The sequence below is a fragment of the Aeromonas sp. s10 genome, assembly GCF_040907975.1.
GTDB lineage: Bacteria > Pseudomonadota > Gammaproteobacteria > Enterobacterales > Aeromonadaceae > Aeromonas > Aeromonas caviae.
Window position 1 is genome coordinate 166,983 of sequence record NZ_JBFOCV010000033.1, and the last position, 110,470, is coordinate 277,452.

Annotated in this window: 112 protein-coding genes (2 of these 112 only partly in view); 60 read left to right on the plus strand and 52 right to left on the minus strand. The window is 64.0% G+C overall.

Annotation, left to right across the window (positions count from 1 at the left end; all coding sequences use genetic code 11):
- Nucleotides 1-186: the end of an EamA family transporter RarD gene (gene rarD, locus AB5Y59_RS09915; RefSeq protein ID WP_113069038.1), read on the plus strand. It extends 708 nt beyond the left edge of the window; only the last 186 of its 894 coding nucleotides appear in the window; its start codon lies beyond the left edge, outside the window; the stop codon is at nt 184-186.
- Nucleotides 183-518 (plus strand): GIY-YIG nuclease family protein, encoded by a 336-nt coding sequence (locus AB5Y59_RS09920; RefSeq protein WP_052814382.1) that lies wholly within the window; start codon nt 183-185, stop codon nt 516-518. The genes rarD and AB5Y59_RS09920 overlap by 4 nt, the downstream gene beginning before the upstream one ends.
- Before the next feature lie 50 nt (nt 519-568).
- Here the strand turns inward: AB5Y59_RS09920 and pspG are convergent, their stop codons facing one another.
- From pspG to AB5Y59_RS09940, 4 genes are all read right to left on the minus strand, one after another.
- Nucleotides 569-787 carry an envelope stress response protein PspG gene (pspG, locus tag AB5Y59_RS09925; RefSeq protein WP_010672797.1) on the minus strand — a complete coding sequence of 73 codons (219 nt, stop codon included), beginning with the start codon at nt 785-787 and terminating at the stop codon, nt 569-571.
- A 47-nt stretch (nt 788-834) separates the two neighbouring features.
- The gene (locus tag AB5Y59_RS09930) at nt 835-1,041 is read right to left on the minus strand and encodes a PspC domain-containing protein (protein ID WP_010672796.1); all 207 of its coding nucleotides are present in this window, start codon (nt 1,039-1,041) and stop codon (nt 835-837) included.
- A gap of 2 nt (nt 1,042-1,043) precedes the next feature.
- Nucleotides 1,044-1,706, minus strand: coding sequence for a phage shock protein PspA (gene pspA, locus AB5Y59_RS09935; protein ID WP_010672795.1), 663 nt, complete (start codon nt 1,704-1,706; stop codon nt 1,044-1,046).
- Between the two features lie 206 nt (nt 1,707-1,912).
- Entirely contained in the window at nt 1,913-2,641 is a 729-nt protein-coding gene (locus AB5Y59_RS09940; protein WP_039039739.1) for a 1-acylglycerol-3-phosphate O-acyltransferase, read from the minus strand.
- Nucleotides 2,642-2,804: 163 nt separating this feature from the next.
- On the opposite strand from AB5Y59_RS09940, the gene AB5Y59_RS09945 reads away from it, so the two are divergent.
- Genes AB5Y59_RS09945 through AB5Y59_RS09960 form a run of 4 tightly spaced genes read left to right on the plus strand, consistent with a single transcriptional unit; the run spans nt 2,805 to nt 6,565 of the window.
- The gene (locus AB5Y59_RS09945; RefSeq protein ID WP_039039817.1) at nt 2,805-3,185 is read left to right on the plus strand and encodes a hypothetical protein; all 381 of its coding nucleotides are present in this window, start codon (nt 2,805-2,807) and stop codon (nt 3,183-3,185) included.
- 55 nt (nt 3,186-3,240) lie between these two features.
- On the plus strand, nt 3,241-5,286 hold the full coding sequence (locus AB5Y59_RS09950; protein WP_368211910.1) for a protein-disulfide reductase DsbD family protein: 2,046 nt from the start codon (nt 3,241-3,243) through the stop codon (nt 5,284-5,286).
- A gap of 10 nt (nt 5,287-5,296) precedes the next feature.
- Entirely contained in the window at nt 5,297-6,037 is a 741-nt protein-coding gene (locus AB5Y59_RS09955) for a DsbA family protein (RefSeq protein ID WP_010672791.1), read from the plus strand.
- 3 nt (nt 6,038-6,040) lie between these two features.
- Nucleotides 6,041-6,565 (plus strand): protein disulfide oxidoreductase, encoded by a 525-nt coding sequence (locus AB5Y59_RS09960; protein ID WP_368211912.1) that lies wholly within the window; start codon nt 6,041-6,043, stop codon nt 6,563-6,565.
- Between the two features lie 76 nt (nt 6,566-6,641).
- Here AB5Y59_RS09960 and AB5Y59_RS09965 read toward each other — a convergent pair whose 3' ends face one another.
- Nucleotides 6,642-7,052 (minus strand): EF-hand domain-containing protein, encoded by a 411-nt coding sequence (locus AB5Y59_RS09965; RefSeq protein WP_010672789.1) that lies wholly within the window; start codon nt 7,050-7,052, stop codon nt 6,642-6,644.
- Between the two features lie 267 nt (nt 7,053-7,319).
- Here AB5Y59_RS09965 and AB5Y59_RS09970 point away from each other — a divergent pair, with 267 nt between their 5' ends.
- The 4 genes from AB5Y59_RS09970 to AB5Y59_RS09985 are packed head-to-tail and all read left to right on the plus strand — an operon-like array spanning nt 7,320 to nt 9,864.
- Nucleotides 7,320-7,604 carry a DnaJ domain-containing protein gene (locus AB5Y59_RS09970; RefSeq protein WP_024943298.1) on the plus strand — a complete coding sequence of 95 codons (285 nt, stop codon included), beginning with the start codon at nt 7,320-7,322 and terminating at the stop codon, nt 7,602-7,604.
- Nucleotides 7,605-7,627: 23 nt separating this feature from the next.
- The gene (locus AB5Y59_RS09975) at nt 7,628-8,170 is read left to right on the plus strand and encodes a hypothetical protein (RefSeq protein WP_128296340.1); all 543 of its coding nucleotides are present in this window, start codon (nt 7,628-7,630) and stop codon (nt 8,168-8,170) included.
- A gap of 12 nt (nt 8,171-8,182) precedes the next feature.
- Nucleotides 8,183-8,950: a hypothetical protein gene (locus tag AB5Y59_RS09980; protein ID WP_010672787.1), complete on the plus strand. Its 768-nt coding sequence runs from the start codon at nt 8,183-8,185 to the stop codon at nt 8,948-8,950.
- Nucleotides 8,951-8,961: 11 nt separating this feature from the next.
- The gene (locus tag AB5Y59_RS09985; RefSeq protein WP_368211914.1) at nt 8,962-9,864 is read left to right on the plus strand and encodes a hypothetical protein; all 903 of its coding nucleotides are present in this window, start codon (nt 8,962-8,964) and stop codon (nt 9,862-9,864) included.
- Between the two features lie 85 nt (nt 9,865-9,949).
- Here AB5Y59_RS09985 and AB5Y59_RS09990 read toward each other — a convergent pair whose 3' ends face one another.
- Nucleotides 9,950-10,273: a hypothetical protein gene (locus AB5Y59_RS09990; protein ID WP_010672785.1), complete on the minus strand. Its 324-nt coding sequence runs from the start codon at nt 10,271-10,273 to the stop codon at nt 9,950-9,952.
- A gap of 247 nt (nt 10,274-10,520) precedes the next feature.
- Here AB5Y59_RS09990 and AB5Y59_RS09995 point away from each other — a divergent pair, with 247 nt between their 5' ends.
- The 4 genes from AB5Y59_RS09995 to AB5Y59_RS10010 all read left to right on the plus strand — a co-directional run bounded on the left by AB5Y59_RS09995 (nt 10,521) and on the right by AB5Y59_RS10010 (nt 13,254).
- On the plus strand, nt 10,521-10,772 hold the full coding sequence (locus tag AB5Y59_RS09995; protein WP_368211985.1) for a hypothetical protein: 252 nt from the start codon (nt 10,521-10,523) through the stop codon (nt 10,770-10,772).
- A gap of 148 nt (nt 10,773-10,920) precedes the next feature.
- The gene (locus AB5Y59_RS10000) at nt 10,921-11,295 is read left to right on the plus strand and encodes a hypothetical protein (protein ID WP_221436442.1); all 375 of its coding nucleotides are present in this window, start codon (nt 10,921-10,923) and stop codon (nt 11,293-11,295) included.
- A gap of 109 nt (nt 11,296-11,404) precedes the next feature.
- Entirely contained in the window at nt 11,405-12,199 is a 795-nt protein-coding gene (locus AB5Y59_RS10005) for a CPBP family intramembrane glutamic endopeptidase (protein ID WP_257713647.1), read from the plus strand.
- Nucleotides 12,200-12,618: 419 nt separating this feature from the next.
- Nucleotides 12,619-13,254, plus strand: coding sequence for a hypothetical protein (locus AB5Y59_RS10010; protein WP_257713646.1), 636 nt, complete (start codon nt 12,619-12,621; stop codon nt 13,252-13,254).
- A gap of 149 nt (nt 13,255-13,403) precedes the next feature.
- Here the strand turns inward: AB5Y59_RS10010 and parC are convergent, their stop codons facing one another.
- The 11 genes from parC to nudF all read right to left on the minus strand — a co-directional run bounded on the left by parC (nt 13,404) and on the right by nudF (nt 24,947).
- Nucleotides 13,404-15,698 carry a DNA topoisomerase IV subunit A gene (gene parC, locus AB5Y59_RS10015; RefSeq protein WP_368211917.1) on the minus strand — a complete coding sequence of 765 codons (2,295 nt, stop codon included), beginning with the start codon at nt 15,696-15,698 and terminating at the stop codon, nt 13,404-13,406.
- A gap of 249 nt (nt 15,699-15,947) precedes the next feature.
- Complete coding sequence (gene parE, locus AB5Y59_RS10020; RefSeq protein ID WP_368211919.1) at nt 15,948-17,858, minus strand: DNA topoisomerase IV subunit B; 1,911 nt, start codon at nt 17,856-17,858, stop codon at nt 15,948-15,950.
- 113 nt (nt 17,859-17,971) lie between these two features.
- A complete protein-coding gene (locus tag AB5Y59_RS10025; RefSeq protein ID WP_201996645.1) occupies nt 17,972-19,975 on the minus strand; it encodes an FUSC family protein in 2,004 nt (667 codons plus the stop codon).
- Nucleotide 19,976: 1 nt separating this feature from the next.
- Nucleotides 19,977-20,843 carry an HlyD family secretion protein gene (locus AB5Y59_RS10030; protein WP_010672778.1) on the minus strand — a complete coding sequence of 289 codons (867 nt, stop codon included), beginning with the start codon at nt 20,841-20,843 and terminating at the stop codon, nt 19,977-19,979.
- On the minus strand, nt 20,836-21,078 hold the full coding sequence (locus AB5Y59_RS10035; RefSeq protein ID WP_042865381.1) for a DUF1656 domain-containing protein: 243 nt from the start codon (nt 21,076-21,078) through the stop codon (nt 20,836-20,838). The genes AB5Y59_RS10030 and AB5Y59_RS10035 overlap by 8 nt, the downstream gene beginning before the upstream one ends.
- A 171-nt stretch (nt 21,079-21,249) precedes the next feature.
- On the minus strand, nt 21,250-21,654 hold the full coding sequence (locus tag AB5Y59_RS10040; protein WP_039039754.1) for a GFA family protein: 405 nt from the start codon (nt 21,652-21,654) through the stop codon (nt 21,250-21,252).
- A gap of 36 nt (nt 21,655-21,690) precedes the next feature.
- Complete coding sequence (locus AB5Y59_RS10045) at nt 21,691-22,314, minus strand: NUDIX hydrolase (protein ID WP_325784171.1); 624 nt, start codon at nt 22,312-22,314, stop codon at nt 21,691-21,693.
- Between the two features lie 2 nt (nt 22,315-22,316).
- Nucleotides 22,317-22,904: a YqiA/YcfP family alpha/beta fold hydrolase gene (locus AB5Y59_RS10050; RefSeq protein WP_041214383.1), complete on the minus strand. Its 588-nt coding sequence runs from the start codon at nt 22,902-22,904 to the stop codon at nt 22,317-22,319.
- A 9-nt stretch (nt 22,905-22,913) separates the two neighbouring features.
- Nucleotides 22,914-23,732 carry a 3',5'-cyclic-AMP phosphodiesterase gene (cpdA, locus tag AB5Y59_RS10055; protein WP_041214382.1) on the minus strand — a complete coding sequence of 273 codons (819 nt, stop codon included), beginning with the start codon at nt 23,730-23,732 and terminating at the stop codon, nt 22,914-22,916.
- A gap of 27 nt (nt 23,733-23,759) precedes the next feature.
- Complete coding sequence (locus tag AB5Y59_RS10060; RefSeq protein ID WP_160838912.1) at nt 23,760-24,206, minus strand: DUF1249 domain-containing protein; 447 nt, start codon at nt 24,204-24,206, stop codon at nt 23,760-23,762.
- A gap of 99 nt (nt 24,207-24,305) precedes the next feature.
- Nucleotides 24,306-24,947, minus strand: coding sequence for an ADP-ribose diphosphatase (gene nudF, locus AB5Y59_RS10065; protein ID WP_010672772.1), 642 nt, complete (start codon nt 24,945-24,947; stop codon nt 24,306-24,308).
- A gap of 306 nt (nt 24,948-25,253) precedes the next feature.
- On the opposite strand from nudF, the gene tolC reads away from it, so the two are divergent.
- The gene (tolC, locus tag AB5Y59_RS10070; protein ID WP_029313618.1) at nt 25,254-26,579 is read left to right on the plus strand and encodes an outer membrane channel protein TolC; all 1,326 of its coding nucleotides are present in this window, start codon (nt 25,254-25,256) and stop codon (nt 26,577-26,579) included.
- A 154-nt stretch (nt 26,580-26,733) separates the two neighbouring features.
- On the opposite strand, the gene hldE is transcribed toward tolC, so the two are convergent.
- Nucleotides 26,734-28,161: a bifunctional D-glycero-beta-D-manno-heptose-7-phosphate kinase/D-glycero-beta-D-manno-heptose 1-phosphate adenylyltransferase HldE gene (gene hldE, locus AB5Y59_RS10075; RefSeq protein ID WP_039039759.1), complete on the minus strand. Its 1,428-nt coding sequence runs from the start codon at nt 28,159-28,161 to the stop codon at nt 26,734-26,736.
- A gap of 248 nt (nt 28,162-28,409) precedes the next feature.
- On the opposite strand from hldE, the gene lpxL reads away from it, so the two are divergent.
- Nucleotides 28,410-29,333 (plus strand): LpxL/LpxP family Kdo(2)-lipid IV(A) lauroyl/palmitoleoyl acyltransferase, encoded by a 924-nt coding sequence (gene lpxL / locus AB5Y59_RS10080; protein ID WP_010672769.1) that lies wholly within the window; start codon nt 28,410-28,412, stop codon nt 29,331-29,333.
- 114 nt (nt 29,334-29,447) lie between these two features.
- Here the strand turns inward: lpxL and AB5Y59_RS10085 are convergent, their stop codons facing one another.
- From AB5Y59_RS10085 to AB5Y59_RS10095, 3 genes are all read right to left on the minus strand, one after another.
- Complete coding sequence (locus AB5Y59_RS10085) at nt 29,448-31,427, minus strand: bifunctional 2',3'-cyclic-nucleotide 2'-phosphodiesterase/3'-nucleotidase (RefSeq protein WP_164882624.1); 1,980 nt, start codon at nt 31,425-31,427, stop codon at nt 29,448-29,450.
- A gap of 127 nt (nt 31,428-31,554) precedes the next feature.
- Nucleotides 31,555-32,175 (minus strand): L-lysine exporter, encoded by a 621-nt coding sequence (gene lysE / locus AB5Y59_RS10090; RefSeq protein ID WP_039039761.1) that lies wholly within the window; start codon nt 32,173-32,175, stop codon nt 31,555-31,557.
- 262 nt (nt 32,176-32,437) lie between these two features.
- Nucleotides 32,438-33,220, minus strand: coding sequence for a LuxR family transcriptional regulator (locus AB5Y59_RS10095; RefSeq protein ID WP_010672766.1), 783 nt, complete (start codon nt 33,218-33,220; stop codon nt 32,438-32,440).
- Nucleotides 33,221-33,284: 64 nt separating this feature from the next.
- On the opposite strand from AB5Y59_RS10095, the gene AB5Y59_RS10100 reads away from it, so the two are divergent.
- The 8 genes from AB5Y59_RS10100 to AB5Y59_RS10135 all read left to right on the plus strand — a co-directional run bounded on the left by AB5Y59_RS10100 (nt 33,285) and on the right by AB5Y59_RS10135 (nt 43,732).
- A complete protein-coding gene (locus tag AB5Y59_RS10100) occupies nt 33,285-33,914 on the plus strand; it encodes an acyl-homoserine-lactone synthase (RefSeq protein WP_029313613.1) in 630 nt (209 codons plus the stop codon).
- Between the two features lie 233 nt (nt 33,915-34,147).
- Nucleotides 34,148-35,047 carry a LysR family transcriptional regulator ArgP gene (locus tag AB5Y59_RS10105; protein ID WP_010672764.1) on the plus strand — a complete coding sequence of 300 codons (900 nt, stop codon included), beginning with the start codon at nt 34,148-34,150 and terminating at the stop codon, nt 35,045-35,047.
- A gap of 86 nt (nt 35,048-35,133) precedes the next feature.
- The gene (locus AB5Y59_RS10110; RefSeq protein WP_368211921.1) at nt 35,134-37,155 is read left to right on the plus strand and encodes an exoribonuclease II; all 2,022 of its coding nucleotides are present in this window, start codon (nt 35,134-35,136) and stop codon (nt 37,153-37,155) included.
- Between the two features lie 644 nt (nt 37,156-37,799).
- The gene (locus tag AB5Y59_RS10115; RefSeq protein WP_368211923.1) at nt 37,800-39,728 is read left to right on the plus strand and encodes a PTS mannitol transporter subunit IICBA; all 1,929 of its coding nucleotides are present in this window, start codon (nt 37,800-37,802) and stop codon (nt 39,726-39,728) included.
- Between the two features lie 37 nt (nt 39,729-39,765).
- Nucleotides 39,766-40,911, plus strand: coding sequence for a mannitol-1-phosphate 5-dehydrogenase (locus AB5Y59_RS10120; RefSeq protein ID WP_052815685.1), 1,146 nt, complete (start codon nt 39,766-39,768; stop codon nt 40,909-40,911).
- Between the two features lie 96 nt (nt 40,912-41,007).
- A complete protein-coding gene (locus tag AB5Y59_RS10125) occupies nt 41,008-41,529 on the plus strand; it encodes an MltR family transcriptional regulator (RefSeq protein WP_010672759.1) in 522 nt (173 codons plus the stop codon).
- A 94-nt stretch (nt 41,530-41,623) separates the two neighbouring features.
- Complete coding sequence (locus AB5Y59_RS10130) at nt 41,624-43,414, plus strand: sodium:proton antiporter (protein WP_182976284.1); 1,791 nt, start codon at nt 41,624-41,626, stop codon at nt 43,412-43,414.
- Nucleotides 43,415-43,483: 69 nt separating this feature from the next.
- Complete coding sequence (locus AB5Y59_RS10135) at nt 43,484-43,732, plus strand: hypothetical protein (protein ID WP_010672757.1); 249 nt, start codon at nt 43,484-43,486, stop codon at nt 43,730-43,732.
- Nucleotides 43,733-43,768: 36 nt separating this feature from the next.
- Here AB5Y59_RS10135 and AB5Y59_RS10140 read toward each other — a convergent pair whose 3' ends face one another.
- The gene (locus AB5Y59_RS10140; protein ID WP_039039767.1) at nt 43,769-44,287 is read right to left on the minus strand and encodes a mechanosensitive ion channel domain-containing protein; all 519 of its coding nucleotides are present in this window, start codon (nt 44,285-44,287) and stop codon (nt 43,769-43,771) included.
- 9 nt (nt 44,288-44,296) lie between these two features.
- On the minus strand, nt 44,297-45,262 hold the full coding sequence (gene zntB / locus AB5Y59_RS10145) for a zinc transporter ZntB (RefSeq protein WP_171865294.1): 966 nt from the start codon (nt 45,260-45,262) through the stop codon (nt 44,297-44,299).
- Nucleotides 45,263-45,393: 131 nt separating this feature from the next.
- Between zntB and AB5Y59_RS10150 the strand changes: the two genes are divergently transcribed.
- From AB5Y59_RS10150 to AB5Y59_RS10160, 3 genes are all read left to right on the plus strand, one after another.
- Nucleotides 45,394-45,846 (plus strand): YaiI/YqxD family protein, encoded by a 453-nt coding sequence (locus AB5Y59_RS10150; RefSeq protein WP_039039769.1) that lies wholly within the window; start codon nt 45,394-45,396, stop codon nt 45,844-45,846.
- A 121-nt stretch (nt 45,847-45,967) separates the two neighbouring features.
- A complete protein-coding gene (locus tag AB5Y59_RS10155) occupies nt 45,968-46,237 on the plus strand; it encodes a PepSY domain-containing protein (protein ID WP_010672753.1) in 270 nt (89 codons plus the stop codon).
- 48 nt (nt 46,238-46,285) lie between these two features.
- A complete protein-coding gene (locus tag AB5Y59_RS10160; protein ID WP_041214375.1) occupies nt 46,286-46,843 on the plus strand; it encodes a cytochrome b/b6 domain-containing protein in 558 nt (185 codons plus the stop codon).
- Between the two features lie 107 nt (nt 46,844-46,950).
- On the opposite strand, the gene AB5Y59_RS10165 is transcribed toward AB5Y59_RS10160, so the two are convergent.
- Nucleotides 46,951-48,156, minus strand: coding sequence for a NupC/NupG family nucleoside CNT transporter (locus AB5Y59_RS10165; protein WP_041214374.1), 1,206 nt, complete (start codon nt 48,154-48,156; stop codon nt 46,951-46,953).
- A gap of 527 nt (nt 48,157-48,683) precedes the next feature.
- On the opposite strand from AB5Y59_RS10165, the gene dbpA reads away from it, so the two are divergent.
- Both dbpA and AB5Y59_RS10175 read left to right on the plus strand, forming a co-directional pair.
- The gene (gene dbpA, locus AB5Y59_RS10170; protein WP_368211925.1) at nt 48,684-50,063 is read left to right on the plus strand and encodes an ATP-dependent RNA helicase DbpA; all 1,380 of its coding nucleotides are present in this window, start codon (nt 48,684-48,686) and stop codon (nt 50,061-50,063) included.
- 85 nt (nt 50,064-50,148) lie between these two features.
- Nucleotides 50,149-50,439: a YkgJ family cysteine cluster protein gene (locus AB5Y59_RS10175; RefSeq protein ID WP_039039772.1), complete on the plus strand. Its 291-nt coding sequence runs from the start codon at nt 50,149-50,151 to the stop codon at nt 50,437-50,439.
- Nucleotides 50,440-50,448: 9 nt separating this feature from the next.
- Here the strand turns inward: AB5Y59_RS10175 and AB5Y59_RS10180 are convergent, their stop codons facing one another.
- Nucleotides 50,449-50,841, minus strand: coding sequence for a hypothetical protein (locus AB5Y59_RS10180; RefSeq protein WP_368211986.1), 393 nt, complete (start codon nt 50,839-50,841; stop codon nt 50,449-50,451).
- Between the two features lie 285 nt (nt 50,842-51,126).
- Between AB5Y59_RS10180 and AB5Y59_RS10185 the strand changes: the two genes are divergently transcribed.
- Nucleotides 51,127-52,521, plus strand: coding sequence for a PepSY domain-containing protein (locus AB5Y59_RS10185; RefSeq protein WP_103858688.1), 1,395 nt, complete (start codon nt 51,127-51,129; stop codon nt 52,519-52,521).
- A 202-nt stretch (nt 52,522-52,723) separates the two neighbouring features.
- Here AB5Y59_RS10185 and AB5Y59_RS10190 read toward each other — a convergent pair whose 3' ends face one another.
- Nucleotides 52,724-53,629 carry a 1,4-dihydroxy-2-naphthoate polyprenyltransferase gene (locus tag AB5Y59_RS10190; RefSeq protein ID WP_039039775.1) on the minus strand — a complete coding sequence of 302 codons (906 nt, stop codon included), beginning with the start codon at nt 53,627-53,629 and terminating at the stop codon, nt 52,724-52,726.
- Nucleotides 53,630-53,839: 210 nt separating this feature from the next.
- Here AB5Y59_RS10190 and AB5Y59_RS10195 point away from each other — a divergent pair, with 210 nt between their 5' ends.
- The 8 genes from AB5Y59_RS10195 (at nt 53,840) to AB5Y59_RS10230 (ending at nt 64,888) form a co-directional block, all read left to right on the plus strand.
- Complete coding sequence (locus AB5Y59_RS10195; protein WP_043154006.1) at nt 53,840-55,171, plus strand: isochorismate synthase MenF; 1,332 nt, start codon at nt 53,840-53,842, stop codon at nt 55,169-55,171.
- 33 nt (nt 55,172-55,204) lie between these two features.
- On the plus strand, nt 55,205-56,950 hold the full coding sequence (gene menD / locus AB5Y59_RS10200; RefSeq protein WP_368211927.1) for a 2-succinyl-5-enolpyruvyl-6-hydroxy-3-cyclohexene-1-carboxylic-acid synthase: 1,746 nt from the start codon (nt 55,205-55,207) through the stop codon (nt 56,948-56,950).
- Complete coding sequence (gene menH, locus AB5Y59_RS10205; RefSeq protein WP_368211929.1) at nt 56,940-57,704, plus strand: 2-succinyl-6-hydroxy-2,4-cyclohexadiene-1-carboxylate synthase; 765 nt, start codon at nt 56,940-56,942, stop codon at nt 57,702-57,704. Before menD ends, menH begins: the two co-directional genes overlap by 11 nt.
- Nucleotides 57,705-57,708: 4 nt before the next feature.
- Entirely contained in the window at nt 57,709-58,557 is an 849-nt protein-coding gene (gene menB, locus AB5Y59_RS10210; RefSeq protein WP_010672740.1) for a 1,4-dihydroxy-2-naphthoyl-CoA synthase, read from the plus strand.
- Nucleotides 58,557-59,486, plus strand: a complete 930-nt coding sequence (gene menC / locus AB5Y59_RS10215; RefSeq protein WP_368211931.1) for an o-succinylbenzoate synthase — start codon at nt 58,557-58,559, stop codon at nt 59,484-59,486. Before menB ends, menC begins: the two co-directional genes overlap by 1 nt.
- A gap of 3 nt (nt 59,487-59,489) precedes the next feature.
- Nucleotides 59,490-60,890, plus strand: coding sequence for an o-succinylbenzoate--CoA ligase (gene menE / locus AB5Y59_RS10220; RefSeq protein ID WP_368211932.1), 1,401 nt, complete (start codon nt 59,490-59,492; stop codon nt 60,888-60,890).
- A gap of 176 nt (nt 60,891-61,066) precedes the next feature.
- Nucleotides 61,067-63,814, plus strand: coding sequence for a collagenase (locus tag AB5Y59_RS10225; protein WP_368211933.1), 2,748 nt, complete (start codon nt 61,067-61,069; stop codon nt 63,812-63,814).
- A gap of 156 nt (nt 63,815-63,970) precedes the next feature.
- Nucleotides 63,971-64,888, plus strand: coding sequence for a vancomycin high temperature exclusion protein (locus tag AB5Y59_RS10230; RefSeq protein ID WP_368211934.1), 918 nt, complete (start codon nt 63,971-63,973; stop codon nt 64,886-64,888).
- Between the two features lie 48 nt (nt 64,889-64,936).
- On the opposite strand, the gene AB5Y59_RS10235 is transcribed toward AB5Y59_RS10230, so the two are convergent.
- Together AB5Y59_RS10235 and AB5Y59_RS10240 are read right to left on the minus strand one after the other, a co-directional pair.
- The gene (locus AB5Y59_RS10235; RefSeq protein WP_368211987.1) at nt 64,937-65,551 is read right to left on the minus strand and encodes a superoxide dismutase; all 615 of its coding nucleotides are present in this window, start codon (nt 65,549-65,551) and stop codon (nt 64,937-64,939) included.
- Between the two features lie 23 nt (nt 65,552-65,574).
- Nucleotides 65,575-66,000, minus strand: coding sequence for a hypothetical protein (locus AB5Y59_RS10240; protein ID WP_029313599.1), 426 nt, complete (start codon nt 65,998-66,000; stop codon nt 65,575-65,577).
- Between the two features lie 306 nt (nt 66,001-66,306).
- Between AB5Y59_RS10240 and AB5Y59_RS10245 the strand changes: the two genes are divergently transcribed.
- Together AB5Y59_RS10245 and AB5Y59_RS10250 are read left to right on the plus strand one after the other, a co-directional pair.
- Complete coding sequence (locus tag AB5Y59_RS10245) at nt 66,307-67,218, plus strand: lipase family alpha/beta hydrolase (RefSeq protein ID WP_368211935.1); 912 nt, start codon at nt 66,307-66,309, stop codon at nt 67,216-67,218.
- Nucleotides 67,215-67,955, plus strand: a complete 741-nt coding sequence (locus tag AB5Y59_RS10250; protein ID WP_368211936.1) for a lipase secretion chaperone — start codon at nt 67,215-67,217, stop codon at nt 67,953-67,955. The genes AB5Y59_RS10245 and AB5Y59_RS10250 overlap by 4 nt, the downstream gene beginning before the upstream one ends.
- 54 nt (nt 67,956-68,009) lie before the next feature.
- On the opposite strand, the gene AB5Y59_RS10255 is transcribed toward AB5Y59_RS10250, so the two are convergent.
- The 3 genes from AB5Y59_RS10255 to sgrR are packed head-to-tail and all read right to left on the minus strand — an operon-like array spanning nt 68,010 to nt 70,937.
- Complete coding sequence (locus AB5Y59_RS10255; protein ID WP_202043219.1) at nt 68,010-68,723, minus strand: hypothetical protein; 714 nt, start codon at nt 68,721-68,723, stop codon at nt 68,010-68,012.
- 30 nt (nt 68,724-68,753) lie between these two features.
- Entirely contained in the window at nt 68,754-69,149 is a 396-nt protein-coding gene (locus AB5Y59_RS10260; RefSeq protein WP_202044547.1) for a thioesterase family protein, read from the minus strand.
- Between the two features lie 33 nt (nt 69,150-69,182).
- Nucleotides 69,183-70,937: an HTH-type transcriptional regulator SgrR gene (sgrR, locus tag AB5Y59_RS10265; protein WP_268451509.1), complete on the minus strand. Its 1,755-nt coding sequence runs from the start codon at nt 70,935-70,937 to the stop codon at nt 69,183-69,185.
- A gap of 100 nt (nt 70,938-71,037) precedes the next feature.
- Between sgrR and AB5Y59_RS10270 the strand changes: the two genes are divergently transcribed.
- The 3 genes from AB5Y59_RS10270 to AB5Y59_RS10280 all read left to right on the plus strand — a co-directional run bounded on the left by AB5Y59_RS10270 (nt 71,038) and on the right by AB5Y59_RS10280 (nt 73,358).
- A complete protein-coding gene (locus tag AB5Y59_RS10270) occupies nt 71,038-71,214 on the plus strand; it encodes a hypothetical protein (protein WP_080767934.1) in 177 nt (58 codons plus the stop codon).
- Between the two features lie 139 nt (nt 71,215-71,353).
- Entirely contained in the window at nt 71,354-72,622 is a 1,269-nt protein-coding gene (locus AB5Y59_RS10275; RefSeq protein ID WP_368211937.1) for an O-acetylhomoserine aminocarboxypropyltransferase/cysteine synthase family protein, read from the plus strand.
- 106 nt (nt 72,623-72,728) lie between these two features.
- Complete coding sequence (locus tag AB5Y59_RS10280; RefSeq protein WP_368211938.1) at nt 72,729-73,358, plus strand: glutathione S-transferase family protein; 630 nt, start codon at nt 72,729-72,731, stop codon at nt 73,356-73,358.
- Between the two features lie 124 nt (nt 73,359-73,482).
- Here AB5Y59_RS10280 and AB5Y59_RS10285 read toward each other — a convergent pair whose 3' ends face one another.
- On the minus strand, nt 73,483-74,658 hold the full coding sequence (locus AB5Y59_RS10285; RefSeq protein WP_368211939.1) for an iron-containing alcohol dehydrogenase: 1,176 nt from the start codon (nt 74,656-74,658) through the stop codon (nt 73,483-73,485).
- A 185-nt stretch (nt 74,659-74,843) separates the two neighbouring features.
- Between AB5Y59_RS10285 and AB5Y59_RS10290 the strand changes: the two genes are divergently transcribed.
- Nucleotides 74,844-75,428: a hypothetical protein gene (locus AB5Y59_RS10290; protein WP_010672725.1), complete on the plus strand. Its 585-nt coding sequence runs from the start codon at nt 74,844-74,846 to the stop codon at nt 75,426-75,428.
- A gap of 81 nt (nt 75,429-75,509) precedes the next feature.
- On the opposite strand, the gene AB5Y59_RS10295 is transcribed toward AB5Y59_RS10290, so the two are convergent.
- The 4 genes from AB5Y59_RS10295 to AB5Y59_RS10310 all read right to left on the minus strand — a co-directional run bounded on the left by AB5Y59_RS10295 (nt 75,510) and on the right by AB5Y59_RS10310 (nt 77,655).
- Nucleotides 75,510-75,935 (minus strand): hypothetical protein, encoded by a 426-nt coding sequence (locus AB5Y59_RS10295; protein WP_029313593.1) that lies wholly within the window; start codon nt 75,933-75,935, stop codon nt 75,510-75,512.
- Between the two features lie 224 nt (nt 75,936-76,159).
- Nucleotides 76,160-76,906, minus strand: a complete 747-nt coding sequence (locus AB5Y59_RS10300; protein WP_045523059.1) for an SDR family oxidoreductase — start codon at nt 76,904-76,906, stop codon at nt 76,160-76,162.
- Between the two features lie 42 nt (nt 76,907-76,948).
- Nucleotides 76,949-77,185 carry a DUF3624 domain-containing protein gene (locus AB5Y59_RS10305; RefSeq protein WP_041212265.1) on the minus strand — a complete coding sequence of 79 codons (237 nt, stop codon included), beginning with the start codon at nt 77,183-77,185 and terminating at the stop codon, nt 76,949-76,951.
- On the minus strand, nt 77,182-77,655 hold the full coding sequence (locus AB5Y59_RS10310) for a GNAT family N-acetyltransferase (RefSeq protein ID WP_103259406.1): 474 nt from the start codon (nt 77,653-77,655) through the stop codon (nt 77,182-77,184). Before AB5Y59_RS10310 ends, AB5Y59_RS10305 begins: the two co-directional genes overlap by 4 nt.
- A 187-nt stretch (nt 77,656-77,842) precedes the next feature.
- Between AB5Y59_RS10310 and AB5Y59_RS10315 the strand changes: the two genes are divergently transcribed.
- A complete protein-coding gene (locus AB5Y59_RS10315; RefSeq protein ID WP_041212263.1) occupies nt 77,843-79,285 on the plus strand; it encodes a RimK family protein in 1,443 nt (480 codons plus the stop codon).
- A gap of 24 nt (nt 79,286-79,309) precedes the next feature.
- Complete coding sequence (locus tag AB5Y59_RS10320; protein ID WP_069785416.1) at nt 79,310-79,840, plus strand: MgtC/SapB family protein; 531 nt, start codon at nt 79,310-79,312, stop codon at nt 79,838-79,840.
- Nucleotides 79,841-79,895: 55 nt separating this feature from the next.
- Here the strand turns inward: AB5Y59_RS10320 and AB5Y59_RS10325 are convergent, their stop codons facing one another.
- Together AB5Y59_RS10325 and AB5Y59_RS10330 are read right to left on the minus strand one after the other, a co-directional pair.
- Nucleotides 79,896-81,512, minus strand: coding sequence for an alpha-amylase family glycosyl hydrolase (locus AB5Y59_RS10325; protein WP_368211940.1), 1,617 nt, complete (start codon nt 81,510-81,512; stop codon nt 79,896-79,898).
- A 117-nt stretch (nt 81,513-81,629) separates the two neighbouring features.
- Nucleotides 81,630-81,908 (minus strand): DUF2442 domain-containing protein, encoded by a 279-nt coding sequence (locus AB5Y59_RS10330; protein WP_203763959.1) that lies wholly within the window; start codon nt 81,906-81,908, stop codon nt 81,630-81,632.
- Between the two features lie 257 nt (nt 81,909-82,165).
- Here AB5Y59_RS10330 and AB5Y59_RS10335 point away from each other — a divergent pair, with 257 nt between their 5' ends.
- The gene (locus AB5Y59_RS10335; RefSeq protein ID WP_368211941.1) at nt 82,166-84,130 is read left to right on the plus strand and encodes an LTA synthase family protein; all 1,965 of its coding nucleotides are present in this window, start codon (nt 82,166-82,168) and stop codon (nt 84,128-84,130) included.
- Nucleotides 84,131-84,185: 55 nt separating this feature from the next.
- Here AB5Y59_RS10335 and AB5Y59_RS10340 read toward each other — a convergent pair whose 3' ends face one another.
- Nucleotides 84,186-84,656, minus strand: a complete 471-nt coding sequence (locus tag AB5Y59_RS10340) for an Lrp/AsnC family transcriptional regulator (RefSeq protein WP_010672715.1) — start codon at nt 84,654-84,656, stop codon at nt 84,186-84,188.
- Between the two features lie 149 nt (nt 84,657-84,805).
- On the opposite strand from AB5Y59_RS10340, the gene AB5Y59_RS10345 reads away from it, so the two are divergent.
- Nucleotides 84,806-85,324: a tyrosine-protein phosphatase gene (locus AB5Y59_RS10345; protein WP_223945520.1), complete on the plus strand. Its 519-nt coding sequence runs from the start codon at nt 84,806-84,808 to the stop codon at nt 85,322-85,324.
- Nucleotides 85,325-85,330: 6 nt separating this feature from the next.
- On the opposite strand, the gene metA is transcribed toward AB5Y59_RS10345, so the two are convergent.
- Nucleotides 85,331-86,278, minus strand: a complete 948-nt coding sequence (gene metA / locus AB5Y59_RS10350) for a homoserine O-succinyltransferase (RefSeq protein ID WP_010672713.1) — start codon at nt 86,276-86,278, stop codon at nt 85,331-85,333.
- A 144-nt stretch (nt 86,279-86,422) separates the two neighbouring features.
- Here metA and AB5Y59_RS10355 point away from each other — a divergent pair, with 144 nt between their 5' ends.
- Both AB5Y59_RS10355 and AB5Y59_RS10360 read left to right on the plus strand, forming a co-directional pair.
- Nucleotides 86,423-87,667: an HD-GYP domain-containing protein gene (locus AB5Y59_RS10355; protein WP_048209258.1), complete on the plus strand. Its 1,245-nt coding sequence runs from the start codon at nt 86,423-86,425 to the stop codon at nt 87,665-87,667.
- A gap of 28 nt (nt 87,668-87,695) precedes the next feature.
- On the plus strand, nt 87,696-88,871 hold the full coding sequence (locus AB5Y59_RS10360; RefSeq protein WP_368211942.1) for a competence/damage-inducible protein A: 1,176 nt from the start codon (nt 87,696-87,698) through the stop codon (nt 88,869-88,871).
- Here the strand turns inward: AB5Y59_RS10360 and AB5Y59_RS10365 are convergent.
- Nucleotides 88,868-89,383, minus strand: a complete 516-nt coding sequence (locus AB5Y59_RS10365; RefSeq protein WP_010672710.1) for a metal-dependent hydrolase — start codon at nt 89,381-89,383, stop codon at nt 88,868-88,870. The two genes, AB5Y59_RS10360 and AB5Y59_RS10365, sit on opposite strands and share 4 nt — an antisense overlap.
- 394 nt (nt 89,384-89,777) lie before the next feature.
- On the opposite strand from AB5Y59_RS10365, the gene AB5Y59_RS10370 reads away from it, so the two are divergent.
- The 3 genes from AB5Y59_RS10370 to AB5Y59_RS10380 all read left to right on the plus strand — a co-directional run bounded on the left by AB5Y59_RS10370 (nt 89,778) and on the right by AB5Y59_RS10380 (nt 93,499).
- Entirely contained in the window at nt 89,778-91,442 is a 1,665-nt protein-coding gene (locus tag AB5Y59_RS10370) for a DUF342 domain-containing protein (RefSeq protein ID WP_042880970.1), read from the plus strand.
- Between the two features lie 113 nt (nt 91,443-91,555).
- On the plus strand, nt 91,556-92,365 hold the full coding sequence (gene yidA, locus AB5Y59_RS10375) for a sugar-phosphatase (RefSeq protein ID WP_041214347.1): 810 nt from the start codon (nt 91,556-91,558) through the stop codon (nt 92,363-92,365).
- Between the two features lie 363 nt (nt 92,366-92,728).
- A complete protein-coding gene (locus AB5Y59_RS10380; RefSeq protein ID WP_368211943.1) occupies nt 92,729-93,499 on the plus strand; it encodes a gamma-glutamyl-gamma-aminobutyrate hydrolase family protein in 771 nt (256 codons plus the stop codon).
- A 151-nt stretch (nt 93,500-93,650) separates the two neighbouring features.
- Here the strand turns inward: AB5Y59_RS10380 and AB5Y59_RS10385 are convergent, their stop codons facing one another.
- From AB5Y59_RS10385 to AB5Y59_RS10415, 7 genes are all read right to left on the minus strand, one after another.
- Nucleotides 93,651-94,055 (minus strand): hypothetical protein, encoded by a 405-nt coding sequence (locus AB5Y59_RS10385; protein WP_010672705.1) that lies wholly within the window; start codon nt 94,053-94,055, stop codon nt 93,651-93,653.
- Between the two features lie 71 nt (nt 94,056-94,126).
- The gene (locus tag AB5Y59_RS10390; protein ID WP_041214346.1) at nt 94,127-94,837 is read right to left on the minus strand and encodes an HAD-IA family hydrolase; all 711 of its coding nucleotides are present in this window, start codon (nt 94,835-94,837) and stop codon (nt 94,127-94,129) included.
- Nucleotides 94,838-94,932: 95 nt separating this feature from the next.
- On the minus strand, nt 94,933-95,910 hold the full coding sequence (xerC, locus tag AB5Y59_RS10395) for a tyrosine recombinase XerC (RefSeq protein ID WP_216944974.1): 978 nt from the start codon (nt 95,908-95,910) through the stop codon (nt 94,933-94,935).
- Entirely contained in the window at nt 95,903-96,583 is a 681-nt protein-coding gene (locus AB5Y59_RS10400; RefSeq protein ID WP_010672702.1) for a DUF484 family protein, read from the minus strand. The genes xerC and AB5Y59_RS10400 overlap by 8 nt, the downstream gene beginning before the upstream one ends.
- A 79-nt stretch (nt 96,584-96,662) precedes the next feature.
- On the minus strand, nt 96,663-97,493 hold the full coding sequence (gene dapF, locus AB5Y59_RS10405; RefSeq protein ID WP_029313578.1) for a diaminopimelate epimerase: 831 nt from the start codon (nt 97,491-97,493) through the stop codon (nt 96,663-96,665).
- A gap of 62 nt (nt 97,494-97,555) precedes the next feature.
- On the minus strand, nt 97,556-98,806 hold the full coding sequence (gene lysA, locus AB5Y59_RS10410; protein WP_039039806.1) for a diaminopimelate decarboxylase: 1,251 nt from the start codon (nt 98,804-98,806) through the stop codon (nt 97,556-97,558).
- Nucleotides 98,807-98,826: 20 nt separating this feature from the next.
- The gene (locus AB5Y59_RS10415; RefSeq protein WP_082180910.1) at nt 98,827-99,027 is read right to left on the minus strand and encodes a lipoprotein; all 201 of its coding nucleotides are present in this window, start codon (nt 99,025-99,027) and stop codon (nt 98,827-98,829) included.
- 73 nt (nt 99,028-99,100) lie between these two features.
- Between AB5Y59_RS10415 and cyaY the strand changes: the two genes are divergently transcribed.
- A complete protein-coding gene (cyaY, locus tag AB5Y59_RS10420) occupies nt 99,101-99,415 on the plus strand; it encodes an iron donor protein CyaY (RefSeq protein ID WP_010672698.1) in 315 nt (104 codons plus the stop codon).
- Entirely contained in the window at nt 99,412-100,065 is a 654-nt protein-coding gene (locus tag AB5Y59_RS10425) for an alpha/beta hydrolase (protein ID WP_103259395.1), read from the plus strand. The genes cyaY and AB5Y59_RS10425 overlap by 4 nt, the downstream gene beginning before the upstream one ends.
- A 187-nt stretch (nt 100,066-100,252) precedes the next feature.
- Here AB5Y59_RS10425 and AB5Y59_RS10430 read toward each other — a convergent pair whose 3' ends face one another.
- Nucleotides 100,253-102,772 (minus strand): class I adenylate cyclase, encoded by a 2,520-nt coding sequence (locus AB5Y59_RS10430; protein ID WP_042879398.1) that lies wholly within the window; start codon nt 102,770-102,772, stop codon nt 100,253-100,255.
- A 322-nt stretch (nt 102,773-103,094) separates the two neighbouring features.
- On the opposite strand from AB5Y59_RS10430, the gene hemC reads away from it, so the two are divergent.
- From hemC to AB5Y59_RS10450, 4 genes are read left to right on the plus strand one after another with little or no spacing between them, the layout of a single operon-like run.
- On the plus strand, nt 103,095-104,024 hold the full coding sequence (gene hemC, locus AB5Y59_RS10435; RefSeq protein ID WP_042865387.1) for a hydroxymethylbilane synthase: 930 nt from the start codon (nt 103,095-103,097) through the stop codon (nt 104,022-104,024).
- A gap of 46 nt (nt 104,025-104,070) precedes the next feature.
- Nucleotides 104,071-104,805: a uroporphyrinogen-III synthase gene (locus tag AB5Y59_RS10440; RefSeq protein WP_069652023.1), complete on the plus strand. Its 735-nt coding sequence runs from the start codon at nt 104,071-104,073 to the stop codon at nt 104,803-104,805.
- Nucleotides 104,802-105,878, plus strand: coding sequence for a uroporphyrinogen-III C-methyltransferase (locus AB5Y59_RS10445; protein ID WP_039039811.1), 1,077 nt, complete (start codon nt 104,802-104,804; stop codon nt 105,876-105,878). The genes AB5Y59_RS10440 and AB5Y59_RS10445 overlap by 4 nt, the downstream gene beginning before the upstream one ends.
- A gap of 10 nt (nt 105,879-105,888) precedes the next feature.
- Nucleotides 105,889-107,052 carry a heme biosynthesis HemY N-terminal domain-containing protein gene (locus AB5Y59_RS10450; protein WP_042015365.1) on the plus strand — a complete coding sequence of 388 codons (1,164 nt, stop codon included), beginning with the start codon at nt 105,889-105,891 and terminating at the stop codon, nt 107,050-107,052.
- Nucleotides 107,053-107,220: 168 nt separating this feature from the next.
- On the opposite strand, the gene AB5Y59_RS10455 is transcribed toward AB5Y59_RS10450, so the two are convergent.
- Entirely contained in the window at nt 107,221-107,472 is a 252-nt protein-coding gene (locus tag AB5Y59_RS10455) for a YkgJ family cysteine cluster protein (RefSeq protein WP_010675884.1), read from the minus strand.
- A gap of 248 nt (nt 107,473-107,720) precedes the next feature.
- Nucleotides 107,721-108,731: a class II fructose-bisphosphatase gene (glpX, locus tag AB5Y59_RS10460; protein ID WP_039040467.1), complete on the minus strand. Its 1,011-nt coding sequence runs from the start codon at nt 108,729-108,731 to the stop codon at nt 107,721-107,723.
- A 218-nt stretch (nt 108,732-108,949) separates the two neighbouring features.
- On the opposite strand from glpX, the gene AB5Y59_RS10465 reads away from it, so the two are divergent.
- Nucleotides 108,950-110,008: a porin gene (locus AB5Y59_RS10465; RefSeq protein WP_029313567.1), complete on the plus strand. Its 1,059-nt coding sequence runs from the start codon at nt 108,950-108,952 to the stop codon at nt 110,006-110,008.
- Between the two features lie 59 nt (nt 110,009-110,067).
- On the opposite strand, the gene AB5Y59_RS10470 is transcribed toward AB5Y59_RS10465, so the two are convergent.
- Nucleotides 110,068-110,470, minus strand: the 3' portion of a protein-coding gene (locus AB5Y59_RS10470) for a class I SAM-dependent methyltransferase (protein WP_368211944.1). The gene runs 335 nt beyond the window's last position; only the last 403 of its 738 coding nucleotides appear in the window; the start codon falls outside the window, past its right edge; its stop codon occupies nt 110,068-110,070.

A 110,470-nucleotide genomic window follows, 5' to 3' on the forward strand; every position in this document is an offset into this window, starting at 1 on the left:
AGCACGGTGGGGCTGTTGCAATACATAGAGCCGAGCCTCGCCTTCCTGCTCGCCCTCTTCTGGTTTGGCGAGATCCCAGATCCGGTGAAATCCGTGGGCTTTGCCTTCGTCTGGGCCGGCCTGCTGGTGAGCCTGCTGCCCCTGCACCGGCTTGGGCGCCAGCGGGCCAGGTGGCGCACCTCGTGACCCTCGCCACCACCACTCCCTCCCGCTGGTTTGTCTATCTGGTGCGCACCGGCACCGGGGCACTCTATGCGGGGATCAGCACGGATCCCGAGCGGCGACTGCGTCAGCACCAGAGCGGCAAGGGGGCCAGAGCCCTGCGCGGCAAGGGACCCCTCTCCCTGGTATGGCAGCAGGAAGTCCCCGGCAAACCCGAGGCGCTGCGCCTCGAGTACCGCCTCAAGCAGCAGAGCAAGGCGTTCAAGGAGCGCCTGGTGCACGAGCCGGCGCTGTGGCACGGCTGGAGCCTTTCCTGGCTTGCCACCCCGCACACCGATCCTGTGTCGCCCCCATAAAAAGGGCCACTGCAAGCAGTGGCCAAGGAAGGATGAGAAATCAGGGAGGCTTAACGGTAGGTGTTCGACTGCTTGCGCCTGTTGCTGAGTAGCCAGCACACCACCAGCACCACCAGCAACCAGGGCGCCAGCTTGATGATGAGGGCAAACATGCCGGCCAGGGCGCCAAACAGCACGAAGACCCCGCTCACCAGCAGCATGGCCAGCACGGTGAATCCGGTCAGCGCCATGCCGATCAGCACCAGGATCAAGACGATAAATTCCAGCATGTTGTGCTCCTCACGGGCTTGCACTTGCCGGCGGGGCGATCCGGAGATCACCCCAGCCAGCGTTGAAGTTCACGGCGGGGAGGCATGACGAGCACCCCCACCAGATAGAGCGCCAGGGCAAGTGGCGGCATCAGGATCAGGGCGAGCAGGGCCACCACCCGCACCGTCACTCTGGACACCCCCAGCCCTCTGGCAAGACCGGCGCAGACCCCGGTCAGCTTGCGATGGGCGAGATCCTTGGGCCAGGGTGTCATGGTTATGCCTCCACCTTCTGACCCTTGAGCCGGGCCAGTTCCCGCTCAATCTCGTCGTTCAGCTCCAGCTCGCGGAACTGGGCCTCGAGGGACGGATTCTGCCCCAGGGTCGCCGCCTCCAGCTGGGCCTCCAGCTGATCGACCCGGTTCTGGAAGCCGTCGAAGCGGGCCACCAGCTCGTGCATGCGCTGGTTGTCCACCTGGGCACGGGCGCGGATGCGGCTGTGGGCGGTCTGCTCGCGCAGGGTCAGCATCTTCTGCTTCTCCCGCGCCTCGGTCAGCTTGGCCGCCAGTCGCTCGCTGTCGGCGGTGAGCTGGGCCAGCACTTCGGCCACCCGCGCCTTGTCCTCTTCCAGCCGCTCGCACTGCTTCATCTCCGCCAGCTTCTCGGTGAGGGCGGCACGGGCCAGATCTTCGCGGCCCTTCTGGATGGCGAGTTCGGCCTTGGCTGCCCACTCCTGGATCTGGTTGCGCAGCGCCTGCTGATGGCGCTCCAGCTGTTTCTGTTCGGCGATGACGCGGGCGGCCTGGGTTCTCATCTCGACCTGGACCTGCTCCATCTCCTCGATCATCAGCCGCAGCATCTTCTCCGGCTCTTCGCTCTTGTCGAGCAGGCTGTGCAGGTTGGCATTGATCACGTCGGTCAGGCGGCTGAATACGCTCATGGTCTGGCTCCTTGTTGATGGGGTGTCACTCTCTTCCCATGACATTACAAGAGCCGTGCCAGAATATTTTTTCCTTTATTTACAATTAGATGAAAGTTAACAATGGATGTTTATTGGATACGGCGTGGTGAAAAAAACCAACAAGATGGTGATTTTCACCAATAAAAAAGGGAGCCAGCGGCTCCCTCTCTTCTCTGCAACCGGGCTCAGGCCGCCGGCCGATGGCCAAGCTTGCCATCCAGCTCCGCCAGCTTGGCTTCCATCTTCTCCCGGCAGGTGTCGGAGAGCTCGCGGATGCCGGCGGCGCCGTGCTCCTTGCTGCACACCGGGGCCATCACCTCCAGCAGCACCTCACCGTTGTCCCAGCGGTTGAGATCGACCTGACCGAAGTAGCTGGAGCAGACGATGGGCACCACGGGCACCTCGGCCTGGACGGCAGTGTGGAAGGCCCCCGCCTTGAACGGCAGCAGACCACGCCCCTGGGAGCGGGTCCCCTCCGGGAACATCCAGATGGAGGTGCCGCGATGCTTGATGCGATCCACCACCTGGCCGATGGTGCCGATGGCGCGGGAGCGGTTGGAGCGGTCGATCAGCACGTTGCCGGAGAGCCAGAAGATGAGGCCGAAGAAGGGGAGCCACAGCAGGCTCTTCTTGCCCACCGCCACCACGCCGGGCTGCACGGCGCCGGTCACGGTGAAGATGTCGTAGTTGCTCTGGTGATTGCAGACATAGACCGCCGGCCCCACCGATTTGACCTCGTCGGCCACCGTCACCCGGACCTTGAGGCCGATCAGCGGGCAGACCGCATGATACATGCGGGCGAAGACATAGACGTTGTTCGGGTGGCGCGGGCGCACCAGACAAAGCAACAGGCCGAACAGGAACCAGAAGACGAGCAGCAGTGCCAGCAGCAGCACACGGGCAAGTTTGAGCATCGAACACCTCGGAATTTGACTCGGCGCAGTATACTGGTCCCCCTTTTAGCGAACAAGCGTTCGCCAGACAGAACCGACCAGCCCCAGACGCCACCGGCCACCCCGGCTTGCCCCACCCGCCATTGCCCGCTAGGATGTGGCCATCTTGATGAACGGGGCGAGCATGATTTTGCAACAACGCGCGGCGACACGACTCCTGCTACTGGTCTGCCTGCTGGTGCTCAATTGCGCGGCCCAGCCGCTGGCCCGCCTCGCCCTGCTCGATCACGCCGTGAGTTGCCAGACCCTGCCCCAGTTCGCCTCAGCCGACGACCAGGCCGACAAGGGCACGCCCGCCAGTGTGCAGCCCAACAGCTGCCAGCTCAACGGCAAGTGGCTGAGCGCCGCCAGTCTGCTGTGCGTGGAGCAACTCTTTTTCGCCATCGCCTTCGTGATTGCCCTGCTGGTGCCGCTGTCACGGCGCGCGCCGGCACTGCCTCCCCCCATCAATGTCTCGCCGCCGGAGCGGCGACTGCACCTCACCCTCTGCGTCTGGCGGGAATGAGTTCAGCCGCGCTTTTTCAGCCTGCTGTCACTCATTTTTTTGCGAGACCCAACACATGTCGAATCTCTTCAAGGCGGCCCTGCTACTGGGCAGCCTGCTGTGGCAATCCAGCGGATTGGCCAGCGATACGGGGTGGCTCACCCGCCCCCAGAACAGTCACGCCAAGGTCAGGCTGCAAGCCGACCGCAGCGTCCCGGATCAGACCCGCATCCTGCTCGATGTCCAGCTGGAGTCCGGCTGGAAGACCTACTGGCACAGCCCGGGTGAAGGGGGCATTGCGCCCCAGATCCTGTGGGATGAGCCGGTCGGCGACTTCCAGTGGCACTGGCCCACGCCGCGCCCCTTCGAGGTGGCCGGGCTCAACACCCAGGGCTATCAGGAGCAGGTACGCTTCCCCCTGAGCCTGGACTACCCGGCCGGGCAGCCGCTCAAGGGCACCTTGCGCCTCTCCACCTGCAGCAACGTCTGCATCCTGACCGACTACCCCTTCACCCTGGCGGCAGATGGGCAAGCGCCGGCTGGCTTTGACTTCGCCTGGGCCCGGGCCATGAGCACCCTGCCACAGACGCTGCCTGCCGACACCCGGGTCGAGCTCGGCTACCAGCATAACCTGCTGCAACTGCGGGCCGAGCGGGTCGAGGGGTGGCAGGAGCCTGCGCTCTTCATCGATGCGCTGGAGGGGGCCGAGTTCGGCAAGCCCGCGCTCGAGGTAAGCGGCACCACCCTGATAGCCCGGGTGCCGGTCAGCGACGGCTGGCAGGGGGATGCCCCTGACTTGCGCGGCCAATCCCTCGGCCTGCTGCTCACCAGCGGCGAGCAGCAGGCCTGGCAGACCCGCGCCACCATCGCCGATCCCCTCGCCCTGCCGGCCCCCGAGCAGCCACTTCTCTGGCTGCTGGGAGCGGCGCTGCTCGGCGGTCTCATCCTCAACCTGATGCCCTGCGTGCTGCCGGTGCTGGCCCTGAAACTCGGCACCGTGTTGCAGCAGCAAGAGAGCGAACAAGGAGGCGTGCGCAAACAGTTCCTCGCCGCCAGCGCCGGGATAATCACCTCCTTCTGGGTGCTGGCGGCCATGAGCAGCCTGCTGCGCGCCACACAAGGGGCGGTCGGCTGGGGGATCCAGTTCCAGAGCGCCGGTTTCATCGGCTTCATGGTGGCGGTGACCCTGCTGTTTTGCGCCAACCTGCTGGGGCTGTTCGAGATAAGGTTGCCCAGCGATCTCAACACTCGCCTCGCCACCCGCGGCGGCAAGGGGCTCGGTGGCCACTTCCTGCAAGGGAGTTTCGCCACCCTGCTGGCCACCCCCTGCTCGGCCCCCTTCCTCGGCACCGCGGTGGCCTTTGCCCTGGCGGCGCCGCTCGGCCAGCTCTGGCTCATCTTCACGGCCCTCGGCCTTGGCATGAGCCTGCCATGGCTGCTGGTGGCGGCCCTGCCGCGCCTCGCCCTCTGGCTGCCCAAACCGGGGCGCTGGATGGGGCGACTGCGCATCCTGCTCGGGCTGATGATGCTGGGCTCCAGCCTCTGGCTGGCGAGCCTGCTTGGCAACCATCTGGGCAGCACGGCCACCGGCTGGCTGATGGCCGCCATGGTGCTGGCGCTGCTGATGGGCATCCTCTGGCGTTATGGTCTGCGCGGTTTCACGCTGGCCCTCTCCCTCTCGGCACTCATCGGCGGCGCCCTGCTGCTGGGGGGCGCCCTCACGGTGAAAGGGAGTGGCAGCGTCGATCGCATCGCCTGGCAGCCGCTCTCCGAGCAGGCCATCGCCGACGCCCTGGCCCAGAACAAGCGGGTCTTCGTGGATGTGACCGCCGACTGGTGCGTCACCTGCAAGGCCAACAAATACAACGTGCTGCTGCGTGACGAGGTGCAGCGCGCCCTGTCGGCCCCGGACGTGGTGGCCCTTCGCGGCGACTGGAGCCGGCCGAGCGATGCCATCTCCGCCTTCCTGCGCCAGCGTGGCGCCGCCGCCGTTCCCTTCAACCAGATCTACGGGCCCGGCCTGCCGGACGGGGAGACCCTCTCTCCCCTGCTGGACAAGGCCGACTTGCTCGACAGCTTGCACAAGGCCGGCCTCGTTCAGGCCGATGCCACCCATTTCTAAGGAGAATGCCATGAGACTGCGAACCCTGACCCTCTGCACCGCCCTGGTAGCCGCCACCCTGGGCACTCCCACGCTGCACGCCGCCCCCTTCACCCCGGAGCAGGAGGCCCGCATCAAGGAGCTCATTCGCGAGACCCTGATCGCCAACCCCGGGATCCTCGACGAGGCAGCCGAATCCTGGGAGAAACAGAACGCCGCGACCCAGCAGGCCCAGATGGGTGACTTCATCAAGGGCAACCAGGACGTACTGTTCAACAGTCCCACCAGCCCGCGCCTCGGCGCCAAGCATCCCAAGCTGACCCTGGTGCTGTTCACCGACTACAACTGCCCCTACTGCAAGCAGTTCGACCCGGCGGTCGCCAAGCTGCTCGCGGCCTATCCGGACGATCTGGGGCTGGTGATCAAGTTGCTGCCGTTCAAGGGACAGACCTCCGCCAAGGCAGCCCAGTACAGCCTGACCCTGTGGCAACAGGATCCTGCCCGCTTCCTCCCCCTGCACGACAAGCTCATGAGCAAGCAGGGGATGCTGACCGAGACGGACATCAACAAGGCGCTGGCCGCCACCGACAACCTGACCCTCAAGCCCGCAGGCAAGGCCACCGAAGAGCTGCGCAACAGCCTGCGCATCGGCACCCTGCTCGGCGTGCAAGGCACCCCGGCGACCCTTATCGGCAACCAGCTGGTGCCGGGTGCCATTCCCTATGACGAGCTGGAGCAGCTGGTCAAAGCCGAGCTGGCCAAGCGGAGCTAAGCCATGGCCGAGGATGCAGGCATAAAGGCCCCCCGCTGGCGCCGCTGGGGCAAGGAGGCGCTCTGGCTGCTGTTGATGGCGCTCGTCATCACCACACTGGTGGATCTGTGGCGCAGCCCCATGCTGCCGGCGGGGGCCATGGAGGCCCCCTTCACCCTGCAGGACGGCACCACCACCACTCTGGCCGAGCAGAGCCGCGGCAAGCCCCTGCTGGTCTACTACTGGGCCAGCTGGTGCGGGGTGTGCCGCTTCACCACTCCCACGGTGGAACAGCTCTGGCAGGAGGGCGAAAATGTGCTGACGGTGGCCCTGCGCTCCGGCAGCGATGAGCCGTTGCGCGCCGGGATGGCGAAGAAGGGGCTGACCTTCCCCACCCACAACGACGAGTCCGGGGATCTGGCCGCCCGCTGGCAGGTGGGGGTGACGCCAACCTTCCTCGTCATCAAGGATGGGGCTCTGGTGAGCAGCACCACCGGCTGGAGCAGCGCCTGGGGGCTCAGGTTGCGGCTGCACTGGGCAAGCTGGTAGCCCCCTTCATGCCAGAGATACAAAGAGCCCGGTATCGCTACCGGGCTCTTTTTCATCAGAGGGCTGACAACCCGCCCTATTGGGCGGCCTCCATCGCCCGCTTCTCCAGATTGGCCTTGATGTCGAGACGCTCAGACTCTCCGATCACCCCGTCACCGTTCTTGTCCAGGCGAGAGAAGAGCGCCTCCTGCCGCGCCATGAACTGGGCCCTGGTGGTCTCCCGCGACGGCTTGAGCTGGCTCATCCGCTCCGGGACCGGCTTGCCAGCCTGTTGCATCACGCCAGCCAGCTTTGCCAGGTTGGCCTCTTTCTCGGCAACCGACAGCACGCCGTCACCGTTCTTGTCCTGCAAGGCGAAACGCTGGGCGGCGCGCTCCATGAACTGGGCCCTGGTGACATCCCCCATCAGCGGCGAGGCGGGCAATATGTCGCTGGCAGAGGCGGCACTGCCTGCCAGCGCGAGCACGAAAAACGCGGACTTGACCATGGCGATGACTCCTTGTGACGGCAGAATCCGGATGGTTCGGACAAGAGGGGGCCGGGCAACGCCAGGGCCTGCCGCCCCCCTCTGCCAGTGTAGCCCCGCCGCCATCTCGCACCGCCCGCTCTTTTCGTACAGAAAGACCGCACTTTCATGGCAGAGGCGCCGGCTTTCCGTTAAAATCTCCGGTTTTTGCCGAGCCTGGTTTGCCGACGTTGCGCCACCAGGTCGACACAGGATGAATTCCACCATGCCAGTGAGGCAGGATCCGTCATGAACAACTACTTCCGGGTCTTGGGCGTCAAGTCCAATGCCAGTGAAAACGACATCAAAAAAGCCTATCGACGGCTGTCGAACCAGTACCACCCCGACAAGCTGCACGGGGCGAGCGAAGAAGAAAAAGAGCAGGCAGCCGCCCGGCTGCACCAGGTAAAGCAGGCTTATGAAGTGCTGTCCGATCCGAAACAGCGGGCCGCCTTTATCAAGGATTTCAACAACGTCATCGTGACCGATCCCGCTGCTGCCATGCAGGAGATGTGGGACCAGTTCTACCCCTGAGCCACCAGGCAAGAAGAGCGACTATGCAAAAAAAATGGGACCAGGCACGGCTCAAGGCCCTGCAAAGCGATGCCAGCGAGAACATCGAATCCTACCGGGATCAGGACGACCCCAAGGGGCTGGAACAGTTCACCGACCAGATGAAGGCCCTGCTGCTGGCCGACATGAGCATGCTGGAGTTCATGCCCGAATACCTGCCGCTCGCCCTCTATGGCCGGGTGCAGTTCCCGCCCAAGGCCAAGTCGCAGTGGAACAAGTGGCTCGCCAGCGGTGAGCAACCCTCCTGGGACGAGTTCAAGGTGAGCGTCGGCTTCAACAACGCCATCCTGCCGCTGGTCAAGGCGGTGCGGGCACAGAGCGAAGATCAGCTGATGGAGGCCTGCGCCGTGCTGTTCCTCCTGGACAACCCGCTGCCCCGCGGCAGCCACCGCGGTGATGACGACTATGAGTTGCGGGACGAAGAAGAGGAAGACGGGGAAGATGCCGACGCCGACTACCACGGCGGCAGTGACCGCTATGGTGATGACGACGGCGATCAGGATATGTACGACGAAGTCCGTTTCTAATTGGGGCAAGGCATGAGCAACAGTCTGATAGAAATTACCGCCATCGAGATCAAAGAGCTGGCCGTCATCGAGCCGAAGCAGGCCAGCGAGAAGTTCGAGCTGATCGCCAAGACCATGTCTGACGACCAGCTGGCAGAAGTGATTGAAAACATTGATATCGTTACCCTGACCCAGATCAACGGCCAGCACGACATCTCCTTCCCCTCCATCATCTCCGAGCTGATGACCCCGGAGCGGATCCGCGACATCGTCTGCCAGCAGCCCCTCTACTGGGAAGAGGCGATCAAGAACAACGCCGACGAGCTGCAACAGCACACCTTCGACTTCCTCAACTACCTGATCCGCACCCAGGAGAGCGAAGCCAAGCAGCGGGAGATCCTCGAGTGCGTGGCCGAGGATCCGGCCGGCCTCTTCTACCTCGCCATCCCCTTTATCGAGTTTTATCGCGGCGATCGCTATGAAGAGGACGAGGGCTATCGCGACGTGCTGCACGCCGAAGAGGAAGATCTCGAAGAGTCCCTGCGCTACAGCGAGCGCCAGCAGGCCGAAGACAGCCACGACTACGCGCTGGACGACCCCCGCAGCCTCTTGATGCTCATTCGCGAGCTGGCCCCCGAGGTGGAAAAATCCATCAAGTCGCTGCTGCGCAACGAGCACTCCACCTGGGACGGCATCATCAACAAGTTTGCCGCCGAGCTGGTGATGCAGGCCAAAGAGAAGAACAAGGTCGAGGAAGACGAGTACGGCGACGTCGACGACATGTTCAGCTTTCTGGATTAAGGAGCCCATTCATGCAGTTAGTCATTCGCGATGCCAACCAGGGCCCTTTTCTGACCCAGGTGCTGCGCTTTGGCCGCGACAACGAACTCTTGAGTCAGCAACAGCTCGCCGCCATCAAGGGCAAGGCGGTGCTGATGAGCCTCAAATTCGCCGACAAGTACTACAACAAGTACAAGATGCACCTGCTGGAGCAGGCGGCCCACGACGTCATCGGCGTGGTGAGCCTCGGCCTGCAGGAGCTATCCCAACGGGATCCGGCCAAGGCCCTGTCCCTGTTGCAGGCACCGGAAGGCCCCATCAAGCCGTTCCAGAAGGGCTGGTCCATGCTCATCACCGTCAGCCCCAAGCAGGCTGGCAACAGCCTCTACGGTGACGTGGATGCGCGGCTCTTGGACAAGATCTCCAGCCCCCCCGATGTGGAGGAGTGGCAAGGGTGGCAGGAGTACGAGAAGGCGCTGACCGAGCACAACAAGAGCCGCCTGATGGAGCTCATCGACCAGCACTTCTTCGCCTGCGAGAGCGACCACCCCACCATGGAGGACAAGCTGGCCGAGGCCCTGCTCTACCGCATCCTCTGCGGCAAGGGCAGTGGCGCAGCCCCGCTCAAGGTGAAGCAGGATCTCAAGCGCAAGCTGGCGCGGGAGATTGAACTCGACGAGGGCTGGTACGACACCGACTACCTCGCTGCCCAGCTCACCCTGATGCTGGGCGCGCTGCCCGCCGACATGGCCGCCGTCCTGCGTCAGGAGCTGAGCCCGGGCTTTGTGCCCAACCTCCTCCACACCCTCGGCTTTGTGCGCCAGTACCAGCAGTTGCAAAAAGAGGACGCCTCGCCGGAGAAGCTCGACAACATGGAGATGCGCGCCGGGATCCGCCACCCCCTGCTCGGCTGGCCCCTCTACCACGACTTCTGATGACGGGCTTTCCCCTTCACGCTGTTCCAACGCCCGGCTTGCCGGGCGTTGTCATTTTTGCAGCTCGCAGATGGCGGCGCCGACCCTATCGGGCAATGGTCCACATGGCGCTCTGCATCCCGGTCTCCCGAAAATCGATCACCACGGGATAGTCGTTGCCACAGCCCGTCACCGTCCAGCGCTCCTGCCAGTGGCGACTGCCCGGCTCCCCCTCGGGAAGTTGGAGCACCACGGGCACGAAGCGCTCCGGCGCGTCACACCCCTTGGTGGTCACCCAGGATGCGACCCCCACCATGGCATCCCGGATCAGCTGCTGATTGGCCAGGGTACCTTCCTGCACGGGTTCACTCGGACTGGCCTCGGCCTGGCACACCAGGGGAAAAAGCAACAGCAGGGCACAGGGTCTCATCACACCTCCAGAGGGGTCAGTCAAAAAGTGGTTCGTTCGGGGCTTTCATCATGACCCGAAACGGCGCCTGACAAAAGAGACCACCAGGGGGGAAGCAGGCGCAGGATCCGGGGCGCAGTGGCGTGCACGCAAGGCGGACTACCTCCTAAGCGTCATTGGCCCACATTTTGTCAGGGATATAATGACTCCCCCATACAAGCCGCCGGGGAGCCAGACCGTGAGCAGAAAGCCGGACCGCATGACCGCCATGCAGCAGATCATCGACGCCGTGAAGGCGGAATTTCCGCTCTACCAACCGGATACCTTCAAATGCGGGCCGGACAACACCTGCATCGGCTGCCCCAAGAAGCTGATGGAGCTGGTGGATACGGACCTCTGCTACTGGCAATATCAGATCGATCGCGGCATCCCGCCCAGCTTCGACGAGCTCAACCGCCTCGGCAAGATGTGCAAAAATATCCGCCGGGCCCTGGTGCGCAATGGCCGCATCCTCGCCTGATGAGAAGCAATATGCTGCCTTCATCGGTTTTTTGTGATGGTTTTATCCACCAGAATGAATCACCACCTTATTTAATGGCTAGGCACGCCTTGTTCACCGCCTATCGTGCTGATGGCCGACGCAGGTTCATTGCCCCAAGGAGCACAATATGACTCAGAACAGCATCCAGACCCGCTACACGCTGGATCCCGCCCTTGCCAGCGCCACCGAACTGGAGCAGGCCATCGCCCGGGCCATCGAGGCCAACAAGCAGGACTTCTTCCCCCTGCTGGAGCGGCTGGTGGATGTGGGTGACAGCCGGGTCAAGCTCAGCCAGAAGGATCCCCTGCGGGTGCTGGGGGTGGAACTCGACGAGGCTCGCACCGGCGGCACTGCTCGCCTCGGCTACGAATCCAACTTTTCCGAGAGCTGCCGCCTTATCGACGAATACGACCAGCACCAGACCAGCGTGGCCTTCACCCTCGACGGGGATCAGCTTGTTTTCGATCTTGAGCTGCCCATCGAGTGGAACTTCGACAACTGATTGGCGGCGGTGCCATTCCCCTGGCGTGTTGTAGCCAGCGGCGCCCCTTTCCCCCCTTTCTGGTGTAGGGTTGTCTGCACAGCAACGGATAAACATCCCGAGGATCACCATGGGTGAGCATCAACCTACAGCATTGCCGGTATTGAATGACAGTGAGCGCCTCGGGCTCGAGCGCAAGAGCGCCGGGGATTTCCCCCTCTATCGCCAGGATCCTCACACCCCGTCTGCCCGTGGCTGGGCACTCATCCTGCTGGGGGTCATCCTGGGGTTTGCGGCACTCTCCGCCCCCATCGACTTTTTCAAGACCACCTCAGGGGGCTTTGTGCCCGCCCTCCTGTTCCCTCTCATTCCTCTGGCCGTGCTCGCCATGGTGGCGGGAACAGGGTGGCGCTCACTGTTTCGAACGCCGACGCGGCGGGATTGTCTCTTGATGCTGGCGATTACCGGCATCAACATACTGGTCTCAATCGCCGTTGCCATGACCATGCAGCACCTGTTCCAGCTGAATGCAAACCCGGTCAACGCCATGCTGGCAGAGGCGTCCAATACGGCGCGCATCCTCTTTTATCTCAAGACGGCGCCCCAGCTCTTCGGCGAGGAGGTGATCTCCATCCTGCCTTTTCTGGCCATCCTCTGGTGTTGTCACCAGAAGCTCGGCCTGACCCGCAAGTCCGCCATCCTCATCGCCTGGCTATCGACGGCTCTAATCTTCGGAGCCCTGCACCTGCCCACTTATGACTGGAATTTTCTGCAATGTTTTCTGGTGATTGGCACGGCCCGCATCGTGCTGCTCAGTGGCTACATCATCACCAAAAACATCTGGGTATCGACCGGCTCACACATCATCAATGACTGGCTGCTGTTTAGCCTGATGCTGCTGCTTGGCAGCCACACAGGCACCTGATGCACGCAATACACAGGCTGGCCATGGATAGAGAGAGCCGTAGGCGTGCCCGCAGCATGGCGGCAGCTTTTTTCGCGAACGTCTGATGACGCTTCGCTAATCAGACCTACGGCCTCCCCTCACCCTGACCCTCTCCCAAGGGGAGAGGGGATCAGCGCCTGCCAACCTGTAGCCATAGCTGTCACTCCATTTAAAAATTGCTGCGATCTGGGCTCCCTTCTCCCCTTGCGGGAGAAGGGCTGGGGATGAGGGGGTCACAAAATAAAATTACCGACCACATTAAGGTAATAGGTTTTTGCGATCGTCTGATTACGCTTTTCTAATCAGATCTACGGGCCTAATACTTGCCCTATTCAATAGACAACGATAGATTATCTACCAGATAATTGAAAACGAAACATCAAAATAAAGGGTATATGATGACGACTCATGATAACTTTATAAAGTCAGTTGAAGATTGGCGTAACATAGTCGTATTAAATGCAGAGAGTAACTCACTAAATTCCTTTGTGGATTCTGTTGTATCATCAAGTCCTGATATAGATAATATGTCCCGTTGGGCTCTAGGCGCCTCCGGTGCAATTGCTGGATTAATTATTAGTAACATCGATAAAGTTGGTTCTGCTTTTTATAACTCGTTTGAGATTAAACTCATGCTCCTCATGCTAGTTATTTCAATTTTATGTGGACTAGGCCAAAGATCATTGGCCGTATTATGTGCCATTCATATCAAAATAAAGGAAGCTTTATCAATAAAGTTAAAGGAAATATTGGCTGATTTTGATGCGGATGCAATGCTAATTAAAGAAATGGCAGAGAATCATGATTTAGATATCTCAGTTGAGTTAAACCTAGAAAGTGTGATAACCACATTCATTGAGATATCACCACGCTCAATCAGATATTTAATAAAGAAAGAGTCTGCAAAATCCATGACCAATCCAGTACACAGCGCAGAAAAAATATTGGGAATCTATTACAGACAAAATATTTGGCTATTGTTTCAAGGTGTATTTTTTATTGCTTTCATTCTCTGCGCAGTAGTTTTTATATAAAGAAGAACCATTTAAAAAATACAATGACACCTTCAAAAACAATTCGACTGCAGCTATACAGAAAATATAAAAACAATCGTGTTTTACAAAAGACTTTATGTTTATAAAATATCTGTACAAACAGGGCGCTTTCGCGCCCTTTATATTTATTACCCTTCCTGATTTTCCCCGGCTGCCGGCTCGGCGCCCGCGACGGGTTCAATCTCGATGCGATCCACGCGCTGCAAACCGCGGGGCAGCTTGGCGCCACGGCGGCCGCGCTCGCCACGGTAGTAGTCAAGGTCAGATGGCTTGAGGGTCAGCTTGCGCTTGCCGGCAAACAGGGTCACCGACTGGCCCTGCGGGATAATGGCCGCCATCACCATAAACTCCTCCCGCGCCTTGACGCGAGCAGAGGGGATGCTGATGAGCTTGTTGCCCTTGCCCTTGCCGAGTACCGGCAGGGTATTGAGCGGGAACAGCAGCATGCGCCCCTCGTTGGAGATGGCCATGCAGAGATCCGTGTCCGGCGCGCCTATCCTCTGGGGCGCCATGACGATGCCCCCTTCCGGCACGGTCAGCAGCGCCTTGCCGTTCTTGTTCTTACCGATCAGGTCATCGTACTTGCAGACGAAGCCGTAACCGGCGTCAGAACAGATGAGATACGGCTCGCCCTCGTTACCCATCACCAGATGGCGCACCTCTTCCCCGGCCCCCAGCGCGAAGCGGCCGGTGAGCGGCTCGCCCTGACTGCGGGCCGACGGCAGAGTATGGGCCTCCAGCGAGTAGGTACGTCCCAGGGTAGAGAGGAACACCGCCTGCTGGTTGCTGCGGCCATGGGCGTGGGCGAGATAACCGTCCCCCGCCTTGTAGGAGAGGCCCTCCACATCCACGTCGTGGCCCTTGGCGGCGCGCACCCAGCCCTTGTCGGACAGGATCACGGTCACTGGCTCGCTCGGGGTCAGCTCCTTCTCGGTCAGGGCCACGGCGGTGGCGCGCTCCACCAGCGGGGTACGGCGATCGTCGCCGTACTTCTCGGCATCCGCCAGGATCTCTTTCTTCAGCAATGTGCTGAGACGGCGCTCGGAACCCAGGATCAGTTCCAGCTTGTCGCGCTCTTCCGCCAGTTCGTTCTGTTCGGCGCGCAGCTTGAACTCTTCGAGCTTGGCCAGGTGGCGCAGTTTCAGCTCGAGGATCGCCTCGGCCTGGGTTTCGCTGATGTTGAAGCGCTCCATCATCACCCGGCCCGGCTCCTCCTCGGTGCGGATGATCTCGATCACCTCGTCGATGTTGAGATAGGCGATGAGCAAGCCTTCGAGGATGTGCAGGCGGGCCAGCACCTTGTCGAGGCGATACTGCAGGCGGCGACGCACCGTCTCACGGCGAAAACTCAGCCACTCGGTGAGGATGGTCTTGAGGTCTTTGACCTGGGGCCGGTTGTCCAGACCCAGGATGTTGAGGTTGACCCGGTAGTTCTTCTCCAGATCCGTGGTGGCGAACAGGTGGGCCATCAGCCCCTCCACATCCACCCGGTTGGAGCGCGGCACGATCACCAGACGGGTCGGGTTCTCATGGTCCGATTCATCCCGCAGGTCGGTGACCATGGGCAGCTTCTTGGCCACCATCTGGGCGGCAATCTGCTCCATGATCTTGGCGCCGGAGGCCTGATGGGGCAGCGCAGTGATGACGATGTCGCCATCCTCCTCGCTCCACACCGCCCGCTGCTTGATGGAGCCCTTGCCGGTCTCGTAGATTTTGCGGATGTCGTCGCGCGGCGTGATGATCTCGGCGTTGGTCGGGTAGTCCGGCCCCTGTACATGGGCCATCAGGGCATCCAGACCGGCATTGGGGTTGTCCAGCAGTTCCACGCAGGCATGGGCCACTTCCCGCGCGTTGTGGGGCGGGATGTCGGTCGCCATCCCCACCGCGATACCGGTCACCCCGTTGAGCAGGATGTGCGGCAGGCGGGCGGGCAGCACCACCGGCTCCTTCATGGTGCCGTCGAAGTTCGGCGTCCACTCCACAGTGCCCTGGCCGAGCTCGGAGAGCAGCAGCTCGGAGAAGCGCGACAGCCGCGCCTCGGTATAACGCATGGCGGCGAAGGATTTGGGATCGTCCGGCGCCCCCCAGTTGCCCTGACCGTCCACCAGCGGGTAGCGGTAGGAGAAGGGCTGGGCCATCAGCACCATGGCTTCGTAACAGGCGATGTCGCCGTGGGGGTGATATTTACCCAGCACGTCACCCACGGTACGGGCGGATTTCTTGTGCTTGGAGAGGGCCGACAGACCCAGCTCGCTCATGGCGTAGATGATGCGCCGCTGCACGGGCTTGAGGCCATCGCCGATATGCGGCAGGGCCCGATCCATGATGACGTACATGGAGTAGTTCAAGTAAGCCTGCTCGGTAAAGGTGCGCATTGGCTGGCGCTCGACCCCGTCCAGACTGAGCTCGATAGCATCACTCATGTGATTATCTCTTTCGGTTCGGGAGCTGGTTGGCGCTCTACTTCATCCAACAGACTGAGCTCGATAGCATCACTCATATGTTTTTCTCTTGCTATGGCGCGCCCCTGGAGGGCACGCCGGAAATGCAGGTCGGCAGGGGGCCGACGGTGAATCACAAGACCCCCTCCCAACCTCCCCCTCCATGAGGGGGAGGAGAGGCTTGGCCCCCTCCCCTTGCGAAGGGGAGGGCCGGGGTACTTGCGACTCGCTTTAGATGATGGCGAGGTTGCCCTTCTCTTCCAGCCATTCGCGGCGATCACCGGCGCGCTTCTTGGCCAGCAGCATGTCCATCAGTTGCAGGGTCTCGTCCCCATCTTCCCCTTCTGCCCCCCCTTCCGCGCCCATGGTGAGCTGCACCAGGCGGCGGGTGTTGGGATCCATGGTGGTTTCCCGCAGCTGTTTCGGGTTCATCTCACCCAGGCCCTTGAATCGGGTCACCATCACCTTGCCCTTCTTCTTCTCGGCTTCGACCCGCTCCAGCACGCCGTTCTTCTCGTCTTCGTCGAGGGCGTAGTAGACCTCCTTGCCGATATCGATCCGGTAGAGCGGCGGCATGGCTACATAGACGTGGCCCTTCTCCACCAGCGTGCGGAAGTGCTTCACAAAGAGGGCGCAGAGCAGGGTGGCGATGTGCAGACCGTCCGAGTCCGCATCCGCCAGGATGCACACCTTGCCGTAACGCAGGCCACTGAGATCGTCCGAGTCGGGGTCGAGCCCGATGGCCACCGAGATGTCGTGCACTTCTTGCGAGGCGAGTACCTGACCGGCCTCCACCTCCCAGGTGTTCAGGATCTTGCCGCGCAGGGGCATGATGGCCTGGAATTCGCGGTCGCGCGCCTGCTTGGCACTGCCGCCCGCGGAGTCACCCTCCACCAGGAAGAGCTCCCCCTGCATGGGATCGGCGCAGCCGCAGTCGGTCAGCTTGCCGGGCAGGGCCGGGCCCTGGGTTATCTTCTTGCGCACCACCGTCTTGGCGGCGCGCATCCGGCGCTGGGCGCTGGAGATGCAGAGCTCCGCCAGCTGTTCGGCCAGCTCGGTGTTGCTGTTCAGATAGAGGCTGAAGGCATCCTTCACCACGCCCGACACGAAGGCCGAGCTCTGGCGGGATGAAAGTCGCTCCTTGGTCTGCCCTGCAAACTGCGGGTCCTGCATCTTGATGGAGAGGATGTAGGCGCAGCGATCCCAGATGTCTTCCGGGGTCAGCTTGACCCCGCGCGGCAAGAGGTTGCGGAACTCGCAGAACTCGCGCATGGCGTCGAGCAGCCCCTGGCGCAGGCCGTTGACATGGGTGCCACCGAGCGCGGTGGGAATGAGGTTCACATAGGATTCGGCGAGGCACTCGCCCCCTTCCGGCAACCAGCACAGGGCCCAGTCCACCGCCGACTGCTCGGAGCTGAAAGAGCCGACGAAGGGCTGCTCCGGCAGGCAGGTGAACTGCTTGACCGCATCGATGAGGTAATCCTTGAGGCCGTCTTCGTAGCACCACTCAAGCTTGATGCCGGTGTTCTTGTCGAGGAACTTGATGGTGAGGCCTGGGCAGAGCACGGCCTTGGCTTTGAGCAGGTGCTCGAGTTTCGAGACCGAGAAGCGCGGCGAATCGAAGTAGCGCGCCTCTGGCCAGAAGCGCACCCGGGTGCCGGTGTTGCGACGGCCGCAGGTGCCGGTGATGGTCAGCTCCTGCACTTTCTCGCCCCGCTCGAAGGCGATGTCATAGACCTGGCCGTCCCGGCGCACCGTCACCTCGACCCGATCGGAGAGGGCGTTCACCACGGAGATCCCCACCCCGTGCAAGCCGCCGGAGAACTGATAGTTCTTGTTGGAGAACTTGCCCCCCGCGTGCAGCTTGCAGAGGATCAGCTCCACGCCGGAGACCCCTTCCTCCGGGTGGATGTCCACCGGCATGCCGCGACCGTCGTCGATCACCTCGAGGGACTGATCCTCGTGCAGGATCACCTCCAGATTGCGGGCGTGACCCGCCAGCGCCTCGTCGACGCTGTTGTCGATGACCTCCTGGCCGAGGTGATTGGGCCGGGTGGTGTCGGTGTACATGCCGGGGCGGCGACGCACCGGTTCAAGGCCATTGAGGACCTCAATGGCATCCGCATTGTATTGAGTGGACATGGAGGGCCTTGCGAATTGACGTTTGGGGGGAATCTTACTCGCTGGGAGGGCCCGGGACAAATGGGGCGCTCGCAAAGGGTGATCCAGAGGGGCTCCGGCCTCCCCGCCCGGGATCAGGCGGGTTCCCCGGGCAGGGCCTGCACAAGCTGGGAGAGGGAGCAGTGGAGTCGCCACACCAGCCCCGCCAGAGCCCGGGCCGCCGGGTCTGCATGTTCCCCCAGCCCCTGGCTGATGCGGTCCAGCTCCGCCAGGGTGCGCCCCAGGGTCTCGTGCTGCACGCCCCCTTCGGTCAGAATGCCTTTCAGGCAGCGCAGACAGCCGTCCCGCACCAGATAGAGGGCCGGATCCCGGCTGCGCCAGAGCCTGAGCTGCCAGACGATGTGGCTGCAATTGAGCAGCACCACGCCCCAGCGCAGCACCCAGAGCCGGGCCCCCTGATCCTGACTCTGGCTGAGCTGGCTCACCGCGTGATAGACCCGGGATTCAAACTCCCCCTCGCTCTGCTGCGGGGCCGGGGCCAGCTGGTCCACGAAATCACGCCGCAGACGATGCATCAGGCGGCGGCTCTTGCGCCGATCCGAGCTAGGTCGCAGCAGCTGGAACGCCAGCCCTGCACTCATCACTCCCAGTGCCTGGGCAAGGCTGCTGTTGACGAAGGCGAGGTAGTCGTAGCTCGGCGGATTGGTGATGGCGAGGAAGGAGCCGAGCAGCACGATGAGCTGGCCCCAGAGCGCCGCCCCCTGGGGGCGCTGCAATTTCAGCAGTTGCAGGGTGATGAGGGCGGGGAACAGCAGGGCACAGAAGATCCAGAAGTCGTCGATGCGGATCATCAGCCCGAACTTGACCCCGAAGCAGATAAAGCTGAGCAGCACGATGGCCTTGAGCATGGTCTGGGCCCCCTTGGCCGGGGCCGGGGTGGCGGAATAGAGCACGCAGCAGATGGAGAGCAGGGTCAGGGCCGCGGCGCCCGCATCCCACTGGGTGTGGATCCAGAAGGTGCAACCCAGCATCACGCAGAGGAAGGTACGCCCCCCGTTGTAGGCCGCCTCCAGGCCGTCGGTGTGGCTGGTCAGAGAGCTGTGGCGCGGCGGCGCCGGCCACTCCTGACCATCGTGGCGGGCCAGCCTTTCCAGCCAGCGCTGACACTCCAGGTAGCTCCAGCAGAAATGGCGTAGCCGCAGCCAGAAGGCCTGACAGCGATAATCGTCCCCCGAACAGGCCACGAAGGGCGCCATCAGGCGGGCGATGCGCAGCTTGTCGCAGCCCCCCTGTCCCAGCTCCCGCAGCACGGCGGCCAGCATGGGGGCCGGGTCGACTGCGCCCTCTGGCCAGTGTTGCAGCATGCGGCGCAGCCCCGAGATGAGACTGACCATCCTCAGCTGGCGATGGAGCAGATAGTTCAGCAACTGGTTGTGGCGACGCAGGCGGTGGTGGCTCCAGACGGCCTGGATGCGCAGCACGTTCAGGGTGAGGATCTGACCGATCACCCCCTCGTGGGCGGTGCGCACATCGGCGCCCGTCTCCCCGAGCCAGAGCAGCTGGGCATGTTCCAGCAGCCGGGTCTGGCTCTTGCCAAGGGAGTCCAGCAGGGTCTCGCCATCGGAGAAACTCGGCAGGATCATCATCATCAGGCCGCCGCAGAGGATGCCGACGATCACCTCGCTCACCCGGGCCTGGGCGATGTCGAAGATATGTTGCGGGTCGGTCAGGTTGACGCAGGAGAAGGCGATGATGGCGGCGGTATAGCCCGCCAGGGCGAAACCGTAGGAGACGTTGTTCTGATGGTGGTTGGAGATGTAGGTGCACCCCCCCAGCCAGAGGGCGATAAGCAGGCTGAAGAGCCAGGGATCACCGATGCCAAGGCCGGTGATCATCACCGCCGCCATGGCGCCGATGAGGCTGCCCACCACCCGTCCCAGGCTCTTGCTGATGACGCCCCCCACGGTGGGAAAGCTCACCACGGCGGCGGAGGTCATGGCCCAGTAGGGAGAGTCGAGTTGCAGCACGAACGCCAGCCAGAGCGACAGGCACATGGCCAGGGCATTGCGCAGGGCATAACGCCACTGGCCGCCGTTGGCCTTGCCCCAGGGGGTCTGGCGCCAGAGCGAGGGGATCACCCTAGTCCCCTATGGTGATGGTACAGGTCGTGCCCGCGATCAAGACCAGATCCGGGGGAATCGCCAGCAGCCTGATCCGCACCGGCACCCGCTGGGCCAGGCGCACCCAGGGCACGTTCGGCTTGACGTCGAGCAGCAGCCCCTCGCTGCCTTCCAGGCTCTGATCGTGAATGGCGCGCCCTATGCTTTCCACCTCCCCCCTGAGTACCCGATCCCCGCTGTAGAGCACCACCTCGGCCGGTTTGCCGGGGGCAATGTGCCTGAGCTTGGTCTCTTCGAAATAGCCCTGCACATAGAAGGAGTGGGTGTCTATCAGGGCCACCAGGGGCACCCCGGCGGTGGCGTAGTTGCCGACCCTGGCCTGCAGGTTGGTGATGTAGCCGTCGCTCGCAGCATGGACCTCGGTCCGGGCAAGGGACCATCTGGCCTGCTCCAGATTGGCCTGGGCCACCTCATAGGCCGCCTTCATCGCCTGGGCATTGAGCCTGGACTCATCCACCGCCTCGGCGGAGATGACGGTGCGGGAGAGGCTCTGGCGACGGTTCGCCTCGTGCTCCGCCTTGTCGAGATCCGACCTGGCCTTGGCCAGGGCCGCGCTGGCGTTGTCCAGCGCGATGCGATAGGGCTCGGGATCCAGGGTGAAGAGCAGCTCCCCCGCCTTCACCAGCTGGTTGTCCTTGACCCCTATCCTGACGATCTTGCCCGACACCTGGGGCGTGATGCTGACCAGCTCGGCCCGCACCTTGCCATCCCGGGTCCAGGGCCCCTGCATGTAGTCGTTCCACAGCCACCAGAGCGACACCAGCGCCAGGGCAAAGACCAGCAGGGTGGAGAAGTATTTGAGGGTCGCAAGGGGTGATTTAGCCATGTAGCAATATCCATAGGGCGCCGCTGACGGCGAGGATGAAGAGGGAGAGATCCATCAGCAGGGGGTGCCAGACATCCCCACCGTAGAGCCAGTCCCGCAGCAGATGGTGCAGCGGCAGCCAGCCCAGCAGACCGAGCAGCACGGCCTTGAACAGGGGCGGAAAGTAGAGCGAGGCCCCGAGGATCAGATCCGGCAGCGCTGAAGCAGTCGTCACGGGTGTGCCCCCTGTTGGCAGAGATGGAATGAAGAGAGAGGCCGGGGTCCGCCGGGAGACGGACAGGGCAAGGTTAACACAGCCATGGCGGGGGCTACACAAGCAGATGACCCCCTGAGGCGTCGTCACGGGAGTGACGCGGCAACACCTCGCCCGTCCTCCCCGCCACCCGTCGGGGCAGTCACCTCGCGTTCAATCGGCTACGGTATCTGCCGGGTGATGCACCCCGTCGCGGGTCGGCACCTCTCCCAGATCGAACGGGTTGACCCCCTCCAGACAGGCGAGGTTGTAGCCATATTCCGCCGGATTGGATCGGCGCTGGTGATGGGTGTAGATGCCGCAGACGCTGCAGAAGTAGTGTTTCGCGGTGCGGGTGTTGAACTGGTAGCAGCGAAGCGCCGCCTCCCCTTGCAGGATGCGGATGCCGGAGAGCGGCACCGAGGCGACGATGGCCCCACGCCGCCGACAGAAGGAGCAGTCGCAGCGGCGCGGATCCACCACGCCATCCGGCAGTGTCAGCTCCAGCACCACGGCGCCGCAGTGGCAGCTCGCCTTGTGTTTCTTCTGGATGGGGGTATTGCCGATGCGTGTGATCATGCTGCCTCCTTGCCGCAGTGTCAGGCTGCGAACCGGTTAATTGAACAGGGTATCCCGCCGCCCTTGTAAAAGATGGTCATGCAGGGTGCGTAGCTGGGACGCCACCACCCGGTGGCGGGAGAATTCGGGCAAGGCGTCGATGGGGAAGTACCCCGCCCCTTTGGTTTCATCGGTGTCGGTAAGCAGAACGCCCCCCGTCACCTCGCACAGGAAGAAGGCCTTGTGGGCGTGGGGCAGCTGCGGGGGATGGGGATGCTTGAGCTTGTCGAACAGGGCCAGCAGTTGCACCGCCCGACAGGCGAGGCCGGTCTCCTCGCTCACTTCCCGCACCACGGCGTCCGCAGGCGAATCGCCGATGTCGCACCAGCCCCCCGGCAGAGTCCAGCAACCGTCACTGCGCTCCTGCACCAGCAGGACATGGCCCGCATCGTTCTGAATGAAGGCCCGCACATCGAGCTTGGGGGTGGGATAGCCGCTGTCGAGGGCAATCCAGTCGTCGATGGCGTCGGGGGCCAGCTCGCTCTGGCTGGCGATGAGCGTCACCGTGGCCGCTCGCAGCGCCTCGAAGCGGGCGATGTCGAAGGGATCGCGGGAATAGGTGAGCCCCGCCTGGGCCGTGGCCAGCACCTGTTCGAGGAAGGCGGCCAACGGCGGCTGCACGGCTAGAGCCCGAGGAAACGGACGATCTGGGCGGGGTAGCGCTCGAAGCCTGTGAAGGCGTGATCGCCGCCGCACTCCAGGGAGAGACGGGCAAAGCGGTATTCGTCCAGCGCCTTGCGATAGTCGAGCACCTCGTCCTCCTGCTGTTGCAGCACCCAGAGCCGCTCGGGAGCAGTCACCGGCACCGCCAGCGCTCTCAGCTCGTCCATGTGTCCGGGCAACAGTTCATAGCGTTCGCCGCTGTAGGGGTTGGTCTGGGGGCCGAGGTAGTCGCAGAGCAGCTCGTGGGGGCGCACCGCCGGGTTGATGAGGGCGGCGCGGCAACCGTATCGCTCGCTCACTCGCGTGGCCATGAAGCCACCGAGGGAGCTGCCCACGGCGCCCAGTCGCAGGGCGCTGCCGTGGCGGGCCTTCAGGTCGGCGATGGCCTGCTCGATGGCAGCCCAGGCGGCCGCAGGGGTGTTGGGCTGGGCCGGGATCACCACCTCGATATCGGGCCTGTTCTCTGCCACCCAGGCCGCCATCTGCTGCGCCTTGGCCGAGCCGGGGGATGAATTGAAACCGTGCAGATAGAGCAGGACGGGCTTCATGGCAACGCCTCAGTAACCGGTGGCATTGGGGTCGGGCACGAACTGCCCCAGCGGCAGGCGCCACACCTGACTCGCCACCCGGCCATCCGGGTGCAGGGTGAGATAGCGCCAGCCCGGGCCGGATTCGTCCAGTGCGAAACCGTCGGAGAGCGGCTTGAACTGGATGCAGGTAGAGGGGCTGGCGATGAGCCGCACTCCGTGGTGCACCTCGTCAAACTCCTGATGGACGTGGCCGAACAGGATGGTCTTCTGCTGCGGGTGGCGGGCCAGCACGGCGAACAGGTCGTCGGCATTCTTGAGGTTGTGCTGATCCAGCCAGGCGCAGCCCACCGGCACCGCCTGATGGTGCAGGGCGATGAGGGCATGGCGCTCGGGATGCTGGCGCAGGGCCTGATCCAGGGCCGCCAGCTGGTGATCCCCCAGCACCCCGTGGGGTTTGCCGCGCACCTGGGTATCCAGCAGGATCACCTGCCAGTGCTCGCCTACCAGCTGCTTGGCCTCGCTGATGCCGGCCGCATGGAGGTATTCGGTCATCAGGGGGCCGTCGTCGTGGTTGCCGGGCAACCAGTAGATGGGGCGAGCCAGGGGGGCCATCATGGAGGCGAAGCGCTGGTAGGACTCCGGGCTGTGATCCTGGGAAAGATCCCCGGTGGCGAGGATGAGATCGAACGGGTGCTCGTTGGCCTGCACCCGCTCCAGCACGGCGGCCAGACTCTGCGCCGTGGGTACGGCCAGCAGCCGCCCCTCGGCACTGGCGAAGAGATGGGTATCGGTAATCTGTAACAGGCGCACACTGCCGTCCGGCGCCTGAGGTAGCTCTGTTTCCAAAATCACGCTTCTTTTTTATGGGTTCGACTAGAGGATGTTAATCAGGCTGGTGCCGTGTTTGAGACAAAATCTCAACCAATCGGCCAAGAATAGATTTACCTGCTCCTTTTCATCCCTGTGATGCATTTTTTGATTGGGATAATCATAACGTGGTTGCAACATTGAAATCTGTTGCGCCGCACACACTTCCGCCATTCGCACATCATGATACAAACGAATCTCTATCCGGGCTTGCAAGTAGCTCGGCAATTCGGGGTTGTGCTGGGCCAGGATCACCTGGCTGGTGAAGCGGCTCTCCTCGTTCACCGTGAGCTGGAACTGCAGGCCGTTGCCGACCTGATAGCGGCGCTCAGCACCCACGCTGCCGCCAGGCGGCAACAGTTTCATCAGCGCCATGTAATTGACCTCGCAGGTACGCTGCAAGGACATCAAATCAGGCACATAGCGCTTCATCGGGCTCTGGACTAATGACATGTCGCGGCTCCCTCAATCAGGGTCCATGAAGGGTGGACCCACTGCACAGTGTTCCAGTCGGACACAGGGCACCTGACCCGGGTCTGAACGAGCGTCACCTCAGCGCCCCGCCAGCCAGCGTGCCCGCAGCTCGCCGTGATTCAGGGCCAGCCACTGCAGGGCGATGACGGAGGCGGCATTGTCGATGCGCCCCTCTTTGAGCCAGGCATAGGCCTGCTCGCGGCTCACCACGTGGACCCGGATGTCTTCCCCCTCTTCCGCCAGACCGTGGATCCCCTTGGCCTGACTGGCATCCACCTCGCCCACGAACACCTCGATGCGCTCGGTGCTGCCACCCGGGCTCACCAGATAGCTGATGGCGTGTTCGCAGCGTCCCACCTCGATCCCTGCCTCTTCTACCGCTTCGCGCCGCACCACTGCCTCGGCGGTCTCCCCTTCATCGATGATGCCGGCCACCAGCTCCAGCAGCCAGGGGGTGGCGCTGGTCTCCATGGCGCCGATGCGAAACTGCTCCACCAGCACGATCTCGTCCCGCACCGGATCATAAGGCAGCAGGGCGGCGGCATGGCCACGTTCGAACAGTTCCCGGACGATGGGGGCGTTCCAGCCACCGGCAAACAGCCTGTGTTGCAGGCGGTAGACATTCACCTTGAAGAAGCCATTATATCCAGCTGATTTTTCAATGATTTTCACATCATCGCTGGAGTAGTGGCAGGTTTGAGGCAAGGCTTGCTGTGACATTCGAGACTCCTGCCAGCTTGACTTGGCTTGGTTTGACCATAATATTCGGGGGCATGAATGAACATTCATTCACTCGCTCTCGCCGACGATGAGGGAAGGATTTTAGCAGCCACAGGGCATTTGGCTAGGCGCGTTGCCGAGAAAACTCGCCCCGGACCTTGACGTTTCCGCAGCTGGAAAAGAGACAGTTCGCAATGAAATCTGCTTATAGTAGAGTGGTTAAGCTGAAATCAAGCTTGGTCGGTGACAATCCCCCCTTCATCCAGCGGACAGCTTTGGGTTGATACAAAAGGTTAAAACTATCATATGAAAAGAACACTCTTGTCAGTCATGGTGATGCTGGGTGTGAGCGGCGCCGCTCATGCCGAAAACCTGCTCGATATTTACCAACAGGCCCAGATCAAGGACACCCAGCTGCTGGAATCCAAGGCCAAGCGGGACCAGGCCTTCGAGAAGATCAACGAATCCCGTGCAGCCCTGCTGCCCCAGATCAACCTGGGTGCCGGCCTGAACTACCTGCAAAACAAGAACGACACCATGACCAACACGGGCGCTACCGGCTCCGTGACCCTGGATCAATCCATCTACCGTCGCAGCAACTGGGTCAACCTGGATCTGACCGAGAAGAGCGCCACCCAGTCCGACGTGGCCTACAACCTCGAGTACCAGAACCTGATGCTGCGTACCGCCCAGGCCTACTTCGACGTGCTCAAGGCCATGGATACCCTGGAATTCGTGCGTGCCAACAAGACCGCGGTCGAGCGTCAGCTTGAACAGACCCAGCAGCGCTTCGAAGTGGGCCTGACCGCCATCACCGACGTGCACGAGGCCGAGGCCGAGCGCGATCAGGCGCTGGCGGACGAGATCAATGCCGAGAACACCCTGGACAACAGCTACGAGAGCCTGCGCGAGCTGACCGGTATCGACCACCGTCAACTGGACGTGCTCAACACCGATCGCTTCAGCCCGCAGAAGACCGCGTTCAACTCCGACAAGTGGCTGGAACTGGCCCTGGACAAGAACCTGGAGCTGCACAGCGCCCGCATCGGCAAGGACATCGCCAAGGAGCAGATCGATCTGGCCAAGACCGGTCATGAACCGACCCTGGATCTGGGCGCCGGCCTGAACGCCGGTTACAACGATTACAAGGACGAGATCCGCAACCCCGAGAGCAACAGCAATCAGGGCAACATCGGCCTGAACTTCAAGCTGCCCATCTACACCGGCGGGGCCACCACCTCCCAGGTCAAGCAGGCGCAGTTCAACTACGTGGCCGCCAGCGAACAGCTCGAGCGCAGCTTCCGCTCGGTGCAGAGCACGGTCCGCTCCTCCTACAACAACGTGAACGCCAGCATCGGCTCGGTCCGCGCCTACAGCCAGTCCGTCATCTCCGCCGACAGCGCCCTGAAGGCGACCGAGGCCGGTTACGAGGTGGGCACCCGCACCATCGTCGACGTGCTGGACTCCACCCGCAAGCTGTATCAGGCCAAGCAGAAGCTCTCCGAGGCCCGCTACAACTACATCCTCAGCATCCTCTCCCTCAAGCAGGCCGCCGGCATCCTGGAGCAGAAGGATCTGGAAGAGGTGAACCAGGGTCTGATGCCCGCCGCCCAGGTCACCAAGAAGTCCTGAGCCAGGCGCACACCATGAGAAAAGGCGACCCCGGGGTCGCCTTTTTCATCTCTGTTCGCCGCTGGAAGTGCGTTGGTCGGGGCCTGCCAGGCAGCGGCCATGTCACCGACCCGGCAGCCCCATCAAAAAACCCGGCCTTGGCCGGGTTTTACGCTTATCCGCGCTCGCGGATGGTCTTGATGATGTCGGTGGTGGAGCAGCCGTCCTCGAAGTTCAGCACCCGCACCTCGCCGCCATTGGCGGTCACCTCGGCGTAACCGGCGATCTCTTCGGGCTTGTAGTCGCCCCCCTTGACCAGGAGGTCTGGCAGGATCTCGGCGATCAGACGCTGGGGAGTGTCTTCGCTGAAGGGGACCACCCAGTCCACGGCACCCAGGGCCGCCAGCACAGTCATACGGCGCTCGGTCGGGTTGACCGGGCGACCCGGCCCCTTGAGGCGACGCACGGACTCGTCGGTGTTCACCGCCACGATCAGGCGGTCCCCCAGCTTGCCCGCATTGGCCAGATAGGAGACATGACCCGCGTGCAGAATGTCGAAGCAGCCGTTGGTCATCACCACCTTCTCGCCGCGCAGACGGGCGGCCTGGACGGCCACCTTGAGCTGGGCCTCGGACATGACGCCAAAGCCGGTCTCCTGCTCGGTGTAGAGGGCGTTGGCCAGTTCCACCGGGCTCACCGTGGAGGTCCCCAACTTGCCGACCACGATGCCGGCGGCGGTGTTGGCCAGGGCGCAGGCCTCGTCCAGACTCTTGCCTGCGGCAAGGGAAGTCGCCAGGGTGGAGATGACGGTGTCACCGGCACCGGTGACGTCATAGACCTCGTGGGCCTGGGCCGGCAGGTGCAGCTCGGGCTGCCCTTCGCGGATCAGGGTCATGCCGTTCTCGGAACGGGTGACCAGCAGGGCGTCCAGCTCGAAGCGCTTGACCAGCTCCAGCCCCCTGGCGACCAGATCTTCTTCCCCCTTCACCTTGCCCACCACGGCCTCGAACTCGGACATGTTGGGGGTCAGCAGGGTGGCACCGCGGTACTTCTCGAAATCGGTCCCCTTGGGGTCGACCAGCACGGGGATGCCGGCGGCGCGGGCACGCCGGATCATGCCGGGCACGTCGTTGAGGGCGCCCTTGCCGTAGTCGGAGAGGATCATCACGTCCGCCTGGGGCAGCGCCTGCTCCACCTTGCCCATCAGCAGGCTGGCATCCACGTCGTGGAAGGCCTCTTCGAAGTCGAGGCGCAGCAGCTGCTGGTTGCGGGACAGCACCCGCAGCTTGGTGATGGTCGGATAGTCGGTCAGGCGCACGAAATCACAGGCAACCTTGACTCCGGCCATCTGGCTGGCGAGGGCATCGGCGGCTTCATCCTGACCGGTCAGGCCCAGCAGCACGGCCTGGGCGCCGAGGGCGGCGGAGTTGAGCGCCACGTTGGCGGCGCCACCCGGACGCTCCTCGATGTGCTCGACCTTGACCACGGGGACCGGCGCCTCGGGGGAGATCCGGCCGGTAGGGCCATGCCAGTAGCGATCCAACATGACATCGCCAACGACCAGGATGCGGGCTTTTTCAAACTCGGGCAGGGTGATTTTCATCTGTATCGGCTCTCAAAACCTGAAAAATTCAGCGGCCGATTTTATCACACTCTTTTCCGGGGCGTGAAAAAAGCACGGCCCTGCCCCCTGACGCCCCCTCTGACCAGATGACGGCGATTCGCGCCCGCCCCCGCTTTTCGGATAGAATCCTCGACATGCGAGTGACCGCATCCGCGCCGGGCCACCCCACACGGGCCCCCCGGTTCGGTCGGACTCCCCCCTTTGCCTTTGCGAACAAGAGACTCTTCATGGCCCAAGAACACGCTCCCCGCCTCGAACCCCGTCTGTTCCATCCCCGTTACTGGGGGAGCTGGCTGGGCCTCTCCCTGCTCTGGCTGCTGGTGTTGCTGCCCTGGCGCAGTCAGATGTGGCTGGGCCGCCAGCTCGGCACCCTGGCCCGCAAGCTGCTGAAATCCCGCGTCAAGATTGCCCGCCGCAACCTGGAGCTGGCGATGCCCGAGCTCAGCCGGGATGAGCGCGAAGCCCTCCTGGTGCAGAACTTCGAGAGCGTGGGTTGCGCCATCTTCGAGGTGGGCATGGCCTGGTTCTGGCCAGACTGGCGGATGCGCCGCCTGATGAAGGTGGAAGGGGAAGAGCACGTCATCAACGCCATGGAGAAGGGCCAGGGGATGCTGCTGCTCTCCTGCCACTTCCTGACGCTGGAGCTCAATGCCCGCTGCTTCGGCCTGGTGCGCCCCGGGGTCGGTGTCTATCGCCCCAACACCAATCCGGTGCTGGAGTACGCCCAGTACCACGGTCGCTGCGCCTCCAACAAATACCTGGTGGACCGGATGGACGTGAAGGGGATGATCAAGGCGCTGCGCAACGGCGACGCCCTCTGGTATGCACCGGATCACGACTACGGCAGCCATGCCAGCGTCTTCGTGCCCTACTTCGCGGTGGAGCAGGCCGCCACCATCACGGGGACCGCCACCCTGGCCCGGGTGAAGAACACCGTCACCCTGCCCTGCTACAACATCCGCACCCGGGAGGGCTACACCCTGCATATCGGGGCCCCGCTCGCGGACTACCCGAGCGGTGACGACATGGCGGATGCCAGCCGCGCCAACCGCGAGATTGAAGCCGCCGTGCGCAAGGCACCGGAGCAGTACATGTGGCTGCACCGCCGCTTCAAGACCCGCCCCAATCCGGACGATCCCGGCTACTACTGATGCCCTCCCGCCCCGTCGACCGGGCAAGTCCAGACGACAGGACAGGATGGCACCGCGCCCCATGAAAAAGCCCTCGCACTGCGAGGGCTTTTTTGTTGGCTGCCAGCGTCTGCCTTACTGGCGGATCAGGCGGTAGATGGCGTAGCCGGGGTGCTTGGCGTCATCCATCGGCAGGGTGGACTGGTACGACAGATCAGCCCCCGCCAGGGCCTTGGCCTCGTCGGTCGGCGAGGAGTAGAGGCGCACGTCCACGTTGGCGGGCAGGGCCTTCATGTGCCAGTTGTTGTTGGCCGCCGGGCTGAAGCCAGCCGGGTTGTCCGCAGACTGGGCCTTCAGGTACTGGGCGATGATCTCCCGCGTCTCGAAGGGATCTTCATGGACGATGTTGCTGCCGTCGATGCCCGGGAAGTGGCCGCCGCCGCTGGCGCGGTAGTTGTTGGTCACCACGTAGAACTTCTGGGCCGGGTCCACGGGCTGGCCGTTGAAGGTGAGGCCGCTGATGCGCTGGCCGTCGCTCACCTTGACCCCGTCCTTGCTGTAGCGGGCCGGCTGGGTGATGTCCACCTCGTAGCTGACCCCGTCAATCACATCGAAGTTGTAGGTGGGGAAGCTCTCGTTCACCAGCCACTGCACCTCTGTCTTGCCGGTGTCGATCTGGTTGAACTGGCCGGCGCTCATCTCCAGCCACTCCTTGACGGTGGCCCCGTTCACCTCGACCACCTGCAGGGTGTTCGGATAGATGTAAAGGTCGGAGACGTTGCGCAGGGAGATGTCACCCTGGGCCACGTAGGTGAAGTCGTTGATGCCGTTGCGACCGCCACGGAAGGGGGCCGCCACCGAGAGGATCGGGTAGGACTCCTTGAGCAGGCCGTCTTGTTGCAACTGCTCCGCGTGGCGGCGCTGGGCATCGCTCACCAGCTGCACCGAGGGGTCGTCCTGCACCAGGGCGAAGAAGCTGTGGATGGGGGAGGTGATCTTGCCGAGCGGCTCGTCCAGCCACTGGTTGGTGGCGTCGTGATCCGCCTGCACCAGGTCCACCACCCGCTGATCCACCGCACTGCCCTCGCTGGCGTCTATCTTGCGCAGGCTGGCCTGGCTCTGCTTCACCTGCCACTTGCCGTCCACCTGCTCCAGCTTGAGGTCGATGATGCCGAGGTGGTTGCCCCAGTAGCCGGGCATCACGGTGGGAATGCCGCTCAGGGTACCGGCCTGGTTGTCCACCTCCGGCAGATCCGGGAAGTCCCCGGGGAAGTTCTTGTGGGCGTGGCCCAGCATCAGGGCATCCACCCCCTTCACCTTGGCCAGATGCCAGGCGGAGTTCTCCATCATGGCCTCGTAGCTGCTGGCATTGATGCCGGTGTGAGCCACCACCACCACGATGTCGGCGCCCTTGGCGCGCAGCTCGGGCACATAGTGATTGGCGGTCTCGACCATGTCGGCCACCACCACCTTGCCCTCCAGATGACGCTTGTCCCACTGCAGCACCTGGGGCGGGGTCAGACCCAGGATGCCCACCTTGACGCGCTGGCGCTGGCCCTTGTCATCGGTCACCTCGCGCTCCAGCAGCAGATAGGGGGTGAACTTGTTGCCGCTCCAGTCAATCTGTCCCTTGGCATCGCGCTTGAAGGCCCCCGCCTCGAACACGTTGGCGTTCACATAGGGGAAGTCGGCTCCCGCCAGCACCTTGCCAAGGTAGTCCAGGCCGTAGTTGAACTCGTGGTTGCCCAGGTTGCCCGCGTCGTAGCCCAGCTCGTTCATCGCCTTGAACACCGGGTGCGCCTGTTTCTCGAGGTAGCCGGCACCGGACTGCTCGAAGATGTAGTCCGCCAGCGGCGTGCCCTGAATGAGGTCACCGTTGTCGAGCAGCAGGTTGTTGGGGTTCTCGGCGCGGGCGGCGCGGATCAGCAGGGCGGTGCGGGAGAGGCCGAACTTGCGATCCTCCTTGTTCTGGTAGTAGTCGTACCCCAGCACGTTGGAGTGGATGTCGGAGGTCTGGATCAGGCGCAGGGAGACGGTCCCCGGCTGCGCCTTGCTGTCATTCTCGTTGCTGCAGGCAGACAGCAGCACGATGGCGGCAATAGCCCCCAGCTTCATGGTGTTATTCACTGTTTTTTCCCTTTTATTATGAGTAACGCTTTACCAGCGCCGGGAATTTAACAGACGAATATGTCAGCAGATGGCACCGGGACTCATTTTTATGAAGCCCGGCACAAAAATAGCCTCATGAGGCCGGTATGGCACCCAATGCCAGCTTGGCCGCCAGCACCAGCATGATGAGACCTACAACAAGATCAATGGCTTGCTGCACCCGGCCCCGGGCAAGCCAAGGGGAGAGTGCCGCCGCCCCGAACGCCAGTCCGTAGAACCAGACCAGAGAAGCCAGCATGGCCCCCGCCGCGAAGGCGGGTCTGAGCTCCTCGGCAAACTGGCTGCCGAAGGAGCCAAGCAACATCAGGGTATCCAAGTAGACGTGGGGGTTGAGCAGAGTGACTCCGAGGGTCATGGCCAGCACGCTCTTGACCCCCATCAACCGGGGCGAGTCCGCCAGGGCCGCCTCCTGGCCGCGCCAGGCGCTGCGCAGGGAGCGCACCCCGAACCAACCGAGGAAGAGCACGCCGCCCCAGGTCAGCAGGGCCAGGCCTATCGGGCTGGCCGCCAGCAGGTTGGCCCCGCCGAACACCCCGATGCCGATCAGCACGAGATCGCACAGGCAGCAGAGGGTCGCCGTCAGCAGGTGGTGATTGCGGTGAATGCCCCGGCTCAGCACGAAGGCATTCTGGGCCCCGATGGGGATGATCATGGCAAGGCCGAGGGTAAAGCCTTGCAGGGTGGTGGCGAACATGGGGATGCGTTCCTGTGAAAGAGAGAAACGCACTATAAGGGGGCGCGGGTAATCAGAGAAATTCATTCATTTTCTGATGCATTCATAAAACTGATGAAAACCGGGCCGAAACCACACAAAGAAGGTTGTCAATTGCAGGATCTGACAATTGTGGGGTCACAGCCCCGCCCCGAGAATCGGCGGCAGGATGGGACGGCGCAGGACAGCGGTGATGGCGACAGAGGGGATGCCAGGCGATGAGCCGGTGCCGCCGGGCCTGTATTCACTGCAGCAGGGAGGGGAAGTTGGTGACCACCACCTGCTCCAGGTTCGGCAGCAGGATGCCGCTGCTCACCCCCTTGGCGATGGCCTGGTAGCGGTTCATCGACCCCGTCTTGCGGGTGACCTGATTGAGGTGGTAGTTCACGGTGCGCTCCGTGATGCCGAGGATGCAGGCGATCTCCCCCGATGTCTTCCCTTCGCTGGCCCAGAACAGGCACTCGGTCTCCCGCTCCGTCAGGGGCTCCTGGGGATCGTCCTCCCTCATGCTCTGGCGCACGATCCGGATCGCCGCCTCGAAGATGTAGTTGGACATCCAGGAGAGGATGGGCGAGGACTCCAGCATCAGATCACTCGATGCCCGCTCCCGGGTGATGAAAGAGAGTATGCCGTTTTCCCCCGCCGCCCCGTGCAGCGGGAACGAGATGCCGTTGCGCAACCCGAATTCCGCCGCCAGCCCCATCACATCCATGCTCCCCTCTTGCAGGAAGCGCGCCTTCTCGTCCAGCCGGTTCCAGTAGATGGGCAGGGTCTGCCTGCGGGCGAGCTGGATGATGGGATCGCAGGCCAGCATGTTGTTCAAGGTGTAGGCCTGTACCCAGGAGTCGGGGCACTGGTTGAACAGCACCACCTTGGGCCTTTGCATCGACATGGGCAGGATGAGGGCGAAGCGGTAGTAGTCGTAACCCATTCCCAGGGTGAAGCGGCCGATGAGCTCGGACAGCCGGTTGCCATCGGTCACCAGCGTGAAATGTTCCAGGTACTCAAGCAGTTGGTCGCGTGTCATAGGCAAGCCTCCCCTGGCCAAGGCCTTGGATTATAGCGCCTAACCATGAAATGGAGAGACATGAATGCTTGTTTTCAAAGGAAAATTGAAAGAACACCCCAGATGGGAGGTCGAAAACGAGCTCTACCGATTTCGCAACCGCGTCTTCTCCGATCGACTCGGTTGGGACGTGGAATCCCGCCGTGGCCTGGAGCGGGACAACTTCGACAAGCCCGACACCCACTGGGTGCTGATTGAAGACAAGCAGGGGCTGTGCGGCTGCATCCGCCTGCTCAGTTGCGCCCAGGATTACATGCTGCCCAGCATCTTCCCCACCGCCCTCGCTGGCGAAGCCCCGCCGCGCGGCAACGACGTGTGGGAGCTGACCCGCCTCGCCATCGACGCCGACCGGGCCCCTCGCCTGGAGAACGGCATCAGCGAACTCACCTGCGTCATCTTCCGCGAGGTGCTGGCCTTCGCCAGGGAGCAGGGGATCCGCGAGCTGGTGGCCGTGGTCAGCCTGCCGGTGGAGCGCATCTTCCGCCGCCTCGGCCTGCCCATCGAGCGCCTCGGCCATCGCCAGGCGGTGGATCTGGGGGCCGTGCGCGGAGTCGGCATCCGCTTCCACCTGGACGAGCGTTTCGACCGCGCCGTCCATCGCCCCCTGCAGGGCCATTACCGGCCGGCGGGGGATGCACTGCTCGCCGTCATCTGAGCAAAAAAAGTCCCGGGACCGGCCCGGGATTCAAGACGCTCGCTATGGTCCGTTTCCACCCCATGCAAAAACGGACCGGATGAGTATCTTATGAATCTCATGTCAGGACTACTGTCACATCTCACAGGGGCGGCCCCGGGCACCGGCCCCCTCCATGGGGGCTGTCAGGTTGTCCTCTGGCGCTCCCTTGAGTAGCATTCTTGCTGAACTCCCTTTTTTCATAAGGAATGCTGATGAAGACGCTGGACTACAAGCTGCTGCTGGCCCTGGACGCGGTGATCCGGGAGCAAAACTTCGAGCGTGCCGCCCAGCGCCTGCACATTACCCAGTCCGCCATCTCCCAGCGCATCAAGCAGCTGGAGCAGCAGTTTGCGGAGCCGCTCATCATCCGCAGCCAGCCGCTGCAGGCCACGGGGCTCGGCCAGAAGCTGCTGGCCCACTATCGCCAGGTGCGCCAGCTGGAGCTGGAGCTGGCCGGCGAGCTCTCCCCCGACGAGCCCAGGGCCCCCATCCGGGTCAGCATCGCCGTCAATGCCGACAGCCTGGCCACCTGGTTCCTGCCCGCCCTGGCGCCACTGCTGGAGCAATACCCCATCGAGCTGAACCTGCTGGTGGATGACGAGAGCCGCACCCTGGACCGGGTGCGCGAGGGGCAGGCGTTCGGCGCCGTCAGCCTGCAACCCCAGCCGCTGGCGGGCTGCTGCGTCGACGAACTCGGCGAGATGCGCTATCTGCTCACCGCCAGCCCCGCCTTCGTCGCCCGCCACTTCCCGAACGGCCTCACGGCGGCAGCCCTGGCCAAGGCGCCGGCGGTGGCCTTCGATCAGCGCGACGACATGCACATCAGCTACATGGCCCGTCATTTCGCCCTCCCCCCCGGTGGCTACCCCTGCCACACGGTGCGATCCTCCGAGGCCTTCGTCGCCATGGCGGAGCAGGGGCTGGCCTGCTGCCTCATCCCGGAATTGCAGATCCGCCAGCAACTGGAAGAGGGGCGCCTGCTCGATCTCAACCCGGATCACCACCTGGTCGAGCAGCTCTACTGGCACCGCTGGGTGCTGGAGCGGGGGCTGCACAAGCAGATATCCCAGCGCCTGATCCAGCAGGGGCGACGGGCACTGCAACCCCGTTGAGGGGGCCATTCACCTTGGCTTTGGGGGGGTAAAAACGTATAGTGCTGGGCGATTAACCATCAGGTCTCCACTCAGGTTCCCCATTTATGTTCCAAGACAATCCGCTGCTGGCCCAGCTCAAGCAACAAATCCGCGAAAACATCCCCAAGAAAGAGGGTGTGATCCGCGCCTCCGATCGGGGCTTCGGCTTCCTGGAGGTCGATGAGAAGACCAGCTATTTCGTGCCGCCTCCCTACATGAAGAAGGTGATGCACGGTGACCGGGTGAGCGCCCTGATCCGCACTGAAAAAGAGAAAGAGGTGGCCGAGCCGGATGCCCTGCTGGAACAGGCCGTCACCCGCTTCGTCGGCCGCGTCAAGATGTTCCGCGACCGCCTCAACGTGGTGCCCGACCACCCCCTCATCAAGGACGCCATCAAGGCCCGCGCCAAGAAGGGTCTGGACGAGAAATCCTTCAAGGAAGGGGACTGGGTGGTTGCCACCCTCAAGCGCCATGCCCTGGTGGACGGCAACTTCTCCGCCGAGATCACCCAGCTCATCGCCACCCAGGAAGATCACAACGTGCCCTGGTGGGTGGTGCTGGCGCGCCACAACCTGGCCCAGATTGAACCGGCGGACCTGCCGGAGTGGAAGGTGATCGAAGAGGAAGAGCTGCCCCGCCGGGATCTGACCCAGGTTCCCTTCTTCACCATCGACGGTGCCAAGACCAAGGACATGGACGATGCCCTGGCCATCACCAAGCTGGAGAACGGCTGGGAGCTGCTGGTGGCCATCGCCGACCCGACCGCCTATGTGGCCGAGGGGAGCGAGCTGGACAAGGAGGCCGCCCAGCGCGCCTTCACCGTCTACATGCCGGGGCGCAACGTGCCCATGATCCCGCGCACCCTCTCCGACGAGCTCTGCTCCCTGAAAGAGGGCGAGGAGCGCAACACCCTGTGCGCCCGTCTGCTCATCGCCGAGGACGGCCTGCTGCTGGAGGAGACCGAGTTCTTCGCCGCCCGCATCGTCTCACATGCCCGTCTCAGCTATGACGACGTCTCCGACTGGGCCGAGCACGGCAAAGCGCTGGATATCGACGCCGGCGTCCTGGCCCAGCTGCCCCTGATGAAGGCGATGACGGAGGCCCGCATCAAGTGGCGTACCGAGCATGCCCTGGTGTTCCCGGACAGACCCGACTACGACTTCGAGCTGGGTGAAGACGGCGAAGTGCTGGCCATCCACGTGGAGCCGCGCCGCATCGCCAACCGCATGGTGGAAGAGTCGATGATCGCCGCCAACATCTGCGCCGGCCGCGTGCTGGGCAAAGAGGTCGGCTACGGCATCTTCAACGTCCACACCGGCTTTGACGAGGAGTCCCTGGACGGCGCCATCGAGCTGCTCAAGACCGCCGAGGCCCCGTTCGAGAAGGAAGAGATCGCGAGTCTCTCCGGCTTCTGCGCCCTGCGCCGCTGGATAGACAACCTGGACACCCGCTGGCTGGACGGCAAGATCCGCCGCTTCCAGAGCTATGCCCTGATGTCCGCCGAACCGGGCGCCCACTACGGCCTGGGTCTGGATGCCTACGCCACCTGGACCTCCCCCATCCGCAAATACGGCGACATGGTCAACCATCGCCTGCTCAAGGCGGTCATCGCCGGCAAGACCCCGGGTGAGCGCCCCAGCCTGGAGCTGACCGAGCACCTGACTGCCTGCCGCCGCCTGCACCGCATGGTGGAGCGCGACATCGGCGACTGGCTCTATGTGCGCTACCTCAAGGCCGATGCGGGCACCGACAAGGTGTTCAACGCCGAGATCATCGACGTGATGCGCGCCGGCCTCAAGCTGCGCCTGCAGGAGAACGGCGCCGTGGTCTTCATGCCCGCCCGCCATATCCTGGACAACAAGGATCGGCTGGAGTGCAACTGGGACAACGGTCGCGTCTATCTGGACAAGACCGAGGTGGTCTACGAGCTCGGCCAGATCATCGAGGTGAAGCTGACCGAGGCGGTGGAAGAGACCCGCTCCCTCATCGCCAAGCCGGCGGTGGATCTGGTGCCGGGTCCGGCGCCGATCGCCCCTGCCAGCGAGGCCGATGCAGCGCCTGCCGACGAGGCCCCCAAGGCGCAGTGATCCCCCTGCTTGTCTGCTCTGCAAAAGCCCGCATCCTGCGGGCTTTTTTTATGGTTGCGCTCCGCGGGCAGACGGGATGGGAGACCCGCTCGCAGGCCCCTGCCTGCGTCGCTACCGGCAGGGAGGTGCGAGACGGGAGCGGCTCAGGATCCACCCCTCGGCGTCACAAGAGGCCTTGTCGGAACCAATCCTCTCGGGGGAAAAAACTGAAAGTGGGTTACAAAATAAATGATTCATTGATGATTAACGATGAACTGCGGCATATCCATCGTCATTACTTGCGAATACGAGGCGACAAACCATGACTCATTTGAGTGCAAAATTTGATTTTGTGACGACAGTCACGTTGACACCGCATTTGCGCAAACCACAAAACGAGACGTCAATCACAAAAAATTGACACCCAGAAGCGAGAAGATCGAAATGTAGCCGAAATACAGCGACTGACTGTGATCGTCATCACTATGTCGGGAGGGGGGAGGTCGGGGCATTTGAGATCCAGGTCACAAGACACCCCGTTTTCAGCCTAATTTGATCACAAGCTGGTAGATTGAAGTTGCTTAGACGACTGGGATGGGAGTTCGGCAAAACTCGTCATCCCGACTACCACTTTTAATCACACAGGCTTAAAACGGGGTCCCGACATGTTATCACCGGATACCAAAGTCAAGATACAGAATTTTGGACGCTTCCTGTCCAATATGGTCATGCCCAACATAGGCGCCTTCATCGCCTGGGGCTTCATCACCGCCCTCTTCATCCCCACTGGCTGGCTGCCCGATGAAACCTTGGCCAAGCTGGTCGGCCCCATGATCACCTACTTGCTGCCGCTGCTCATCGGCTATACCGGCGGCAAGCTGATCGGGGGTGACCGGGGTGCCGTGGTCGGTGCCATCACCACCATGGGCGTCATCGTGGGGACCGACATCCCCATGTTCATGGGCGCCATGATGGTCGGCCCGCTGGGTGGCTGGGCCATCAAGCGCTTCGACAAGGCGATGGAAGGTCGCGTCAAGAGCGGCTTCGAGATGCTGGTGAACAACTTCTCCGCCGGCATCATCGGCATGTTGCTCGCCATTCTCGCCTTCTTCGTCATCGGTCCCTTCGTCAAGGTGCTCTCCGGCGCCCTGGCCGGTGGTGTCGACTTCCTGGTCGCCCACAGCCTGCTGCCGCTGACCTCCATCTTCGTCGAGCCGGCCAAGATCCTGTTCCTGAACAACGCCATCAACCACGGCATCTTCTCGCCGCTCGGGATCCAGCAAGCCACCGAACAGGGCCGCTCCATCTTCTTCCTGATCGAAGCGAACCCGGGTCCGGGCATGGGTGTGCTGCTGGCCTACATGGTGTTCGGCCGTGGTGCCGCCAAGCAGTCCGCTGCCGGTGCGTCCATCATCCACTTCTTCGGCGGCATCCACGAGATCTACTTCCCGTACGTGCTGATGAACCCGCGCCTCATCCTGGCGGTGATCGCCGGCGGCATGACCGGGGTCTTCACCCTGACCCTGTTCAATGCCGGTCTGGTCTCCCCCGCCTCCCCGGGCTCCATCTTCGCCGTGCTGCTGATGACGCCGAAAGCCTCCCTCATCGGGGTGCTGCTCTCCATCGTCGCCTCCGCCACCGTCTCCTTCCTGGTCGCCGCCGTGTTCGTCCGTGCCCAGCAGCCGGAAGCCGACGAGGCCGATGCCCTGGGTGAAGCCACCCGCAAGATGAAGGCCATGAAGGGTGCCAAGCCCGAGACCACCGCCGCCAAGAAGCCGGAAACCGAGCTGACCGCAGTGCGCAACATCGTCGTCGCCTGCGATGCGGGCATGGGCTCCAGCGCCATGGGCGCCGGCATGCTGCGCAAGCGGGTGCAGGCCGCCGGTCTCGACATCAGCGTCACCAACCGTGCCATCAACAACCTGGACGATCAGGTGGATCTGGTCATCACCCACAAGGATCTCACCGACCGTGCCCGTCGCCATGCGCCGCATGCACAGCACATTTCGCTAACCAACTTCCTCGACAACGCCCTCTATCAGGAGCTGGTGCAGAACCTCAGTCTGGCCAACGCGGCCAACGATGACGTCGCCAACCCGCAACTGCTGGTGGCGGCCAACGACGACAGCTACGAGCCGCAGGAGCCGGAAGTCTTCACCCTGAGCCTGCAGGACGTGCACCTGGGCCTCAAGGCCGAGAGCAAGGAAGCGGCCATCGTGACCGCCGGCAAGCTGCTGGCCGAGCGAGGCTATGTGGCACCGGACTACGTCGACGCCATGCTGGAGCGCGAACAGCTGGTCTCCACCTACCTCGGCGAATCCATCGCCGTGCCCCACGGCACCATCGCCGCCAAGGAGCACGTGAAGCGTACCGGCATCGTCATCTGCCAGTACCCGGCCGGAGTCGCCTTCGGCGAGGGCGCCGATGAAGTGGCGCGCCTGGTCATCGGCATTGCCGCCCGCAACGATGAACACATACAGGTCATAACCCGCCTGACCAATGCACTGGATGAGCCCGGTCTCGTCGACCGTCTGGCCAGCACCCAGGATCCCCAGGAGTTCCTGGATCTGCTGGGGGCCGAGCAGGCCGCGTAATCATCCGTCATCGTCTTTGGTTGTAGAGGTTAATATCATGAAAACATTGCATTTTGGTGCCGGCAACATCGGTCGGGGCTTCATCGGCAAACTGCTGGCTGACGCCAGCCATCAGGTCACCTTCGCCGACGTCAACGAGACCCTGATCGACCAGCTCAACCACCGCCAGGAGTACAAGGTGCACGTGGTGGGCACGGATCAGAAGCTGGACGTGGTGCGCAACGTTGCCGCCGTCAGCTCGGCCGGACACGAGGTGATCGCCCGTATCATCACCGCCGATCTGGTCACCACGGCGGTCGGCCCCAACATCCTGGACAAGATTGCCAGCACCCTGGCCAAGGGGCTGCAGGCCCGCTTCGATGCCGGCAACCTGACTCCCCTCAACGTCATCGCCTGCGAGAACATGGTGCGCGGCACCAGCCACCTCAAGGAGGAGGTACTCAAGTACCTGCCGGTCGCGTATCATGCCACCCTCGAGCAGTGCGTCGGCTTCGTCGACTCGGCGGTGGATCGCATCGTTCCGCCCGCCGCGGCGAACGACGATCCCCTGGAGGTGACGGTGGAGAGCTTCAGCGAGTGGATCGTCGATCGGACCCAGTTCAAGGGGGAGCTGCCCCAGGTGGCGGGCATGGAGCCCACCGACAACCTGATGGCCTTCGTCGAGCGCAAGCTGTTCACCCTCAACACCGGCCACATCGTCACCGCCTACCTCGGCAAGCTCAGGGGCTATCGCACCGTGCGCGAGGCGATCGAGGATCCGCTGATCCGCAGCAAGGTGCGCCGCGCCATGGAGGAGAGCGGGGCCGTGCTGGTGAAACGCTACGGCTTCGACCCGCGCCTGCACGCCGCCTACATCGAGAAGATCCTCTCCCGCTTCGCCAACCCCTATCTGGTGGACGAGATTGACCGGGTCGGTCGCCAGCCGCTGCGCAAGCTGGCGGCGGGGGACAGGCTGGTGAAGCCGCTGCTCGGCACCCTGGAGTACGGCCTGCCGAGCGATCACCTGCAGGAGGGCATCGCCGCCGCACTGCATTACCGCAATGAGGACGATCCCCAGGCGGTGGAGCTGCAGGCCATGCTGGCGGAACTTGGTCCGGCACGGACCCTGGCCCGCGTCACCGGCCTGGATGAGCACAGCGATGTGGTACGCACCATCGTCGCCCGTTACAACAACTTGAAGTGACCTGATGGGGTGGCGTCACACCGCCCGTGACGGACCCCATACGATACAAACCGGGGGAGGCCTGCTCTCCCCCTGTCAGCCGGACCCGAAGCACTTATGACCACACACCAGGAAGATGAAGTACTGGAGCGACTGAACGAGCAGGATGGCCCCCGCGGCTTCTTTCTCGAGGTCGTGACCATCCTGGAAGAGGCGGTCGACTCCCTGATGCGGCGAGCCTTTCGTCAGGAGGAGTATGCCGTCAAATACGCCATCGAACCCCTGCTCAACCAGAGCGGACCCCTCGGCCAGCTGGAGGTGCGCCTCAAGCTCATCTTCGCCCTCGGCCTCATCTCCCTCGAGCGCTATCAGGATCTCGAGGCATACCTGAAGATCCGCGACTTTCTGGTACGCGACCCCAAGGATTACCGCTTCAGCGACAAGCCGGTCCGCGATCTGCTCGAGCGCCTGAATGCCATCCAGCAGGGCAGCATGATGCCGCAGGATCCCCCGGCCAACGAGGAGGACTGGCCCCTCTACCAGATGCAGCTCAACCGGCTCGATCAGATGGTGCGCTCCGCCCTGGTGCTGGCGGTGACCGATTGCGTCACCGAACTCCACAAAGAGAGCCCCATCTGATCTGAGCGGCTCTCTCCTGCACGCCTGGCGGGTGTCATCTTGCCCCCCTTCCCCGCTACACTAGGTCCAACCCCATCACCTGTACGAGGTTGGCATGATTGCTCTCTCCCTCGCCGGAATAGCCCTCATCTCCCTGCTCGCCCAATGGCTTGCCTGGTCCGTGCGCGTTCCCGCCATTTTGTTCCTGCTGCTGAGCGGCCTCTTGCTCGGCCCGGTGACCGGTCTGCTCGATCCCGATCAGTTGCTGGGGGATCTGCTGTTTCCCCTGGTTTCCCTCTCGGTCGCCATCATCCTGTTTGAAGGAGCGCTGACCCTGCACCTGACCGAACTCAAGGGGATCGGCAAGGTGGTACGCAACCTCTGCTCCACCGGCATGGTGACCAGCTTTGCCGTCATCGGCGCCGCCAGCTACTTCCTGCTTGGGCTGGACTGGCGGGTCGCCATGGTGCTCGGCGCCGTGCTGGTAGTGACCGGCCCCACGGTGATCGCCCCCATGCTCAACGTGATCCGCCCGGTCCGGGAGGTGGACAAGATCCTGCGCTGGGAGGGGATCGTCATCGACCCCATCGGCGCCCTGTTCGCGGTACTGGTGTTCGAGGCGGTGCGCCTCGGCAGCCAGGGAGATCTGGTCGGTCATACCCTGCTGGCCCTGGCCAAGACGGTGGGAGTGGGGTCGCTCATCGGGGTCGGTGCCGGCTGGCTCACCACCCTGCTCATCCGCAAGGACTGGCTGCCGGTCAGCCTGCACAAGTTCGGGGTACTGGCGCTGGTGCTGGTGACCTTCACCCTGTCTGACTGGCTCAGTCACGAATCCGGCCTGCTGGCGGTGACGGTGTTCGGCATCTGGCTCGCCAACCAGGACGGGCTGGATCTGGAGGAGGTGCTGGCCTTCAAGGAGGATCTCGCCGTCATTCTCATCTCCTCCCTCTTCATCCTGCTGGCGGCCCGCCTCGATCTGGCCCAGCTCTGGCAGCTCGGCCCCATGGTGCTGGCCCTGCTGTGCGTGGTGCAGTTCGTGGCCCGCCCGCTCTGCATCCTGGTCTCGACCCGGGGGTCGGACCTGCCCTGGCGCGCCCGCGCCCTGCTCGCCTGGATAGCCCCCAGGGGCATAGTGGCGGCGGCGGTCAGCGCCTCCTTCGCCATCAGCATGCACGAGGCCGGCATCGAGGATGCCGACAAGCTGGTGCCCCTGGTGTTTGCGGTCATCATCTTCACCGTGGTACTGCAGAGCCTGACGGCCACGCCATTGGCCAGATTGCTCGACATGCGCCAGAGCGCCCCCAATGTCTGGCTGCTCATCGGCGCCAACTCGGTGGCCCGGGCCATCGGCAAGGCGCTGGCGGACCAGGGGATCCCGGTGCAGCTCTCCGATCCTGCCTGGGAGCACTGCAAGCTGGCCCGCATGAGCGGCCTGCCCTGCTACTTCGGCAACCCCCAGTCGGAGCACGCCGAGCGGCACCTGCCCCTCACCAGCATCAGCACCGTGCTGGCGCTCTCTCCCAGCCGCCACAACAACGCCCTTGGAGTGCTGCACTTCGCCCACCTCTACGGGGAGGAGAAGGTCCACTCCCTGCGTTCCAGCGAACAGCACGGCAAGGCCAACCGGGAGAGCGCCACCTTCCGTGCCCGCCAGAACCTGTTCGGTGCCGACATCAACTTCGCCAGGCTGAGCGGCCTGCTGAGCCGGGGCGGGCAGATCAAGGCGACCCGCCTGAGCGACACCTTCGACTGGGACCAGTATCAGGAGGCCAATCCCGGCGCCATTCCTCTGTTCGTGCTGGATGCCAAGGCCAGACCCAGGGTGGTCACCGGCCCTGTCACGCCGCTGCCCGGGGAGCTGCTGATCGCCCTGCAACCACCCCGGGAGGGGGCGACGGCGCCCTGATCCGATGACGGCGCCACCGGGAAGGAGAACTAGACTTGAGGGTGGCGCCATGAGTCATAGGAGGATGTCATGACAGTCAGTGAATTGCGCGCGCTTCACCAGCAGCACAGGTTCAAGGAGGCGGAGATCATGCACGACATCGTCTCCCCCGGCTGGATCGTGGAGTTCAGGGGGCAGGACGGCCACCTCTACGTGATGACGGACACCCTGGGGTGCCCCATGAGCTTCTCGTCCACCGAGGAGGCACGGGACCACATCCACCTGGTGGCCGACTGCCCCGTCCAGGTCGAGCACCTCTACCGCTTCTTCGAACGCTGAACAGCCATCGAAAAAGGCTCCCGAGGGAGCCTTTTCTCATTCCGGCTGCGTGGACTCAGCCTCCTTTCCCTCCAGCCGCCTCACCGGCTTTTGCAGAATAAGGTTCGCCGGATAGGTGACCAGATCGCCGTTGTCATCCCGCACCCGCACGTAGAAGAGACCGATCTCGGTGATGATGCCGGTGACGGAGTCATCCTTGTCGAGGATGCGGATGCGATCGCCAATCTTGTAGGGGAAGGCGAAGAAGATGGTGATGCTGGCGGTGATGTTGGAGAGGATCGACCACTGGGCCACCATGGCGACCCCCAGTACCGCGAAGAAGGAGGAGGCGAGCACCACCAGCCGGGAGAAGTCGAGCCCCCAGACCCCGGCCAGGATCAGCAGGGTGGCGCAGCCCAGCAGGAAGTGGAATACGTGCTCCACGTAGAGTACCCGGTTCTCGCTCACCTGCCGGCTCTGGCCAAGGGCCATCAGGCTCTTGTGAATGAGGCCGCGCACCAGGGTGTGCCCCAGCAACAGCAGCAGGGTCACGCCAAAAGACTCCCATGTCGTCATGTTCACTCCTTACCACCAGCGCCTGTGCTTGAGCCAGACCGCCAGTCCGGTCGCCAGCACCAGCAGGAAGCCACAGAACACCCAGAAGGCGGTCGGACTCTCGGCCCCGGGGATCCCCCCCAGGTTGATGCCGAACAGGCCGGTCAGGAAGCTGGCGGGCAGGAACAGCAGCGCCATCACCGACATCTGGTAGGCACGGCGGTTGGTCGCCTCCGCCATCAGGTTGTTGATCTCGTCCGCCAGCACGGCGGTGCGCGCCACCCCGGCATCCAGATCGTCGAGCCAGCGCCGCAAGCGGTCGGCGATGTCGAGCAGGCGTCGCCTGTCATCTTCGTCCAGCCAGCTGATCTTCTCGTTGGCCAGGCGCGCCACCAGATCCCGCTGGGGGGAGAGGTAGCGACGGATCATGATGAGCTGCTTGCGGATGCGCGCAAGCCGACCATTGGCGGGCAGGTCGCGCATCAGCACCATCTCCTCCAGATCCAGGATCTGGTCGTGCAGCTCCTCGACGAACTCCCCGGCCCGGTCGGTCAGGGCGTCGCAGATCTCCACCAGCCAGTCGGCGGGTGTGTCGGCACCGCCCCCCAGCGACAGCTGCTCGAACACATCTTTCTCGGAGAGCAGCGGACGACGTCGGCTGCTGATGATGAGATCCGGCGTGATGAAGATCCGCAGGGCCACCATCTCTTCAGGCCTGTGATCCTTGTTGTGGTTGATGCCGCGCAGGATCAGCAGCACCGTCTCCCCCATCCGCACCAGCTTGGGACGATTGCTCTGGCCGAGCAGGGCCTCACGGGCCGCCTCCCCCAGCAGCGGCGTCTGCAGCAGCCAGCGCGCCGACTCCGGGTTGCCGTAGTCCAAATGCAGCCAGCCGGGCTGAGCACCGGGGATCTCGCTACCTTCGGCCAGCGGGGTCATGCCCCCCTTGCCGTCCAGGGTCAGGCCATAAATCACGTCACCGGGCACCCGATCCATCTCGTCTCCTTCTCGTTTCATGTGCAGGCCCCAGCTTACACCAAAGGCGGGGACGACTCAGCCCCGGGGCAGCCGCCCCGCACCAGCCATGCTAAGATGCGCCACCCGTTCCAGACACAGGAAGCCATGCCATGCCCATCTGGGTTGATGCCGATGCCTGCCCCATCCCGGTCAAGGAGATCCTCTACCGCGCCGCCCACCGCGCCCAGGTGGTGACCACGCTAGTGGCCAACCAGGGGCTCAGAGTCCCCCCCTCCCCCTTCATCAAGACCCAGCAGGTGGAGAAGGGCTTCGATGTGGCAGATCATGTCATCGCCCAGCAGGTCAAGCCCGGCGACCTGGTGATCACCGGCGACATTCCCCTCGCCTCCTGGGTCATCGACGCCGGGGGCGAGGCGCTCAATCCCCGGGGTGAGATCTACACCCGGGAGACCATCCAGGCACGGCTCGGGATGCGCAACTTCATGGAGGAGCTGCGCTCTGCCGGCGTCCAGACCGGTGGCCCTGCGCCCTTCAACGCCGCCGACAAGCAGCGCTTCGCCAATGCGCTGGACAAGTGGCTGGTCAGGGGCAAGCTGAGCTGATCACCCTCTCCCCGGTCCACCGCCGGGGAGAGCCATTCATTTCCCTTTTCCCTTAATTCTTCCTTAATGCTCCTTGATTAGCCTTGCGACTGTTGACCCAACCACCCGCAAGGAGCAAGCAATGAAACTGACCCCCCTGTTGTTACTGATCCCCCTGTTGAGCGGCGCAGCCCTGGCCGACCCCCAATGCACCCAGGCCGACAAGAGCAAGTGGATGAGCGAAGCCGACGCCCAGCAGCAGATCAAGGCGATGGGATACGACATCAAGAAGTTCAAGGCCACCAAGACCGGCTGCTACGAGATCTACGGCTGGGACAAGGAGAAGCGCAAGGTCGAGATCTACTTCGACCCGACCGACCTGAAAAAGGTGAAAGAAGAGATCGACGAGTAACGCCGCCCCGGGCCGGTCTTCCACCGGCCCCCACCATGGAGCCTTGCCATGACACCTGCCTCTGAAGTGAAAGTCTGGGATCCCCTCATCCGGGTGTTTCACTGGGCGACCGTCACTCTCTGCCTGCTCAACTTCTTCGTGCTGGAAGAGGGTAGCAAACCCCACAGATATGCTGGCTACGCGGTGGGCATCCTGCTCATCATCCGCCTGCTGTGGGGGCTGGTCGGCCCCTATTACGCCCGCTTCGGCCAGTGGTGGCCAACCCCTGCCCGGGTCCGCTACTACCTGCGCCAGCTCGCCCAGGGGCGCCACCCCTACTACCTCGGCCACAATCCGGTCGGCTCCCTGATGATCTGGTTGCTGCTGCTGTCCCTGGTCGGGACCGTCGTCACCGGCTGGCTCACCACCTGGGATGCCTTCTGGGGCGAGGAGTGGCTGGAGGAGCTGCACGGCATCATCGCCAACACCCTGATGGCCGCCGTTGGCGTCCATGCGGCCGTGGTACTCCTGACCGATCGCCTCACCCGCAGCGATCTGGTCCGCGCCATGGTGCTGGGCAAGAAGCGGGTCCCCGCCAACATCAAGGTGGAAGACCCCCGCGCTTGATGGCCGGGCTGCCGACCAGTCCCCTCCTCAGTTCACCCGCTCATCTGCCCAAAAAAACGACCCCCTGCCAAGGCAGGGGGTCGTCATGAGCAGCGCGGGGGGAAGACCTAGATCATCACACCGGCGATAACGGCGGAAAGCAGGCTCACCAGGGTGGAGCCATAGACCAGCTTCAGGCCGAAGCGGGAGACCATGTTGCCCTTCTCTTCGTTCAGCGCCTTCACCGCACCGGCAATGATGCCGATGGAGCTGAAGTTGGCGAACGACACCATGAAGATGGAGAGGATACCGACGGTGCGCGGGGAGAGCTCGGCGGCAATCTTGCCCAGATCCATCATGGCCACGAACTCGTTGGTCACCAGCTTGGTCGCCATGATGGAGCCGGCCTGCAGCGCTTCACTGCCCGGGATGCCCAGGATCCAGGCAACGGGATAGAAGATGTAGCCCATGACGTGCTGGAAGTTGACGCCGAACGCCGCCTCGAACAGGTAGTTGATGAGGGCGATCAGGGCGATGAAGCCCACCAGCATGGCACCGACGATCACCGCCACGGTGAAACCGGCCATGATGTATTCCCCCAGCATCTCGAAGAAGTTCTCCTTCTTCGGCGTGTGGTGCTCGTCACCCTCGGCCAGCGCCTTGGCATCGGTCACGGTGTTGTCGGGCTCGTAGGGGTTGATGAGGGAGAGCACCACGAAGGTGCTGAACATGTTGAGCACCAGCGCGGCCACCACGTAGCGCGGCTCGATCAGCTGCATGTAGGCACCGACGATGGACATGGAGACGGTGGACATGGCTGTCGCCGCCAGGGTGTACATCTGCTTCTCGTTCAGGTGCGGCAGTATGTTCTTGAGGGCGATGAAGTTCTCGGACTGACCGACGATCATGGAGCTGATGGCGTTGAAGGACTCCAGCTTGCCCATGCCGTTGATCCTGGCCAGCACGGTGCCGATACCACGAATGACGATGGGCAACAGACGGATGTACTGCAAAATGCCGATCAACACGGAGATGAAGACGATGGGCATCAGCACCATCAGGAAGAAGGAGAAGGCCCCTTCGTTGACCAGACCGCCGAACACGAAGTCGGTCCCCTGCTTGGCAAACTCCATCAGCTTGGTGAAGCCGGCTGCAAAGCCACCCACCACCGCCAGACCCACTTCGGAGTTGAGCATGAACCAGGCGAGCGCCAGCTCGACCACCAGCAGCTGGCCGATGTAACGCAGCTTGATCTGTTTCCAGTTGCGGCGGTTTGCCAGCAACGCCAATGCCAGGACCATCACGAGTCCGAGCACGAAATGAACGTATTCCATACCAGTAGCACCCATTGAATTGTTATTTTTGACCGGCGCCATCATAAAGAACTGCATATTTAAAAATCAGAGAATCATCACAATCCGCGGTAAAAATATGCATGCGAAATAATACAAACGTTTTTAAATTAATTGCCATGACACACGATTATTAATCGTTATTGGCTGAGGTTAAAAATAAATCAAAAACAATAAGTTATGCTCTTTTGTTAATTTTATTCCTCATTCGTATATAGATTGAATAACGACCATATCCCATATGACATCCTCCGATGACTCATCATCACCAGGACATGTTTAATTGAAAACGTTTTCTCGCCATTCATCATGATCTGGCCATGACCACCCTGTTCCATTGTGCTCTTTTTACATACCGCAAGCCCGCCAACGCAGACAGAAGCCTCCATCGGCAACCCATGACACCAACCGTTCAAATATTCACCGCATCCGGCGGCACATTCTGGTATGATGCGCCCCCTTGCGCACCGCGCACCCCCATTTCTGGTTTTCCGACATAGAGTCCTTTTGTGAACAACAGCGAATTTAGCAGCCTGAACCTCTCCTCCGCCCTACAGGACAACCTCGCCAGCCTGGGCTATCTGCAGATGACCCCGATCCAGGCCCAGAGCCTGCCCCTGGTGCTCGACGGCAAAGATTTGATCGCCAAGGCGAAAACCGGCAGCGGCAAGACCGCGGCCTTCGGCCTGGGTCTGCTGGCCAAGCTGGACGTCAACCGACTGGCCGTGCAGGCGCTGGTGCTCTGTCCGACCCGCGAGCTGGCGGATCAGGTGGCCACCGAGATCCGCCGTCTTGCCCGTACCCTGCCCAACGTCAAGCTGGTGACCCTGTGCGGCGGCACCCCGACCGCACCGCAATCCGCCACCCTGGGCTTTGGCGCCCACATCGCCGTCGGCACCCCGGGCCGGATCCTCAAGCACCTGGAGCAGGGCACCCTTGCGCTCGACGACCTCAAGACGCTGGTGCTGGACGAAGCGGATCGCATGCTGGACATGGGCTTTGGCGAAGACATCAACCGCGTCATCAGCCACGCCCCGCGGGACCGGCAAACCCTGCTCTTCTCCGCCACCTATCCGGAAGGGATCGCCCAGATGAGCCGCGGCGTGCAGCGCAACCCGGTGGAGGTGAGCGTGGAGTCCCTGCACGAAGAGAGCGCCATCGAACAGAAGCTGTATGAAGTGCCGGCCGGCCAGCGCATCGATGCCCTCACCTGGCTGCTCAGCCACTACCAGCCGAGCTCCTGTGTGGTGTTCTGCAACACCAAGCGCGCCTGCAACGACGTGGCCGATCACCTGGCCGCCAAGGGCTTCTCGGCGCTGGCGCTGAACGGTGACCTGGAGCAGCGTGAGCGGGATCAGGTGCTGGTGCGCTTCGCCAACGGCAGCGCCACCATACTGGTCGCCACCGACGTGGCGGCCCGCGGCCTCGACATCAAGGAGCTCGGCGCCGTCATCAACTACGAGCTGACCTACGACCCCGAGGTGCACGTGCACCGCATCGGCCGTACCGGCCGCGCCGGCCAGCAGGGCCTGGCCCTGAGCCTCTACCAGCCGAACGAGGCCCAGCGCGTCAACTTCATCGAGGAGTACCAGCAGGCCCCCATTCCCCAGGGCGACCTGGCCGGGATCGGCCGCGACATCAAGCCGATCGCGCCGCAGATGGTGACCCTCTCCATCGATGCGGGCCGCAAGAGCAAGGTGCGTGCCGGTGACATCCTCGGCGCCCTGACCGGCGAAGGCGGCATTGCCGGGGCCGATGTGGGCAAGATCCAGATTTCCGAGCAGTACTCCTACGTGGCGGTGAAGCGCCAGGTGGCGAGCGCCGCCCTCAAGCGGTTGCAGGAAGGCAAGATCAAGGGGCGCAGCTACCGTGCCCGCAAACTGGGCTAAGGTATTTCACACGCCCAGCCAGACCACAGGCGCCTGACAGGCGCCTGTTTCATATCATTCGCCGCCATGCGGCAAGACAGGTGACATGACCCAAGCAATCCAGAGCGATGTGAGCTGCCAGAACTGCGAAGCCTGCTGCTGCCGCCTCGAGGTGATGCTCTTCACCGACACCGGCGTGCCGGACCGCTATATCGAGGAGCGGGAAGGAGAAGTGCCCGTGATGCACAGACTGGAAGATGGCTGGTGCGCCGCCCTCGACCGCAACACCATGATGTGTCGCATCTACGAGGTGCGGCCGCTTATCTGCCGTGAATTCGAGATGGGGGAGCCCGACTGCCTCGACGAGCGGGACAAGTGGTTCATCAGGCTGGAATGAACGGGAAGTTCAACCCGTGCTGACGTGGATCTCCTTGCCTTGCAGCCCCTCGAGGCGCTGTGTCAGCCAGTGGATGGCCTGCGCTTCCTCCTCGAAATAGCGCACCTCCTGAAAGGGAAGCCCGCTGAAGACGTGATCCGCCAGATAACGTTTGAAATCCCCGATCATGACCACCGCCAGAAAGGCGCAGCCATGAGTGGCGCACCAGTTGAACTGGCGACGAAAACGGGCCAGCACCTCGGGGCCGGCGGCCTCGAACTCGGTCGCGACCTCGACGATGCCCCAGGGGGCTCCCTGCAAACGGCTTATCTGCTGGCTGAACTTGTCCTCATAGGCCATGGCGCCTGCCAGGTTGAAAGGGCCGCTCGGCCGACAGATCAGCAGTTGCCCTTGTCGCTGCATCTCAAAATGGCCGTGTGCTTGCACGTTCGCCTCCTGCCTTGAGTCCTTCGCTGCGGCTGATATGCCCTGTGTTGCCACAAAGTAAGAATTTATCCCCGAAAAGTCCATGAAGCTCCCCGCATTGTGAACGGAAAGCGCCATTCACCCCCCGTTTTTACCCCGATGGCGGAATGTACATTTCTTCGACATGTTCTGTTGCAGTTAACAAAACGTTGCTGCTATTATCCGCGCCACTCAAAACATTCCACCTACTGAAACCTTTTGGCGTTCACCCAGGGATCAACGATGAAGCAACAAGACGCAAGTTATTACCAACGGATCTGGCGCTGGCATTTCTATGCCGGTCTCTTCGTCGCCCCCTTCCTGATCCTGCTCTCCCTCACCGGCATCGTCTATCTGTTCAAACCGCAGCTGGACAACCTGCTCTACCCCGAGCTGATGAAGGTGACGCCCGCCACCCAGACCCTGAGTGCCGACCAGCTGCTGGCCAAGGCAACCATCGCCATGCCGGACGCCAGCCTGCGCAAATACCTGCCCCCGGTGGCAGCGGACGCGAGCGCCCAGATAGTCGTGATGCGTGAAGGGCAGGAGCTGACCCTCTTCATGGATCCCGCGAACGGCGCCCTGCTCGGTACCATGGACAACAAGTGGAACCTGCAGGCGGTGGCGCGCGCTCTCCATGCGGAGCTGATGCTTGGCACCACGGGTGATCGCCTGATCGAGCTGGCCGCAGGCTGGGGAATCGTGCTCCTCGTCAGCGGACTCTATCTCTGGTGGCCCCGCAAGGGACCGGGTGTGGGAGGCATCCTCTGGCCGAGAATGCACCAGCGCGGCCGTCTCTGGTGGCGTGATCTGCACGCCGTGGTCGGCTTCTGGGGCGCAGGTTTCCTGCTGCTGCTGCTGCTGACGGGCATGACCTGGACCGGTTTCTGGGGCGGCCAGTTCGCCGACGTCTGGAACCGCTTCCCTGCGGCCATGTGGAACGAGGTGCCCAAGTCGGCCCCCCTCACCCGCAGCCTCAACCAGGCTCACGAACAGACCGTCTCCTGGGGGGCCGAGACCCTGCCCATGCCGAGCTCCCAACCCACGGCAGAGAGCCATGATCACAGCGCCATGACCCATGGCGGCGGACACGAGGGCATGGTCATGGCCAGCCATCGCATTCCGCTGCAACAGGTGGTCGACATCGCCAGCGAGCGTGGGGTCAGCCCGGGTTACAGCATCACCCCCCCGGTCGGTGAAACCGGCGTCTATACCATCGCCATCTTTGCCGATGATCCCCGCAACGACGCCACCCTGCACATCGACCAATACAGCGGCAAGGTGCTGGTCGACGTGCGCTGGCAGGATTACGGCCCGGTCGCCAAGACGGTGGAAACCGGCGTCATGCTGCACATGGGCAAGCTCTACGGCTGGCCGCACCAGCTCGTCATGCTGCTCATCTGCCTGATGATTCTGGCAAGCTCGGTGAGCGGGCTCTGGATCTGGTGGAGCCGCCGTCCCAGTGGCCGCCTCGCCGCCCCGCCCCTGCCCGCCAAGCTGCCTCCCATGGGCGGTGCCATCGCGGTGCTGGTCGTGCTCGGGATCTGCTTCCCGCTGGTGGGGGCCTCCATGGTTGCCATCTGGCTGCTGGACAGTCTCTTCTTCTCTCGCCGCACGGCCGTGGCCCAGGCAAGCTGACCCAGGGGCAAGCCCGCCTCATGCACTCGAGGGCTCCCTGTCGGGGGCCCTCGTCGTCTGCATCACCTGGCATCATCCTTCGCCTGGCGGCATGCTCCTCCCCTGGCGATCATCATATCGGTCTGATGAACAACAACGCATCGACACATCAGCAAAAAGGGCTCCCGTTCGGGAGCCCTTTTCATTGCCAAACGCGTCGGCCTCAGGTGAGCGCCAGCCCGGCGGAGAGCAGCAGGCTGAACAGAAATGCGCTGATGGCGGTCTTCTTGAGGGCGCCGGTCAGCACCTCGCCATCGAAACTCTCTCGCAGGGTACGGGCGGCATCGGTGAGGGGCTTCATGGCGGGCAGGAAGATCCAGGGCCAGAGGCTCGCAGGCTGGGTCAGCAGGAAGGCGATGGTCGCCAGCAGCGCCGCCCCCAGCAAGACCCAGTGATAGGCGATGGCCCGGTTGCGGCCAAGGCGCACCGCCAGGGTGATCTTGCCGCTGGCGGCATCGGTCTCGATGTCCCGCACGTTGTTGATGTTGAGCACGGCAGTCGCCAGCAGGCCGCAGGCGGTGGCGGGCAGCAACAGGTCCCACTCCAGGCGATGGGTGAAGAGGTAGTAGGAGCCGAGCACCCCCAGCAGGCCGAAGAACAGGAACACCGAGATGTCCCCGAAGCCGCGATAGCCGTAGGGGCTCTTGCCCACCGTGTAGGTGATGGCCGCGACGATGGCCGCTCCCCCCAGCAGGATGAACGTCAGGATCTGCTGCCACGCCTCCCCGAAGGCGCAGACCAGCAGGGAGAGGCCGCTCACCACGGCCGCCAGGGCGGTCAGCCCCATGGCCACACACATCTGGTGCCGGGTGATGAGGCCGGAAACCACGGCGCGCTGGGGACCGATCCGCTCCCCGTTGTCGGCACCGGAGACCGCATCGCCATAGTCGTTGGCCAGATTGGAGAGAATTTGCAGCAGGATGGCGGTCAGCAGGGAGAGTCCCATGATGGTGCCGTCGAACGCTCCCCGGCTGGCTGCCAGCCCCGAGCCCAGCAAGATGGAGGAGCACGCCAGGGGCAGTGTTCGCAAACGCGCCGCCAGCAACCAAACAGAGAAGGTATTTGTCATATTGTGATGGCCAAACAATCAGATATTGATCGTGTTAAGGGTTATCGAACCGGATTTAGGTATACTTGGCTGCGCGGGGGCGTCGGCTCCCCCGGGCAATTTACATGGACGAATGGGCAGATAATATATAGGAAATCGTCGCCCTTTGGCATCAACCTGCGCCATCCTCCCCCGGAGCGATCGCGATTATCCGGCTCAGACTAGACATCCATGTTGGCTCAGACCCACCTCAAGCAACAACTGGACGCCCTGCGTCACAGCACTGTCAGCGGTTTCGTGCGACTGCGCGTGGCCGCTCACGTCGACGTCTTTCCCGGCTGGTTGGCGGCCCAGACGCTCTACCCCCGCATCTATTGGCACGCCAGAGGGCAACAGAGCCCGGAGTACGTGGCGCTTGGCGCCATCCACGAGCTGACGCGGCCGGAGGATATCCAGCGGGTCTGCGACCTTGCCGGCACGGCCAGTGAAGACAGCCCTCGCTACTACGGTGGCCTGGCGTTCGACCCGGATCTGCCCGGCTGGCAGGGTTTTGGCCCCTGCCGCTTCGTGCTGCCCCGTATCGAACTGGTACGCCGGGGGGAGTGCACCAGCCTCTGCCTCAATCTCTGGCTGCCCGCTCGGGAAGAGGGTCACGCATTCGAAGCCGAACTCTGCGCCGCCGAGGCGGCGCTCGATGCCCTGCAACCCGAGGCCCCTCTGCCCGCCCTGCAAAAGCGGCCATGGCAGCGCCAGGACCTGCCGGGCCCTGCCCAGTGGCAGACCCTGGTGGAGCAGGTCACGGCCCCCGACTTCCAGGCCCGCACCCCCAAGGTGGTGCTGTCGCGGGAGAGCCTGCTCCAGAGCGAGGCGCACGATGCGCCCCTCTGCCCCTGGTCCCTGCTGACACAGTGGGCCCGCCACGCCCAGGAGTGCTTCCACTTCGGCTTCCAGTTCTCCCCCGAGCAGAGCTTCATCTCCTGCTCCCCCGAGCGCCTCTACCGCCGGGAGAAGGGCCACCTCTTTACCGAGGCGCTGGCAGGCACCATTCGCCGTTCCGGGGATGAGGCGACCGACGCGGCCCTGGCCGCCGAGCTGCTGGCCGACAGCAAGAACCGGCTGGAGAACCGGCTGGTTCACGCCGACATTCTCAGCCGCCTGGCCCCCCTCACGACCGATGCCACCCTGACCGAGCCGCGCATTCTGAAATTGCGGCTGCTGCAACACCTCAAGTGCGACATCGAGGCCGAGCTCAAACCCGGCGTCTGCGACTGGCAACTGCTGGCTGCCCTGCACCCCACCCCCGCCGTGGGGGGCGCCCCCCGCGAGGCGGCGCTCGCCTTCATCCGTGAATGCGAGCCCCATGATCGCGGCTGGTATGCCGGTGCCTGTGGCATGCTGAGCCGGGAGACCTCGGAGTTCTCCGTCGCCATTCGCAGCGCCCGGATCAGGGGCCCGCGCATCAGCCTGTTCGCCGGTGCCGGCATAGTGGCGGGATCGGAGCCCGCCGCCGAGTGGGCCGAACTCGACAACAAGATCGCCAACGTGCTCTCCCTGCTGGGATAGCGTTTCTTACCGACTCCTCACTGCGAGAGCTTCATGTCCGCCAGCCACGTGTCCGCGCATCACGCCTTTGCCAGCCATCACGCCACCTTCAACCATGTCTGGTCCTCCCTCTTGCTGGAAGAGCTCTTTCGCCTCGGCGTGCGTGACATCGCCCTGGCCTCCGGATCCCGCTCGGCGCCGCTCACCATGGCCGCCGCCGCCCACCCGGGCTTTCGCCGCCACCTGCACTTCGACGAGCGGGGTCTGGGCTTCATGGCGCTGGGGCTGGCCAAGGGGAGCGGCCGCCCGGTGGCGGTCATCATGACCTCTGGCACCGCGGTGGCCAACCTCTGGCCCGCGGTGGCGGAAGCCCAGCTCACCGGGGTCCCGCTCATCATTCTCTCTGCCGACAGGCCACCCGAGCTCATCGACAACGGGGCCAACCAGGCCATCGATCAGCCGGGGATCTTCGGTCGCTACCCCGTCTATCAGCAAAATCTGCCGAGCCCCACTCCCGCCATTCCGGCGGCCTTCGTGCTGAGCTCGGTGGATCAGGCCCTGGCACGACAGGCGCACACCCCGGGGCCGGTGCACTTCAACTGCATGTACCCCGAGCCCCTCTATCCCGGCGACCACTATCTGGACTTTTCCGATTACCTGGCGCCCCTCGGCGACTGGCTGCACTCGGCCAACCCCTGGAGCCCCTGGCTGGTGGGCGAGCCGGGCTGCCCCGCCCAGCCGGACTGGGAGGAGCTGAAGGGCAAGCGCGGTGTCATCGTCGCCGGACGCATCCAGGATCCGGTACAAGGCAAGGCGGTGGCCGAGCTGGCCGACCGCCTCGGCTGGCCCCTGCTGGCGGATCTGCAAAGCCAGATCCGCTTCGATGATCGCAACCTCGTCCACACGGATCTCGCCCTGCAACACAGCGACTTCGTGGCCGAGCTGGCCCGCGCCGAGGTACTGCTGCAATTCGGCGCCCGCCTCATCTCCAAGCGCCTCGGCCAGTTCATCAAACAACACCCCTGGCAGGATTACTGGCTGGTGGACCCGCAGCCGGCACGCCTCGACCCCGACTACCGGCTGCGCCGTCGCCTGGTGTGCGACCCCGCCGCCTTTGCGGCTGCCCATCCAATCCCCCATTCGCAGCAGCCCTGGCACCAGTTGGCCACGCGCCAGCAGGCCATCAGCCAGCAGATCCGCACCGCCTGTGATCGCTTCTCGGAGCTCGGGGTGTGCCACCGCCTGAATCAGCTCATCCAGGGTCAGTTGTTCGTCGGCAACAGCATGCCGGCCCGGCTGATGGACATGCTGGGCGAGGTGGGCAAGGGCCCCAGCCGGGTGATGACCAACCGCGGCGCCTCCGGCATCGATGGCCTTATCGCCACCGCATACGGCTTCGCACAGTCGGTCCCGCCTGACAGTCGCGAGCCCACCACCCTGCTGCTCGGGGATCTCAGCGCCCTGCACGACCTCAACAGCCTGGCGCTGCTCGGCAAGGGGAGCCGCCCCCTGGTGGTGATCCTGCTCAACAACGACGGCGGCAGCATCTTCCGCATGCTGCCTGTGCCCACCCAGGACGCCCTGCTGGAGACCTACTACTGCCTGCCCCACGGCCTGCACTTCGAGCACGCCGCCGCCATGTTCGGCCTGCACTACCGGGCCCCCACCACCCTCGACGCATTTGAGCAGGACTATGCCGCAGCCCTGAAAAACGGGGTAACCCTGATTGAAATCAAGGTACCGAGCAGTGAAGTCGCCGAGGATCTCAAGGCACTGGGAGCCGCTATCCGTGGTCTCTGATCCCGCCGTACCACTGGTGCTGCTGCACGGCCTGCTGGGGGACGCCGACGACTGGCGACCTGTCATCCAGGCCCTGCCCGGCGTCCCGTGCCATGCCCTGGATCTGCCGGGCCACGGCCGCAACCGGGCACTGCGGGTGAGCGGCTTTGACGAGGCCCATCGCTGGCTCTGCGACGAGCTGGCCGCACGGGATATCGCCCACTACCGGCTGGTGGGGTATTCGCTGGGGGGGCGGCTCGCGCTTCATCACGCCAGCCACTCCCCGGCGGGGTTGCAGGCCCTGCTGCTGGAGAACTGCCACCCCGGGCTGCCTGCCGGTGAACGTCCGGCCCGCATCGCTCACGATGAAGCCTGGGCCCGGCGTTTCGAGTGCGAGCCTCTGACCCGGGTGCTTGCCGACTGGTACCGCCAGGGCGTCTTCGCCGACCTGGACGACGATGCCCGCACCCGCCAGGCCGCACGCCGCCTTGGCAACGACGGCAAGGCCGTGGCCGCCATGCTGAGGGCCACGTCCCTGGGGCGGCAGCCGGATCTCGCCCCCTGGCTTCGGGATACCCGGCTGCCGGTGCAGTGGGTCTCCGGCAACCGGGATCACAAATTCCATGCCCTCGCTTGCCAGTTGGTAAAGCAAGGCTGCAATATCAAACACTTGGCTCTGGATGGCGGACACAATCTGCACACAAGCCAGCCCGATACCTTTGCCCGGCTCCTGCGGGAGTGGGCTCACCAACCAGAAGAGAAGATCCATGATTGAAGCAATGACGGAAGCCGAGCTCTATGCCCCTGTCGAGTGGCACGACTGCTCCGCCGGTTACGAGGACATCCTCTATCACAAGTCCCCAGAGGGCATTGCCAAGATCACCATCAACCGTCCCCAGGTGCGCAACGCCTTCCGCCCCCGCACCGTGAAAGAGATGCTGCAAGCCCTGGCCGATGCCCGCTACGACGACAAGGTCGGCTCCATCATCCTCACAGGCTTCGGCGAGAAGGCCTTCTGCGCCGGCGGCGACCAGAAGATCCGCGGCGACTACGGTGGCTACAAGGACGATGAAGGCACCCATCACCTCAACGTGCTCGACTTCCAGCGTGACATCCGTACCTGCCCCAAACCCGTGGTGGCCATGGTGGCTGGCTACGCCGTCGGTGGCGGCCACGTGCTGCACATGATGTGCGACCTGACCATCGCCGCCGACAACGCCCAGTTCGGCCAGACCGGCCCCAAGGTGGGCTCCTTCGACGGCGGCTGGGGCGCCTCCTACATGGCCCGCATCGTCGGCCAGAAGAAGGCTCGGGAGATCTGGTTCCTCTGCCGCCTCTACGACGCCAAACAGGCCCTCGACATGGGGCTGGTCAACACCGTCGTGCCCCTGGCCGAGCTGGAGCGTGAAACCGTGCGCTGGTGCCGCGAGATGCTGCAACACAGCCCCATGGCTCTGCGCTGCCTGAAGGCGGCCCTCAACGCCGACTGCGACGGCCAGGCCGGTTTGCAGGAGCTGGCAGGCAATGCCACCATGCTGTTCTACATGACCGAAGAGGGTCAGGAAGGGCGCAACGCATTCAACGAGAAACGCCGTCCCGACTTCTCCAAATACAAGCGGAATCCCTGATGACACTCGCCCTCTACCGCTACCAACTGCCCTTTACCCAGCCCCTGGCCTTTCACGGTCAGTTGCAGGTAGCGCGCGAGGGCCTGCTGGTACGCATCGACGATGGCTGGGGGGAGATAGCCCCCCTGCCAGGATTTTCCAAAGAGACCCTGGCCGACGCCCAGGCCGAGGCCCTCGACTGTCTGGCGCAGCTGGCGCGGGGACAGACCCCGACACCACAGCGGCCCTCGGTGCAGTTCGGGCTCGACTGCGCCCGTCGTAGCTGGCCCGAGCAGGGTGCCCCCCTGCCCGAGCCCTATCCGCTGATCCAGGGCTCCCCCCAGGAGCTGCTCAAGAACTGGAAACAGTGGCTGCACGAGACCCCCCTCAAGGCCAAGCTGAAGGTAGCCCGCTACCCCATGCGCGACGAGCTGGCGCTGATCCGGCTGCTGCTCGATCGGCGCCCCAACCTCAAGCTGGTCCTGGACGCCAACCAGGGCTGGACCCGCGAGGAGGCCTGGGCCTTCTGCGGCCACCTGGATCCGAATCGCATCGAATACCTCGAAGATCTGTGCGCCGACTTCGAGGACATCGCCTTCGTCGCCAGCCGCACCGGCATGCCGGTGGCGCTGGACGAATTGCTGGCCCAGGGCAAGCCCTGGGAGCCCATCCCGCAACTGCGCGCCCTGGTGCTCAAGCCGACCCTGCTCGGCGCCCTCGCCAACAGCGAGGCCCTGGTAGCCCGCGCTCGCGAACTAAAGCTCAAGGTGATCGTCTCCTCCTGTTTCGAGTCCGGTCTCGGCCTCGGCCAGCTCGCCCGCCTCGCAGGGGAGTGGGCGCCGGATCAGGCCCCTGGCCTCGATACCCGCCGCTGGCTGGCCAGGGATCTGCTGGACAAGCAGGGGCAACCCGATCCGGGCAGGATGGACCCCCTGTTTCACCGTGACTGACCCATGGTGACCCGTCAGCTCCCACGGCAGGAAACCTGCCCGGTACGACGCTGGGCGACACTGGCCCCTCATCGCATTGCCATCCACAGCGGGGAGCCTCTTAGCTACCAGCGCCTTGACCTGCGCCTCAACAGCCTGTGCAATCAGCTCGCCCGGGCCGGGCTGGAACGGGGAGATCATCTCGCCGCCGTGGTGCGCGGCGCCCTGGAGGATGTGTTGCTGGCCTGGGCCTGCGTGCGCAGCGGCATCGTCTTCTGCCCCCTCAATCCCGCCTTTCCGGCAACCAGACACAGCATACTGGCGAGCCAGCTCGAGGCCCGGGCATTCTGGTCGGCAGGCGAGATCCCGGCGGGCGATTGGCAAGCCCTCAGCCTCGACTTCACGGGCGAGCTGGCCGCAGATGGGGAGTCCCCGCTGGTACCCGACCAGCCGAACAACATGATCCTCACCTCGGGATCCAGCGGTACCCCCAAGGCGGTGGTACACCGCCTCGCCAACCACCTCGCTTCGGCCCGGGGTTCCGCCACCCTGATCCCCCTGGACGAAGCCTGCGGCTGGCTGCTCTCCCTGCCACTGTTTCACGTCGGCGGTTACGCTATCCTGTTCCGGGTCTTCCTGGCGGGAGCCGCCCTGGTGCTGGACGATCGCACCCGGCCCCTCAAGGCGCGGCTCGAGGATCAGCCCATCACCCACCTCTCGCTGGTGCCGACCCAGCTCTGGCGCCTGCTGGCACAGGGGTTCGACCCATCCCGCACCCGGGTGCGAGAGCTGCTGCTCGGGGGCGCCGCCATCCCGGCGCCCCTGGTCAACCGGCTGACCGCTCTGGGGCTGGAGCCCAAGGTGAGCTATGGCCTCTCCGAGATGGGCAGCCAGGTCTGCACCGGGCAACCCTGCGCCGCCGGCGTGGTGGGTCGCCCGCTGCCGGGGCGGGAGGTCTGCATCCGCCAGGGGGAGATCTGCGTGCGCGGTGAGACCCTGTTTGCCGGCTATTTCAGGGAGGGCGAGCTGGTGCGCCCCCTCGATGAAGAGGGCTGGTTCCACACCCGGGACAAGGGCCGCCTCACTCAGGGGGGCGATCTGGTGGTGGAGGGGCGGCTCGACAACCTCTTCATCTCGGGAGGGGAGAACATCCAGCCCGAGACCATAGAGCAGCGGCTGGTGGATCACCCCGCCGTGGCCCAGGCCCTGGTGGTGCCGGTGCCGAGCGACGAGTGGGGGCATAGGCCCGCCGCCTTCATCGACTGGCACGGCGAACCGGCACCATCTGCCGAGCTGGCCGCCTGGATCAGGCTGTCGTTACCCGGCTTCATGGTGCCGGACCAGTGGCATCCCTGGCCGGATCTCGGCGGCAATCTGAAACCCTCCCGCACCCTGCTCGCCCGCAGCTTGCGACAAGAGGAGTGACGCCTCCCCCATATGGGGCGGAGTCCTTGCTATCAACACAGCCCCCTTTGGGGCTGTTTTTATGTTGTTTGCTCCCGAATGCATCATTTCGCTGCGCCATCTGGCCAATTGATATTCCTTTGGAGCCCAATAACCTCTCTGGTCCCCACGCCTCTCCATCCACCAAAGGGATCATGATGAAGCACCTCTCTCCCCGACTGCTGCTCCTGGCAGCCCCAGGCCTGCTCGCCACCTCGGCGCTGGCCAACTACTCCCCCTCCGACTGGCAACAGTATCAACTCAAAGGCGAATCCAGCCGTCAGCTGGGGGATCGTCTCACCGAAGTGACCTTTGAACTGAGCGCCCGCAGCGGCAACGCCCCTTATCAGCAGTTGAGGGTGTATCGCCGCTTCGACTGGCGCGATGCCAACCTGGCTGCGCTGGCAGAGCAGCAGTGCGGCGAGCCGCAACTCAAGATCGAGCAGGGCTGGCAGATCCGCTACCTCAGCTGTGAAGAGGTGGTGCCGGCCGGCAAGGCCGTCCCGGCCAGCAGCTATGACTATGGCTACGGCATGAAGCAGGGCCGCTGGGAGCCGCTGGCGGGCACCCCGACCGCGCCGCGTCAGGATCGTCTGCCGCTGGCTGAACGGGTCATTCTGGGTCACAGCGAGCAGGAGCTGGATCGCTGCGAGCTCAACGCCGAAGGTCGCTGCGCCGAGCAGGCATGGCAGTACCAGCCGCAAAACTGGCAGCAGTTGAAGGTGCTGGAAGAGACCCCCAATGAACGGGATGGTCGCCTCGAGCAGATCTTCTTCCGCCTGCAGCCCATCGCGGGCAGCCAGGCCGCCAAGCAGGTGAGCGAGCTGCACGTCTGGCGCCAGTACACCTGGTTGCTGGACGAGATCAAGGCCCAGCAGGAATGCGATGAACCCCAGACGCGTCAGGAAGGGGACAAGACCATCAGCTACCGGGTGTGCCGTCAAACCCTGCCCGCTGGCAGCGAAGTGCAGGTGGTCTTGAAGGACACCGGCTATCAATACCCGGTGGGGGGCAGCGAATGGCAGACCCTGCCGGAGACAGCCGAGTGGCAGGAGAGCCGGGTGCTCAACCGCCCCATCGTGCTGGCCAGCAAGGAAGAGCAACTCGACTGTCGCCGTGCCGACGGCCGCGCCTGCTCCGAGCCGGATCTGCCGGGCACCGAGCTGCTGGACGCCGAAGCGGCCAAGATAGTGCAGGATGCCAGTGGCCAGCCTGCGCCGGTCTGGCAGGAGAACTATGGTCACGATGACACCAAGCTGCTGGCCGTGTCCCGCGGCATCCAGAGCCTGCTGGCGGCCAATCAGCCGGCTCATCCGGCCATGAAGCTGCTGCTGGAATACGTGCGTGCCCACAACTACCACAACTACGGCAAGCACAAGGAAGACGGCCCGGCTGCTGCCGAGGCGCTGGCCGAGGCATTGACGGCACTCGGTGCCCATCCGCTGCTCTTCCCGGAGCAGGCCAGCGACGAAGTAGGCGCCGTCATGGGAGCCTGGAGCATCGCTCTGCACGGTCAGTTCAAGAGCCCGGCAGTGCAGAGCCGCTTTGGCACCCTGCTCGGCGAGTTCAACCAGATGCTGGCCTACAGCACCCGTCATGCCAGCGAGATCAACGGTCAGCACGCCTGGGCGACCGGTCTGTTCGATCTGCTCAACTTCCTCGACTTCGCCAGCGACTACAGCGACCCCTTCGCCAACGACTTCCGCCAGCAGGATGGCGAGCTGCGCAAGCAGCTGCACGCCCTAGGCATGAGCGAACTCGCGTTGTGGCAAGGAAGGGATGGTGCCGATCTGTTCCTGCTCAACAACGTGCTGGATGCCTACACCCGTCTCTACCGGGTCGCCCGCTATACCCGCCCGGACGAGCTCGACGGCTACCGCAAGCTGCTGGATGACTCCGTCATCGCACTGGTTCGCCACCACGACCTGATCCCCGGTGGCCAGCAGAGTCAGGACCTGCTGGAAGACATGTCGCTGACCCTCTCCACCTACTACCTGACCTACACGGACCGCACCAGCGAAGCCTGCATCAGCGGTGACTTCGCCGGGCTCTGCACCCCTGTCCGGGTGGAGGACGTGCTGCCCTTCGAGCACACCTGCTCGCCGACCCTGCGCCTGCGGGCCCAGGATCTGACCATGAGCCAGGCCGAGGGGATCTGCCGTGAACTGGGTGCCGAAGAACAGCAGTTCCACCAGCAGATGGAGACCGGCTGGCAGCCGGTGGCGGACGATCACAACGAGGCGCTAGAACTGGTGGTCTTCAACTCCTCCGCCGACTGGAAACGCTACGGCAGTGCCCTGTTCGGCGGCGTCTCCACCGACAACGGCGGTATCTACCTCGAAGGGGATCCGGCTCGCCCCGGCAACCAGGCCCGCTTCTTCGCCTACGAGGCGGAGTGGAAACGCCCTGCGTTCCAGGTGTGGAACCTGCGCCACGAGTACGTGCACTACCTGGACGGCCGCTTCAACCAGTACGGCAGCTTCGGCCACTACCCGCTCAACCGCACCACCTGGTGGTCGGAAGGGCTGGCGGAATTCATCGCCCACGGTCAGTGCTTCGCCCGCGGTCTGGACAACGTCGCCGGCCGCCCGGCCAGCGACCGTCCGGCCCTGGCCGACATCCTGCACCTGGATTACGACAAGGGTGGCGAGATGGTCTACTCCTGGTCCTACACGGTGCACCGCTTCCTGAATGAGACCGGTCGCGGCGCCAGCTGGCTGGCCATGGCCCAGGCCCTGCGCAACCCGGATCAGCAGCAGGCCATGAGCGCCTTCGAAGCCGAGCTGGACCAGCTGATTGCCAATGACAGCGAGGCCTACCAGCAGTGGCTCGGCCGCGAGCTGCTGCCTTGGTGGAAAGCCAACAAGGACTCCGACGAGTGCAAGGCCAACGACTCCTCCCACTGAGGACGAGACGGCTATGACAAGGGGCGGCCATGGTCGCCCCTTGTTTATGGCGCCGTTTGATAAGCCCGGGATCGGGGCGCGCGCTGCGACAACCTCTGCCCGAGTGAGACCCTGCGCCGCCATCAAACCTGACGCGCCACAACAACTTGTAATAGAATGGCCCCCTGTCTTCTCTTACTTCAGACCCGAACCGCACCGCGCATGAAGAAGTTTGCCAAGATCCTGCTCGCCTGCCTCTGCCTGTTGCTGGCCTCCATCGCCGCCCTGCTTGGCTACAGCGAGTGGACCGTCTCGGACGCCCGTCACTACACCTACGACGACGTCAACGCGGTGCCCTACAACCGGGTCGCCCTGGTGCTCGGCACCTCCAAATACCTGATTGGCGGCAGCCCGAACCACTACTTCAAATACCGGATCAAGGCCGCCGCCGAGCTCTACAACAACGGCAAGGTGGACTACATCCTGGTCTCCGGCGACAACGCCACCGTGCAGTACAACGAACCGCGCCAGATGCGGCGGGCCCTGATCCAGGCCGGCATTCCGGCCAGCGCCATCTACAGCGACTACGCAGGGTTTCGGACTCTGGACTCCATCGTGCGTGCCAAGGAGGTGTTCGGTCAGGCCCACTTCACCGTGGTCTCCCAGGCCTTCCACAACGAGCGTGCCATCTTCATCGCCCGCCATTTCGGCATCGAGGCGGTCGGCTTCAACGCCGTGGATCCCAGCGCCTATCAGGGCATCAAGACCCGGGTACGCGAGGTGTTCGCTCGCCTGATGGGGCTGCTAGACCTCTACGTGCTGGACAAGGGGCCCAAGTTCCTCGGCGAGCCCATCGTCATCGGCGGCCCAGTCCCCTGCCAGGCGTTGAGCACCATAGGGGCTAACCAGCCCTGCCTGCCCATTGCACCGCCCCCTCATCCACCGAAAGCCAAGCCGGCAGCGGTCGTGAGCGCTGCAACCGCCACCAGTGCAGCGGCAGCAACCAGCAGTGCCTTGGCCACCAGCGCAGCCATGCCGAGCGAAGCAACACCCGTGGATAATCCGGCTGCCAGCAGCGCGCCGACCCCTCAATAGCAGAGACCCGCCAACAGGCGGGTCTCTTTCATCAGGTGAAATGGGGCGTCAGGCCAGCGCCGCCACGTAACGCCGTGCCACCTCGTCCCAGTCGATCACGTTGTAAAACGCGGCTATGTAGTCGGGACGCTTGTTCTGGTACTTGAGGTAGTAGGCATGCTCCCACACATCCAGCCCGAGTATGGGGGTGAGCCCCTCCATCAGGGGGCTGTCCTGGTTCGCGCTGCTCACCACCTGCAACTTGCCGCGCCCATCGACCACCAGCCAGGCCCAGCCGCTGCCAAAACGGCTCAGCGCCGCCTGGGTAAAGGCCTGCTTGAAGGCCTCCAACCCGCCCAGATCCCGCTCGATCGCTGCGGCCAGCTCGCCGTCCGGCTCGCCGCCACCCTGCGGACTCATCACCTGCCAGAACAGGCTGTGGTTGGCGTGGCCGCCGCCGTGATTGCGCACCGCCCCCTGAACCTGGGCCGGCAGGCTGTCGATACGGGCAAGCAATGCCTCCAGCGGCAGGGTAGCCAGCTCCGGCAGATCGGCCAGGGCGGCATTGAGGTTGGTGACATAAGTCTGATGGTGACGGCTGTGATGGATCTCCATGGTCTTTGCATCGATATGGGGTTCCAGCGCGTCATAGGCGTAAGGAAGGGCTGGCAGGGTATGGCTCATGTTCATTGTCTCTCCTGTTGGGCTCAATGCAGTTGATGGGCAGAGCCGGTCTGACACAGACATTGACCCAGGCTGCGCTGGATGCCGTCGTGATGACCGTGTTTGCCCAGAAAGGCGAGCAGCTCGGTACGGGTGCTGCGGGCGTGGCGAACAGCCGCCTCCCGCAGGGCAGCGGAACTGGTGGGGGACTGGCTGGTGGCCAGCAGGCAATCATGGATGTGACACAGCAGGTCGGCGGCCCGATCCGGCAGGGTCATGGCCACCAGCAGATCCGCCAGGTTGTGATGGGCCACCACCAGGGCCGCCACCGCTTCGTCGGCATCGTGCCAGTCGGCAAACTGCTGGCGGGCAAGCCACAGCGCCTGCTGATAGCAGTCGAGCGCCCTGGCGTACTCCCCCGCATCGAAATGGCGGTTGCCACTCAGGGTCTGCGCCTTCCAGTGCGCCATGCTGCTGTCCGCTCCGGTGGTACCGACCCACCCCTTCACCCAGGTTCCCGTCATGACTCGATCACTCAAATGATAATAATTATTATTTAACTTATTTGATGAGCAGACGCAAGGAATAGTTGGTGCCGCCTTTTTTGCCCATATGGGTAGGGTTTTTCTGCAATCCCCGGTTTAGTGATCCCATCCACAGATACATTTGAGTTCAGCCACCATGCTGCCGGTACTGGCATGAGGCCAGTGGCTGCCCCGGTGACGACCCCCGGTGACGACCAGAATGCAGCCGGTTTTTTCACAAGGACGGTGAAGATGAAAAGATGGCTATTGATGCTGTTGTGCGCCCTGCCCATGCTGGGTCAGGGGGCCGGTTATACCCAGACCCGCTACCCCATAGTGCTGGTGCACGGTCTGTTCGGTTTCGACAAGCTGCTCGGTGTCGATTACTTCTACGGCATCCCCCAGGCCCTGACCCGGGATGGCGCCAAGGTCTACGTGGCACAGGTCTCCGCCACCCAGAGCTCGGAGCTGCGCGGTGAACAGCTGCTCAAGCAGGTGCAGCAGGTGCTCGCCATCACGGGGGCGGAGAAGGTGAACCTCATCGGCCACTCTCACGGTGGCCCCACCATTCGCTACGTCGCTTCGGTCGCCCCCGAGCTGGTCGCTTCCGCCACCAGCGTGGGCGGGGTCAACCATGGCTCGGAGATCGCCGACCTGGTGCGGGCCAAGGTGACACCGGGCTCGGCGGCCGAAGGTCTGACGGTGGCCGCCGCCTCGGCCCTGTCCGGGGTCATCTCGCTGCTCTCCGGGGGCAGCCAGCTGCCGCAGGATCCCCTCGCCGCCCTCGACGCCCTCACCAGCACCGGCGCCCAACGCTTCAACCAGCGCTATCCGGAAGGGCTGCCGAGCCAACATTGCGGCGAAGGGCCCATGCAGGCCGCCAACGGGGTCTACTACTTCTCCTGGAGCGGACGCGGCACCATGACCAACATCCTGGATCCGGTGGATCCGGCGCTGGCGCTGACCGGCAGCTTCTTCAAGGAGCCCAGTGACGGCCTGGTCGGGGTGTGCAGCAGCCACCTCGGCAAGGTGATCGGCACCCACTACCGCATGAACCATCTGGACGAGGTGAACCAGTCGTTCGGCATTCGCCACCTGTTCGAGACCGACCCGGTCAACCTCTATCGCCAGCACGCCAACCGCCTGCAGAGGCTGGGACTATGAACAGGGCATGGCTGATGGCTGCTCCGCTGGCGGCGGCCCTGCTGCTGGGGGGCTGGCAGTATTGGCCCTCCGCTGACGCAACCGCCCCTTCGCCGCAACATGCCGGGCCCGCTTCCCCTCTGGTCAGGCAGGCCGCACCGCCGTCGAATAAGTCCTCGCTGCAGGCCCGCCATGAAGCCTTTCTCGCGGCCGAGGGCAGCCTGACGGTGCCGACGGATCCGGGCCTGGCCAGCTTGCAGAAGCTGTTCGACGAGCGCGAACAGTTGCGCAGGCAGCGCTTCACCCCGGTCGAGCAGGAGCAGCTGTTTGCCGAGGACAGGCTGATGGAGCAGTGGACCCTGCGCCGCAAGGCGCTGGCGGAGTCCAGCGATGCCGACAAGCCGCTGCTGGCGAGCGAGCTGGAGCTCTGGCTGGCGGAGCAGCCCCAGTGGTTTCGGGAGGCGGAGGCCAACAGCCGCCTGCTGGGCGATCTGCAGGCTCTGGAGCAACTCCCCGCAGCCGGGCGTGACGCCGCACTGCGCGAACAGTTGGGACCGGAGGCGGCAGACCGGTTGCTCCAGCTGGCAGAGAGCCAGCAGGGGTTCGAGCAGCAGCTGGCCAGCTATCTGGCCGAGATCAGGCCCCTGCCTGCCGAGGCCCGGGTCAGCCAGCAGCCAGAGATCCTGGCACGCTGGTTCGAGCCCGGTCAGTGGCGACGGGTGGAGGCCCTCACCCGGCTCACCCTGGGCGAGCAGTAACCGGCATGAAACAGGGGCCCGCAAGTGGGCCCCCATTCTTTGACGCTGCCGCCCTTACTGCGGCTTGTTGGCACCCGGCAGCGGCTGCCAGGTGAGGCGAGTCACCCGGTTGCCCTGCACCTCGCAGGTGAGGCAGAGATCCTGCCACCCCTTCTCCTGGCGCAGGGAGACCTCTCCCTTGATGCCCTCTGCACTCCTCTTGAGTTTGGCCGGCTCGAAGGTCACCTTGTCACCTCCGGCGAGCGCCATCAGCTTGCCGTTGCAGAGCCACTGGGCGAGCTCGGCCCCCTTGAGCTTGACGCCCCCCTTGTCAGCCTTCTCCTCGGTGGTGCTCGGTGCAAACAACCCGCCCAGCTCGGCAGCCCGTCTGGTCAGCCAGGCTTCCCGCTGCTGCATGCTCATCTTGCTGACAAACTCCGCAGGCTGCCCCTTGTCGTCCAGCCATTGGGTCAGCTTGCCACTGTCATCGAAGGCGAACTGGGCGGCGGGCTCCTTCACCCCGAACAGCTTGCCGCCCTTGAAGTAGTAACGGCTCTCCCCTTCCTGTTTGCCCTGCTCGTTCAGGATGGGCACGGCGATGATGACGGGCGTGCCGTCGACCCAGGCCTTGATGTCAACGCCATCGTGGCTGAACAAGCGGGTATCGAGGGCGCTGTCGGCCCCCTTCTCCATCAGGGTGAACTGCTCGGCCAGGGAGGCGGCGAATGAAGGCAGGGAGCAGAGTCCCAGTCCCAAGCCGAGGCTCAGGGCGATCGCGGTTGTGCGCATAAGTGTCCTGTGGTGGGCCCGAAGGCCGGATTAACTCTCTACCAGCCAGGTCCTCAGTCCCTCCCGGTGAGCCTCGCTCAAAGGGATGGACTGCCGGGTCCGGTAGTCAAAATGGATCAGGGTCGTCTCGGCGGTCACCGCCAGCTCGCCGCCCTGCCAGGCTTCCTGCCAGAGCGTGAAGGAGCTGGTACCGATACACCGCACGCCGGTCTTGATCGACACCATCTGGCCATAGAACAGCTCCCGTTTGAATTGCACCGTGTAGCCCGCGATGATCAGATGCCAGTCATGCACATCCAGCTCGGGCGAGAAGAGGCGAAACAGGGGATCACGGGCCGATTCAAACCAGACCGCCGGCACCGTGTTGTTGATGTGGCCGAGGGCGTCCGTCTCTTGAAAACGGGGTTGGATCTGCATTTCCAGCATGGATGTCGACTCCTTGTTAGGACCGCGCACAGGCTAGCGCGCCAACCCGTCCGACTCAAGCGTCCCTGCCTGGGGGTGAGAGCCACCGCCGGTTTCCGGCTCCTGCGCCACCTGCTCGGGCTTTAACCAGGCGCTGCGAAAATCGAACCAGCCAAGGGCCGTCATGCGCACACCGTGCACGCCGACCCGGCTCTCCAGCTCCAGCCAGTGGTGAAACAGCGGCACGAACCAGCTCTGGCGCTGCACCTCGGCCAGCAGGGCGCGGGGGCCGGGCTCTTCACCATGGGCGCGCCACTGCGTCAATCCCTGCCACAGGGCCTGCTGGCCGCCCCACACCCGGCGCAGCAAGGGGGTGCCCTGAAGCCAGGCGTAAGGGGCGAAGGCGTGCTCATGCTCCAGGTTGAGGGTGCCGAACCAGAGATCCACATCTTCATCCTCCCCGCTCACCCAGCGCCCGTAGTCCAGGGTACGCACCTCGAGCTGGATCCCCTGCTCTGCCAGCAGGCTGCTCATGGCGCTGGCGCACTCGTTGAACTCCAGATGCTGGTTGAAGCAGGCCAGTACCAGCCGCGCTGGCAGGCTGACCGGGCCGGACTCGGGAAGAGGCAGGCTCTCGCGCCAGTGGGGCAGGAGACCCAGAGCGCTGGTCCAGCCCCGCTGCAGCTCGGGCGCCACCCGGGCCATCAGGGCGATGGGGTTGAGCAGCCGGGTCAGCCACTGGCGCAGGGCCGGGTCCTGCAGGGGGGCCGATCTGTCGTCCTGCAGCAGGAAGTAGCAGCCGGATTCCAGTTCTGACTCCCCGCGCATGGAGCCAAGCTCCGGGGTGTCGCTGCCCAGCCTGACGTGGCTCTCCAGCCGCTCCGCCAGCTCCGGCAGCATCCAGATGTCGATCTCGTCGAGCAGGGCCCGCAGCCCGAAATAGTCGTCAAATGCTTCGAGGCACAGGTGCAGCGGGTCGTTGGCGCTCACCCGATAGGGGCCGGTGCCCACCGGCTGCAGGGCGAAATTCGCCTCCCCCTTGAGCTCCCGCGGTAGGATGGCCGCCACCGGCTCGGCCAGCAGGTGCGGCAGCAGAGGATCCGGGCTGTCGAGATGGATGTCCAGGGTGCGCGGCCAGCGGCTCTCCAGCCGTGCCAGATGGGCGAACAGCGGGCGATCCCGCAAGGCCTGCAGGCTCTCCATCACATCCTCCACCACCAGTTCGCGGCCATGGTGAAAACGCACCACGGGGCGCAGATAGAAGCGCCAGTGACAGGGGGTCAGACACTCCCAGTAGTGGGCGAGATCCCCCTCTATTTCCCCATTTTCCTCGTTTCGCCGGGTCAGACCGTTGAAGATCTGGCGGCTCAGGTGAATTTCGGAGCGGCGCAAGGGCGCGGTGGGCAGCAGACCGGGCAGGGGCCGGTAGTAGGGTACCCTCAGGATCTGGCGCCCCTCCCGGGTGGCCTGGCCGAGCTGCTCGATAAGCAGCGGAGTGAGCAGATCGAGGCGATCTTCGGCCAGCCGTACCGCCTGCGCCAGCTGGCCCTGGCTCAGCAGATCCCGCAATCGGCGCCGGGTCAGGCTCTCCTGGTTGTCCAGCAGGGTGAGGCGGGAGCGCCGCCCCCGCCCTGCCTCCGCCGTCCAGCACAGCCAGCCCTGCCCTTCCATGCGGCGCAGCAGCAGGCGGGCATTGCGGGGGGTGCAGCAGAGCAGGTCCGCCACCTCGGCGAGGCTGATTTCCCGCTCGTCGCAGCCAAGCTGCTGGGCGAGCCGTTGAAATTGCTGATAAAGGCGGCTAGTAGGCATAAAAGAGGAAATCCATTGGCTGAAAGTCATCAGTTTTTACTTCCGCATTTTAGCTCAATACTGCTGGCGAACGTGAACACCACAGCACAGGAGCACCATCATGAGCCATGCCACCCCCCTCAAACCGAACCGGATCCAGCAAACCCTCCGTCGCTACTTCCTGAGGATCCTGCCCCGCCCTCTGACGCTGGTCGAAGATCCCATGGTGCAGCTCAACCGCCTGATGCAGTGGGACATGCACCAGATAGACGACAGGGAGTATCGCCGCCGTCTCTGAGGTTGCCGTCACCGACGCCATCCGGTCACCGCCATCCCCCGGCATTGCTTTGCCGGAATGGGTGGTTTACATCGGCGCCAGGACTGCTAGATTGGACGTCTATCCATCCATAATGGTGACATCCAACAAGGAGTGTGTGATGAAAGATGCGACCCTGGCCCTGCACCACGGCTTTGCCAACGACCCCACCACCAAGGCGGTCGCCGTGCCCATCTACCAGACGGTGGCCTACGAGTTCGAGAGCGCCCAGCACGGGGCGGATCTGTTCAATCTGGCGGTGCCGGGCAACATCTACACCCGCATCATGAACCCCACCAACGATGTGCTGGAGCAGCGGATGGCCGCGCTGGAAGGGGGGATCGCCGCGCTGGTGGTCTCGGCAGGTTCCGCCGCCATCACCTACGCCATTCAGGCGCTGACCGCCGCCGGTGACAACATTGTCTCCACGCCCCAGCTCTATGGCGGCACCTACACCCTGTTCGCCCACATGCTGCCGAGTTTCGGGGTCGAGGTGCGCTTCGCCAAAGATGACAGTGCCGAAGCCATCGCCGCCCTGATCGACGACAAGACCAAGGCGGTCTACTGCGAGAGCATCGGCAACCCGGCGGGCAACATCGTCGATCTGGCCGCGCTGGCCAAGGCCGCCCACGCCCGTGGCGTGCCGCTCATCGTCGACAACACGGTCGCCACCCCGGTGCTGTGCAAACCCATCGAACACGGCGCCGATATCGTGGTGCACAGCCTGACCAAATATGTCGGCGGCCACGGCAACTCCCTGGGGGGCGTCATCGTCGACTCGGGCAAGTTCCCCTGGGCGGATCACGCCGAGCGCTTCCCCCAGCTGACCAAACCCGAACCCTCCTACCACGGGGTGGTCTATACCGAGGCCTTTGGCCCGGCTGCCTTTATCGGCCGGGTGCGTACCGTGCCGCTGCGCAATACCGGCGCGGCGCTGGCGCCGATGAACGCCTTTCTACTGCTGCAAGGGCTGGAGACTCTGAGCCTGCGCATGGAGCGCCACGTGGATAACGCCCTGCGGGTCGCCAATCACCTCAAGCACCACCCCAAGGTGGCCTGGGTCAGCTACGCCGGTCTGCCGGGTCATCCCCACTATCTGCTGGCAGAGAAGTACATGGCCGGTCGCCCCTCGGCCATCCTCTCGTTCGGTCTGAAGGATGGTTACGAGGCGGGGGTGCGCTTCTACGATGCGCTCAAGATCTTCAAGCGGCTGGTCAACATCGGCGACGCCAAGTCGCTGGCCTGCCACCCCGCCTCCACCACCCATCGCCAGTTGAGCGAGGAGGAGCAGGCCAAGGCTGGCGTGAAACCGGAGATGATCCGGCTGTCGGTGGGGATCGAGGCGATCGAGGACATACTGGCGGATCTGGATCAGGCGCTGGAGGCCTGAGTCAGTCAGCAAGGGAGCGGGCATCAGCCCGCTCTTTTTTAGCCATCGGTGAACCGCCCCCCTCGCCTGCTCGTATACCACATCCTGCCACCGAATCGAGGTCGTTATGATAGTCCTGCACCACTTGAACAAATCCCGCTCCCAACGCATCATCTGGCTGCTCGAAGAGCTGGGCCAGCCCTATGAGATCAAGGCGTATCAGCGCGATGCCACCACCTTTCTGGCACCGCCCGAGCTAAAAGCCATCCACCCTCTCGGCAAGTCGCCGGTCATCGAGTTTGACGGCCGGGTGCTGGCGGAATCGGGCGCCATCACCGAGTACCTGATCGCCCGCCACGCTCCGGAACGGCTGGCACCGGCCACCGACAGCCCGGAGTATCCCGAATACCTGCAGTGGCTCCACTTCGCCGAGAGCTCCGGCATTCTGCCGCTGCTGCTCGACATGTTCGTGCGCAAGGATGGCAGCCCGATGCGCTTCCTGCCGGACTACGCCAAAGCCGAGTGCGCCAAGGTGCTGGGTTATCTCGATGAGGTGCTGGCAAACCGCCGTTACCTGGTGGCCGATCGCCTCACCGGCGCCGACATCCTGAACTCCTTCCTGGTGGATCTGCTGGCCCAGAGCGGCCAGCTGGCCCAGTTCCCGCACCTTGAGGCCTACTGGCAGCGACTCAACACCTATCCGGCTCGCCAGAAGGCGGCAGCCCTGGAGCGCGAGCTGGACCGCAGCGCCGAATAAACGGCGGTGCCCCGGTGACACCCTGCAAAACGCCCCGATGATCGGGGCGTTCTCTTTTCCGTTGGCCAGCCGGTGATCAGAGGGCGAGGGAAAGGATCCGCGCCACTATGGTTGCCAGGATGACTTACAGCGCGTGGGAGAGGATCCTGGCTACCTTGTCGGGATCGATGTCCTGCTGCTCCCCGAGGGCGGTCAGGCCGAACAGCTTGAGGTTGGAACAGATCCCCGGGATGCAGCGCGCATCCAGGCCATAGTCGGCGAGGTGGGTACCCACCCCCATCTGCTGGAAGAACTGCTCGGTACGGATGATCGCCTCCTCGATGCGCAGTGCCTTGTCCTCGCGGCTGGAGTGCCACACCCGCTCGGCGAACTGGGCCAGCTTCTCCTGCTTCTGGGCCGATTGCTCCCGCAGCAGGGAGGGCAGCACCACCGCCAGACTCTGGGCATGATCCAGCCCATGCAGGGCGGTGAGCTGGTGACCGATGGCGTGGGTGGACCAGTCCTGGGGCACGCCGCGACCGATGAGGCCGTTGAGGGCCAGGCTGGCCGCCCACATCAGGTTGGCACGCACCTGGTAGTTGGTGGGCTCCGCCAGCGCCCGCGGACCGTTGTCCACCAGCACCTGCAACAGCCCTTCCGCCAGCCGGTCCTGCACCTCGCCCCCCACCGGGAAGGTGAGGTACTGCTCGAGGATGTGGACGAAGGCATCCACCACGCCATTGCCCACCTGGCGCGGCGGAAGGCTGTAGGTGGTGGCGGGATCCAGCACCGCAAACACCGGTTGCACCAGCGGATTGTAGAAGGAGAGCTTGGCCTCCCCCCGGCTCACCACGGCGGCGGGGTTGCTCTCCGAACCGGTGGCCGGCAGGGTCAGCACACAGCCGAGCGGCAGCGCCCCCTTGATGGGGGCCTTGTCCCGCAGGATCTCCCAGGGATCGTCCCCCTCGAAGCAGGCAGCGGCGGCCACGAACTTGGTGCCATCCACCACGGAACCGCCACCCACCGCCAGCAGAAAGTCGATACGCTCGCGCTTGACCAGGGCCACCGCCTCCATCAGCTGATCGTACTGGGGGTTGGCGCCGATGCCGGGAAACTCCAGCCACTCCCGGCCCGCCAGCGCCTGGGTCAACTGCTCATAGACCCCGTTCTGCTTGATGCTGCCACCCCCGTAGAGCACCAGCAGACGGCTGCCGGCCGGGATCAGCTCGGGCAGCCTGGCGATCTGGCCTTCACCAAAACAGATGCGGGTGGGATTGGCATATTGGAAGTTGTACACGGCAGAGCCCTCGGTTGATTGCATGCCGGGGAATTGTGCGCCTGCCGTGCCATCAGGTCAAAAACGGGAGCCTGTCGTCAAAAATACGATGCCAGCCTGCCGATGCCGGGCGCTCCTGCCCGGCTTTGCTATGGTGATAGCGGGCAGACGAGTTCGTCGCCCCCTCAAACCCCTCCCGGGGTCCCTTTCCCACTCACAGGGTCTCTATCATGAAACTGAAGCACGCCTGGATTGCGGGTGCCCTCACCCTCTGTGCCCCTCCCCTGCTCTATGCCGCCGAGGTCACCACCCATGTGGCCGTGGCCCCCGGACAAGCCAGTCTGGCCGAAGAACTGACGGCCAGGGCAACCGTCACCGCCATCGACCTGACCACCCGCAAGGTCAGCCTGAAAAATGCCGAAGGGCAGACCCTGGATCTGATCGCCGGGGAGGAGGTGACCAACCTTCCCCAGCTCAAGGTGGGAGATGTCGTGGCCTTGAGATATCTGCAACTGCTGGACCTGACCCTGCTCAAGGGCACCGCCGGGGTGAGAAAACGGGTGGTGGAAGTAGAAGGGGGCAAGGCGGCCGCCGGGGAGAAACCCGCAGCCGGCGCCGGCATGCAGGTAACCATCTATGCCGATGTCATCGACGTGGACAAGGCGCACCAGACCATCCGGGTCAAGGGGGTTGACCATACCCTGACCCTCAAGGTGCAGGATCCGGCCCAGTTCGCCCTCATCGCCAAGGGGGACCAGATCAAGGCCGTGCAGACCACCGCCATCGCCATCGGCATCGCCCCCCAGAGTCCCTGAACCCTGACCACGGCCTGCCAGCCCCGTGGCAAGGGGTCAACCCCTTGCCTTTAACGCCCAAGGATTGCCGTTTGAATCACATCATGCCTGGGAGGCGGATTTGCCGGTGAGGCGATCCATGGCCTCCTTGAGCATGGCATCGCGCTGCGCGGCCAGGTCCTTGCTCTGCGTTTCGCGCTCCTCGGCAGAGAGCGTCTTGTCATCCGCTATCCCCTTGAGCTGACGCTCGAGATCGTCAAATTTTTTGCGATCAAAGCCCAGGGCCTTGTCCACCATCTGCTGCACCCGCGCATCCTTGACGCCACCGGTCAGGACTGTGTTCTTGCCGTTCCTGGCCAGATGCTCGTAGGTCAGCGCCTGCTGCGCCTTGCCGGTCAGCACCTGACTGGAGAGGCTGACCTGCTGAGACCAGCCGCTCTGCTTGTCGTCGCTGTCGCTGAGGGTCGCCAGGGCACGGTTCTGGGACGCGCTCTGGGCGAGTTGATGACCATAGGGTTTGATATCCATGAAGGCTCCACGCTCACTGCCGGCCTCGCCGGCTCCGGGGATGGGTTCCCCGCCATGGGCCGGAGACAGCAAATTGCAGGCCAACTTGAGTACCCCCCTCTTCCGATGGTTCAGCACGGGGTCACAGCACGCCTCCTTCTGCACTCCATGACGAGTGCGACCAGATCCATCAAAAAAGGCGCCCGAAGGCGCCTCTTGTGGACAGAAGTCGGCTCGTCATGACATCAGCGACGGCTGATGTGGAGCGGACCGAAGGTCTGGGCCACCGGCATGATCTCGATGCTGTTGATGTTGACGTGGGCAGGCTGCTCGCTGATCCAGAGTACGGTATTGGCGATGTCTTCCGGCAGGATGGCCTGCACCCCCTGATAGACGGTGGCCGCCTTGGCGTCGTCGCCGTGGAAGCGCACGTTGGAGAACTCGGTGCCGCCACACAGGCCGGGCTCCACGTTGGTGACACGCACCGCCGTGCCCGCCAGATCCGCACGCAGGTTGAGGCTGAACTGCTTCACGAACGCCTTGGTCGCGCCGTAGACGTTGCCGCCCGGATAGGGGTAGGTCCCTGCGATGGAGCCGATGTTGATGACGTGGCCGCGGTTGCGCGCCACCATGCCCGGCAACAGCAACCGGGTGATCAGAGCCAGGCCGCTGATGTTGGTGGCGATCATCTGCTCCCAGTCCTCAAGGTCTGCCTTGTGGGCAGGCTCCAGCCCCAGTGCCAGGCCAGCGTTGTTGACCAACAGGTCCACCTGTTGCCATTCGGTCGGCAGCCCCTCGATGGCGGCGCGGGTGGCAGCCTTGTCCTGGACGTCGAACACCAGGGGCAGGAACTGCTCGCCCAGCTCCTCGGACAGGGCGGCCAGCCGTTCGGCGCGACGCCCAGTGCCGATCACCCGGTGGCCTGCGCTCACCAGCAGGCGGCTGATGGCCTCACCAAAGCCGGACGAGGCGCCCGTTACCATTGCAATCATGTGAACCTCCATTGTTATTTGTCTTCTTGAAAAATCAGCACGTTATATGTCGCGTTTGCCCAGCTTTCGCCATGCAAACACCGCCAGATGCAGCAGGAAGAGACCCGAGCCCCCCAGCGCAAACAGCAGGCCGGTCAGGGCGTTGACCGAGGTATCGGCGCCGCACCACCACCAGACCAGCCAGCCGACGACCCCGATGAGAAAGGTCTGGGCGGCGCAGACCGGGCAGCGCCCGAGCTTGGCCCTGATGGCGGTGGCCAGGCAATCCTCGCAACTCATGATGGCGCCTGCCGCTCATCCCCCAGCGCCAGCACCAGGCGGTGGGCATGCTGGCCGGGCCCGTAATAATCGGGCAGCCGTACCCCGGGGCGAAACCCCAGCCCCTGATAGAGGGTCCTGGCTTCTGGGTTGGCGTCGGCGACCTCGAGGCGAATCGCCCCCCAGCCGGCCTCGCGCCCTTCACGGATCACCTGCTCCAGCAGGCGGCGTGCCCACCCCTGACGGCGGACGGTCCAGCGGATGGCGAGGGTCTGGATGATGAGACGATCCCAGCCTTTGTGCTCCAGCACGCTCAAATAGCCCATCACCTGCGCCTTCTCGTCTTGCAGCAGCAGGGTGCGCCCCTTGGCCTGATTGAGCAGATAGTGCCAGCGGCTGCGGCCGAAGGCGACCTCGGGGGGAAAACAGTAGCGTTCCAGCTTCACGATGGCGCCCAAATCATCGGCTCGGGCGGCGCGCACGGTCAACACGGGGAGTCCTTGTTCGGTTATTTATCCTCAGCACCAGAAATGCGACTTGTATCACAAGTTACCAAGGCAGAATATTAGGCACTGTAACCTCTTGTTTCCCCTCGCGCCATTGTCGTGCTTGTCGGTGCATCGAAGCCCACTGGGGATCCTGCCGTTTCTGGCAGTCCTTTCTGTGGAGCCTGAAAATATGAGTACCTATGTCATCGTCGAGGAGCCGGGCGACTGGCCCTGCCATGCCGACTATCTGCTGACCGCCCGCACCTACCTGCAACACGGTCTGCCCACCACAGGGGGGCGTCCGCGCATCATCAACCTCTGCCGCAGCCTGGAACACCTGGGGGCCGGCTATTACTGCTCCCTGCTGGCCCAGGCCCGCGGCCACCACTGCCTGCCGGGATTGCAGGCCATCAGCCGGCTGCAACCCCAGCAGCCCCCCGCCAAGCTGTGGCGCAAATTGCAGGGCTGGCTGGCCCAGCAGAGCGAAGACAGGATCCGGGTGCGCGCCATCTTCGGCCAGTGCGAACAGAGCGAGCTGGCGGGACTCGCCCGCTATTACTACGGCCTGAGCCAGTTGCCGCTGCAGGAGCTGACCCTCAAGCGCGGTCGCCACGGCTGGTCGGTGCGCCAGCAGGAGAGCCTGTCACCGCTGGCGCTGAGCCCGAGCGAGAAGGCGCTGATGGTGCAGCACGCCCAGGCGCTGGTGGGCACTGGGGACGAGGAGCAGACGGCACCACGCTACCAGCTCGCCATCCTGGTCGACCCCAACGACGGCCGCGCCAGCAGCGATGCCCTGGCGCTGGAGCGTTTCATCAAGGCGGCCGCTGCCCAGGGGATCCAGGCCGAGATCCTGCCTCCCTCGGCCATCGAACGGTTGCCGGAGTTCGACACCCTCTGGCTGCGCGCCGAGACCGCGGTCGGCCACTACACCTTCGAGTTTGCCCGCCGTGCCGAGCAGCTCAAGATGCCGGTCATCGACAGCTCCCGTGCCATCCTCGCCTGCAGCAACAAGCTCTATCTCTACGAGCTGATGGTGCGCAGCGGCGTGCCCATGCCCCCCACCACCGTCGTGACCCGCCGCGGCCGCCAACATGTGGACGAACTGGTGCAGCGCCTCGGTCTGCCGCTGATGGTGAAGATCCCCGACGGCGCCCAGGGGCGCGACCTCGCCATGGCCAGCGATGACATCCAGCTCGCCCGCCTGCTGGACGAGGGGCTGGCCCGCTCCGCCCTGCTACTGGTCCAGAGCCGGATCCCTGCGGAGTTCGACTGGCGCATCGGCTTTCTCGACGGCTCGCCGCTGTTCGCCTGCCGCCGCTACCGACCCGAACCCGGCAACCGCATCCGTCGCCGCAAACACCCCCTCGACATGAGCCGCATCGAGGCGCTGCCCCTCAGTGAAGTGCCGGAGCGGGTGCTGCAAACCGCCCGCCGCGCCGTGCACCAGCTCGGCAACGGCCTGTTCGGGGTGGATCTGCGCCAGCAGGGCCAGGGCTGCGTGTTGCTGGAAATCATCGACAACCCCTGGATACGTGGCGATATTGAAGACAGGGAGGCAAAGGACCTCTACGAGCGCCTCGCCCGGGCCTTCCGCCAGCGGCTGGAGAACCGGGGGCAGAGCGCGACAGGATAACAAGCATCGCGAGCAGAGGTGGATATGATGACAATGCAGTGGTGGAACATCGCGCCCCTTGGCTGGGAGAACATCCTGGTCTGTCTGGTGTGTGGCACCCTGGTGGGGCTGGAGCGGCAGCTTCGCGGCAAGCCGGTGGGGATCCGCACCTCTTCCCTCATCGTGCTCGGCACCTACTGTTTTCTCGCCATCGGCGCCGCCGTCAGCCCTCAGGGCGCCGATCAGGCGCGGGTGCTGGGTCAGCTCATCACCGGGGTCGGCTTTCTCGGGGCCGGGGTCATGATGACCCGGGATGGTCAGGTGCTGGGGGTGACCTCCGCCGCCGCCATCTGGATGCTGGCCGCCCTCGGCGCCCTCATCGGCATGGACATGCTGCATCAGGCGCTGCTGCTCACCGTCGTCACCCTCTCCATCCTGGTGGGGGTGGACTATCTGGAAGCCAGCTTCAAGAGCCTGCGCCGCGGGGTACACAATCGGCTGGAACACTGGCGCCACGGGGCCGAGCCCTCGGTCTCTTCCCGCCGGGACGATCTGGGCAGCGGCATCGAGAAGTAAGCCGCCACCATGAAAAAGGGCTCCATGCTGGAGCCCTTTTTGTTGCCTGCCTCCCTCAGCGCACCAGCAGGAAGCGGCCAGTGAGGGGTGGCAAGTCCACCGTCACGCTGCTGCCACCGATGGCCAGATTCTCGCCGCTCTGCAGATCCACCAGGGCGCTGCCGCTGCGCAGCTTGCCGACCGGCACCGCGTAGCTCTGGAGCGTAGTGGAGACGTTGAGCAGGTAGACTACTTGCTCGCCCGCCGTCTGCTTGATGTCGCCATAGACGCTCCCCTCGGCCACCAGCTTGACCCGCTCCCCCTGATAGAGGGCGGGGTGGGCGGCGCGCAGGGCCAGCAGATCGCTCAGCCACTGCTTGAGCTCGGCCTGCTCGCTGCTCGGCACGAAGCCGGTGACACCGGGAACCTTGCCATCGCTGCGAGCCACGTGATCATCGCAGAGCCCCTGGGCCGCACAGTCGCCCCCCACCTGACTGGCAAAGCCAGGCACCTCGTCGCCAAACTCCTCGCCATAGTAGAAGGTAATGGGACCTGAGCGGGCGGCCATGAAGCTGAAGGCCGCCTTGTGGCGCTGCCAGTAGTCCGCCCCATTGAAGTTGCCCCGCTCCAGCAGATCGCCGAAGCGCACCAGATCGTGGTTGCCCAGCATCAGGTTGGGCATGGCGTGGTCCGGGTAGTTCTCCACCTTGTTCCAGCTGGCGTCGAGCACGCTGGCCCCCTGCCCGCCCTTGCCGGACTCTTCCACCGCCAGCGCCTGTACCAGGCCGTAGCGCAGGGGGAAGTCGAACGCCGAAGAGAGCGCCGGGTTGTCGCTCGGGCCATAGGCCTGGGCGCGGATCTCGTCAGCGCCCTTCCACACTTCCCCCACCATGTAGCCGAGGGTGCCCCACTGCTGGCCGGCGGCCTTGCGCGCCGCGCTGGCCCGCGCCACCTCGCTGCGAATGGCGCGCCAGTCATCCAGCCCCAACTGATAAGCCTGATCGAGGCGCCAGCCGTCGATGCCGTACTGCTCGACCCAGTAACGGGCCACCTCCTTGAAGTAGGCCAGACTCTCGGGCTGGCCGTAATCCACCAACTGGCCCGGGTAGCCTGCGCCGCCGCTCTTGAGGGCAGGCAGCCGCCCCTCTGGTGAAGGCTTGCTCACCCCCACCTTGTTGACGTGGCCGAACACCCCGTCGAGGAAGACATAGAGCCCGCGCTGGTGCGCCCCGTCCACCAGTTTTTTAAGCTGGGCGTTGCTGCCGAAGTTGGGATCCACGTTGAAGAAGTCGCAGGCGAAGTAGCCGGTGGCATCCAGCCGGTCGTCCCCGGCCTGGCCGGCGCAGGAGTCAAACACCGGCGTGAGCCAGATGGCGTTGACGTTGAGGCTCTTGATGTGGTCGAGGCTGTCGATGATCCCCTGCAGATCGCCGTTGTGCCGGGAGGGGCCGTAGCCGACGCCGTAGTTGGCGCTGCCGTCGCCGTCGACGAAGGACTCCACCATCACCTGGTAGGTGCGCAGGTTGCAGGCTGGCTGATCATTGCCGTAGCAGGCGCGGCTGGCCGACGCGGGGGGCGGATTGACCACCGGAGGCTGGGGGTCACTGCTGCCACCGCCTCCCCCGCTGCCGCAAGCCGTCAGTAACAGGGCGGCCCCGATGAGGCCGCCACGACGCAACGTTCCTTGTTTCATTGTTATGTTCCCGCTGTGGTGGATGGGCGCCCAAAGCGCCGCACTGGGGTCATGATAACGACCTGACCGACGCGGGTCTGTGACTGAAAACGTTACCTGACTCAACGAGTTAGCATGTCAGAAGCGATGCATGTTGCGATCGGGGAAGGCGGCGCGCTCGTCGATGGGCAGGATCAGGTGGTAGACCTCGTGGGCCGCCAGGGTGAAGCCCGAGGGCCACGCCAGTTGATGGCGATCATCGATGAAGACACGGGCGAAGCGACGCTCGGTCTCCATGGCCACAAACAGCGGCTGGCCGCGCCAGGGGGTGAGATCCAGCACGCCTGTGGTGCCGTCGGAGAGCACCACGAACAGAGACCAGCCCTGCACATATTCCACATCGATGAAGACCGGCATCCCTTCGGCTCCGATTGAGAAATCCGGCGCCATTATAGGCACGACCCTTGTCTCGATGTGCCAGCAGGATCACAGTTTCCCCAGCGTTTTATGCTCTCTTCGAACCCTGCATCCCGTCACAAAAAATCATAAAACGTGCCAACCTCTCCATTTATACCCCATGCCCATGCAACCTTTGCCAGGTGCCACTGTCATACTCCTGCACCATAACAACAATGCGCCCGGGGACTGGGCGCAAACAGGTTTGCAGGAACAATATGACCACCATCAGACAATGGCTGGGACCGGTTTGGCCCATCGCCGTCTTTTCATTGATCGCGCTCATCTCCCTGACCGTCAGCCGCCTTGGCCTGGGGCTCTGGCAACTGGAACGGGTGGATGCCGTCTCTGGCTGGCAGGAGATGCTGCTGCAAGGCATTCGGGTCGACGTTGCCACCCTCTGCTGGGTCTGGGGCGTACCCGCCGTCTTGACCCAGTTGCTGGCCGGGCCCCACGCGCCGGGGCGGCTCTGGATGCAGCTTATCCGGATCTGGCTCACCCTAGGGCTCTGGCTGATGCTCTTTCTCGAGATCTCCACTCCCGCCTTCGTCACCGAATACGGGGTGCGCCCCAACCGCCTCTATGTGGAGTACCTCATCTATCCGAAGGAGGTGCTCTCCATGCTGTGGGCTGGCCGCAAGGGCGAGCTGCTGCTGGCCGTGATCTTCAGCGGCGCCGTGCTGGGCGGTGGCTGGTGGCTGAGCGGCCGCCTGGTGCGTGACCTAAGCTTCCCCCGCTGGTACTGGCGCCCCGCCTTCGCCCTGCTGATCCTCGCCATCGGCTTCCTCGGCGCCCGCTCCAGTCTCGGCCATCGCGCCCTGAATCCGGCCATGGTGGCCTTTGCGGACGATCCCCTGGTCAACGCCCTCACCGTCAACTCCGCCTACTCCCTCTTCTTTGCCATCAAGCAGATGGGGGCCGAGGAGGACGCCAGCCAGTTTTACGGCAAGATGGCTGACCATCAGGTACTCGACATAGTCCGCGAGGAGAGCGGTCGCCCTCTCGGCGATTTCACCTCTGCCGATCTGCCGAGCCAGACCTTCAACACGGCCAGCTACCAGGGCAAGCCCAAAAACCTGGTGATCCTGCTGCAAGAGAGCCTGGGGGCCCAGTTCGTCGGCTCCCTCGGCGGCCTGCCGCTCACCCCGAACATCGATGCCTTGTCGAAAGAGGGTTGGGCGTTCGAGCAGCTCTACGCCACCGGTACCCGTTCGGTACGCGGCATCGAGGCGGTGCTCACCGGCTTCACGCCGACCCCGGCCCAGGCCGTGGTCAAGCTCGGCAAGAGCCAGACCAACTTCTTCACCATCGCCGACCTGCTCAAGCAGCGAGGCTATGACACCAGCTTCATCTATGGTGGCGAGAGCCACTTCGACAACATGCGCAGCTTCTTCCTAGGCAATGGCTTCACCACCATCGTCGAGCAGAAGGACTTCAAGAACCCGGTGTTCGAGGGATCCTGGGGCGCCTCGGATGAAGATTTGATGGCCAAGGCCAACGAGACCTTCGCGGCGCTGCACAAGGAGGGCAAACCCTTCTTCAGCCTGGTGTTCAGCTCCAGCAACCACGATCCCTTCGAATTCCCCGACAACCGCATCGCCCTGTACGAGCAGCCCAAGCAGACCCGCAACAACGCCGCCAAGTACGCGGACTACGCCGTCGGCGAGTTCTTCAAGAAGGCCAGGGCATCGGACTACTGGCAGGACACCCTGTTCCTGGTCATCGCCGATCACGACAGCCGGGTCGGGGGAGCCAGCCTGGTGCCCATCCCCCGCTTCCACATCCCGGGGGTCATCCTGGGGGACGGCATAGCACCGAGAAAGGACCCCCGCATCGTCAGCCAGATCGACATGGCCCCGACCCTGCTCTCCCTCATGGGCATCAGTGCCGACTACCCCATGCTGGGCAAGGATCTCACCCGCATGCCCGCCGACTGGCCGGGACGCGCCATTATGCAGTACGACAAGAACTTCGCCCTGATGCGCGGCAAGGACGTGGTGATCCTGCAGCCCGAGCGGGCGCCGGAAGGCTTCATCTACGAGGATGCGACCGAAACGCTCACCCCGGCGCAGCAGCCGGACACCATGAAGGATGCCGCCCTGGGGCTGGTCCTGTGGGGCAGCCTGGCCTATCAGCAGGGGCTCTACCGGACGGCGCAGGACAGCCGGCTGGCTCTCAACTGAGGGACCGCCCACAAAAAAACCGCCCTCGGGCGGTTTTTTCTTGCGGCTCGCCCCGTCAGGGGTGGGGGAAGCAGGGAAGCGAGCGGCTGAACCTGTGCTCGAACACCAGGGAGGTCTCGAGGTGCACCACCTCTTCCCGGGAGGTAAAGTGATCGAAGACGAAATTGCGCAGGTGTTCGGTATCGGAGACGCACAGGTGCACCAGGAAATCATCCTTGCCGCCCATGTGGAACAGGCTGATCACCTCGGGCAGGGCCAGGATGGCGTCGCGAAACGCATCGATGATCTGGCGGCTGTGACGGGCCAGTTGCAAGGAGACCATGGCCTGGATGTGACCGCCCAGGGCCTGGTAATCCACCTCGCAGTGCGCCCCCTTGAGCACGCCATCCTGCTGCAGCTTGCGCACCCGCTCCAGACAGGTGGACGGCGCCACCCCGACCAGGGCCGCCAAATCCTTGTTGGTCATGCCCGCATCGCGAAACAGATGGGCCAGGATGTCCAAGTCCAGTTGATCCAGGTTTCTCATCTTTACTCCTTGCATCGCTCGATTTTTTTAGACTCTGCCCGTAAACCGGGCCGAACACAACGCAGATTGACATCGCCTCCGGCCCCTCTATGCTGTGCCGCACCCGCGGGATGCCGATCCCGTTGACCCCGACCACCACGAGGAACCCCATGCTCAGTGCCCATCCCTTCTGGAGCCTGGACGTTCCACGGCTCGACGGCCAGCTCCTGCTCACCCCCTGCCCCGGCAGCCAGCAGGTCCCCATGGCCGACGCCCTTGCCCAGTTGCAGCTGGCCGGTGCCGGCGGGGTGCTGACCCTGATGACGGTGGAGGAGCTGGCCCTGTGCGGGCCCCTCTCTCTCGGGCAGCTGGTGCAGGCCAGAGGCATGAGCTGGTTCCATCTGCCCATTGCGGATGACGAGGCACCGGATGCCGCCTTCGAACAGGCCTGGCCCGGGGTGCAACCCCGACTGCTCGCCCTGCTGCGCGAGGGACGGCACCTTGCCATTCACTGCCACGGAGGAAGCGGGCGTACCGGGCTGGCGGCCGCCCTGCTGCTGATGACCCAGGGGCTGCCCCAGCAGGAGGCCATGACCCTCATCCGGGCCAGACGGCCACGGGCCTTCACCCTGGCCTGCCACCGTCACTGGCTCGATACCCGTGGACGGCTGCTGGCCGGGGCGGACTGATGGGCTCTATCCCTTGGGCTGCTGGTAGGTAAACACCTTGCCGATGTCTTCCACCTTGTAGCTGGTCAACTGGTAGACGTAATAGTTGAGCCAGTTGGAAAACAGCAGGTGACCGTGGCTGCGCCAGGTGGCGCGCGGGGTCTGGCTTGGGTCGTTGTTCGGGTAATAGTTGACCGGAATGACGGGGGTGAGCCCGGCCGCCAGATCCCGCCTATATTCCCCATCCAGGGTCAGGGCGTCATATTCCGGATGGCCGGTGACGAACACCTGGCGACAATCCTTGGTGGCGGCCAGATAGACGCCCGCCTCTTCCGACTCGGCGAAGATCTGCAGATCGGTGTGGGCGCGGATGAGATCCCCGTCGAAGGCCGCATAGCGGGAGTGGGGCGCCACGAATTCGTCATCGAAGCCGCGCAGCAGCGCCTCGTGCTCGTCGAGGCGGTGGTGGCGATAGACCCCGGAAAGCTTCTCGCCGTGGGTCTGCTTTTCCATGCCGTACAAGGCTTTCAGCGCCGCCTGCACCGCCCAGCAGAGGAAGAGGGTGGAGGTGACATGCTGATGGGACCACTCGATGATCTCGACGATGCGGGGCCAATAGACCACCTCCTCGAACTCCACCAGCCCGAGCGGCGCCCCCGTGATGATCATGCCGTCGTAGTTGTTGCCTCTCACCTGCTCGAAGTCGTGATAGAAGTTCTCCAGGTGCGCCTGGGGCGTGTTTTTCGACTCCCGATCGTCGATGCGCAACAGATCCACGTCCACCTGCAAGGGCGAGTTGGAGAGCATCCGCATCAGCTGGATCTCGGTTTCTATCTTCTTGGGCATCAGATTGAGGATGAGCACCCGCAGCGGGCGGATGTTCTGGGTGACGGCCCGGGATTCCGTCATCACGAAGATGTTCTCCTGCCCCAGCACTTCGGCGGCGGGCAACTGGTCCGGGATCTTGATCGGCATGCTGACTCCCTGTACTGCATCGGTAAATATGTCTGGACATCTAGAAGCCTATAATAAAGCGCTCCCGCTGTCATCAGATACCTTTTGTATTCACCCCGCCCTTTGACTAGCATACGGCTCAGTGTGTCCCTCGTGCCCAACCCCATGACAGGAATCAAGATCTCCGTAGAACGGCTGCAAGTCGGCAATTATGTCTCCCTGCCTTTGGGATGGCGTGAGCACCCGTTTCTGTTCTCCAGCTTCAAGCTCAAGAGCGAGGAGGAGATCGAGCTCATTCGTCGCCTTGGCCTCAAGCTGGTGACCATCATTCCCGACAAGAGCGACACGCCGCCCAAGCCCCTCGGACAGACCCAGTCCCAGGCAGATGAGGTTGAGGGAGAGGGTCTCCTCGCCCGCCAGGAGGAGATGCAGCAGGAGAAACTGCGGCGCATCGAGCAGTTGCAGCGCTATCGCCGCGACCTGCAGCAGTGCGAGAAACAGTTCCGCCAATCCCTGGCCCAGGTGCGCAACCTCATGGGCAAGATCCAGTCCCGCCCCCTCAACGCCATCAGCGAGGCCCAGGAGCTGATCAACGCCATGACGGAGCAGCTCCTCTCGGTGGACGAGATGGTGCTGCACCTGGTCTCTGACAGCGATGATGGCAACAGCCTGCAGTTTCACTCCCTCAACGTCAGCGTGCTCAGCATGCTGCTCGCCCGGGAGTGCAAGTTGCCGGCCGAGGCGATCCGCCAGGTCGGCATGGGGGCCCTGTTCCACGACATCGGCAAGCTGAGGATCCCGAGCCAGATCCTGCGCAAGACGGAGCCGCTGACCAAGCCGGAGCAGAACCTGATGGCCCAGCATCCCCGCTACGGCCTGGAACTGCTGGGGCTGGTCAGCGATTTTCCGGAAGCGGCCAAGCAGATAGTGCAGAACCACCACGAGTACCTGGACGGCACCGGCCCCCAGGGGCTCAAGGGGGATCAGCTCGATCCCCTCACCCAGATCGTCTCCCTCATCAACGAGTACGACAACCTCTGCCACCTGGAGGCCAAGGTGCCCTACGCGGCCCTCGGCAGCCTCTACAAGCAGCGCAAGTCCCAGTTCAACGCCGATCACCTCGGCATGCTGATCCGACTGATGGGGGTCTACCCCCCGGGTAGCGTGGTGCAGCTTTCCAACGGCCAGGTGGGGCTGGTGATGTCGGTCAACGCCTCCCGCCTGCTCTACCCCGCCGTGCTGGTATACGACCCCCGCATTCCGCGCCAGGAGGCAGCCATCATCGACCTCGACGCGGCCGGGCTGACCATCGCCAAGGTGATCCAGCCCAAACGCCTGCCCCCGGCGGTGTTCGAATACCTCAACCCCCGCACCCGGATCAGCTACTACTTCGAACACGGCAAGCCCTGAGAGGGCTGGCCCCACCCAAGGAGTCCCCATGCGCATCGAGATCATCAGCACAGGCGACGAGATAGTGACCGGCCTGGTGGTGGACACCAATGCCGCCTGGCTCAGCGCCCTCTTGCTGGAGCAGGGCTGGCAGGTGCGCCGCCGCGCCACCGTGGGGGACAACCTCGCGGATCTGACAGCCGTGCTGCAGGAGAGCGCCAACCGCGCCGAGGTGGTACTGGTGTGCGGGGGGCTCGGCCCCACGGCGGACGACCTCACCGCCCAGGCCGCGGCCGAGGCGTTTGACCAGCCCCTGACCCTGTTCCCGGACTGGCTCGCCACCATGGCCGAACGCTATGCCAGCCGGGGCCGCACCATGGCACGGAGCAACACCAAGCAGGCCTGGCTGCCCCGGGACTGCGAGATCCTCGACAACCCGGTGGGCACCGCCTGCGGCTTTGTGGTCCGCCACCCGGCCAGCCACGGCCAGAGCCGGCTCTTCTTCACCCCGGGCGTGCCGTTCGAGTTCAAGCAGATGGTGCGCGAACAGATCATGCCCCGCCTCAAGGCGCTGGCCGGGGAAGAGACCGACACCGAGCTGCGCCGTTTCTACACCTTCGGCGTCTCGGAGTCCGCCCTCAGCGACATGCTGGATGCGGCCCCCTGGCCTGCCGGCATCGAGCTGGGCTACCGCTCCTCCATGCCCCTCATCGAGCTCAAGCTCATCGGCCACGGTGCCAGCACCGCCGACATGGACGCCGCCGAGGCGAGGCTGCTTGCGGCCATCGCCCCCTGGCTGGTGGGACGTGGCAACGAGGCGCCTGCCAGCCAGATCCTGGCCCTGCTGGGGGAGCGGTCGCTGCACCTGCAGGAAGGGGAGAGCCGGGGCGCCCTGCTGACCATGTGTCACGGGCACCCAGCCCTGACCGCCGGCTTCAGCCACACCCTGAGCGACGATCTGACTCAACTGGCGGTGCCCGCAGCCCCCCTGAGCCTCACCATAGGCCGTGCCGGGCCGGACGGCGTGCCGCTGCTGCTCTGCGCCGACGGGCAACTGCACGGCCAGACGCTCAAGGTCAGCCACCCGGATCCCGCAAGCGGTCGCCGGATCCTCGCCTTCGCCGCCCTCGACATGCTGCGCCGCCACCTGCTGGGGCTGCCGGTGCTCGCCGACTACCTCACCCTGACCCGAACGGCCAGGTGCCAGGAGGGCGCCCGGGGCTAGAAGTGAGCCAAGCCTGCACCGCCATGGACCCAGTACCCGGCGAGCGCCAGGGTCAGCAGGCAGAAGGCCCTCTCGTAGCCCCCGCCGCTCTTGAGGGGCAGGCCGGGCAGGCGAAAGCGCCGACGCCAGGGCCAGAGCAGGGGAATGCCCATGGGGGTGAGCCAGTCCCCCAGCAGATGGCTGAGATAGCCCACGATGAGAGCATCCTTCACCGCCCCCGACAGCAACCAGGGGGCTTCCACCTGGGCCAGCCCCCAGACCCCCATCCCCACCGCCAGCAGGCTGTGGGTGAAGCCGCGATGGCCGAACAGCCGGGAGAGCGGCCCCGAGATCCAGGGCAGTTGCCGCCCGAGCAGGGAGCGGGGGTGATCGAGATCCGGCAGCAGGGCGCTCGCCAGGGCCATGGGAACGATGTGCCACAGGCTGGCATCGGCCAGGGCCGGAGTCAGTTCAACCTTGTGGGCAAGCAGGACGCAGGTGACGGAAAACAGCAGGTGGCCTTGGGCGGTCATGGGGCTCGTTCGGTTGGACAGAAAAAGGGGCTGATCGGTGGCGACCAGAGTCCTCGCCCTGGGGCGGCGGCAGATTAAAATCCTTCTCTTCCTGCCTGGCAAGGTGATTTGCATCGCCTCCCTCAACGTGATGGACACTCTGGATAGCGAAAGCATAAAAAGTCAGCATATTGCGCTAAAAAACTGCAATGGAGCCCATGGCATGGCCGGCTCTGCCCCTCTCCCGTCAGCCGATATTTCCTCAACCCGGCTCACCCATTTGCATTCAGATCGTTGACCCGGAAGGAAAAATACCCGAATACTGCGCGTTGGATCCGCCCCGGCGGCATTGGATGCCGGCAAGGAGAGGCCCCAGCATGGGGCAAACCGGACAGGGACAACGAAGGAGGGCCCGGTGTTAAGCAAAGCGTGGTTTCAGCTGTCGGCCGACATGAGCTATGTCTGCCTGCGCATCACCCCGGGCCTCACCGAGCCCATCCAGGAAAGCGACGTCCTGGCCCTGCTGCGACTCTCCAACTGTCGGCGCTACGAACCCCTCGGCGAGGGGATCCGCGAAGCCGTCACCCTGCTCAACGCCCTCATCGCAGAGCCGGATGCCCCCGCGCATCCGCCAGTCCCCATTGCCCGGCGCCAGGATGCCAGGCTGCTCATCCAGGTGGACAAGGACCAGATGAGCGCCAGGGCGCAGATCACCGCGGACTGGGGCGGCCAGCCCCTGACCCTGGCCCGGTTGCAGGAGGCCCTGGCGGCCAGCACGGTCAAGCAGGGGGTGAGCGAGCGACTGCTTGCCGCCGCCATCCAGGCAGCGGGTGAGGCGGCCCCCGGTGCCCAGCTCAATCCCGTCATCGCCCTCGGCAAGGCCGCCAGGCACGGCCTGGATACCCGCCTGGAGCGGCTGGTGGAGACCGCAGCCGAGCGGATCCTCAAACCCCAGGAGCGGGATCACGGCAAGGTGGACATGCGCGACCTCGGCACCCTGCTCACCGTCAAGGCGGGGGCGTTGCTGATGCGCAGGCACCCCGCCACCCAGGGCATCGACGGCTTCACCGTGACGGGCCAGACCCTGACCGCCCGCCACGGCAAGGAGAGCGCCATGACGCCGGGTGACGGCACCTGCCTCTCCCCCGAGGACCCGGACCTGCTGCTGGCGACCCGCCCGGGGCTCCCCTGTCAGGAGCGTGCCGGGATGCGGGTCGACGAGGTGCTCAACGTCAAGCAGGTCGACATCCGCCACGGTCACGTCGAGTTCGAGGGATCCCTGCTGGTCACCGGGGACGTCATGCCCGGCATGCGCGTCAAGACCAGCGGTGACGTGGTGATCGGCGGCTTCGTCGAGGGCGGCTACATCGAATCCGGCGGCACCATCACGGTGCGCAACGGCATCATAGGGCGCAAGCTGGCGGACGACGAATACCTCTGCCACCTCAACGCCGGGGGGGAGATCCACGCCAGCTATGCCCAGTACGCCAGGCTGGAGGCCGATGGCGACATCCATATCCTGAGCCAGCTCAGTCACTGCTATTGCCGCAGCGGCCAGGATCTCAAGGTGGGGGACAGCGCCATGCGCAAGGGGCACCTCATCGGCGGCATCAACATCGCCAATCGGCTCATCATGGCCCCGGTGCTCGGAGCCTCGGCGGCCAACCGGACCCGGTTGCAGATCCTCGGTGGCTATTTCAGCCAGAAGGAGCAGGAGCTGGCGCTGCGCCAGCGCAAACAGACCTGCGCCGAGCAGATAGACAAGCTGCAGGATCTCATCCTGCGTCTGCTGCAACTGCCCCGTGACAAGCGCAATCCCGAGACCCTGCAGAAGATCAAGGCGCTGCGCACCCGCCAGTTCGACGAGAGCAAGAGCCTGGACGAGCAGCTCGTCGAGGCGCAGCGGGAGCTGCAGGCGCTCATGGCCAACATGGACATCATCGCCACCCAGCGCCTCTTCCCCGGCGTCGAGGTGGAGATGGCCCATCACCACAACAGGGTCGACATCGAGCACGGCCCCATCCACTTCGCCATCCGGGAAGATCAGCTGCAACTGACCCCCTACCAGGGCCAGCGCTGAGGGGCAACGTGCCCCCGCGTCGGCAGGCGGCGTGATCCCGGCGGCGATTTTCGCTACACTCGGCCTCCCCATGGCCCCATCGGGCGGGCCGGCCAGACTCAGGTAGTGAGAAGATGTACAAGCTGATCGCATTGGATATGGATGGCACCCTGCTGACCCCAGAGGGCCGAATCTCCCCCCGCACCCAGGCCGCCATCGCGGCAGCCCGCGCCAGGGGCGTGACCGTGGTGCTGGCCTCCGGCCGCCCGCTGGAAGGCATGACCGCCGCCCTGACCGAGCTGGGCCTCACCGGCCAGGATGACTACGTCATCTGCTACAACGGCGCCCTGGTGCAGCAGGTGTCCGAGCAACGCATCATCCGCAGCCAGTTGCTGACCGGCAGCGATGCCCGTGCCATCGCCCACCTGGCCTGTGAGCTGGGGGTGAACATCCACGGCTTCTCCGTCCGCCAAGGGCTCATCAGCCCAAGGATCAGCCCCTACACCGAGCACGAATCCCGCCTCATCGGTCAACCCATCAACCTGGTGGACTTCGCCACCCTGCCCGACGACGAGCAGATCATGAAGGTGATGATGATTGACCCAGAGCCCCTGCTCTCCCGTGCCATCGCCCAGCTGCCCGCCGAACTCCACGAGCGCTATACCGTGGTGCGCAGCGCACCCTATTTCCTCGAGTTCATGAACAAGCGCAGCAACAAGGGCACCGGCGTCGCCGCCCTGGCCGAGCACCTGGGGCTGGATGCCTCCCAGGTGATCGCGGTGGGAGATGCGGGCAACGATCACCACATGATCGCCTACGCCGGACTCGGGGTCGCCATGGGCAACGCCACCGACGAGATCAAGGCGCTGGCACAGCACACCACGGGGCGCAACGATGAAGACGGGGTCGCCCAGGTGATCGAGCGTTTCATCCTGAACGCCTGAGTCGACAAGGGGCCCTGTGGGCCCCTTCTGCTATCCGGCCGCCCGGCCAGATGTTTAATATATCCACCATCAAATCGCTCACCGCACCAGGCATCCCCCCTCAATCCCCTTTAAATTGGACTCAGAGCCGTATCCCGGTATCAATGGTTAACATAATTGCATCATTTTGTTTGACATATTGAACGGCCTTGGCAGACTGAAGGCAGGATCCAGGCTGTCGTTGCCAAGGCTGACCGACGATTCTGGCACGCTGGCGCGACCCTGATCCCACGACCATGCCTTGAGGCATGCCCTTGCGAGCCGAGGCGGCAAGGGCCTTCCCAAGGCGCTGGATGAGACCGCCAAGGATAGCCAAGGTGACCTATGCCCAACCCCAGTTCCCATAACAAACCCGTCGTGCTGATGACCATGGGGGCCCAGACCCGCAGTGGCCACGCCTACCAGGTCATGACCCACAAATACATCAAACCTCTGGTGGAGATCAGCGGCTGCGTGCCGCTGCTGGTGCCCACCTGCTGTGGCACCGAGGATCTGGAGCAGTATCTGGACCTCGCCGACGGGGTCTATCTGAGCGGTGCCGGATCCAACATCGATCCTGCCCTCTATGGCCAGGAGAACCTCACCCCGGAGAAGCCCCAGGACAGGGACAGGGATCTGTTCGATATTCCCCTGGTGCGCGCCGCCCTCGACCGTGGCCTGCCGATCCTCGGGATCTGCCGCGGCATGCAGGAGATCAACGTGGCCCTGGGGGGCGACATTCACCAGAAGGTCTATTGCGAGCCGGGTTATGACGATCATCGGGAGGATGCGGATGACCCGGTGGACGAGCAGTATGGCGAGAGCCATCAGGTCGAGCTGGTGCCCGGTACCTGGCTGGCCGAGCTGATGGGGCAGCCGTCGATTCCGGTCAACTCCCTCCACGGGCAGGGGATCAAGACGCTGGCCAAGGGGCTGTCCCCCCTGGCCCATGCCGAAGACGGGCTGATCGAGGCGATCCACGCTCCCGCCCTCTCCCCCTTCCTGCTGGCGGTGCAGTGGCACCCGGAGTGGAAGGCCAGCGAGAACCCCCACTCCATCAAGCTCTTCACCGCCTTTGGCGACGCCTGCCGTCGGTTCAGGCAGCAGGTCGGCTAGTCGCCGACCCCTTGCCCTTGAGCCTGGGCAGGGCCCCGTGCATCGGGGGCTGCCCAGAGGCATCCGACGTGGCGGGCCTGTGACCCCCCCACGCCATCAAGCTGTCCACTGCCTTCGGCGACACCTCCTGCCCGCTCAGGCAGCAGACGGGCTAGTCGCCGAATCCCTTGCCCTTGAGCTTGGGCAGGGCTCCGCGATCAGGGCGCAGGGTACGGCAGACATCCAGCCCCTTGAGGCCCCGCTGGATATGGTCCGGGGCCTGCCCGAGCACCATGCCGTTGCCGCGATAGAGACGGGCATCCTCCAGCTCGAACAGCTCGCCGCCGATGAGCAGTTGCTCCCGACCATTCACCACCTTGCCCCGTTTCAGGGGCAGGGTCATGTCCACCTGGATCTCGCCGGTGGCACACCCCTCGCGCCAGCGCGCCTCGTCGGAAAACGGGGAGATGGCGATCTCCCGCCAGGATCCGTCCCTGAACTCCATCCGGTAACGGTCTTGCACCAGATCGCATCCCGCCAGCATCACGGGGATCGCCAGCCAGATGACACCCTTCATTCCCTTCACGCCCTTGCTCCCTTGTTGTTATTGCCAGATATAGATCACGGAATCTGTCCCTCATCCCCAGCTCAGAGCAGCAGGGTGGCCAGATCCTGCAACTGCCCCAGCTCCACATCCGGCAGCAGCGACAGCGACTGCCAGGACTGACCGCTCTCGTTGAGCCAGGCGGCCCGAAAGCCGTGCAGCCTGGCCCCCAGCACGTCGGTCACCGGGTGATCCCCCACATGGAGGATGCGGCCGGGGGGCAGCCCCAGGGCCTCTTGCACCTGCACGAACATGTCGGGCGCCGGTTTCATTCTGGCTCCCGCTCCCGCCTTGCAGACCAGGGTGAAGTAGCCAGCCAGGCCCGCCTGCTCCAGATCCAGGTTGCCGTTGGTGATCACCGCCAGCGGGTAGCGCGCCGCCAGACGAGCCAGCAGGGCGTGAGTCGCCTCGCTCACCTCTATCTTCGAGCGCTCGGCCATGAAGCCGGTGAACACCGCCCTGGCCTGCTGCTCCGCCAGCCCGGGCTCCATGCCCCCCTGCACCAGGGCCTCGCGAATGCCCCGCTGGCGCGCCAGGCTGACGTCGTGGCTCAGCGCCGGGTGGTCCAGCAGCAACTGGCGCTTGAGCGCGAGCCAGCGCGGCTTGTCCAGCATGGCGGTAGCCAGGTATTCGCTGCGCAGGTGGTCCAGCATCCACTGTTCCGCCCGCGCGATGGCGGGGCCGTTGTCATAGAGGGTGTCGTCCAGATCGAACGAGATGGCGGCCACCGGCTGCCAGCGACGGTAAAACTGCATGGCTGTTCCTCTTTACTCCCCATCCTCTGGCGTTGCGGGCTCCCGCCTGACTCGGGCGACGTGGAGATTGTCATCCCCGCAGATCGCACACCACATCACTCATCCTCCGGCGTTTCCGGATCCCGCTTCGCCCGCGGGTGGGCACTGTCATATACCTTGGCCAGATGCTGGAAGTCGAGGTGGGTATAGATCTGGGTGGTGGAGAGATCCGCATGCCCCAGCAGCTCCTGCACCGCCCGCAGGTCGCCGGAGGATTCCAACATGTGGGTGGCGAAGCTGTGGCGCAGCTTGTGGGGGTGCACGTGGGCATTGAGAGCCTGCTTGTTGCCCCAGCCGTCGAGCCGCTCCTGTACCGAGCGGGCCGAGAGCCGCTGCCTGCGCTTGGAGACGAACAATGCCTCCCCCTCGTCACCGGCCAGCAGGGGGCGTACCTTGAGCCACTTGTGCAACCACTCCACCGCCATCCGCCCGATGGGCAGCACCCGCTCCCGCGAGCCCTTGCCGATCACCCTGAGCTGGCGCTCCTCGAGCTTCACGTCCGCGAGGTTGAGCCCCACCAGCTCGGCAAGGCGCAGGCCGGAGGAGTACATCAACTCCATGATGGCGCGATCCCGCACCGCCAGCGGATCCTGCTCGTCGGTGATGTTGAGCAGCTGGTACATCTCGTCCACGTCCAGGTTCTTGGGCAGGGGCCGCCCCTGCTTGGGGGTGACGATGCCCCGCGCCGGGTTGGCGGTGAGCAGCCCCTGGCGCACCTGCCAGTCGCAGAAGCTGCGCAGGGCCGACACCTTGGTGGCAAGGGAACGGGGCGCCAGCCCCCCCTTGTGCATCCGGGTCACCAGACTGCGCACCTGGCTCGCCTCGAGCCGGGCCCAGTCGTCGAGCCCGAGCTTCACCAGCTCGGCGGTCATGGCTTCCAGATGGGCCTGATAGTTGCTGCGGGTGTGGGGGCTGAGCTGGCGCTCGACCCTCAGGTATTCGATAAAGGCGTCCAGCTCCCCCACCAGTGCGACCGGCAGAGGGTCGGCGGCAGGGAGCACCTTGGCAGGGGATCGGGTCGTTGCCTTAGCCACGGGCCAGCTCGGGCAGACGCAGCTGCAGCAGACGCCCTAGCTGACCCAGCAGCAGGGTGTCGTTGTGGGGGGTGAAGTGGCTGGGATCCGAGCTCGCGAAGGCCAGCACGCCGAGCTCCCCGAGCCGCATCAGGGCCACCGAGTTGACCAGCACATCATTGCCAAACAGCGCCTGCTTCTCGCTCTGGTTGAGGCGGCCGAAATAGTAGTCCGTGCCGGGCAGGCGCTGCCCCAGCAGTTGTTCGAGCTGTTTGCCCTGCGCCAGGAAACGCTGCTCGGGGCCGCTCAGCTGGAAATGCCTGGGATTGAGCCAGAGCCGCAGGCCGGTGAGTCGCAGCCGCTGGACGAAGGCCTTGCCCATCACGGCGCTCAGCTCGAACAGGGTCTGGCAGCCGTAGATCTCCCCGTAGAGATCCGCATAGACCCGGAAGATCCGCTCGTTCTCGCTGGCGACCCCCATCAGTTCGGTGATCTCCTGCTCCAGCTGCTCGATGCGCTCCCGCTGTCTGTCCAGCTGGCGCTCCACCAGGGAGATGGTGCCCTTTTGCGCATGGGGAATGCGGATCTTGTCCAGCATGGCCCCGTGACGCAGGAAAAACTCGGGATAACGGGCCAGGTACTCCAGCACTGTGGCTTCATCCACCAGTGATTCCTGCCGTTTGAGTTCGCTCATAACTTGGTTGATCCATCCGAAAAAGGGGCCAAGGGCCCCGATATGATCCGTTGATGGAGCGGGATCACCCGCTCCTTGTCTACAACTCTATCTGGCCGTCAAAGACGTGCTCGGCCGGCCCCGTCATGTAGACGGGCTGACCCGGTCCCTTCCAGGCGATGGTCAGCTTGCCACCCGGCAGGGTGACGGTGACCCGCTCCTTGAGCTTGCCCTGGCTGATGCCTATCACCACGGCCGCACAGGCCCCGGTCCCACAGGCCAGGGTCTCCCCCACCCCGCGCTCGAAGACTCGCAGCTTGATCTCGCTGGCGTTGACCATCTCCATGAAGCCGACGTTGACCCGCTCGGGGAAGCGCTCGTGGCGCTCCATGATGGGTCCCAGGGTCTCCACCGGCGCATCGGCCACCGAGGGCACCTCGATGACGCAGTGAGGGTTGCCCATGGAGACGGCACCGCACATCACGGTGTGATCCTGGGCCCGCAGCAGATACGTCTTCTCCGCCTTCTGGGCACGGAACGGGATCTTGCCCGGCTCGAACTGGGGCACCCCCATGTTGACCGTGACCTGGTTCTCCCCTTCCAGCTGCAGAGTGATGCGGCCCCGGGCGGTACTGACCGCGATGCGATCCCGGTTGACCAACCCCTTGAGACGCACGAAACGGGCGAAGCAACGGGCCCCGTTGCCGCACTGTTCCACCTCGCTGCCGTCGGCATTGAAGATGCGGTAGTGGAAGTCGAGCTCGGGGTCATAGGGCGGCTCCACCAGCAACAGCTGGTCGAAGCCGATACCGAAGTGACGATCCGCCAGCTTCTTGATGATGTCGTTGCTGAAGAACACCTTCTGGGTGACGCCATCCACCACCATGAAGTCGTTACCGAGGCCGTGCATTTTGGAAAACTCAATCAACATCGCGCGTTCCTGTCTCACCGTTAATCACGCTCTCACATGGAGGAACGCTGAAAATCCATCCATCACGGCAGCAGGTGCTCGCCACGCCAGAGATCCGCCAACTGCTCCCGCTCACGGATGAGGTGCGCCTGGTCACCGTCCACCAGCACCTCGGCCGCACGGGGTCGGGTGTTGTAGTTGGAGGACATGGTAAAGCCGTAGGCGCCAGCGGAACGCACCGCCAGCAGGGAGCCCTCGGCAATCGCCAGGGTACGCTCCTTGCCGAGGAAGTCGCCGGTCTCGCACACCGGGCCCACCACGTCATAGAGTGCCTTCTCGTGGGTCGCCCGGCTGTCCACCTCGATGATGTTCATCCAGGCGCCGTAGAGGGAGGGGCGCAGCAGATCGTTCATGCCGGCGTCGATCAGGGCGAAGTTGCGGGTCTCGCCGGGTTTGAGGAACTCGACCCGGGTCAGCAGCACACCGGCGTTGGCGACGATGGCGCGGCCCGGTTCGAACAAGAGGGTCAGATCCCGGCCCGCCAGCTTCTGCTTGAGCGCCTCGGCATACTCGGTGGGGTGCGGCGGCTGCTCGGCGCCGTAGTTGACCCCCAGGCCGCCGCCCACGTCCAGGTGATGGATGTGGATGCCTTCCGCCGCCAGCTCGTCGATGAGCTTGAGCAGCTTGTCCGCCGCCTCCATAAAGGGATTCAATTCAGTGAGTTGCGAGCCGATGTGGCAATCCACGCCCTTGATCTCGATGTGGGCCATGGCCGCCGCCTTGCGATAGATGGCGGGCGCCTGTTCGATGGGGATGCCGAACTTGTTCTGCTTGAGGCCGGTGGAGATATAGGGGTGCGTGCCTGCGTCGATGTCCGGGTTGACCCGCACCGAGACCCGCGCCTTCTTGCCCATGCTGCCTGCGACCCGGTTGAGGCGCTCCAGCTCGGCTTCGGACTCCAGGTTGAAGCAGAGGATCTCTTTTTCCAGCGCAAGGCGCATCTCGGCTTCGCTCTTGGCGACACCGGAGAAGACCACCTTGGCCGGATCACCGCCCGCCGCCAGCACCCGGGACAGCTCGCCGCCGGAGACGATGTCAAAGCCCGAACCGAGACGTGCCAGCAGATTGAGCAGGGCCAGGTTGGAGTTGGCCTTGACCGCGTAGCAGATCAGGTGGGGAATGTCGCCAGCCGCCTGGTCGAAGGCATGCCAGTGGCGTTCCAGGGTGGCGCGGGAGTAGACATAGAGCGGAGTGCCGTACTGGTCGGCAAGCTGTTGCAGGGGAAGCTGTTCGGCCTGAAGCTGACCGTCTGCGTCGTAGTTAAAGTGATCCAAGGGGGCGGTTCCTTCCTAGATTATTGCGGCGCGGCCTCTGAGGCCGGTGTAGCGGTCGCAGGCGAGGCGGCTTGCGGTGTACTCTCTGTCTTGGGCGGTGTCTGCTCTGCAGGTGCGGGCTGTTCGGCCGGCGGCATGTAGAGCGGCCCCGTCAGGCCACAGGCGGCCAACCCGAGCGACAGCGACGCGGCAAACAGGCACTTGGTGAACTGGGTAATCATAATGGTTCGCTGCGAAAAAATTTTTGGCCCTCTATAATCGCACTCACATTGTTAAAAGCAACAGGATAAACCGATGAAGGATCACGAGTATCACGCCCTGACCGACGCCTTTTTCCAGTATGTGGAAGACACCATCGACGAGGGGTATCCGGATATCGACTGCGAACGCGCCGGCGGGGTGCTGACCCTGAGCTTCGAGAACAAGACCAAGGTCATCATCAACAAGCAGGAGCCCCTGCATCAGATCTGGGTCGCCACCCGGGAGAACGGCTTCCACTTCGAGCTGCGCGGTGACAGCTGGATCGACAACCGCTTCGGCGACGAGCTCAAGGCCCTGCTGACCCGGGCCTGCACCACCCAGGCCGGCGAGCCCGTGGTCTTCTCATGACGGATCTGCATCCCGAAGGTGCCCGCCATGCGGTGATCTGGCTGCACGGGCTGGGGGACTCCGGCGCAGGCCTCGCCCCCCTGGTGGAGGCGCTGGCCCTGCCCGCCGACCTGCCCGTCCGCCATCTGCTGCCGGATGCGCCCGAACGCCCCATCACCATCAACATGGGCTACCGGATGCGCGGCTGGTACGACATCAAGAGCTTCGAGGATCCGGCGGATCGCGCCGTGGAGTCCCATGTCAGGGAGTCAGCGGCCCGTATCGCCTCGCTGATCGAACAGTTGGTGGCCGAGGGTTTCGCCCCCGAGCGCATCGTGCTGGCCGGCTTCTCCCAGGGGGGCGTCATCGCCTCCTTCACCGCCCTGCGCCATCCGGTGCCATTGGCAGGCCTGCTCTGCATGTCCACCTACCTGGCTGCGCCCAACACCCTGCCCGGCGAAATGAGCGAGGCGGCCCGCGCCCTGCCCATCTGCTACATGCACGGCATCTATGACGACGTGGTGAACCTCTCCATGGGCTGGGACGCCAAGAACCGGCTGGAAGCGGTGGGACTCAGCCCCGAGTGGCACGAATACCCCATGCGCCACGAGATCTGCCGCCCCCAGCTGGGCGACATTCGCAGCTGGTTGCTGGCCCGCCTCGGCGCCTGATTGTCGGCTCACGGGTAAGACAACGGCCTGCATCAGCAGGCCGTTTGCTTTCATCCCTGACGGCGATGCTCGACGGCATCCCCCCACTGGCTGCGCCCCCTCCACGCCTGATTCCCGCACCACGGATACGACAACGGCCTGCATCATGCAGGCCGTTTGCCATCTTGCCGGTGCTGTTATCAGCGCATCATCCTACTTCCCGCGCCGCGCCTGGGGTGTCCCGCTGCGGGCTCTGGCTGCGGTAGGGGATCACATCGAGTTTGTCACCCACCTGCACGATTTCGTAGTACTGGGGCAGGTTGAAGTTGCTGAACTGACCCGCATTGCTGAATCGCTCGTGACCCGAGGTGTAGAACCGGTTCACCCCCTGTACCAGTTCGTCCTTGTTGCCGGCGAAGTGCTGGTAGATCTCCACCCGATTCGCCTCGTCCAGGATATAGATGTTGGTGCCTGCATCCCGGGTATCGAAGAAGAACTGCACCAGCCCTTCGCTGGCGTAGGCGTCGACGATACCGGGCAGGTGCTGGCTGTGAGTCTTGTCGAGGCGCAGCGGCAAGTGATCCAGCTTGTTGTGGGAGATGTGGCGGTAGAAGTCGATGGCGTTTTCCAGCTTCTTGACCGACACCCCGCGCCGCTCGAAGAAGATGCCGTACTTCTCCTTGCCGAGCGCCAGCGTCTTGACCAGCTGCTGCTTGTCCCGGGCCAGACGCAACTCGATGCATTCAGCCACAAGCTGCTGGAAGCGGGTGCGCACCAGGGAGCGGAAGTGCTGGCTGTAGCAGAACACCTCGATCATCTCGGGGGCCGCGGCGTCCTGGTGCATCTTGCCGAGGATGGTGGTGAGGGCGTCCACCACGGCTTCCTCTCCCTCGAAGTGCAGGGTGCGGATCTCACTCCAGGAGTTGCGATAGACGAGATCCACGGATCCCACCAGACACTCCTGGTTGCGACCGAACGAGAAGACATCCGCGGCGTTGGCATCGAACTCGATCACCTGCCCCACCCAGTGGCTGGACGGGTCCGTCTCCAGGTTCAGGAAGATGGAGAGCTGGCGGATCTCGCACGGCCGGCTCAGGGCCAGGTTGGTCGCGCGGGGATACTTGACCGGGAAGGTCCCGGAGAGATCGCGACAGAACTGATGCAGGTTGTCGATGTGCAGATCCGAGCCCTGGTTGAACAGGTGTACCCGGGACTGGGGCGTCAGCAGGCCGTTGAAATAGGCCCAGGCCACCAGCTTGCTGATGTAGCCGTTATATTCGAGCGGCGCCCGGCCGATGATGTCGGCGGGTTCGAGGGAATGCTTGTAGAGATACCAGCCGGCGCGATTCAGGCGGCCATGGGGCACCTGTACCAGACTGAGATCCGGCTCGCCGAGATCCGGCGCAATCTTGAGGTTGATGCGCTGCACCTTGCCCGGCAGGCTCTCGAATGCGGCATAGAGCTTGCGCGACAGGATGCCGATGTCTTCCGGGTTGATGGACTCGCTGATGTTGTTGCGCCGGGCGAACTGGATGAGGTTGCGGTAGCTCTGCATCAGGGCTTCCAGCAACTCGGCGTAGGCCACCTTGACGTCCTCGACCTTCCACTCCTGGCGGTGATCAAGGTGGTAAAGGCGCTCCGGACTCCAGCCCCAGTAGGCTACCAGCTGGGCCATCTGCTCCCGGCGCCAGTCCGGGGAGTGATCTTCCTTGGGATGGCTCAGCCCGTCGCACACCTTCAGATAGAAGCAGCGACGCACCAGATCGAGGCGCTGCATGTCGCCGATGGACTTCAGGTAGTTGGTCACCTTGTCCAGCATCAGGCAGTAGTTGTCGAGGCGGTAGTGCATCCCCTCGTTGTGCTGGAACCAGTCGCGACTGGTCACCGACAGCAGCCGGGTGTTGGGATACTCGTGGGAGTAGGCCTCCATCAGCACCGACTTGAGCACCGCCTTGTAGGGGGAGTCGATTCCCTTGTAGAGCTGCCACAGGGCGGAGCCGAAATACTCCTCGGCAGGAATGCGATCAAAGCCCCCCAGATCGAGCCAGTCATCCTGGCTCAACTTGCCGTGGGCAAACAGGCCGTTGACGTAGTCGTCGTAGTGATCGTCATATTCGGCAGGCACCAGATACCAGAGCAGCCGCTTGCCGGCGATGTGCATGGCGCTGCGGTAGAACTCGTCGAGCAGCAGCAGGTGCTGGGCGCTGCCGCAGCTCTCCCCCTGCATCTGGGCATCGTTGCGCTGACGGAACTTGTCTTCGGGGATCAGGAAGAAGTTGAGATCGACCCCCCGCTGCTCGGCCCACATGGAGAGGTGCTGGCACTTCTGTTCCAGCAGGGCGAGGCGCTCGCTCGACAGACCGGCCACGTGGCAGACCCAGATGTCGAGATCCGAGTGGCAGCACTGACCGATGGAGGAGGTGCTCCCCATGGAGTAGAGGCCCTGGATGGACTTGTCGTGGGTACTGAGACCGCCCTGGCAGTTGGCGTTCTGGCAGAGATCCTGGATGAAGGCCTGCTGGGCCTCGTTGGCGACAAAACTCCAGATACCATGAGGCACATCCCCTGCCACATAACCGGGCAACAGGGGGTGATTGAAGTGCAGCATGACAGGCAGCAAGTGGAAAACCTGCTGCCCGTAGCGACTCATGAGATCCAGCGCTCGTTGCGTCTTGAGACGATTGAGTTCGTCGTAGCGCGCCACCAGCGTGTCGAGTTTAACCAGCAATGCCCTACCTATGGGGAAGAGAAATGACGCACCAAAACGGGGAGACGTCAAAAAAGTGTGATCATGTTAACAATGCAAACAGCAGTGGTAAACAAGCCCGCACACAATCACCGGATTATTTCTGACCCCGTTCGTAACGGTATCAGAGGAAAGCAATAAAGTTGCTTACTTTCAATAACTTAAAATCAATTATTGGCTGAATGAAAATAATTTTCAGCCCCCGTTTTTGAGCTTGGCCCCGCTTTTGCGGGCTGCGCCATGAAAGCCCCTGCAAAGGGTGGTAAGATCGTTTTCCTCTCAAAAGATGAAACAACTGATTGATATGGCAGCCCGAACCCTGAAAATTGCCACTCGAAAGAGCCCACTGGCCCTGTGGCAGGCCAATTTTGTGAAAGATCGGCTGGAGGCACTCCATCCGGATCTGCAGGTCGAACTGGTGCCCATGAGCACCCAGGGTGACAAGATCCTCGACACCCCCCTCGCCAAGGTCGGCGGCAAGGGGTTGTTCGTCAAGGAGCTGGAGACTGCCATGCTGGAAGGGCGTGCCGACATCGCTGTCCACTCCATGAAAGACGTACCGGTGGAGTTCCCCGATGGGCTCGGCCTGCACACCATCTGTGAGCGCGAAGACCCGCGTGATGCCTTTGTTTCCAACCATTTCAACCAGATAGACGAGCTGCCTCAAGGGGCCGTGGTCGGTACCTCCAGCCTGCGCCGTCAGTGCCAGCTGCGCGCTGCCCGCCCTGATCTCGTGATCCGCGACCTGCGGGGCAACGTCAACACCCGCCTCGCCAAGCTGGATGCCGGTGAATATGACGCCATCATCCTGGCCGCCGCCGGCCTGAAACGACTGGAGATGGCCCATCGCATCGCCGCCTTCATCGAGCCCGAGCAGAGCCTGCCCGCCAACGGCCAGGGGGCGGTCGGCATCGAATGCCGCCTGGATGATGTTGAGCTGCACGCCCTGCTGGCGCCGCTCGAACACCCCGAGACCCGCATCCGGGTGCTGACCGAGCGCGCCATGAACCGCGCCCTGCAAGGTGGCTGTCAGGTGCCCATCGGGGCCTATGCCCTGGTACAGGGAGAAGAGGTATGGCTGCGCGGCCTGGTGGGCAGCCCGGATGGCAGCCACGTCATTCGCGATGAGATCCGCGGCCCCCTGGCAGAGGGCGAGGCGCTGGGCCACACCCTGGCCCAGCGCCTGCTGGCCGCCGGCGCCGACGTTATCCTGGCCGAGGTCTACCGGGCATGAGTGCAGCACAGCCAGGTTCACGGTCATCTGCCTGGAGCGCCGCCTGATGGTCCCCCTGGTGGTGCGCCCGGCCGCCCAGGCCAACCAGCTGGTGCAGATGCTGCACCAGTTGGGTCATGCACCGCTCTGCTGTCCGTTGCTGGAAACCCGGCCGGGATGCGACCTCCCTCACCTGGGTGACATGCTGCGTGAGGCGGACCTCGTTATCGCCGTCAGCATGCATGCCATTCATTTTGCACATCATTTTCTGTTGCAAACTGGTCAGACCTGGCCACATATTGATTACTTTGCAGTCGGTCAGGCGAGTGCGGATGCCTTCGCCGAGGCGGGCATCCAGGCCCTGTGCCCGGCCGATCCCCGCAGTGAAGGGCTGCTGGCCCTGCCGGCGCTGCAAGGGGTGAGTGGCCGCCGGGTGCTGATCCTGCGCGGCAACGACGGGCGGGATCTCATCGCCCGGACGCTGGCCTCACGGGGCGCACTGGTGCACTATTGTGCCACCTACGAGCGCCACTACCCCGATCTTGACGGGGACGCATTGACCCGCCACTGGCAGGCAGCCGGGCTCGACAGCTTGCTCATTACCAGTGGCGAACTGTTGCAGCGGTTGCTGGCCCTGGTGCCCGGCCCGCAGCACCCCTGGCTTTATGACCGCCTGCTGGTGGTGCCCAGTCCCCGGGTGGCCGAGATGGCAGAAGGGGCTGGTTTTACCCGTATCGTGATTGCCCAAGGTGCATCCAACCAGGCTCTGGTGGCCGCCCTGGAACTGAGGAAGATGGAATGACTGAACAGCAAGAAGTCCAGCCGAGTGCCGCGGCCACCGTGGCCGACAACAACAAGCCCGCTCCCGGAACAACAGGGAGCAAGAAGGGCAGCTCTGGCACCGTGCTTGGCGGCATCGCCATCCTGCTGGCCCTGGGGCTGGCCGGTGGTCTCTATGTGCACGGACACCAGAACGCCGTTGCCCAGCAGGCCGAACTGGTAGCCCTCAAGCAGCAACTGGCCGACGCCATGACCAGGATTGATCAGGGCAGCAGCAAGGATGCCGAACAGATCGGTGCCCTCGGCAAGAGCCAGCAGCAGTTGCAGGAGGCGCTGGACGCCTTGCAGACCAAGGTGCTGGATCTGGACGACAAGCGCCCCAATGACTGGATGCTGGCCGAATCCGAATACCTGGTGCGCATGGCGGGCCGCAAGCTGTGGCTCGAACACGACATCGTCTCCGCCATCACATTGCTCGGCAACGCCGACGAGCGCATCAAGGCGCTCAACGACCCCAGCCTGATGCCCATTCGCAAGGCGCTGGCGGAAGACATCGCCAAGCTCAAGGGGATGCCACGGGTCGATCGCGAGGGGTTGACCCTGAAGCTGGCCGCCCTCTCGGACCAGATCGAGCTGCTGCCCCTCTCCACCGTCAGCATGCCGGAAGCCAAGAGCGAGCCCGACCAGACCGTCAGCACCAACCCGGACGAGTGGCAGAGCAACCTGAAGAAGAACTGGGTCAAGTTCACCGAAAACTTCATCACCATTCGTCGCCGCGATGGCGCCGTGGAAGCCCTGCTCTCCCCGCAGCAGGAGATCTTCCTGCGGGAGAACCTCAAGACCAAGCTGCTGCAGGCCCAGCTCGCCGTCTATCGTGAACAGCAGTCACTCTATGTCGACAGCCTGGAGAAGGCCCAGCGCTGGCTGACCCAGTATTTCGATGCCGACAACAGCGCCACCCAGTACATGCAGTCCGAGCTCGACAAGCTCAAAGGCGAGCAGATCCAGTTTGACTACCCGGATCAGTTCAAGACCCAGACCATGCTGGAACAGGTGCTGACCGAACGCCTGCAACGCATCCTGGCCGGCAACTGAGGAGGAGACCATGATTCGTCTGATCGTCATAGTCGCCGTGATGGTGGCGGGCCTCATCTTCGGTCCCGAAGCCTCCGGCAACAAGGGCTATGTGCTCATCTCGCTGGGCAACTACACTGTGGAATCCTCGGTCACCAGCGCGGTGATCCTGGCGGTGCTGTTCTACGGTGCCCTGCTCATCGTGGAATGGGTGCTGGCCCGCCTGTTCGGCCTGCGCCGCAAGACCCAGGGCTGGTTCGGCTCGCGCCGCCGCCGCAAGGCCAACCTGCAAACCGTCAATGCCACCCTGGCCATGGCAGAGGGGCACTACAACCAGGCCGAGAAGCTTCTCATCAAGGGCGCAGACAACAGCGACACCCCGCTGCTCAACTACCTGAGCGCCGCCCGGGTGGCCCAGGCCCGGGGCGATGACGTGCGCCGGGATCACTACCTGCAGAAAGCCCAGGAAGAGAACCCCAAGGCAGAGCTGGCACTGACCCTGATCCAGACCCAGTTGCAGATTGAGCAGGGCCAGTACGACAGCGCCCTCGGTCGCCTCGAGTCCATCTATGCCCTCAACCCGCGCCACCCCATGGTGCTGGATCAGCTGCGTCAGGTGTATCTGGCCCGTGAAGACTGGGCGGCCCTCATCGATCTCGCCCCTGCCCTGCGCAAGGTGGGCAAGCTGACCGCTCAGCAGGAAGAGACCCTGCTGCACCAGGCGTGGTGCGGTCGTCTGGAGGCCGCCAGCGGCTCCCTCGACACCCTGCGCACGGTCTGGCAGGGTCTGCCCCGCAAACAGCGCCAGGATCCCGTGCTGCTGGCCAGTTACGGGGATCGCCTGCGCCGATTGGGGGCCGATGCCGAAGCCGCCGATCTCTGGCTGGAGGCCCTGCGCAAGGATCCCTCCCCCGAGCTGTTCGCCCGCCTGCCCAAGCTCAAACTGGACGACTACCAGCCCATGCTGACCCTGCTCAGAAAGATCCAGGATCAGCCGGGCGCCGAAGCGGCGCTGGCCCGGGTCTGCCTGCTGGCCGGTCAACTGGACGAAGCCCAGCGGCTGCTGGAGCAGGAAGTGGCGAAGGCGCCGGATGCCGCCCTCTACCACGCCCTCGGCCAGGTGATGGACAAGCGCCGCCTGACCAACAAGGCCAACGAGTACTACCGCCAGGCATTGCAGCTGGCCGACATCTGACGCCCGTTCGTCGCGAAATAAAAAGAGGCCGCAATTGCGGCCTCTTTTTATTGGGATTGTTTATTGCCATTGTTCCGAATGGTGGCTCTCTTCTCCCCTTGCGGGAGAAGGGGGCGGGGATGAGGAGGACAAGCAGACACCCTTTCCCCGAGGGAGAGGATCAAGGGCTCAGGCGGTCAGCCGCTCCAGCTCGCCGATAAGCCAGATGGCCTCCTGGCGATGGGAGCCGCACACGTCCGCCATGGGGCGAAAGCCGCCGCACACCGCCGGGCGCTCCGGCTGGCCGAAGATCTTGCACCCCAGATGCGCATCGAGCTGCACACAGGGCACACCGGCGGGCTTGCCGTCCGGCATGCCGGGAATGGCACTGCTGATGCTGGGGGCGATGCAGCAGGCACCGCATCCCTGACGACATTCCATGTGATTTTTCCTCTGTGGGGCACCGCAGTGTAGCAAGGAGTCCGGTTTCTCCTAAGCCTTATCCCTGCCCGGGCACCCTGGCGCCCTGCAGAGCGCAAAAAGCCCGGCAGTGCCGGGCTTTTTGCTGCGGGAGTCAGCACATCACAGGATGATGTCGCGTACCACGCTGTCCTTGCGATCCAGGACGTGGATCGACTTGATGCGACGGCATGAGAGTACGTGACTTGCCGCCACCGCCATCCTCCTGCTTACAGGATGATGTCGCGTACCACGCTGTCCTTGCGATCCAGGAAGTGGATCGACTTGATACGACGGATGGTGCGCGATTTACCGCGGATCAGCAGGGTCTCGGTGGTCGCCATGACGCCGTCGCTGGTGATCCCTTCCAGCAGATCACCCTTGGTGATGCCGGTGGCCGAGAAGATGACGTTGTCATTCTTGGCCAGATCTTCGAGCTTGAGCACCTTGCTCACGTCGATGCCCAGCTCCTCGCAGCGCGCGATCTCCTGTTCACCCAGGGCGCGAACCTCGGGGCTGTCACCCTTGACCTGGTGGCGGGGGATCAGGCGAGCCTGCATGTCGCCGTCCAGGGCGCGGATCACCGCGGCGGAGATCACCCCTTCCGGCGCGCCACCGATGCCGTAGAGCATGTCCACTTCGCTGTCCGGCAGACAGGTGAGGATGGAGGCGGCCACGTCACCGTCGGGAATGGCGAACACCCGCACCCCCAGGCCCTGCATCTCCTTGATCGCCTTGTCATGACGCGGCTTGGCCAGGGTGATGACGGTCAGACGGGAGAGGGGCTTGCCGAGCGCCTTGGCCACGGCCTTGAGGTTCAGCTCCAGGGCCTGATCGAGATCGATGGCGCCTCTCGCCTTGGGGCCCACGATCAGCTTTTCCATGTACATGTCGGGGGCCTTGAGGAAGGATCCCTTGTCGCCCACCGCCAGCACGGCCAGAGCATTGGCCTGACCCATGGCAGTCATGCGGGTCCCCTCGATGGGGTCGACCGCGATGTCCACGGCGTCGCCCTGACCCGTGCCCACCTTCTCGCCGATGTAGAGCATGGGGGCTTCGTCGATCTCCCCTTCGCCGATCACAATCTCGCCATCGATCTGGATCTGATTGAGGATGTGACGCATGGCCGCCACGGCCGCGCCATCGGCGATATTCTTGTCACCACGTCCGAGCCACTTGTAGCCAGCCAGTGCAGCCGCTTCCGTCACTCGGGAAAATTCGATTGCCAGTTCACGTCTCATCGCATATCCAACCTTAGGAGCTCGAAAACGGGCGGCATTCTACCACAAGGGCAAACCTTTGCGCGTAAAAGTGGCGACCAGCCACATAAATCCCGGTTTTCATCCCGCTGACATGGAACCGACACGGTTTGTTCATTGCACGGTCACCCGACTGTCATCTGTCACTTCTAGCATGGCCCCGTCTTTTAAAACAAAAGCTTGCAACACAAGGGATCATGATGAAAAAGCTGACAGTAGTAGCATTGGCTCTTACCGCCGCCTTCCAGGCTCAAGCCGTCGAAGTGTACAAAAACGAGAGCACCCTGCTCGACCTCTACGGCCGCATCTACGCCGGCCAGTTCTTCGGCGAGAAGAAAGAGCTGGACGCCAACGGTGACATCAAGAACGAATACAGCGACAAGCAGGGGGCCAACCAGTTTGTCCGTCTGGGCGCCAAGGTAGAGAGCGAGATCAACCCGGGTCTCAAGGCGTTGGCCCAGTACGAACTGCAGATGTACATCAATGACAGCGAGAAGACCGTCAGCGAGAACTCCGACAACCTGCGTACCCGTCTGGCGTTCGCCGGTGTCGGCGCCAACTGGGGGACCGTCACCTTCGGTCGCCAGAAGGGGGCTCCTGGCTTCCTGGCGGACTGGACTGATGTCTCCCTCTCCGATGGTTACGGCAACGAGGCACTGGGCGCCAAGACCGACACCTTCGCCACCAACCGCGCCGGCTCCGTGCTGAAGTACTCCGGCCTGTTCAACGGTTTCCAGGTAGATACCAGCTACAAGTTCGATGGCGGTGACACCGAAGAGACCTCCAGCAAGGACAGCGATGCCGCCTACGGTGCCGCCGTGGCCTACACCTTCCCGTTCAACCTCTCCCTGGGGACCGCCTACAACGTGGGCATCCGCGACAAGAGCGGTGAAGAGGATGCCAAGCTGTGGCTGCTCTCCGCCAAGTACGACAACAAGGCCCTCTACGCCGCCCTGAGCTATGCCGACGGCAGCGACTTCCTGGCCACCGGCAAGGATCACACCGGCTGGGAAGGGGCGCTGGGTTACAACTTCGAGAGCGGCTTCGGCCTGATGGCCCTGTGGAACAAGCAGAAGGTGGAGCAGGCTGGCAAGTCTGACTACGACTCCATCGACTACTACACCCTGGGTGCCCAGTACAAGTTCAACAAGAACCTGCGCGTCATCGGCGAGTACCGCATCAACAACCTCGACAGCCATGACAGCGGCAAGCTCAACACCAAGGATGACTTCCAGCTGGCGGCCCGCTACGACTTCTAAGTCGGCAACCACCTGACGACACGGCGCGCAGAGCACTCTGCGCGCCGTTTTTTATTGCGTCAGGCCAGGGATTTGTACGCCGACACCAGCAACAGCATGGGGCGCTCCGCCTCCTCCGCCAGGGCCGGGTTGGCCGCAATCTGCGCCGCCGTCGGCCCCCACTCCTCCACGCGGCGGATCTGGAACCCGGCGGCGACAAGGGCATTGAGGTAGGTGCCCAGGGTGCGGTGATACTTGATCACCCCCTCCGCCAGCCAGTTGCTGACCCGCTTGCCCTCGGCCTGGTAGCCGTTGACGGGCCAGGAGCGGCGTCCCTCTGCATCCGCCAGCCAGCCCTGCGGCTGCGGGCAGGTGAAGATGGGGTGCTCCACCGAGAACACCAGGCTGCCGCCAGCCACCAGCGCACGGTGGATCTCCGCAAACAGCGGCGCCACCTCGGGCAGGTAGTGCAGCGCCAGGGAG

Coding starts and splice junctions, on each gene's coding strand:
- pspG (WP_010672797.1), bottom strand. CDS start 787: ATGCTGGAATTTATCGTCTTGATCCTGGTGCTGATCGGCATGGCGCTG.
- AB5Y59_RS09930 (WP_010672796.1), bottom strand. CDS start 1,041: ATGACACCCTGGCCCAAGGATCTCGCCCATCGCAAGCTGACCGGGGTC.
- pspA (WP_010672795.1), bottom strand. CDS start 1,706: ATGAGCGTATTCAGCCGCCTGACCGACGTGATCAATGCCAACCTGCAC.
- AB5Y59_RS09940 (WP_039039739.1), bottom strand. CDS start 2,641: ATGCTCAAACTTGCCCGTGTGCTGCTGCTGGCACTGCTGCTCGTCTTC.
- AB5Y59_RS09945 (WP_039039817.1), top strand. CDS start 2,805: ATGATTTTGCAACAACGCGCGGCGACACGACTCCTGCTACTGGTCTGC.
- AB5Y59_RS09950 (WP_368211910.1), top strand. CDS start 3,241: ATGTCGAATCTCTTCAAGGCGGCCCTGCTACTGGGCAGCCTGCTGTGG.
- AB5Y59_RS09955 (WP_010672791.1), top strand. CDS start 5,297: ATGAGACTGCGAACCCTGACCCTCTGCACCGCCCTGGTAGCCGCCACC.
- AB5Y59_RS09960 (WP_368211912.1), top strand. CDS start 6,041: ATGGCCGAGGATGCAGGCATAAAGGCCCCCCGCTGGCGCCGCTGGGGC.
- AB5Y59_RS09965 (WP_010672789.1), bottom strand. CDS start 7,052: ATGGTCAAGTCCGCGTTTTTCGTGCTCGCGCTGGCAGGCAGTGCCGCC.
- AB5Y59_RS09970 (WP_024943298.1), top strand. CDS start 7,320: ATGAACAACTACTTCCGGGTCTTGGGCGTCAAGTCCAATGCCAGTGAA.
- AB5Y59_RS09975 (WP_128296340.1), top strand. CDS start 7,628: ATGCAAAAAAAATGGGACCAGGCACGGCTCAAGGCCCTGCAAAGCGAT.
- AB5Y59_RS09980 (WP_010672787.1), top strand. CDS start 8,183: ATGAGCAACAGTCTGATAGAAATTACCGCCATCGAGATCAAAGAGCTG.
- AB5Y59_RS09985 (WP_368211914.1), top strand. CDS start 8,962: ATGCAGTTAGTCATTCGCGATGCCAACCAGGGCCCTTTTCTGACCCAG.
- AB5Y59_RS09990 (WP_010672785.1), bottom strand. CDS start 10,273: ATGAGACCCTGTGCCCTGCTGTTGCTTTTTCCCCTGGTGTGCCAGGCC.
- AB5Y59_RS09995 (WP_368211985.1), top strand. CDS start 10,521: ATGCAGCAGATCATCGACGCCGTGAAGGCGGAATTTCCGCTCTACCAA.
- AB5Y59_RS10000 (WP_221436442.1), top strand. CDS start 10,921: ATGACTCAGAACAGCATCCAGACCCGCTACACGCTGGATCCCGCCCTT.
- AB5Y59_RS10005 (WP_257713647.1), top strand. CDS start 11,405: ATGGGTGAGCATCAACCTACAGCATTGCCGGTATTGAATGACAGTGAG.
- AB5Y59_RS10010 (WP_257713646.1), top strand. CDS start 12,619: ATGACGACTCATGATAACTTTATAAAGTCAGTTGAAGATTGGCGTAAC.
- parC (WP_368211917.1), bottom strand. CDS start 15,698: ATGAGTGATGCTATCGAGCTCAGTCTGGACGGGGTCGAGCGCCAGCCA.
- parE (WP_368211919.1), bottom strand. CDS start 17,858: ATGTCCACTCAATACAATGCGGATGCCATTGAGGTCCTCAATGGCCTT.
- AB5Y59_RS10030 (WP_010672778.1), bottom strand. CDS start 20,843: ATGGCTAAATCACCCCTTGCGACCCTCAAATACTTCTCCACCCTGCTG.
- AB5Y59_RS10040 (WP_039039754.1), bottom strand. CDS start 21,654: ATGATCACACGCATCGGCAATACCCCCATCCAGAAGAAACACAAGGCG.
- AB5Y59_RS10050 (WP_041214383.1), bottom strand. CDS start 22,904: ATGAAGCCCGTCCTGCTCTATCTGCACGGTTTCAATTCATCCCCCGGC.
- AB5Y59_RS10060 (WP_160838912.1), bottom strand. CDS start 24,206: ATGTCATTAGTCCAGAGCCCGATGAAGCGCTATGTGCCTGATTTGATG.
- nudF (WP_010672772.1), bottom strand. CDS start 24,947: ATGTCACAGCAAGCCTTGCCTCAAACCTGCCACTACTCCAGCGATGAT.
- tolC (WP_029313618.1), top strand. CDS start 25,254: ATGAAAAGAACACTCTTGTCAGTCATGGTGATGCTGGGTGTGAGCGGC.
- hldE (WP_039039759.1), bottom strand. CDS start 28,161: ATGAAAATCACCCTGCCCGAGTTTGAAAAAGCCCGCATCCTGGTCGTT.
- lpxL (WP_010672769.1), top strand. CDS start 28,410: ATGGCCCAAGAACACGCTCCCCGCCTCGAACCCCGTCTGTTCCATCCC.
- AB5Y59_RS10085 (WP_164882624.1), bottom strand. CDS start 31,427: ATGAAGCTGGGGGCTATTGCCGCCATCGTGCTGCTGTCTGCCTGCAGC.
- lysE (WP_039039761.1), bottom strand. CDS start 32,175: ATGTTCGCCACCACCCTGCAAGGCTTTACCCTCGGCCTTGCCATGATC.
- AB5Y59_RS10095 (WP_010672766.1), bottom strand. CDS start 33,220: ATGACACGCGACCAACTGCTTGAGTACCTGGAACATTTCACGCTGGTG.
- AB5Y59_RS10100 (WP_029313613.1), top strand. CDS start 33,285: ATGCTTGTTTTCAAAGGAAAATTGAAAGAACACCCCAGATGGGAGGTC.
- AB5Y59_RS10105 (WP_010672764.1), top strand. CDS start 34,148: ATGAAGACGCTGGACTACAAGCTGCTGCTGGCCCTGGACGCGGTGATC.
- AB5Y59_RS10110 (WP_368211921.1), top strand. CDS start 35,134: ATGTTCCAAGACAATCCGCTGCTGGCCCAGCTCAAGCAACAAATCCGC.
- AB5Y59_RS10115 (WP_368211923.1), top strand. CDS start 37,800: ATGTTATCACCGGATACCAAAGTCAAGATACAGAATTTTGGACGCTTC.
- AB5Y59_RS10120 (WP_052815685.1), top strand. CDS start 39,766: ATGAAAACATTGCATTTTGGTGCCGGCAACATCGGTCGGGGCTTCATC.
- AB5Y59_RS10125 (WP_010672759.1), top strand. CDS start 41,008: ATGACCACACACCAGGAAGATGAAGTACTGGAGCGACTGAACGAGCAG.
- AB5Y59_RS10130 (WP_182976284.1), top strand. CDS start 41,624: ATGATTGCTCTCTCCCTCGCCGGAATAGCCCTCATCTCCCTGCTCGCC.
- AB5Y59_RS10135 (WP_010672757.1), top strand. CDS start 43,484: ATGACAGTCAGTGAATTGCGCGCGCTTCACCAGCAGCACAGGTTCAAG.
- AB5Y59_RS10140 (WP_039039767.1), bottom strand. CDS start 44,287: ATGACGACATGGGAGTCTTTTGGCGTGACCCTGCTGCTGTTGCTGGGG.
- zntB (WP_171865294.1), bottom strand. CDS start 45,262: ATGGATCGGGTGCCCGGTGACGTGATTTATGGCCTGACCCTGGACGGC.
- AB5Y59_RS10150 (WP_039039769.1), top strand. CDS start 45,394: ATGCCCATCTGGGTTGATGCCGATGCCTGCCCCATCCCGGTCAAGGAG.
- AB5Y59_RS10155 (WP_010672753.1), top strand. CDS start 45,968: ATGAAACTGACCCCCCTGTTGTTACTGATCCCCCTGTTGAGCGGCGCA.
- AB5Y59_RS10160 (WP_041214375.1), top strand. CDS start 46,286: ATGACACCTGCCTCTGAAGTGAAAGTCTGGGATCCCCTCATCCGGGTG.
- AB5Y59_RS10165 (WP_041214374.1), bottom strand. CDS start 48,156: ATGGAATACGTTCATTTCGTGCTCGGACTCGTGATGGTCCTGGCATTG.
- AB5Y59_RS10175 (WP_039039772.1), top strand. CDS start 50,149: ATGACCCAAGCAATCCAGAGCGATGTGAGCTGCCAGAACTGCGAAGCC.
- AB5Y59_RS10180 (WP_368211986.1), bottom strand. CDS start 50,841: ATGCAGCGACAAGGGCAACTGCTGATCTGTCGGCCGAGCGGCCCTTTC.
- AB5Y59_RS10185 (WP_103858688.1), top strand. CDS start 51,127: ATGAAGCAACAAGACGCAAGTTATTACCAACGGATCTGGCGCTGGCAT.
- AB5Y59_RS10190 (WP_039039775.1), bottom strand. CDS start 53,629: ATGACAAATACCTTCTCTGTTTGGTTGCTGGCGGCGCGTTTGCGAACA.
- AB5Y59_RS10195 (WP_043154006.1), top strand. CDS start 53,840: ATGTTGGCTCAGACCCACCTCAAGCAACAACTGGACGCCCTGCGTCAC.
- menD (WP_368211927.1), top strand. CDS start 55,205: ATGTCCGCCAGCCACGTGTCCGCGCATCACGCCTTTGCCAGCCATCAC.
- menB (WP_010672740.1), top strand. CDS start 57,709: ATGACGGAAGCCGAGCTCTATGCCCCTGTCGAGTGGCACGACTGCTCC.
- menC (WP_368211931.1), top strand. CDS start 58,557: ATGACACTCGCCCTCTACCGCTACCAACTGCCCTTTACCCAGCCCCTG.
- menE (WP_368211932.1), top strand. CDS start 59,490: ATGGTGACCCGTCAGCTCCCACGGCAGGAAACCTGCCCGGTACGACGC.
- AB5Y59_RS10225 (WP_368211933.1), top strand. CDS start 61,067: ATGAAGCACCTCTCTCCCCGACTGCTGCTCCTGGCAGCCCCAGGCCTG.
- AB5Y59_RS10230 (WP_368211934.1), top strand. CDS start 63,971: ATGGCCCCCTGTCTTCTCTTACTTCAGACCCGAACCGCACCGCGCATG.
- AB5Y59_RS10235 (WP_368211987.1), bottom strand. CDS start 65,551: ATGAGCCATACCCTGCCAGCCCTTCCTTACGCCTATGACGCGCTGGAA.
- AB5Y59_RS10240 (WP_029313599.1), bottom strand. CDS start 66,000: ATGGCGCACTGGAAGGCGCAGACCCTGAGTGGCAACCGCCATTTCGAT.
- AB5Y59_RS10245 (WP_368211935.1), top strand. CDS start 66,307: ATGAAAAGATGGCTATTGATGCTGTTGTGCGCCCTGCCCATGCTGGGT.
- AB5Y59_RS10250 (WP_368211936.1), top strand. CDS start 67,215: ATGAACAGGGCATGGCTGATGGCTGCTCCGCTGGCGGCGGCCCTGCTG.
- AB5Y59_RS10255 (WP_202043219.1), bottom strand. CDS start 68,723: ATGCGCACAACCGCGATCGCCCTGAGCCTCGGCTTGGGACTGGGACTC.
- AB5Y59_RS10260 (WP_202044547.1), bottom strand. CDS start 69,149: ATGCTGGAAATGCAGATCCAACCCCGTTTTCAAGAGACGGACGCCCTC.
- sgrR (WP_268451509.1), bottom strand. CDS start 70,937: ATGCCTACTAGCCGCCTTTATCAGCAATTTCAACGGCTCGCCCAGCAG.
- AB5Y59_RS10270 (WP_080767934.1), top strand. CDS start 71,038: ATGAGCCATGCCACCCCCCTCAAACCGAACCGGATCCAGCAAACCCTC.
- AB5Y59_RS10275 (WP_368211937.1), top strand. CDS start 71,354: ATGAAAGATGCGACCCTGGCCCTGCACCACGGCTTTGCCAACGACCCC.
- AB5Y59_RS10280 (WP_368211938.1), top strand. CDS start 72,729: ATGATAGTCCTGCACCACTTGAACAAATCCCGCTCCCAACGCATCATC.
- AB5Y59_RS10285 (WP_368211939.1), bottom strand. CDS start 74,658: ATGCAATCAACCGAGGGCTCTGCCGTGTACAACTTCCAATATGCCAAT.
- AB5Y59_RS10290 (WP_010672725.1), top strand. CDS start 74,844: ATGAAACTGAAGCACGCCTGGATTGCGGGTGCCCTCACCCTCTGTGCC.
- AB5Y59_RS10295 (WP_029313593.1), bottom strand. CDS start 75,935: ATGGATATCAAACCCTATGGTCATCAACTCGCCCAGAGCGCGTCCCAG.
- AB5Y59_RS10300 (WP_045523059.1), bottom strand. CDS start 76,906: ATGATTGCAATGGTAACGGGCGCCTCGTCCGGCTTTGGTGAGGCCATC.
- AB5Y59_RS10305 (WP_041212265.1), bottom strand. CDS start 77,185: ATGAGTTGCGAGGATTGCCTGGCCACCGCCATCAGGGCCAAGCTCGGG.
- AB5Y59_RS10315 (WP_041212263.1), top strand. CDS start 77,843: ATGAGTACCTATGTCATCGTCGAGGAGCCGGGCGACTGGCCCTGCCAT.
- AB5Y59_RS10320 (WP_069785416.1), top strand. CDS start 79,310: ATGATGACAATGCAGTGGTGGAACATCGCGCCCCTTGGCTGGGAGAAC.
- AB5Y59_RS10325 (WP_368211940.1), bottom strand. CDS start 81,512: ATGAAACAAGGAACGTTGCGTCGTGGCGGCCTCATCGGGGCCGCCCTG.
- AB5Y59_RS10330 (WP_203763959.1), bottom strand. CDS start 81,908: ATGCCGGTCTTCATCGATGTGGAATATGTGCAGGGCTGGTCTCTGTTC.
- AB5Y59_RS10335 (WP_368211941.1), top strand. CDS start 82,166: ATGACCACCATCAGACAATGGCTGGGACCGGTTTGGCCCATCGCCGTC.
- AB5Y59_RS10340 (WP_010672715.1), bottom strand. CDS start 84,656: ATGAGAAACCTGGATCAACTGGACTTGGACATCCTGGCCCATCTGTTT.
- AB5Y59_RS10345 (WP_223945520.1), top strand. CDS start 84,806: ATGCTCAGTGCCCATCCCTTCTGGAGCCTGGACGTTCCACGGCTCGAC.
- metA (WP_010672713.1), bottom strand. CDS start 86,278: ATGCCGATCAAGATCCCGGACCAGTTGCCCGCCGCCGAAGTGCTGGGG.
- AB5Y59_RS10355 (WP_048209258.1), top strand. CDS start 86,423: ATGACAGGAATCAAGATCTCCGTAGAACGGCTGCAAGTCGGCAATTAT.
- AB5Y59_RS10360 (WP_368211942.1), top strand. CDS start 87,696: ATGCGCATCGAGATCATCAGCACAGGCGACGAGATAGTGACCGGCCTG.
- AB5Y59_RS10365 (WP_010672710.1), bottom strand. CDS start 89,383: ATGACCGCCCAAGGCCACCTGCTGTTTTCCGTCACCTGCGTCCTGCTT.
- yidA (WP_041214347.1), top strand. CDS start 91,556: ATGTACAAGCTGATCGCATTGGATATGGATGGCACCCTGCTGACCCCA.
- AB5Y59_RS10380 (WP_368211943.1), top strand. CDS start 92,729: ATGCCCAACCCCAGTTCCCATAACAAACCCGTCGTGCTGATGACCATG.
- AB5Y59_RS10385 (WP_010672705.1), bottom strand. CDS start 94,055: ATGAAGGGTGTCATCTGGCTGGCGATCCCCGTGATGCTGGCGGGATGC.
- AB5Y59_RS10390 (WP_041214346.1), bottom strand. CDS start 94,837: ATGCAGTTTTACCGTCGCTGGCAGCCGGTGGCCGCCATCTCGTTCGAT.
- AB5Y59_RS10400 (WP_010672702.1), bottom strand. CDS start 96,583: ATGAGCGAACTCAAACGGCAGGAATCACTGGTGGATGAAGCCACAGTG.
- dapF (WP_029313578.1), bottom strand. CDS start 97,493: ATGTTGATTGAGTTTTCCAAAATGCACGGCCTCGGTAACGACTTCATG.
- AB5Y59_RS10415 (WP_082180910.1), bottom strand. CDS start 99,027: ATGATTACCCAGTTCACCAAGTGCCTGTTTGCCGCGTCGCTGTCGCTC.
- cyaY (WP_010672698.1), top strand. CDS start 99,101: ATGAAGGATCACGAGTATCACGCCCTGACCGACGCCTTTTTCCAGTAT.
- AB5Y59_RS10425 (WP_103259395.1), top strand. CDS start 99,412: ATGACGGATCTGCATCCCGAAGGTGCCCGCCATGCGGTGATCTGGCTG.
- hemC (WP_042865387.1), top strand. CDS start 103,095: ATGGCAGCCCGAACCCTGAAAATTGCCACTCGAAAGAGCCCACTGGCC.
- AB5Y59_RS10440 (WP_069652023.1), top strand. CDS start 104,071: ATGGTCCCCCTGGTGGTGCGCCCGGCCGCCCAGGCCAACCAGCTGGTG.
- AB5Y59_RS10445 (WP_039039811.1), top strand. CDS start 104,802: ATGACTGAACAGCAAGAAGTCCAGCCGAGTGCCGCGGCCACCGTGGCC.
- AB5Y59_RS10450 (WP_042015365.1), top strand. CDS start 105,889: ATGATTCGTCTGATCGTCATAGTCGCCGTGATGGTGGCGGGCCTCATC.
- AB5Y59_RS10455 (WP_010675884.1), bottom strand. CDS start 107,472: ATGGAATGTCGTCAGGGATGCGGTGCCTGCTGCATCGCCCCCAGCATC.
- glpX (WP_039040467.1), bottom strand. CDS start 108,731: ATGAGACGTGAACTGGCAATCGAATTTTCCCGAGTGACGGAAGCGGCT.
- AB5Y59_RS10465 (WP_029313567.1), top strand. CDS start 108,950: ATGAAAAAGCTGACAGTAGTAGCATTGGCTCTTACCGCCGCCTTCCAG.